The organism is Bradyrhizobium iriomotense (assembly GCF_018130765.1).
GTDB lineage: Bacteria > Pseudomonadota > Alphaproteobacteria > Rhizobiales > Xanthobacteraceae > Bradyrhizobium > Bradyrhizobium iriomotense_A.
In genome coordinates this window covers 1-113848 of sequence record NZ_JAFCJZ010000010.1, presented here as the reverse complement: position 1 = coordinate 113848, position 113848 = coordinate 1, and the positions used below count along the sequence as shown (strand labels likewise).

103 protein-coding genes and 1 tRNA gene (1 of these 104 cut by a window edge) are annotated in these 113848 nt (G+C 65.1%); 40 read left to right on the top strand and 64 right to left on the bottom strand.

Annotated elements, in window-relative coordinates; all coding sequences use genetic code 11:
* The 3 genes from JQ635_RS18690 to JQ635_RS18680 form a co-directional block, all read right to left on the bottom strand.
* Positions 1-479, bottom strand: the beginning of a protein-coding gene (locus JQ635_RS18690) for an MFS transporter (RefSeq protein WP_211411295.1). It extends 793 nt beyond the left edge of the window; the window shows 479 of its 1272 coding nt (coding positions 1-479); its start codon is at positions 477-479; its stop codon lies beyond the left edge, outside the window.
* Between the two features lie 147 nt (positions 480-626).
* Positions 627-926: a type II toxin-antitoxin system RelE/ParE family toxin gene (locus JQ635_RS18685; RefSeq protein WP_211411294.1), complete on the bottom strand. Its 300-nt coding sequence runs from the start codon at positions 924-926 to the stop codon at positions 627-629.
* Positions 927-928: 2 nt separating this feature from the next.
* Entirely contained in the window at positions 929-1192 is a 264-nt protein-coding gene (locus tag JQ635_RS18680) for a type II toxin-antitoxin system ParD family antitoxin (RefSeq protein ID WP_211411293.1), read from the bottom strand.
* Positions 1193-1382: 190 nt separating this feature from the next.
* Between JQ635_RS18680 and JQ635_RS18675 the strand changes: the two genes are divergently transcribed.
* From JQ635_RS18675 to JQ635_RS18635, 9 genes are all read left to right on the top strand, one after another.
* Positions 1383-2705 carry a UbiA family prenyltransferase gene (locus tag JQ635_RS18675; protein WP_211411292.1) on the top strand — a complete coding sequence of 441 codons (1323 nt, stop codon included), beginning with the start codon at positions 1383-1385 and terminating at the stop codon, positions 2703-2705.
* 101 nt (positions 2706-2806) lie between these two features.
* On the top strand, positions 2807-3421 hold the full coding sequence (locus JQ635_RS18670; RefSeq protein WP_100177813.1) for a ribonuclease D: 615 nt from the start codon (positions 2807-2809) through the stop codon (positions 3419-3421).
* A 141-nt stretch (positions 3422-3562) separates the two neighbouring features.
* Positions 3563-4285: an LPS export ABC transporter periplasmic protein LptC gene (lptC, locus tag JQ635_RS18665; RefSeq protein WP_211411291.1), complete on the top strand. Its 723-nt coding sequence runs from the start codon at positions 3563-3565 to the stop codon at positions 4283-4285.
* Positions 4286-4290: 5 nt separating this feature from the next.
* Positions 4291-5040, top strand: a complete 750-nt coding sequence (locus tag JQ635_RS18660; RefSeq protein ID WP_211411290.1) for an LptA/OstA family protein — start codon at positions 4291-4293, stop codon at positions 5038-5040.
* A gap of 210 nt (positions 5041-5250) precedes the next feature.
* Entirely contained in the window at positions 5251-6285 is a 1035-nt protein-coding gene (gene lptB / locus JQ635_RS18655; RefSeq protein ID WP_211411289.1) for an LPS export ABC transporter ATP-binding protein, read from the top strand.
* A gap of 91 nt (positions 6286-6376) precedes the next feature.
* Positions 6377-8002: an RNA polymerase factor sigma-54 gene (gene rpoN, locus JQ635_RS18650; RefSeq protein ID WP_211411288.1), complete on the top strand. Its 1626-nt coding sequence runs from the start codon at positions 6377-6379 to the stop codon at positions 8000-8002.
* 169 nt (positions 8003-8171) lie between these two features.
* The gene (gene hpf / locus JQ635_RS18645) at positions 8172-8783 is read left to right on the top strand and encodes a ribosome hibernation-promoting factor, HPF/YfiA family (RefSeq protein WP_211411287.1); all 612 of its coding nucleotides are present in this window, start codon (positions 8172-8174) and stop codon (positions 8781-8783) included.
* Positions 8784-9005: 222 nt separating this feature from the next.
* Positions 9006-9467, top strand: coding sequence for a PTS IIA-like nitrogen regulatory protein PtsN (gene ptsN, locus JQ635_RS18640; protein ID WP_008141251.1), 462 nt, complete (start codon positions 9006-9008; stop codon positions 9465-9467).
* A 45-nt stretch (positions 9468-9512) separates the two neighbouring features.
* A complete protein-coding gene (locus JQ635_RS18635) occupies positions 9513-10703 on the top strand; it encodes a tetratricopeptide repeat protein (RefSeq protein WP_246583625.1) in 1191 nt (396 codons plus the stop codon).
* Between the two features lie 427 nt (positions 10704-11130).
* Here JQ635_RS18635 and JQ635_RS18630 read toward each other — a convergent pair whose 3' ends face one another.
* From JQ635_RS18630 to JQ635_RS18595, 8 genes are all read right to left on the bottom strand, one after another.
* Positions 11131-11403 (bottom strand): DUF1150 family protein, encoded by a 273-nt coding sequence (locus JQ635_RS18630; RefSeq protein ID WP_035704148.1) that lies wholly within the window; start codon positions 11401-11403, stop codon positions 11131-11133.
* Between the two features lie 50 nt (positions 11404-11453).
* The gene (locus tag JQ635_RS18625; protein WP_011083554.1) at positions 11454-11879 is read right to left on the bottom strand and encodes an Hsp20 family protein; all 426 of its coding nucleotides are present in this window, start codon (positions 11877-11879) and stop codon (positions 11454-11456) included.
* Between the two features lie 297 nt (positions 11880-12176).
* On the bottom strand, positions 12177-13262 hold the full coding sequence (locus JQ635_RS18620; protein WP_211411286.1) for a sn-glycerol-3-phosphate import ATP-binding protein UgpC: 1086 nt from the start codon (positions 13260-13262) through the stop codon (positions 12177-12179).
* Positions 13263-13275: 13 nt separating this feature from the next.
* Entirely contained in the window at positions 13276-14124 is an 849-nt protein-coding gene (gene ugpE, locus JQ635_RS18615) for a sn-glycerol-3-phosphate ABC transporter permease UgpE (protein WP_211411285.1), read from the bottom strand.
* The gene (ugpA, locus tag JQ635_RS18610; protein ID WP_211411284.1) at positions 14124-15005 is read right to left on the bottom strand and encodes a sn-glycerol-3-phosphate ABC transporter permease UgpA; all 882 of its coding nucleotides are present in this window, start codon (positions 15003-15005) and stop codon (positions 14124-14126) included. Before ugpA ends, ugpE begins: the two co-directional genes overlap by 1 nt.
* Before the next feature lie 48 nt (positions 15006-15053).
* The gene (ugpB, locus tag JQ635_RS18605) at positions 15054-16370 is read right to left on the bottom strand and encodes a sn-glycerol-3-phosphate ABC transporter substrate-binding protein UgpB (protein WP_211411283.1); all 1317 of its coding nucleotides are present in this window, start codon (positions 16368-16370) and stop codon (positions 15054-15056) included.
* Positions 16371-16761: 391 nt separating this feature from the next.
* Complete coding sequence (locus JQ635_RS18600; protein ID WP_211411282.1) at positions 16762-17964, bottom strand: CaiB/BaiF CoA transferase family protein; 1203 nt, start codon at positions 17962-17964, stop codon at positions 16762-16764.
* A gap of 179 nt (positions 17965-18143) precedes the next feature.
* On the bottom strand, positions 18144-18569 hold the full coding sequence (locus JQ635_RS18595) for an organic hydroperoxide resistance protein (protein ID WP_211411281.1): 426 nt from the start codon (positions 18567-18569) through the stop codon (positions 18144-18146).
* 155 nt (positions 18570-18724) lie between these two features.
* On the opposite strand from JQ635_RS18595, the gene JQ635_RS18590 reads away from it, so the two are divergent.
* A complete protein-coding gene (locus JQ635_RS18590; RefSeq protein ID WP_211411280.1) occupies positions 18725-19183 on the top strand; it encodes a MarR family winged helix-turn-helix transcriptional regulator in 459 nt (152 codons plus the stop codon).
* 69 nt (positions 19184-19252) lie between these two features.
* Here the strand turns inward: JQ635_RS18590 and JQ635_RS18585 are convergent.
* Both JQ635_RS18585 and JQ635_RS18580 read right to left on the bottom strand, forming a co-directional pair.
* A tRNA-Ala gene (locus tag JQ635_RS18585) sits at positions 19253-19328 on the bottom strand.
* A gap of 98 nt (positions 19329-19426) precedes the next feature.
* On the bottom strand, positions 19427-19834 hold the full coding sequence (locus tag JQ635_RS18580) for a TIGR02300 family protein (protein ID WP_211411279.1): 408 nt from the start codon (positions 19832-19834) through the stop codon (positions 19427-19429).
* 110 nt (positions 19835-19944) lie between these two features.
* Between JQ635_RS18580 and aroA the strand changes: the two genes are divergently transcribed.
* The 13 genes from aroA to JQ635_RS18515 all read left to right on the top strand — a co-directional run bounded on the left by aroA (position 19945) and on the right by JQ635_RS18515 (position 32714).
* Entirely contained in the window at positions 19945-21342 is a 1398-nt protein-coding gene (gene aroA / locus JQ635_RS18575; RefSeq protein ID WP_433996568.1) for a 3-phosphoshikimate 1-carboxyvinyltransferase, read from the top strand.
* On the top strand, positions 21339-21977 hold the full coding sequence (gene cmk, locus JQ635_RS18570; RefSeq protein ID WP_211411277.1) for a (d)CMP kinase: 639 nt from the start codon (positions 21339-21341) through the stop codon (positions 21975-21977). The genes aroA and cmk overlap by 4 nt, the downstream gene beginning before the upstream one ends.
* A 268-nt stretch (positions 21978-22245) precedes the next feature.
* Complete coding sequence (rpsA, locus tag JQ635_RS18565; RefSeq protein ID WP_027576919.1) at positions 22246-23952, top strand: 30S ribosomal protein S1; 1707 nt, start codon at positions 22246-22248, stop codon at positions 23950-23952.
* 381 nt (positions 23953-24333) lie between these two features.
* The gene (sppA, locus tag JQ635_RS18560) at positions 24334-25314 is read left to right on the top strand and encodes a signal peptide peptidase SppA (protein WP_211411276.1); all 981 of its coding nucleotides are present in this window, start codon (positions 24334-24336) and stop codon (positions 25312-25314) included.
* Positions 25315-25485: 171 nt separating this feature from the next.
* Positions 25486-25791 (top strand): integration host factor subunit beta, encoded by a 306-nt coding sequence (locus JQ635_RS18555; RefSeq protein WP_008539997.1) that lies wholly within the window; start codon positions 25486-25488, stop codon positions 25789-25791.
* Positions 25792-25862: 71 nt separating this feature from the next.
* Positions 25863-26255, top strand: coding sequence for a lipopolysaccharide assembly protein LapA domain-containing protein (locus tag JQ635_RS18550; protein ID WP_211411275.1), 393 nt, complete (start codon positions 25863-25865; stop codon positions 26253-26255).
* Positions 26256-26320: 65 nt separating this feature from the next.
* Entirely contained in the window at positions 26321-26992 is a 672-nt protein-coding gene (locus tag JQ635_RS18545; protein ID WP_211411274.1) for a phosphoribosylanthranilate isomerase, read from the top strand.
* Positions 26989-28203 (top strand): tryptophan synthase subunit beta, encoded by a 1215-nt coding sequence (trpB, locus tag JQ635_RS18540; protein WP_211411273.1) that lies wholly within the window; start codon positions 26989-26991, stop codon positions 28201-28203. The genes JQ635_RS18545 and trpB overlap by 4 nt, the downstream gene beginning before the upstream one ends.
* Positions 28200-29036 carry a tryptophan synthase subunit alpha gene (gene trpA, locus JQ635_RS18535; RefSeq protein WP_211411272.1) on the top strand — a complete coding sequence of 279 codons (837 nt, stop codon included), beginning with the start codon at positions 28200-28202 and terminating at the stop codon, positions 29034-29036. The genes trpB and trpA overlap by 4 nt, the downstream gene beginning before the upstream one ends.
* A gap of 110 nt (positions 29037-29146) precedes the next feature.
* Complete coding sequence (gene accD, locus JQ635_RS18530) at positions 29147-30088, top strand: acetyl-CoA carboxylase, carboxyltransferase subunit beta (protein WP_211411271.1); 942 nt, start codon at positions 29147-29149, stop codon at positions 30086-30088.
* Positions 30085-31428 (top strand): bifunctional folylpolyglutamate synthase/dihydrofolate synthase, encoded by a 1344-nt coding sequence (locus JQ635_RS18525; RefSeq protein ID WP_211411270.1) that lies wholly within the window; start codon positions 30085-30087, stop codon positions 31426-31428. The genes accD and JQ635_RS18525 overlap by 4 nt, the downstream gene beginning before the upstream one ends.
* 29 nt (positions 31429-31457) lie before the next feature.
* A complete protein-coding gene (locus JQ635_RS18520; RefSeq protein ID WP_211411269.1) occupies positions 31458-32198 on the top strand; it encodes a metallophosphoesterase family protein in 741 nt (246 codons plus the stop codon).
* An 87-nt stretch (positions 32199-32285) separates the two neighbouring features.
* Complete coding sequence (locus JQ635_RS18515; RefSeq protein WP_211411268.1) at positions 32286-32714, top strand: SRPBCC family protein; 429 nt, start codon at positions 32286-32288, stop codon at positions 32712-32714.
* Between the two features lie 69 nt (positions 32715-32783).
* On the opposite strand, the gene trxA is transcribed toward JQ635_RS18515, so the two are convergent.
* The 11 genes from trxA to ubiE all read right to left on the bottom strand — a co-directional run bounded on the left by trxA (position 32784) and on the right by ubiE (position 49791).
* A complete protein-coding gene (gene trxA, locus JQ635_RS18510; protein ID WP_007598398.1) occupies positions 32784-33104 on the bottom strand; it encodes a thioredoxin in 321 nt (106 codons plus the stop codon).
* 69 nt (positions 33105-33173) lie between these two features.
* Positions 33174-36683, bottom strand: a complete 3510-nt coding sequence (addA, locus tag JQ635_RS18505) for a double-strand break repair helicase AddA (RefSeq protein WP_211411267.1) — start codon at positions 36681-36683, stop codon at positions 33174-33176.
* Positions 36677-39823, bottom strand: a complete 3147-nt coding sequence (gene addB / locus JQ635_RS18500) for a double-strand break repair protein AddB (protein WP_211411266.1) — start codon at positions 39821-39823, stop codon at positions 36677-36679. Before addB ends, addA begins: the two co-directional genes overlap by 7 nt.
* Before the next feature lie 176 nt (positions 39824-39999).
* A complete protein-coding gene (locus tag JQ635_RS18495) occupies positions 40000-40722 on the bottom strand; it encodes a nucleotidyltransferase family protein (RefSeq protein ID WP_211411265.1) in 723 nt (240 codons plus the stop codon).
* A 155-nt stretch (positions 40723-40877) separates the two neighbouring features.
* Positions 40878-41195 (bottom strand): PilZ domain-containing protein, encoded by a 318-nt coding sequence (locus tag JQ635_RS18490; protein ID WP_211411264.1) that lies wholly within the window; start codon positions 41193-41195, stop codon positions 40878-40880.
* An 86-nt stretch (positions 41196-41281) separates the two neighbouring features.
* The gene (tsaE, locus tag JQ635_RS18485; protein ID WP_211411263.1) at positions 41282-42814 is read right to left on the bottom strand and encodes a tRNA (adenosine(37)-N6)-threonylcarbamoyltransferase complex ATPase subunit type 1 TsaE; all 1533 of its coding nucleotides are present in this window, start codon (positions 42812-42814) and stop codon (positions 41282-41284) included.
* Positions 42811-45315: a sensor histidine kinase gene (locus JQ635_RS18480; RefSeq protein WP_211411262.1), complete on the bottom strand. Its 2505-nt coding sequence runs from the start codon at positions 45313-45315 to the stop codon at positions 42811-42813. Before JQ635_RS18480 ends, tsaE begins: the two co-directional genes overlap by 4 nt.
* 191 nt (positions 45316-45506) lie before the next feature.
* A complete protein-coding gene (dut, locus tag JQ635_RS18475) occupies positions 45507-45965 on the bottom strand; it encodes a dUTP diphosphatase (RefSeq protein WP_211411261.1) in 459 nt (152 codons plus the stop codon).
* The gene (coaBC, locus tag JQ635_RS18470; RefSeq protein ID WP_211411260.1) at positions 45962-47401 is read right to left on the bottom strand and encodes a bifunctional phosphopantothenoylcysteine decarboxylase/phosphopantothenate--cysteine ligase CoaBC; all 1440 of its coding nucleotides are present in this window, start codon (positions 47399-47401) and stop codon (positions 45962-45964) included. The genes dut and coaBC overlap by 4 nt, the downstream gene beginning before the upstream one ends.
* Positions 47402-47458: 57 nt before the next feature.
* Complete coding sequence (gene ubiB, locus JQ635_RS18465) at positions 47459-49033, bottom strand: 2-polyprenylphenol 6-hydroxylase (protein WP_211411259.1); 1575 nt, start codon at positions 49031-49033, stop codon at positions 47459-47461.
* Entirely contained in the window at positions 49030-49791 is a 762-nt protein-coding gene (gene ubiE / locus JQ635_RS18460) for a bifunctional demethylmenaquinone methyltransferase/2-methoxy-6-polyprenyl-1,4-benzoquinol methylase UbiE (protein ID WP_211411258.1), read from the bottom strand. Before ubiE ends, ubiB begins: the two co-directional genes overlap by 4 nt.
* A gap of 81 nt (positions 49792-49872) precedes the next feature.
* Here ubiE and mutM point away from each other — a divergent pair, with 81 nt between their 5' ends.
* Positions 49873-50754, top strand: a complete 882-nt coding sequence (gene mutM, locus JQ635_RS18455) for a bifunctional DNA-formamidopyrimidine glycosylase/DNA-(apurinic or apyrimidinic site) lyase (protein ID WP_211411257.1) — start codon at positions 49873-49875, stop codon at positions 50752-50754.
* A gap of 142 nt (positions 50755-50896) precedes the next feature.
* Here the strand turns inward: mutM and JQ635_RS18450 are convergent, their stop codons facing one another.
* Positions 50897-51640 carry a ParA family protein gene (locus JQ635_RS18450; RefSeq protein WP_211411256.1) on the bottom strand — a complete coding sequence of 248 codons (744 nt, stop codon included), beginning with the start codon at positions 51638-51640 and terminating at the stop codon, positions 50897-50899.
* Positions 51641-51881: 241 nt separating this feature from the next.
* On the opposite strand from JQ635_RS18450, the gene ggt reads away from it, so the two are divergent.
* Complete coding sequence (ggt, locus tag JQ635_RS18445; RefSeq protein WP_211411255.1) at positions 51882-53561, top strand: gamma-glutamyltransferase; 1680 nt, start codon at positions 51882-51884, stop codon at positions 53559-53561.
* A gap of 199 nt (positions 53562-53760) precedes the next feature.
* Here the strand turns inward: ggt and JQ635_RS18440 are convergent, their stop codons facing one another.
* The gene (locus JQ635_RS18440; RefSeq protein ID WP_211411254.1) at positions 53761-55122 is read right to left on the bottom strand and encodes a serine protease; all 1362 of its coding nucleotides are present in this window, start codon (positions 55120-55122) and stop codon (positions 53761-53763) included.
* Positions 55123-55213: 91 nt separating this feature from the next.
* Here JQ635_RS18440 and JQ635_RS18435 point away from each other — a divergent pair, with 91 nt between their 5' ends.
* Positions 55214-56017 (top strand): HesA/MoeB/ThiF family protein, encoded by an 804-nt coding sequence (locus JQ635_RS18435; protein ID WP_211411253.1) that lies wholly within the window; start codon positions 55214-55216, stop codon positions 56015-56017.
* 11 nt (positions 56018-56028) lie between these two features.
* On the opposite strand, the gene JQ635_RS18430 is transcribed toward JQ635_RS18435, so the two are convergent.
* Positions 56029-57030 (bottom strand): 2-hydroxyacid dehydrogenase, encoded by a 1002-nt coding sequence (locus JQ635_RS18430; RefSeq protein ID WP_211411252.1) that lies wholly within the window; start codon positions 57028-57030, stop codon positions 56029-56031.
* Between the two features lie 328 nt (positions 57031-57358).
* Between JQ635_RS18430 and JQ635_RS18425 the strand changes: the two genes are divergently transcribed.
* Positions 57359-57889: an SH3 domain-containing protein gene (locus JQ635_RS18425; RefSeq protein WP_211411251.1), complete on the top strand. Its 531-nt coding sequence runs from the start codon at positions 57359-57361 to the stop codon at positions 57887-57889.
* A gap of 176 nt (positions 57890-58065) precedes the next feature.
* On the opposite strand, the gene irrA is transcribed toward JQ635_RS18425, so the two are convergent.
* On the bottom strand, positions 58066-58557 hold the full coding sequence (gene irrA, locus JQ635_RS18420; RefSeq protein WP_027546833.1) for an iron response transcriptional regulator IrrA: 492 nt from the start codon (positions 58555-58557) through the stop codon (positions 58066-58068).
* A gap of 352 nt (positions 58558-58909) precedes the next feature.
* On the opposite strand from irrA, the gene fabA reads away from it, so the two are divergent.
* The 4 genes from fabA to JQ635_RS18400 all read left to right on the top strand — a co-directional run bounded on the left by fabA (position 58910) and on the right by JQ635_RS18400 (position 63832).
* Positions 58910-59431, top strand: a complete 522-nt coding sequence (gene fabA / locus JQ635_RS18415) for a bifunctional 3-hydroxydecanoyl-ACP dehydratase/trans-2-decenoyl-ACP isomerase (protein WP_211411422.1) — start codon at positions 58910-58912, stop codon at positions 59429-59431.
* A gap of 41 nt (positions 59432-59472) precedes the next feature.
* Positions 59473-60696, top strand: a complete 1224-nt coding sequence (fabB, locus tag JQ635_RS18410) for a beta-ketoacyl-ACP synthase I (protein ID WP_211411250.1) — start codon at positions 59473-59475, stop codon at positions 60694-60696.
* A gap of 101 nt (positions 60697-60797) precedes the next feature.
* A complete protein-coding gene (gene fabI, locus JQ635_RS18405) occupies positions 60798-61598 on the top strand; it encodes an enoyl-ACP reductase FabI (RefSeq protein ID WP_211411249.1) in 801 nt (266 codons plus the stop codon).
* A 248-nt stretch (positions 61599-61846) separates the two neighbouring features.
* Positions 61847-63832: an autotransporter outer membrane beta-barrel domain-containing protein gene (locus JQ635_RS18400; RefSeq protein ID WP_349631870.1), complete on the top strand. Its 1986-nt coding sequence runs from the start codon at positions 61847-61849 to the stop codon at positions 63830-63832.
* A gap of 62 nt (positions 63833-63894) precedes the next feature.
* Here JQ635_RS18400 and JQ635_RS18395 read toward each other — a convergent pair whose 3' ends face one another.
* From JQ635_RS18395 to JQ635_RS18380, 4 genes are all read right to left on the bottom strand, one after another.
* A complete protein-coding gene (locus tag JQ635_RS18395) occupies positions 63895-64491 on the bottom strand; it encodes a glutathione S-transferase family protein (RefSeq protein ID WP_211411248.1) in 597 nt (198 codons plus the stop codon).
* Between the two features lie 100 nt (positions 64492-64591).
* A complete protein-coding gene (locus JQ635_RS18390) occupies positions 64592-65299 on the bottom strand; it encodes a hypothetical protein (protein ID WP_349631869.1) in 708 nt (235 codons plus the stop codon).
* A 215-nt stretch (positions 65300-65514) separates the two neighbouring features.
* Positions 65515-65967, bottom strand: coding sequence for a GNAT family N-acetyltransferase (locus JQ635_RS18385; RefSeq protein ID WP_211411246.1), 453 nt, complete (start codon positions 65965-65967; stop codon positions 65515-65517).
* Between the two features lie 6 nt (positions 65968-65973).
* Positions 65974-66900, bottom strand: a complete 927-nt coding sequence (locus tag JQ635_RS18380; protein ID WP_211411245.1) for a hydrogen peroxide-inducible genes activator — start codon at positions 66898-66900, stop codon at positions 65974-65976.
* A gap of 113 nt (positions 66901-67013) precedes the next feature.
* Here JQ635_RS18380 and katG point away from each other — a divergent pair, with 113 nt between their 5' ends.
* A complete protein-coding gene (gene katG, locus JQ635_RS18375; protein WP_211411244.1) occupies positions 67014-69173 on the top strand; it encodes a catalase/peroxidase HPI in 2160 nt (719 codons plus the stop codon).
* A gap of 231 nt (positions 69174-69404) precedes the next feature.
* On the opposite strand, the gene pnp is transcribed toward katG, so the two are convergent.
* The 8 genes from pnp to rimP all read right to left on the bottom strand — a co-directional run bounded on the left by pnp (position 69405) and on the right by rimP (position 79779).
* Positions 69405-71567, bottom strand: coding sequence for a polyribonucleotide nucleotidyltransferase (gene pnp, locus JQ635_RS18370; RefSeq protein ID WP_211411243.1), 2163 nt, complete (start codon positions 71565-71567; stop codon positions 69405-69407).
* Positions 71568-71946: 379 nt separating this feature from the next.
* Complete coding sequence (gene rpsO, locus JQ635_RS18365; RefSeq protein WP_008540131.1) at positions 71947-72216, bottom strand: 30S ribosomal protein S15; 270 nt, start codon at positions 72214-72216, stop codon at positions 71947-71949.
* Positions 72217-72218: 2 nt separating this feature from the next.
* Positions 72219-73337 (bottom strand): tRNA pseudouridine(55) synthase TruB, encoded by a 1119-nt coding sequence (truB, locus tag JQ635_RS18360; protein ID WP_211411242.1) that lies wholly within the window; start codon positions 73335-73337, stop codon positions 72219-72221.
* Complete coding sequence (gene rbfA / locus JQ635_RS18355) at positions 73334-73765, bottom strand: 30S ribosome-binding factor RbfA (RefSeq protein WP_211403429.1); 432 nt, start codon at positions 73763-73765, stop codon at positions 73334-73336. The genes truB and rbfA overlap by 4 nt, the downstream gene beginning before the upstream one ends.
* Positions 73766-73921: 156 nt before the next feature.
* The gene (gene infB / locus JQ635_RS18350; RefSeq protein WP_211411241.1) at positions 73922-76633 is read right to left on the bottom strand and encodes a translation initiation factor IF-2; all 2712 of its coding nucleotides are present in this window, start codon (positions 76631-76633) and stop codon (positions 73922-73924) included.
* Positions 76634-76703: 70 nt separating this feature from the next.
* Entirely contained in the window at positions 76704-77387 is a 684-nt protein-coding gene (locus JQ635_RS18345) for an RNA-binding protein (protein ID WP_211411240.1), read from the bottom strand.
* 23 nt (positions 77388-77410) lie between these two features.
* The gene (nusA, locus tag JQ635_RS18340; protein WP_211411239.1) at positions 77411-79021 is read right to left on the bottom strand and encodes a transcription termination factor NusA; all 1611 of its coding nucleotides are present in this window, start codon (positions 79019-79021) and stop codon (positions 77411-77413) included.
* Between the two features lie 2 nt (positions 79022-79023).
* On the bottom strand, positions 79024-79779 hold the full coding sequence (gene rimP, locus JQ635_RS18335) for a ribosome maturation factor RimP (protein ID WP_211411238.1): 756 nt from the start codon (positions 79777-79779) through the stop codon (positions 79024-79026).
* A gap of 373 nt (positions 79780-80152) precedes the next feature.
* Here rimP and JQ635_RS18330 point away from each other — a divergent pair, with 373 nt between their 5' ends.
* Positions 80153-81235 (top strand): DUF2336 domain-containing protein, encoded by a 1083-nt coding sequence (locus JQ635_RS18330; protein ID WP_211411237.1) that lies wholly within the window; start codon positions 80153-80155, stop codon positions 81233-81235.
* A 116-nt stretch (positions 81236-81351) separates the two neighbouring features.
* On the opposite strand, the gene trmB is transcribed toward JQ635_RS18330, so the two are convergent.
* The 16 genes from trmB to murJ form a co-directional block, all read right to left on the bottom strand.
* Positions 81352-82062, bottom strand: coding sequence for a tRNA (guanosine(46)-N7)-methyltransferase TrmB (gene trmB / locus JQ635_RS18325; protein WP_211411236.1), 711 nt, complete (start codon positions 82060-82062; stop codon positions 81352-81354).
* Positions 82059-83216 carry a M20 family metallopeptidase gene (locus tag JQ635_RS18320; RefSeq protein ID WP_211411235.1) on the bottom strand — a complete coding sequence of 386 codons (1158 nt, stop codon included), beginning with the start codon at positions 83214-83216 and terminating at the stop codon, positions 82059-82061. The genes trmB and JQ635_RS18320 overlap by 4 nt, the downstream gene beginning before the upstream one ends.
* 83 nt (positions 83217-83299) lie before the next feature.
* Positions 83300-83713, bottom strand: coding sequence for a helix-turn-helix domain-containing protein (locus JQ635_RS18315; protein WP_008131807.1), 414 nt, complete (start codon positions 83711-83713; stop codon positions 83300-83302).
* 220 nt (positions 83714-83933) lie between these two features.
* Entirely contained in the window at positions 83934-85547 is a 1614-nt protein-coding gene (gene lnt, locus JQ635_RS18310) for an apolipoprotein N-acyltransferase (protein WP_211411234.1), read from the bottom strand.
* A complete protein-coding gene (locus JQ635_RS18305; protein WP_246583623.1) occupies positions 85544-86662 on the bottom strand; it encodes a hemolysin family protein in 1119 nt (372 codons plus the stop codon). The genes lnt and JQ635_RS18305 overlap by 4 nt, the downstream gene beginning before the upstream one ends.
* Position 86663: 1 nt before the next feature.
* Positions 86664-87152, bottom strand: coding sequence for an rRNA maturation RNase YbeY (ybeY, locus tag JQ635_RS18300; RefSeq protein ID WP_433996567.1), 489 nt, complete (start codon positions 87150-87152; stop codon positions 86664-86666).
* Positions 87153-87233: 81 nt separating this feature from the next.
* Entirely contained in the window at positions 87234-88229 is a 996-nt protein-coding gene (locus JQ635_RS18295; protein ID WP_211411231.1) for a PhoH family protein, read from the bottom strand.
* Between the two features lie 64 nt (positions 88230-88293).
* Positions 88294-89688 carry a tRNA (N6-isopentenyl adenosine(37)-C2)-methylthiotransferase MiaB gene (gene miaB, locus JQ635_RS18290; protein WP_211411230.1) on the bottom strand — a complete coding sequence of 465 codons (1395 nt, stop codon included), beginning with the start codon at positions 89686-89688 and terminating at the stop codon, positions 88294-88296.
* 190 nt (positions 89689-89878) lie between these two features.
* Complete coding sequence (locus JQ635_RS18285; protein ID WP_211411229.1) at positions 89879-90559, bottom strand: HAD family hydrolase; 681 nt, start codon at positions 90557-90559, stop codon at positions 89879-89881.
* A gap of 52 nt (positions 90560-90611) precedes the next feature.
* Positions 90612-91067, bottom strand: a complete 456-nt coding sequence (locus JQ635_RS18280) for a Fur family transcriptional regulator (RefSeq protein WP_011083619.1) — start codon at positions 91065-91067, stop codon at positions 90612-90614.
* A gap of 38 nt (positions 91068-91105) precedes the next feature.
* On the bottom strand, positions 91106-91591 hold the full coding sequence (gene rimI / locus JQ635_RS18275; protein WP_211411228.1) for a ribosomal protein S18-alanine N-acetyltransferase: 486 nt from the start codon (positions 91589-91591) through the stop codon (positions 91106-91108).
* The gene (gene tsaB / locus JQ635_RS18270) at positions 91588-92280 is read right to left on the bottom strand and encodes a tRNA (adenosine(37)-N6)-threonylcarbamoyltransferase complex dimerization subunit type 1 TsaB (RefSeq protein ID WP_211411227.1); all 693 of its coding nucleotides are present in this window, start codon (positions 92278-92280) and stop codon (positions 91588-91590) included. Before tsaB ends, rimI begins: the two co-directional genes overlap by 4 nt.
* Before the next feature lie 190 nt (positions 92281-92470).
* Complete coding sequence (locus JQ635_RS18265) at positions 92471-93040, bottom strand: NifU family protein (RefSeq protein ID WP_211411226.1); 570 nt, start codon at positions 93038-93040, stop codon at positions 92471-92473.
* Between the two features lie 165 nt (positions 93041-93205).
* Positions 93206-93700 (bottom strand): universal stress protein, encoded by a 495-nt coding sequence (locus tag JQ635_RS18260; protein ID WP_211411225.1) that lies wholly within the window; start codon positions 93698-93700, stop codon positions 93206-93208.
* Between the two features lie 105 nt (positions 93701-93805).
* The gene (gene trpS / locus JQ635_RS18255) at positions 93806-94858 is read right to left on the bottom strand and encodes a tryptophan--tRNA ligase (RefSeq protein ID WP_211411224.1); all 1053 of its coding nucleotides are present in this window, start codon (positions 94856-94858) and stop codon (positions 93806-93808) included.
* Positions 94859-94950: 92 nt separating this feature from the next.
* A complete protein-coding gene (murJ, locus tag JQ635_RS18250) occupies positions 94951-96483 on the bottom strand; it encodes a murein biosynthesis integral membrane protein MurJ (protein WP_211411223.1) in 1533 nt (510 codons plus the stop codon).
* Between the two features lie 186 nt (positions 96484-96669).
* On the opposite strand from murJ, the gene JQ635_RS18245 reads away from it, so the two are divergent.
* The gene (locus tag JQ635_RS18245) at positions 96670-97671 is read left to right on the top strand and encodes an adenosine kinase (RefSeq protein WP_211411222.1); all 1002 of its coding nucleotides are present in this window, start codon (positions 96670-96672) and stop codon (positions 97669-97671) included.
* 175 nt (positions 97672-97846) lie between these two features.
* Here the strand turns inward: JQ635_RS18245 and JQ635_RS18240 are convergent, their stop codons facing one another.
* Entirely contained in the window at positions 97847-99040 is a 1194-nt protein-coding gene (locus JQ635_RS18240; protein WP_211411221.1) for a serine hydrolase domain-containing protein, read from the bottom strand.
* 342 nt (positions 99041-99382) lie between these two features.
* Here JQ635_RS18240 and JQ635_RS18235 point away from each other — a divergent pair, with 342 nt between their 5' ends.
* Both JQ635_RS18235 and JQ635_RS18230 read left to right on the top strand, forming a co-directional pair.
* On the top strand, positions 99383-99703 hold the full coding sequence (locus tag JQ635_RS18235) for a hypothetical protein (protein WP_157337101.1): 321 nt from the start codon (positions 99383-99385) through the stop codon (positions 99701-99703).
* 112 nt (positions 99704-99815) lie between these two features.
* A complete protein-coding gene (locus tag JQ635_RS18230; RefSeq protein WP_211411220.1) occupies positions 99816-101309 on the top strand; it encodes an NAD-dependent succinate-semialdehyde dehydrogenase in 1494 nt (497 codons plus the stop codon).
* Between the two features lie 51 nt (positions 101310-101360).
* Here the strand turns inward: JQ635_RS18230 and JQ635_RS18225 are convergent, their stop codons facing one another.
* The 4 genes from JQ635_RS18225 to JQ635_RS18210 form a co-directional block, all read right to left on the bottom strand.
* A complete protein-coding gene (locus tag JQ635_RS18225; protein ID WP_211411219.1) occupies positions 101361-101738 on the bottom strand; it encodes a RebB family R body protein in 378 nt (125 codons plus the stop codon).
* Between the two features lie 102 nt (positions 101739-101840).
* Positions 101841-102053 (bottom strand): RebB family R body protein, encoded by a 213-nt coding sequence (locus JQ635_RS39220; protein ID WP_211411218.1) that lies wholly within the window; start codon positions 102051-102053, stop codon positions 101841-101843.
* Positions 102054-102148: 95 nt separating this feature from the next.
* Complete coding sequence (locus JQ635_RS18215; RefSeq protein ID WP_211411217.1) at positions 102149-102385, bottom strand: RebB family R body protein; 237 nt, start codon at positions 102383-102385, stop codon at positions 102149-102151.
* 466 nt (positions 102386-102851) lie between these two features.
* Complete coding sequence (locus tag JQ635_RS18210) at positions 102852-103769, bottom strand: LysR family transcriptional regulator (protein WP_211411216.1); 918 nt, start codon at positions 103767-103769, stop codon at positions 102852-102854.
* A 141-nt stretch (positions 103770-103910) separates the two neighbouring features.
* Between JQ635_RS18210 and JQ635_RS18205 the strand changes: the two genes are divergently transcribed.
* A complete protein-coding gene (locus tag JQ635_RS18205; protein ID WP_211411420.1) occupies positions 103911-104900 on the top strand; it encodes a zinc-dependent alcohol dehydrogenase family protein in 990 nt (329 codons plus the stop codon).
* Positions 104901-104928: 28 nt separating this feature from the next.
* A complete protein-coding gene (locus JQ635_RS18200) occupies positions 104929-105807 on the top strand; it encodes an MBL fold metallo-hydrolase (RefSeq protein ID WP_211411215.1) in 879 nt (292 codons plus the stop codon).
* Positions 105808-106065: 258 nt separating this feature from the next.
* Here the strand turns inward: JQ635_RS18200 and JQ635_RS18195 are convergent, their stop codons facing one another.
* The 3 genes from JQ635_RS18195 to JQ635_RS18185 all read right to left on the bottom strand — a co-directional run bounded on the left by JQ635_RS18195 (position 106066) and on the right by JQ635_RS18185 (position 110448).
* Complete coding sequence (locus tag JQ635_RS18195; protein ID WP_211411214.1) at positions 106066-108276, bottom strand: SulP family inorganic anion transporter; 2211 nt, start codon at positions 108274-108276, stop codon at positions 106066-106068.
* 261 nt (positions 108277-108537) lie between these two features.
* Complete coding sequence (locus JQ635_RS18190) at positions 108538-109452, bottom strand: phosphoribosylaminoimidazolesuccinocarboxamide synthase (protein ID WP_211411213.1); 915 nt, start codon at positions 109450-109452, stop codon at positions 108538-108540.
* Between the two features lie 78 nt (positions 109453-109530).
* Complete coding sequence (locus tag JQ635_RS18185; RefSeq protein ID WP_211411212.1) at positions 109531-110448, bottom strand: pirin family protein; 918 nt, start codon at positions 110446-110448, stop codon at positions 109531-109533.
* Positions 110449-110779: 331 nt separating this feature from the next.
* On the opposite strand from JQ635_RS18185, the gene JQ635_RS18180 reads away from it, so the two are divergent.
* Together JQ635_RS18180 and JQ635_RS18175 are read left to right on the top strand one after the other, a co-directional pair.
* Positions 110780-111841: an AraC family transcriptional regulator gene (locus tag JQ635_RS18180; protein ID WP_211411211.1), complete on the top strand. Its 1062-nt coding sequence runs from the start codon at positions 110780-110782 to the stop codon at positions 111839-111841.
* Between the two features lie 319 nt (positions 111842-112160).
* Entirely contained in the window at positions 112161-113588 is a 1428-nt protein-coding gene (locus JQ635_RS18175) for a serine hydrolase domain-containing protein (protein WP_211411210.1), read from the top strand.
* Positions 113589-113848: the final 260 nt, after the last annotated feature.

Here is a 113848-nt window from a genome sequence, read left to right as displayed (position 1 = left end):
GCGAACGCGGTCTGCACGAAGCCCATCACGCGGCCGCGTAAGTGCAGCGCGAACAAATCGGTGATGATGGCCAGCACGACCGAGCCGATCACGCCGCCGAACAATCCGGTCACGATCCGGCCGACCAGCAGCACATGGTAGTTCTGCGCCATGGCGCAGAGCAGGGTGCCGAGCGTGAAGCCGACATAGAAGAACAGCAAGAGGCGCTTGCGGTCGAACCGATCGGCAAAGCCGGCGGCGAGGATGCCCGAGGCTCCTGCGCTGAACGCATAGGCCGACACCGCGACGCCGAACTGCCCGGCGGTGATGTTGAGCGCGGGCATCAGGATGGCGCCGAGCGGCGACATGATGATGAAGTCGAGGATGATCGTGAACTGCGTGAATGCCAGCAGCGCGATGAGGAGCGCCTGATAGCGCGAAAAGCCGCGCGGGCGTTCCGATGGATCGTCGATAGGCGCGGCGAGCGTCTGTTCGGTCATGATCACCTGATTCATGGCAAGGGCGGGGAGGCCAGCCACAGATAGGATGGGACTGATCGATTTTCACGGGGACGCTTGCCGCAAGTTCTGCTTGTTTGATCCGGAGTGCCTAAAACAACACACTCAGCAGGCGCGTCTCCGACAAACCTAATCTTCCGGAAAGAGCAGCGGCTCGTAGTCTCGCGCGCCGTGAAGGATGTGGATCACCTCGATCACATCGTGACCGGCCCGATAGAAGATCAAATAGTTTCCGAACGGCCGGCGGCGAATGACGCGGTGCTCATAGCGCGGGACCAGCGGATAGGCGCGCGGCGCATCGGCAAGGTTTTCACACTTTTCACGCAGCCCCCGGAGGAGCGTGAGCGCGCTCCGCGGGGTTTGCGCGGCGACATATGCTGCGATGTTCTCGAGGTCGGTTTCGGCTTCCGCCGTGACGACGACGATCACGTCTAGTCCGTCTTGCGGCCCGTCCTGGCGGCGAGTTTCGCCTCCAGCCGGTCAAAAACCTCCGAGCTTGGATCGGTCCGGCCCGCGTCCGCATCGTCGAGCCCACGCGCGATCGCGGCGTCCAGCGCAGCGAGCCGCGCCTCGCGCTCCTGGATCAGCCTTACGCCCTCCCGCAGCACCTCGCTCTTGGAGTGGTAGCGACCCGACGCGACGAGTTTTGTTACAAAGTTTTCAAGGGCTTCACCGAGATCTGCACTGACCGCCATGTTGCGCTTCCCTGCTGATATCCGCCTTAATAACTATTATTGAACGGCTCTTGCATCAAGCGGCGAACCGGCTGAAGCTCGCCTGATTAAGCCGCCTTTAGCGAATGCTCGCATAGGGTTCCGGCCATCCATTTCCCCTGCTCCCCGGCCTCCCAGCCGGTCATGTCGCGGCAAGTAAGAGCGTTTTCGGATGGAGCAGCCTGCCTGGCATTGCGATCCTGGCGTCCCCGAGCCGTCGGCAAATCCGGCCGCGGCGCGGACGCTTGTGATCGATCTCGAAGGCGCCCTGCTGCGGTCCGAGCTGCTGATGGAGGCGCTGTTCTCCAGCCCCGGCCGCATGCTGGCCCGCTTCGGCGCCGGCGGACGCGCAGGGATGGCGGCGCTCACGGACGTCCTGGCGCGGGCCGAGATCGACTACGCCCATCTGCCCTATGATTCCGACGTGCTGAACCGGGCGCTGGCGGCGCGGGGGCGGGGCGAGAAGATCTATCTCGTCGCGGGACGTTTCGCCGAGCATGCCGCCGGCATCGCTGCGCATCTCGGCTTCGATGGCGTCGTCACGCCGGCAGATCTCGCCGCGGGCAACCCGCCGTTCGATCGTGCCGCGATCGAGCGCATCGGCGCCCGCGACGGCAACCGCGCGAGCCTGAAAACCTGGGCGAAGGCGCTGCGCGTCTACCAATACGCCAAGAACACGCTGGTGTTCGTGCCTGTCATCACCGCGCACCAGATGAATCTTTCGACGCTCGGCTACGCGCTGCTGGCGTTCCTGGCGTTCTCGGCCTGCGCCTCCGGCGCCTATCTGATGAACGATCTGCTCGATCTCGCCGCCGACCGGCAGCATCCGACCAAGCGCCACCGCGCGCTCGCGGCCGGCGATCTCAAGATCTCGTCCGCGCTGTCGGCAATCCCCGCATTGTGGCTGTTTGCGGTCGCAGCTTCCCTCTTCATCTCGCCGCTGTTCCTCGGCGTGCTCGGCACCTATCTCGCCACCACGATCGCCTATTCGCTCGTGCTCAAGCGCAAGATGCTGGTCGACGTCGTCACGCTCGCCGGGCTCTACAGCTTGCGCATCGTCGCCGGCGCCGTCGGTGTCGGCGTGGTGCTGTCGGAATGGCTGCTGATCTTCTCGCTGTTCGTGTTCACCTCGCTCGCCTTGATCAAGCGCTTCAGCGAGCTCAGCATGCGCGAGGGCGCCGGGCTCGCCGATCCCTCCAACCGCGATTACCGGATCACCGATCTGCATGTCATCGCCGCGATGGCGGCGGCGAGCGCCATGAACGCGGTGACCGTGTTCTCGCTCTATGTGTCCTCGTCCGCGGTGACGCCGCTGTACAGCCGCCCCTGGATGCTGTGGCTCATGACCCCGCTGCTGCTGTACTGGTTCGGCCGGGCCCTGATGATGGCGCATCGCCGCGAGATGCCGGATGATCCGATTTTGTACGCCTTCCGCGACGGCCCCAGCCGCACCGCGGTCGCAGCGATGATCTGCATCATGCTGGCCGCGATCTGAACGGGCGCTTGCGCGGCCTGCCCCGAGTGGATACATCGCGGGCAATCCGAAATGCGCCTATTGTGCCGACTGACCGATTTGACCCGAGGTTTTGAAACGCCATGACCGTACGCCTGCACCGCGGCGACCTGCCCGACCTGTCCCGTTACACCGGAGCGGTGGCGATCGACACCGAGACCATGGGGCTCAATCCCCACCGTGACCGGCTCTGCGTGGTGCAGCTCTCGCCCGGCGACGGCAGCGCCGACGTTGTGCAGATCCCCAAGGGCCACACCGACGCGCCGAACCTGAAGGCGCTGCTCGCCAATCCCGCCATCACAAAGATCTTCCACTTCGCGCGGTTCGACGTCGCGGTGCTGTACCAGACCTTTGGCGTCATGACCGGGCCGATCTACTGCACCAAGATCGCCTCCCGCCTGACCCGCACCTACACGGACCGCCACGGCCTCAAGGACCTCGTGCGCGAGGTGCTCAATGTCGACCTCTCCAAGCAGCAGCAATCCAGCGACTGGGGTTCCGACAGCCTGACCGAGCCGCAGCTCGCCTACGCCGCCTCCGACGTGCTGCATCTGCATGCCCTGCGCGAGCGGCTCGACGCCATGCTGGTCCGGGAGGGCCGCACCCAGCTGGCAAAGGCCTGCTTCGACTTCCTGCCGACCCGCGCTCTGCTCGACCTCCAGGGCTGGGAGGAAGAGGACATCTTTGCGCATTCCTGAGGCCTGAGCGGGCTTTAGGGAGGGCCGGCGCCCCGTTTCGGACACTTTCCTGCGGCCTCTCGCGGGCTGCATATTCGGTCGCCGCCGGGTACAATGGCGCGGCCTTCAACCGGACAAGGCGAGCGACCCTCTGGAGCAGCGGTGAATTCGGCCCAGAATCCCACCTACGACGCCGCGCTAGCGGCGAAGTTTGCCAGCGCGGCGCGCCACAGCCGCCTGGTGCGGATTCTGCGCGTCGCGGTGCCGGCGACGGTGGCCGCGTCCATCGCCGCGATCGTCGCCGTCTCGACCTTCCTCAATCCCTTCACGATCCCGATCAAGCTCGACTCCGGAAATCTCGTGGTGACAGGCACCAGGATCACGATGGAATCGCCGCATATGTCCGGCTTCACGCCGGACCGGCGGCCCTACGAGCTCTGGGCCAAGACGGCAACGCAGGACATCACCGACCCCGATCATGTCGATCTCGCCGATCTGCGCGCGAAGGTGCTGATGGAGGATCAGTCGACCCTGTTCCTCGATGCGCGCACCGGCCGCTTCGACAACAAGCAGCAGCAGCTCGACCTGCACAAGGACATCTTCCTGCGCACCTCGACCGGTTATGAGGCGCGGCTGAACTCGGCCTTCGTCGACATGGGCAAGGGCACGGTCTCGTCGGACGAGCGCGTCGACGTCAAGCTGACCAACGGCACGCTGACTGCGGATCGCCTGCGAATCACGGAGGGCGGCGATCTCATCCGCTTCGAAGGCAACGTGGTGATGCATCTGGACAAGCTGGACGACGGTGCTGCCGCTCAGCCTGCGCCGGTCGAGCCCGCGCCGCCGCCGGCCAAGTCAAAGAACAAGTCTGCCAATTCAAAGTGATTTTCATGATCAGGATTTTCCCGCGCAACGACGACAAGCGGTGCGCCATCATCGGTGCGGTCGCGCTTGCCTTTGGCGTCGCGTTGATCGCTGGCGGTGCGGCCGTCGCGCAGAGCACGATGCAGGGCGTGCCGAACGCGATGCAGGGTTTTTCGCAGAACCGCGATCAGCCGATCCAGATCGAGGCCGCCTCGCTCGAGATGCGCGACAAGAAGAAGGAGGCGACCTTCGCCGGCAATGTGAAGGTCGTGCAGGGCGACACCACCATGACCTCGAAGACGCTGGTGGTGTTCTACGAGTCGGGTGGCGACAAGCCCGCCACGCCGCCGCCTGCGGCGAAGGGGGCCAAGAACAGCAGCACCGGCGCGCCGATGCAGTCGGCAACGCCAGGGCCCGGCGGCGCCTCGTCGATCAAGCGGCTGGAAGCCCGCGGCAATGTGGTGGTCACCCAGAAGGATCAGGTGGTGACCGGCGAGACCGCCGTGTTCGACACCAAGACCAATCTCATCACCATGCTCGGCGGCACCGGCGGCCAGGTGGTCCTGACGCAGTGCAAGAACGTGCTGCGCGGCGACCGCCTGATGGTCGACATGACCACGGGCGTCTCGCGCGTGGAGTCCGACAGCGGCAGGGTGCAGGCCCTGCTGCCGCAGGGTGGCGGCAATGATTGCGGTCCGGGTGCCCAAGGCGGGCAAGGGGGCAAGCCTGCCGCGGGGTCGCCCTTGCAACTGCCCGGCGCAAGTAAACCAAAGTAAATTCAACGGCTTGTTCCGGAAGCTCGCGATCCGAGGTTGAAGCTTGCCCGGCGAGACTGTATCTAGCGCGAAGGGCTTTCGAAGCGGGGTCCGCCGCTTACCGGGCGTGTTTCATTGGGCATGAGACATCCCTTCACTCTTGCTGCGTCGGCGAATCGTAACGCCGGGGCGGCAGATCGCGCGAATGCCGCGAAAAGCTAGAAGGCGGGGATGGTCGATCTCTTCAGCATGTTCCGTCGGCGCCCCGCCAAGCGCGGCCGGCCAGGATTTGCACGGCAGGACATCACCGCCCTCGGTGACAGCGTCGGTGGCCTCGTGGCAAGCCCGGTGCGGGAGGCGCCGCCGATTGCCCGTGACCAGCCGATGCGCGCGCCCGACCAGTTCCAAGGAGACTATCAAGCGGACTATCAGGTCGATTACCAGGCTGACTATCAGGCCGAGGTGCCGCGGGCCCAGGCGGTCCACCCGGTCAGGGCGGCCGCAAAGCCGAACGGCGCCGGCGGACCGCAGCTCCTGAAGCGGCCGGGCTTCCTGGCTGTGCATAGCGTGGAAAAAAGCTTCGGCAGCCGCCAGGTGGTGCGCGGCGTCAGCATCTATGTGCGCCGGGGCGAGGCGGTCGGCCTGCTCGGCCCCAACGGTGCCGGCAAGACCACCGTGTTCTACATGATCACCGGCCTCATCAAGGCCGATCGCGGCGCGATCGAGCTCGACGGCCACGACGTCACGAAGCTGCCGATGTATCAGCGCGCGCGGCTCGGCATCGGCTATCTGCCGCAGGAAGCCTCGATCTTCCGCGGCCTCACCGTCGAGCAGAACATCCGCGCCGTGCTCGAAGTGGTCGAGCCCTCGCGCAAGAAGCGCGAGCAACAGCTCGACTCGCTGCTCGACGAATTCAACATCACGCGCCTCAGGAAATCACCGTCGATCGCGCTGTCGGGCGGCGAGCGCCGTCGCGTCGAGATCGCGCGTGCGCTGGCCACGCGGCCGAACTACATGCTGCTCGACGAGCCCTTCGCCGGCATCGATCCGATCGCTGTCGGCGACATCCAGGATCTCGTCCGCCATCTCACCAATCGCGGCATCGGCGTGCTCATCACCGACCACAATGTGCGCGAGACGCTCGGCCTCACCGATCGTGCCTATATCGTCTATGCCGGTGAAATCTTGACCGAGGGCAGCCCGGATGAGATCGTCGCCGATCCGGATGTCCGCCGCCTTTACCTTGGCGAGGAATTCCGCCTCTAGCCCTTTTTTGCGTTACGTCAAGACGTGTACATCGGGCTCGGACTAGGATAAGCAAAAATCGGACCAACTTTTCGGGATCGGTTCTTGCTTCATGGCGCTTACGCAGAGATTAGAGTTCCGGCAATCGCAGTCGCTGGTCATGACGCCGCAGCTGATGCAGGCGATCAAGCTGCTGCAATTGTCCAATCTCGATCTCACGACGTTCGTGGAAGAGGAACTCGAGCGGAACCCGCTGCTGGAACGGGCCAGTGACGAGGGCCCTGTCGGCGAAGCCCCGACTGAAGCCGCCAATTACGGCGATTCCGACGGCAGCCAGGGTGAAGGACAAGGCGAGGACGGCTTCAGCGGCAGCGCCGACGCCTTCGAGCCCGGCCAGGAAGAATGGATGAGCAAGGATCTCGGCACCCGCGCCGAGATCGAGCAGACCCTGGATACGGGCCTGGACAACGTCTTCTCCGAGGAGCCGGCCGAGACCGCCGCGCGCAACGCCCAGGACGCGGCGCCGACCACCTACACCGAATGGGGCGGCGGCGCCTCGGGTGACGAAGACTACAATCTCGAAGCCTTTGTCGCGGCCGAGACAACGCTGTCGGATCATCTCGCCGAGCAGCTGTCGGTTGCCTTCACCGCACCCGCGCAGCGCATGATCGGCCAGTACCTGATCGACCTCGTCGACGAGGCCGGCTATTTGCCGCCCGATCTCGGCCAGGCCGCCGAACGTCTTGGCGCGTCGCAGCAGGAAGTTGAGGACGTCCTTGCCGTGCTGCAGAAATTCGACCCGCCCGGCGTCTGCGCGCGCTCCTTAAGCGAATGCCTGGCGATCCAGCTCCGCGAGCTCGACCGCTACGATCCGGCGATGCAGGCCCTCGTCGAGCATCTCGACCTGCTCGCCAAGCGCGACATCGCATCCTTACGCAAGCTCTGCGGCGTCGACGACGAGGACATCGCCGACATGATCGGCGAGATCCGCCGGCTCAATCCCAAGCCCGGCATGAAGTTCGGCACGGCCCGGCTCCAGACCATGGTGCCCGACGTCTATGTCCGCCCGGGTCCGGACGGCGGCTGGCATGTCGAGCTCAACAGCGACACCTTGCCGCGCGTGCTGGTCAACCAGACCTACTATTCCGAGCTGTCGAAGAAGATCGGCAAGGACGGCGACAAGTCCTACTTCACCGATGCGCTGCAGAACGCCACCTGGCTCGTGCGCGCGCTCGACCAGCGCGCCCGCACCATCCTGAAAGTTGCAACCGAGATCGTGCGCCAGCAGGACGGCTTCTTCACCCACGGCGTCGCGCATTTGCGCCCCCTGAACCTGAAGGCCGTCGCCGACGCCATCCAGATGCATGAATCCACGGTGTCGCGCGTCACCGCCAACAAGTACATGGCGACAAATCGCGGCACATTCGAGTTGAAATATTTCTTCACGGCCTCGATCGCCTCGGCCGACGGCGGCGAGGCGCATTCGGCCGAAGCCGTGCGCCACCACATCAAGCAGCTGATCGATGCGGAGGAGCCCTCCGCGATCCTGTCGGACGACACCATCGTGGAACGGTTGCGCGCTTCGGGCATTGATATTGCCCGCCGCACGGTCGCGAAGTACCGCGAAGCCATGCGCATTCCCTCCTCGGTGCAACGCCGCCGTGACAAGCAGAGCGCTCTTGGTAACGTCCTCTCCACCGCACTGTCCGATCGCTCCCGCAACACCGAGCCGGCCTGATTGCGCTCGCGCCAAATCGCGCTACTCTCAATCCCCCATCGAGACCGGTCCAAGCATGCGCATGATCCGGAAAAGTGCACCGCGGGTTTCCGAGCGGACCATGCGCAGGGAACAACCCCAGCTGCGATGACGCGTCATCGCAGCTCGGCGTAACCAAGCGAGGCATCACATGACCCTTCGAATTTCGGGAAAGAGTGTCAGCGTCGGCGAGGCCCTGCGCGGCCGCGTTTCCGACCGGACCGAAGAGGTCCTGCGCAAATATTTCGACGGCAATTATTCCGGCCACATCACGCTCTCGAAGGACGGCTTCGGCTTCCGCACCGACTGCGCGCTGCATCTGGATTCGGGCATCACGCTGGAAGCCGATTCGAACGCGGCCGACGCCTATGCCAGCGCCGACCAGGCGCTCCTGATGATCGAGAAGCGCCTCAAGCGCTACAAGAGCCGGCTCAAGGACCGCTCGGCCCGCAAGACCCATGTCGCCAATGCGGCGATGGCCGCGCTCGATGCCACGGCTTACGTGCTGGAGGCCCCGGGCGAAGGGGAGGATGAGGCCGAGATCATCGGCTACAGCCCCGTGATCATCGCCGAGGCAACCACCTCGCTGAAGCAGCTCTCGGTCAGCGAAGCCGTCATGGAACTGGACCTCAGCGGGGCACCCTGCCTGGTATTCCAGCATGGCTCCAGCGGCCGGGTGAACATCATTTACCGCCGTGCCGACGGCAATGTGGGCTGGATCGACCCGCCCGGAGCCAAAGCCGACGGCAAGGCGGGCGGTTAGGGCCGAAAATTGGGCCCCGTATCAACCACAGGCCTTAACAATGACCGGGGCAAAGCCGCACGCAGGAGTTGGCACCGGGATTGCGTTGGAGTAGAAGCGCCCCACATCAGGATCGGGGCTAAGTCCCCCTCCTGCTTCACCTTCTTGACGCCGGCCCGGCGTGGTTCTTTCCAAGCTGGCCAATTCGGAACCTGACGGTTTAATTCACCTCGGAAACCTTCCATGCCGATTACCGATCTGGTCGCACCCGAGGCGATTCTCCCGGCATTGAAGGTCAACAGCAAGAAGCAGGCCCTGCAGGAGCTCGCGGCCAAGGCGGCCGAGCTGACCGGGCAGAACGAGCGCTCGGTGTTCGAGGTGCTGCTGCAGCGTGAGAAGCTCGGCACCACTGCGGTCGGCTACGGCGTCGCCATTCCCCACGGCAAGCTGCCCAAGCTGGAAAAGATTTTCGGCCTGTTCGCGCGGCTCGATCGCCCGATCGATTTCGAGGCGATGGACGGCCAGCCGGTCGATCTCGTCTTCCTGCTGCTCGCCCCCGAAGGCGCCGGCGCCGACCACCTCAAGGCGCTCGCCCGCATCGCCCGCCTCTTGCGCGACCAGGACATCGCCAAGAAGCTCCGCGCCTCGCGCGATGCCCAGGCGATCTATTCGGTGCTGGCCCTGCCGCCGGCGACCGCGGCTTAGTCCCTCCAGCCCGTTCGAACCCGCGCCGCGCCGTCTGCGACATATTTGCAGCCGGGGCGCTGGCGTATTTCGCCATCATATCCACCTGCGACCGGCCCGATTTCTGTACGGGGATATTGCCACATGATTTGCGGTTCGATTGGCCGGGCCTTTGGTCTGCTCTGCTCTGTCACCATTGCTACCACGGTCGCGGCCCACGCTGACGACGCGTCGAACGATCGTGTCATCGCCGAGAAGACCGAGATTATTGCGGCTGACCCGACCAATGCCGCGGCTTACGAGTTGCGTGGCGAAGCGTATTACATGAGGCGCGACAAGGATCGCGCCTTCGAGGATTGCAGCGCCGCAATCCGGATCGATCCGAATTTCGGCCGCGCCTATCATTGCCGCGGCCGCGCTTATTCCGCGAAAGGCGATCGGGATCATGCGCTGGCTGACTACAACGAAGCCATTCGCCTGGATCCCGGCTACGGACCGTCCTACACCTCGCGCGCCGAGGAATATTTCAACAAGCGTAATTTCGACCTCGCGATCGCGGGCTTCACCGAGGCCATCGAGCGCAGCCCCAAGCAGGCTTACCGTGCGCTCGTCATGCGAGGACAGGTGTATGCGGCGAAGGGCGATACCGATCGCGCCGTTGCCGATTACACCGAGGCGATGCAGCGGAATCCGGCGGCCGCGTGGCCCTACGAGCTGCGCAGCACCATCCATCTCAGCAAGGACGAGATCGATGCAGCTCTCGCTGACTGCGACAGCGCCGTCCGTCTGGAGCCCGCAAGTGCCGGTGGCCATTATTGCCGGGCCATGGTGTTCCTGAAAAAGGACGATGCCGACGGCACCATCCGGGAGCTGGATGACGTTACCAGGATCATGCCGTCTTTCGAGAAAGCCTATCTCGTTCGAGGCGTCGTCCTACACGGGAAGGGCGACGACAAACGCGCCCTTGCCGATCTCGACGAAGCGATTCGATTACAGCCGGGGAATTTGGACGCCTACAAAGATCGCGCCGGTGTGTTTCGGGACATGGGACAGCACGACCGCGCGCTCGCCGACTACAACGAGGCGCTTCGACTCGATCCCAAAAACCAGGATACGTTGGTCAATCGCGGCCTGCTCTACATGATGATGTCCGACGCCAAACATGCGCGCGCGGATTTCAACAGCGTGCTCGCGCTGCCGCCGAACGACAAATGGGCCGTCGACACCGCGCGCGAAGGGCTTGGTTTTGTGAAGTGATGGCGGCTTTCTGAAGTGACGGCTCTCGAAGAGCGTGTATCTCCGCTCTCGTGCCCCGGACGCAGCGCAGCGTTTCTTCAACGGTGCGCTGCAGAGCCGGGGCCCATGTTCACCGCGCTTCCCGCTGTTGTCCTGGGTCCCGGCTCTGCGTCGCACCGCTTCGCGCTGCGCCGCGTCCGGGACACGAGAGTTGAGCGCGCGGGAGCCTCATACTCCGTCATTGCGAGGAGCGAAGCGACGAAGCAATCCAGAATCGCTCCGCGGAAAGATTCTGGATTGCTTCGCGGAGCCTGTCATCGGGCCGCGCTTTGCGCGGACCCGTTGGCTCGCAATGACGACGCGGAAACATCATCGCACAAAATAAAAACGGGCACGCCCTCGCGTGAAGGCATGCCCGCTTGAAATCCTAATCGCGCGACGCGCGCGCTCAGTGCACGCTGACGGCTTGCAGCTCGTTGCTCCAGGCGTTGGCGATCGCGGCTTCGCGGCTGTCGGTCAGCATGATCGGCGTGCCGTCGGCGGCGTGGAGCGCGAAGAGCTTGAGGCCCGGCGCGATCTTGGGCGCTTCGGGGAACAGGTCCGGCACGTCCTCGGAACGGATCTGCTTCACATAGGCGATATGGCCTTCGCCGAGGGTTGCCAGCGTCTCCGGAGAGACGTTCTTGGCTTCGTATTCGAACGCAACGTGACCTTCACTCATGGTCTCGACTCCTCTGGAACACTAAGCGGTCGAGTCCGCTACTCGTTCCATTATTCGTGCTCATTGATAGCGATTGTCTTAACGATCCTCTCCGGTTCAGGCCGGGCCAGGTCGATCGACAACAACCCGTTCTTCAGATCCGCACCCAGCACCAGCATCCCCTCCGCCAGCACGAAGGTGCGCTGGAAGTGGCGCGCGGCGATGCCGCGATGGATGTATTGCCGGGTCTTGTCGTCCTGCTGCCGCCCGCGGATCACGAGCTGGTTTTCCTCAATGGTTACATCGAGTTGGTCGCGCGTGAATCCGGCGACCGCCAGCGTGATACGCAGCCGCTCGGGCTGGCCATCCGACCGGTCACACCTCTCGATATTGTAGGGAGGGTAGCCGTCGGCGCCTTTGACGACGCGGTCGAGCACGCGCTCGATCTCGTCGAAGCCCAGAAGGAACGGACTGGATAACGTGGGAACACGAGACATAGTTTACAAAGTCCTCTCGAAGCGACTTTGGTGTTTCGGGGCCCGATCAAGGCACCCCTTGGTCAGCAATATGGGCATATCCGCTTGTGGGTTCAAGGACGTAGCGGGGGCTGTGGATGGCCCGCTTGGCCGCCCACCCGCTCTGCCATCGCACAAAATGCTTACAATTCGTCATGGCCCCGAGACGGGCAGGCATGATGAATTTGCGGGGCGATTTATCCCAATGAAAACAGACCCCCTTCTACTGTGCATGGGGTTGTTTTCGCGCTTTTTTGATAGGGCAGGCGCGGGAAGCCGTCAGGCCTCGATCCGCGTCCGCCCATCGGCGCTGAACAAATGCAGCTTTGGGCGCACCGCTGCGACCCGGATCTTCTGGCCGATGGCGGGAGCGTCGGTTCCGGGGATGCGGACGATGATCTCGCCGGGCGGCAGCTCGCCCGGGGTGGCGGCGACGCGCTGGTCTTCCTGCTCGCGGGAGCCGTAGACGAAGGTTTCAGCACCGACGCGCTCGATGGCTTCGACCGTGAGCGGCAGGGCCACGCCGCCGGCCGGGGCCTGGTCGGTGATGACGAAGTCCTCGGGCCGGATGCCGACGATGTCGGCTTCAGTCGCGCTGCCACCGAGCTGCGATTTGATCTCGTCGGGGCGCGTCGACATCAAATTCATCGGCGGTGCGCCGATGAAGGAGGCGACGAAGGTCGTCGCCGGCTTCTCGTAGATCGCAAGGGGATTGCCGACCTGCTCGACCTGGCCGCCATTCATCACCACCAGGACGTCGGCGAGCGTCATCGCCTCGAGCTGGTCATGGGTGACGTAGATCGACGTCGTGTTGAGCCGGCGCTGCAATTTGCGGATCTCGACGCGCATCGCGATGCGCAGCTTGGCGTCGAGGTTCGACAGCGGCTCGTCGAACAAAAACACCTTCGGCTGGCGCACGATGGCGCGGCCCATGGCGACGCGCTGGCGCTGGCCGCCGGAGAGCTGGCGCGGCTTGCGCTCCAGCATCGCGGAGAGCTCGAGCACGCGCGCGGCTTCCGCGACGCGGGTCTTGATCTCGGCCTCCGCCATGCCGCGGTTGCGCAGGCCGTAGGCCATGTTGTTGTAGACGCTCATATGCGGATAGAGCGCGTAGTTCTGGAACACCATCGCGATGTCGCGATCGGCGGGCTCGATCTGGTTGACGACGCGGCCGCCGATGTCGATCTCGCCGCCGGTGACGGTCTCGAGCCCGGCGACCATGCGCAGCAGCGTGGACTTGCCGCAGCCGGAAGGGCCGACCAGCACGCAGAACTGCCCGTCCGCGACATCGACGTTGACGCCTTTGATGGCCTCGAAGCCGCCGGTGTAGGTCTTGCGGACGTTGCGCAGGGTGACGTTAGCCATGAAAACTCACTTCTTACTTTTCCGTCTCGACCAGGCCGCGCACGAACAATTTCTGCATGACGACGACGACGAACACCGGCGGCAGCATGGCCAGCACGGCGGTCGCCATCACGATCGGCCATTCAGTCAGCGCGTCGGTGGTGGTGATCATCTTGCGGATGCCGACCTGGATGGTCTGCATGTCGTCGCGGGTGGTGATGAGCAGCGGCCAGAGATATTGATTCCAGCCGAGGATGAACAGGATCACGAACAGCGCCGCCATGTTGGTGCGCGACAGCGGCAGCAGCGTGTCCCAGAAGAAGCGCAAGGGGCCGGCGCCGTCGATGCGCGAGGCCTCCAATAGCTCGTCCGGCACGGTCATGAAGAATTGTCGGAACAGCAGCGTCGCCGTGGCCGATGCGATCAGCGGCAGCGAAAGGCCTGCATAGCTGTCGAGCATGTGCAGGTCGGCGACGATCTTGTAGGTCGGATAGATGCGGACCTCGACCGGCAGCATCAGGGTGATGAAGATGATCCAGAAGATCGACATCCGGAACGGAAAGCGGAAATACACGATCGCGTAGGCCGAGATGATCGAGATCGCGATCTTGCCGATCGCGATCGCCAGCGCCATCACCAGCGAATTGAGCATCATGTTGCCGACGGGCTCGCGGGTCGAGCCGCTCGTGCCGACGAAGATGGTCTGGTAGTAGACCTCGAAGAAATGGCCGCCCGGCAGCAGCGACATCTGCCCGTTCGCGATCAGCGCGTTGTCCTGGGTCGAGGCGATGATCGCGATGTAGACCGGGAATGCGACGATCGCGATTCCGATCCAGAGGATGAAATGGGCGACGTAGCGCCTGATGCCCTCGTCCTCGACCATCAGTACGTCACCTTGCGTTCGACGAAGCGGAACTGGATGCCCGTGAGCACGATGACCATGATCATCAGGACCACCGACTGCGCCGCCGAGCTGCCGAGATTGCCGCCGAGCAGGCCGTCCGAATAGACCTTGTAGACCAGCGTCACCGTCGACGTTCCGGGACCACCGCGGGTCATGGTGTCGATGATGCCGAAGGTGTCGAAGAAGGCGTAGACGATGTTGATGACCAGCAGGAAGAAGATGGTCGGCGACAGCAGCGGGAAGGTCACGGTCCAGAACCTGCGCATCGGCCGCGCGCCGTCGATCGCGGCGGCCTCGAACACGCTTTTCGGGATCGCCTGCAGGCCGGCGAGGAAGAACAGGAAATTGTAGGAGATCTGCTTCCAGGCGGCGGAGAGGATGATCAGGCCCGCGGCCTGGTTGCCGTCGAGCAGCGGATTCCAGTCGACGCCGGCCGCGCGCAAGTAGCGCGAGATCACGCCGAGCGAGGGATGCAGCATGAAGATCCAGAGCACGCCGACCACGGGCGGCGCGACCGCATAGGGCCAGATCAGCAGCGTGCGGTAGAGCATCGAGCCGCGCAGCGGCTTGTCGGCCATCACGGCGAGCAGCAGCGCAAACGACAGTGACGAGATCGCGATCGCGAACGAGAAGAAGAAGGTGCGGACGACCGCTTCGAAATAGGCGGGCTCCCTGAACAGCTCGATGTAATTTTCGAACCAGACGAAGCTGGTCGAGAGGCCAAAGGCATCCTGGAGCAGGAAGGACTGGATCACCGCCTGCAGGGCCGGCCAATAGAAGAAAATCAGGACGATCGCGAGCTGCGGCGCAACCAGCGCGTAGGGCAACAGCTTCGATTGGAAAATGGCTTGCTTTTGCATGATGCCCCGGAAGCGGCAGGCCGGGTGACCGGCCTGCCGCCAGTCGCCTTACTTCACGGCGGTCTTTTCGAACTGCCGCAGCATGGTGTTGCCGCGTTCGACGGCGGCGTCGAGTGCCTGCTTGGCGGTCTTCTTGCCGGCCAGCGCCTGCTCGATCTCTTCCGACCAGACGTCACGCAGCTGAACCATGTTGCCGAGGCGCAAGCCGCGCGAATTGTCGGTCGGCTCCTTGTTGGTCAGCTCGATCAGCGGCGTCTCGAGATAGGGCTGGTCCTTGTAGAAGCCCTCTTCCTTCGCCTTGGCGTAGGCCGCCTTGGTGATCGGCAGATAGCCCGAGGCCTTGTGGATGTAGACCTGACGATCGGTGTCGGAGAGGAAGGTCAGGAATTTCGCGACGCCCTTGTAATCGTCGGCCGGCTTGCCGCCCATCACCCAGAGCGAAGCGCCGCCGATGATCGAGTTCTGCGGCGCGCCCTTCACGTCTGGATAATACGGCATCGGCACCGCGGTGAAGTTGAACTTGGCCTGTGCCTTGACGTTGCCGAAGAACGCCGACGAGGTCAGGTAGATCGGGCATTCGCCCGAGGTGAAGCGGCCTTCGCCGGTGTTGGTGCGGCCGGCATAGTCGTAGACCTTGGTCTTCTGCAGCTCGACCAGGTTTTCGAGATGCTTGACCTGGAGCGGGCCGTTGAACTCCAGCACGGTGTCGAAGCCGTCGAGGCCGTTGGCCTTGCTGGAGAGCGGCGTGTTGTGCCAGGCCGAGAGCTGCTCGAGATTGACCCAGGTCACCCAGGAGCCGGAGAAGCCGCAGGTGTCGTGACCGGCCGCCTTCAGCTTCTTGCCGGCCTCGAACACTTCAGGCCAGGTCTTGGGGATCTCGACATTGGCCTTCTTCAGCTCGTCGAGATTGATCCACATGACCGTGGACGACGAGTTGAAGGGGAACGACAGCATCTCGCCCTTCGAGGTCGAGTAGTAGCCGGTGATCGCGGGCAGGTAGTTCTTCGGATCGAACTTCTCGCCGGTCTCGGCCATCAGCTTGTAGACCGGCTTCACGGCGCCGGTCGCGGCCATCATGGTCGCGGTGCCGACTTCGAACACCTGCATGATGTGCGGAGCGTTGCCGGCGCGGAACGCGGCGATGCCCGCGTTCATCGTGTCGGGGTAGTTGCCCTTGTAGGTCGGGATCACCTTGTAGTCGGTCTGCGACGCGTTGAAGTCGTTGGCCAGCTTGACGATGACGTCGTTGTTGGCGCCCGTCATCGCATGCCACCACTGGATTTCGGTCACGGCCAGGGCCGGCGAGGCGCCGAGACCAACCGTGAGTGCAACAGCTGCAGCCGCGCCAAAATGTCGAAGAGCCATCAAGAAAACCTCCCTTGCCCGTCACTAAAGAAGCGCTTGCGCTAGCAGCGCCATATGACGTTCACATGACTGTGTAAGCGGCCGAAACGAAAGCGGCAAGCGCTGGAAAAGGGAAGCCGTCAAATAGGCGAATGCGGCGCGGACGACCGCAGCCGTTCGCGCTGCACTATCGTGCCCGCGCCGCAGTGCGGCATTGGATGATGTGAGGACGATCGGGCCGCGGGCTCGAAAACCTCTCCCGCTTGCGGGAGAGGTCGGATCGCAAAGCGATCCGGGTGAGGGCTTCCTCCTCTGGGGGATTGCCTCGTTGTGGAGACACCCTCTCCCCAACCCTCCCCCGCAAGCGGGGGAGGGAGCGCACCTGCGTTGCCGCTCGATTTGTTCTGATCGACTAGCGCTTGCGCTCGGGGCCGCAGACCGTGCCCTTTTCGACCATCGCGTCGATCTCGGCTTTGGAGTATCCGAATTCGCCCAGCACCTCCGCTGCGTGCTGGCTGAATTTCGGCGGCAGGCGGCGCAGGCTCGGCTTGCTGCGATCGAGCCGGATCGGCGAGGCCACGCCCTTGTACCAGTCCTTCTCGATAATATCGCCGCGGTAGATCGTGTGCGGGTTCGTCAACGCCTGATCGATCTTCTGCACGGGACCTGCGGGCAGGCCGGCCGCGAGCAGGCGATTGCACAGCGGCTCGGCCTCATGCTGGCTGAACACCGCGGCCAGCTCGGCGCGCAGCGCCTCGCGATTGGCGATGCGATCCTTGTTGCGGGCAAAGCGCGGATCGGTGCCGAGCTCGGGCTTGCCGATCTCCTTGGCGAGCTTGCGGAAGGTGCCGTCATTGCCGACGCCGATGAAGATGTTGTCGGTCTTGGTCGGGAAGATCGCATAAGGCACGAGGTTGGGATGCTCGTTGCCGGTGAGGCCGGGCGGCTTGCCATGCATGAAATAATTCGCGGTGTGCGGATGCATGATTGCAAGGCCGGTCTCGTACAGCGTCGTCTCCAGGAACTGGCCCTTGCCCGAACGCTGCCGCTCCGACAGCGCCATCAGGATGCCGATCGCCGCATAGAGGCCGGTGGTGATGTCGACCAGCGGCACGCCGATCCGCATCGGCCCGCTCTCGGGCGAGCCGGTCGCCGCGATCATGCCGGTCATGGCCTGGATGATGGCGTCATAGCCGGGATTGCCGCCGCGCGGGCCGTCGGCGCCGAAACCGCAGATCCGGCAATGCACGAGGCGCGGGAATTTCTCGCGCAACACGTCATTGCCGATGCCCCATTTCTCCAGCGTGCCCGGCTTGAAATTCTCGATCAGGACGTCGGCGGTCTCCAGCATCTTCAGCAGCACGACGCGGCCGCCCTCGGAGGCGAGGTCGAGGCCGATCGAACGCTTGTTGCGATTGATGCCGACGAAATAGGCCGCATCCTCCTCGTGGAAGGGAGGCCCCCATTCGCGCACCTCGTCGCCCGCGGGCGGCTCGACCTTGATGACGTCGGCGCCATGGTCGGCAAGGATCTGGGTGCAGTAGGGACCGCCGAGCACGCGCGTGAGATCGATGACGCGCAGTCCGCTCATTGCGCCCAAAACGGCTTCAGTCATGCCTTCGCTTCCCCTGTGTCGATCGTTGGATCACAGGCCTAGCGAGGTTTTTTTGCGCCAGCAATGGCGCGCGGGCGTGGAGCCGTATGCGCCGCCGCGCGGCCATCCCGCGAGGTGGCAAATCAAGCGGAAGCGGCCGGCCCGAGGGGGATCCCGGGCCAGCCAATCCGCCGTTCCGATCAGACGACCGTCAGGCGAACGTCGACATTGCCGCGCGTGGCATTGGAGTACGGGCACACCTGGTGCGCCTTCGCGACCAGCGCCTCGGCCTCCGCGCGGGCAAGGCCCGGCAGCGAGACGGCGAGATCGATGTCGAGACCGAAGCCGCCCTCGGAGCGCGGGCCGATGCCGACGGTCGAGGTGACGGAGGCATCAGTCGGAACCTTCGGGCCGCCCTGCGAGGACACGAACTTCATTGCGCCGATGAAGCAGGCGGCATAGCCGGCCGCGAACAGCTGCTCGGGATTGTTGCCGGCGCCGCCGCCACCGCCGAGCTCCTTCGGCGTGGTGAGCTTGACGTCGAGCGCGCCGTCGAGGGTCGCAGCATGGCCGTCGCGGCCGCCGGTGGCCTTTGCGCTGGTCTTGTAGAGGACGTTCACGGACATTTTCGTCTCCTCGGGTCTTTCCGGGTTGGGGTGTGATCCTTATTGCAGACAATTAGATTGTGCGCAATCTAATTCGAGATGCCTCACATTTAATTGTTCGCAATTGAATGTGCCGCCGGCCGGCCCCAGAATGGGTGAAACGCGTGAGATTCTTTATGGCCCGGAAATCATCGGCGGTGGACCCGCTTCGCCTCGACAACCAGATCTGCTTCGCGGTCTATTCGGCCGCGCACGCCTTCAACCGCGTCTACAAGCCGCTGCTCGATCGGCTCGGCCTGACCTATCCGCAATATCTGGTGATGCTGGTGCTGTGGGAGCACGACGACGTGCCGGTCAAGGAGATCGGCGAGAAGCTGTTCCTGGATTCGGGCACGCTGACGCCGCTGCTCAAGCGGCTCGAAGCCGCCCATCTGGTCAAGCGCACCCGCTCGCGCGAGGACGAGCGTCAGGTCTTGATCGCGCTGACGGCGCAGGGCCATGCACTGAAGGAGAAAGCGCGCAGCGTGCCGCAGTCGATCCTGGCGGCGTCGGACTGTTCGGTATCGGAGCTGGTGACGATGAAGGACGAGATCGTCGCGCTGCGCGACCGGCTGAACGCGGTGATTGGGGAGTAGGCGGGATTTAATTCAAAACCCGCCTTCGCCCTGCGGGCTTCGGCGAGGCAGCCTTCGCTTCGCGAAGGCTGGTGGAGCCAGGCGGGATCGAACCGCCGACCTCTTGCATGCCATGCAAGCGCTCTCCCAGCTGAGCTATGGCCCCTTAAGTCTTCCAGTTGGGAGGATCCTGGGGGATCCATCCCGGCCGGCGAGCCTAAGCGACTCGCGCGGTGCACCCTTTTTCACAGATCAGGACTGATCTCAAGTCTCTTCATCACCTCCGACATCACCAATGATGTCGGTCACGTCCTCATCGCCCTCTTCCTCGTCGGCGATGAAGGTCGAATCGTCGTCATCGTCGTCATCGAGGGTCTCGTCGACCTCGATATCGTCCTCCGATTCGGGCACGGCGGCCTTGACCTTGCCGGTGTTCTCCTCGGCGTCGGCCTCCTCGAGCGAGACCTCCTCGACCTCTGCCGGCTCCGGCGTGGCATCCGCTGTCGCCGCGTGCCGGGCTTCGGCGCCGCGGGGTACGCGGGCGGGCGCAACTGGGGCGATCGGCACCACTTCGCCGGTATAGGGCGAGATCACCGGATTCTTGTTGAGATCGTAGAACTTCTTGCCCGTGGTCGGGCAAATACGTTTGGTTCCGAGTTCGGACTTGGCCACGGCAGGAATCCTGGGAATGTCTGAAAAGCGGTGCTTCACTTGGCTAGTTGGCGGCCCGCTGTCAATAGCGCATTACGGGAGAAAGACATGCCCGTGACGGGGCGCAGACCATGTGGTACCTGCGCGCCAGCCCCAAGGATGCATCCAAGGGCCTATCCAAGGACACAATCTTGACCCATTCCGACCAACCGAGACCGCTCCAGTCTCGCGCCAGCGGTCCCCTGACCGGGAAAGTACGGGTGCCCGGGGACAAGTCGATCTCCCATCGCGCCCTCATCCTGGGCGCGCTTGCGGTCGGCGAGACCAGGATTTCCGGCCTGCTGGAGGGTGAGGACGTCCTCAATACCGCCAAGTCGATGCAGGCGCTGGGCGCCAGGGTCGAGCGCACCGGTGAGTTCGCCTGGAAGGTGAACGGAGTGGGTGTCGGCGGCTTCGCCCAGCCCAAGGCGGCGCTGGATTTCGGCAATTCCGGCACCGGCTGCCGGCTGGTCATGGGCGCCGTTGCCGGCTGCCCGATCTCGGCGGTGTTCGACGGCGACGCCTCGCTGCGCAGCCGCCCCATGCGCCGGATCCTCGATCCGCTCGAAAAGATGGGTGCGAAGGTCGTCTCCGGCGGCGAGGGCGGGCGTCTGCCGCTGACCCTCCAGGGAGCGCGCGATCCGCTGCCGATCACCTACAAGACCCCAGTCGCCTCGGCCCAGATCAAATCGGCCGTGCTGCTCGCGGGCCTCGCCGCGCCGGGCACGACCACCGTGATCGAGACCGAGGCCAGCCGCGACCACACCGAGCTGATGCTGAAGCATTTTGGCGCGGACATCACCTCGGTGCAGGAAGGTCAGCACGGCCGCCGCATCACGCTGGTCGGCCAGCCAGAGCTGCATGGCGCCAATGTCGTGGTGCCCGCCGATCCCTCATCGGCTGCGTTCCCGATCGTTGCGGCGCTGATCGTCGAGGGCTCCGACGTTATGCTGTCCGACGTCATGACCAATCCGCTGCGCACCGGCCTGTTCACCACGCTGCGTGAAATGGGCGCCTTCATCGAGGAGAGCGAAGTGCGGGGCGATGCCGGCGAGCCGATGGCGCAATTGCGCGTGCGTGCGTCAAAGCTGCGCGGCGTCGAAGTGCCGCCCGAGCGCGCGCCCTCGATGATCGACGAATATCTGGTGCTGGCGGTGGCGGCGTCTTTCGCCGAAGGCACCACCATCATGCGCGGCCTGCAGGAGCTGCGCGTCAAGGAATCCGATCGCCTGGAGGCCACCGCCGCCATGCTGCGCGTCAACGGCGTCAAGGTCGAGGTCTCCGGCGACGATCTGATCGTCGAGGGCCGCGGCCATGTTCCCGGTGGCGGCACCGTCGCCACCCACATGGACCATCGCATCGCGATGTCGGCGCTGGTGATGGGCTGCGCCTCCGACCAGCCCGTGACCGTCGACGACACCGCCTTCATCGCCACCAGTTTCCCGGACTTCATTCCGATGATGCGTTCGCTAGGGGCCGAGTTTTCATGATTATCGCCATCGACGGGCCCGCGGCCTCGGGCAAGGGGACGCTCGGCAAGCGTCTCGCCCACCATTACGGTTATCGTCATCTCGATACCGGCGTGATCTACCGCGCGGTGGCCTATGCCCTGATGCAGTCCGGTCTTGATCTCCGGGACGAGGCGGCCGCGGTGCAGGCCGCCTTGGAGCTCGATCCCGAAAAGTTCGGCAATCCCGCCCTGAAGACCCAGGAGGCCGGCGAGGGCGCCTCGATCGTCTCGGCGATCCCCAGGGTTCGTGAGGTCCTGGTCAATTTTCAGCGGCAATTCGCCGCCGATCCGCCCGGCGCCGTGCTTGACGGCCGGGATATTGGAACCGTGATCTGTCCCCATGCCGACGTGAAGATCTTCGTTGTCGCCGACCCCAAGGTTCGCGCGCGCCGCCGCACCATGGAGGCCAAGGCCAGGGGCGAGGAGGCCGATGAGGCCGCCGTGCTCGCCGACATCATCCGGCGCGACGAACGCGACAAGAACCGGCCGATTGCGCCCTTAAAACCGGCCCCGGATGCTTACTTGCTAGATAACTCCCAACTGGATATAGAAGGCGGCGTCCGGGCCGCCATCGACATTATCGAGGCCGTCCGAGCGGGCCGGTCGCGGGGTTAAGCCGCTGCCGTCACTGGAGGAAGCGCCCGCTCCCGCTCTTTGAGGTCGATACTCTCGGTCCCTGTTTTGGGACCGGCGCGATCCAGGCACCGGACATAAGATTTTCACGTATCGAACGCGCGGGCCTCAGCCGGCCCGCTTCCGCTGTTCCGCCTTTTAGGCCGGAGCAGCGAGCGGTCGCTCGAAGGTTTTGCGGACCTTCCGACACTGCGTGTGCGATGCGCCCATGAACCCAACGGCCGGCAAGACTTCCGCAACTGGAGAACAAATGGCTTCGACTTCTGCTGATACCTATAGCCCGTCGCGTGACGATTTCGCCGCGATGCTCGACGAGTCCTTCGCAGGTGGCAACCTGCAGGAAAGCTCCGTCGTCAAGGGCAAGGTGGTTGCAATTGAAAAGGACATGGCCGTCATCGACGTCGGCCTGAAGACCGAGGGCCGCGTTGCCCTTCGCGAATTTTCCGGCCCCGGCCGTGACAGCGACCTCAAGGTCGGCGACGAGGTGGAAGTGTTCCTCGATCGCATCGAGAACGCCCTCGGCGAAGCCGTGCTGTCGCGCGACAAGGCGCGCCGCGAAGAGAGCTGGGGCAAGCTCGAGAAGGCCTTCCAGAACAACGAGAAGGTCAACGGCGTCATCTTCAACCAGGTCAAGGGCGGCTTCACCGTCGACCTCGACGGTGCCGTGGCCTTCCTGCCGCGCTCGCAGGTCGACATCCGTCCGATCCGCGACGTTGCGCCGCTGATGAACAACTCGCAGCCGTTCCAGATCCTCAAGATGGACCGCCGCCGCGGCAACATCGTCGTCTCCCGCCGCACGGTTCTCGAAGAGACCCGCGCCGAGCAGCGTCAGGAGCTGGTGCAGAACCTCGAAGAGGGTCAGGTCATCGACGGCGTGGTCAAGAACATCACCGACTACGGTGCGTTCGTTGACCTCGGTGGCATCGACGGCCTGCTGCACGTCACCGACATCGCGTGGCGCCGCGTCAACCACCCGACCGAGGTGCTCTCGATCGGCCAGACCGTGAAGGTCAAGATCATCAAGATCAACCACGAGACGCACCGCATCTCGCTGGGCATGAAGCAGCTGCTGGACGATCCGTGGCAGGGCATCGAAGCCAAGTACCCGCTGGGTGCCCGCTTCACCGGCCGCGTCACCAACATCACCGACTACGGTGCGTTCGTCGAGCTCGAGCCGGGCATCGAAGGCCTGATCCACGTCTCCGAGATGTCGTGGACCAAGAAGAACATGCACCCCGGCAAGATCGTGTCGACCTCGCAGGAAGTCGACGTGCAGGTGCTGGAAGTCGATTCCGTCAAGCGCCGCATCTCGCTCGGCCTCAAGCAGACCATGCGCAACCCCTGGGAGGTCTTCGTCGAAGGTCACCCGACCGGTTCGGTGGTCGAGGGCGAGGTCAAGAACAAGACCGAGTTCGGTCTGTTCCTGGGTCTCGAGGGCGACGTCGACGGCATGGTCCACCTCTCCGACCTCGACTGGAAGCTTCCGGGCGAGCAGGTGATCGACAACTACAAGAAGGGCGACATGGTGAAGGCCGTGGTGCTCGATGTGGACGTCGAGAAGGAGCGTATCTCGCTCGGCATCAAGCAGCTCGAAGGCGACCCCTTCGCCGAGCCGGGCGATGTCAAGAAGGGCGCGGTCGTGACCTGCGAAGTGCTCGAAGTGAAGGAGAGCGGTATCGAGGTGAAGATCGCCGGTACCGACTTCACCACCTTCATCAAGCGCTCGGAGCTCGCCCGTGACCGCAACGACCAGCGCGCCGAACGCTTCGCCGTCGGCGAGAAGGTCGATGCCCGCGTGATCCAGTTCGACAAGAAGGCCCGCAAGGTCCAGGTGTCGATCAAGGCGCTCGAAGTCGCCGAAGAGAAGGAAGCCATCGCGCAGTACGGCTCCTCGGATTCGGGTGCGACGCTCGGCGACATCCTCGGCACCGCGCTCAAGAACCGCGACAACAAGTAAGCGAAACGTTCGTTTTGCTGCATCGAAGCCCCGGCGCGAGCCGGGGCTTTTTTGTTGCGGCCTCCACGAACTCCGCTGTCGTCCCGGACAAGCGCGCTCTAAGCGCGCGTAGATCCGGGACCCATAACCACAGGGAGCGGTTTGGGCGCGGGCTGGTAACTCCAAGTCTTCGCCAAACTCAATCCTGTGGGTATGGATCCCGGATCAGCGCTCCGCTTCGCTGCGCTTGTCCGGGATGACGAGGAGCGTGTGACAGGGGCTCGGCCTCCACCTGCCAAGCCTTCATTTCTTCAAATTGCACCGCAATTGATGTATCCAGACAAGCCAATGCTTAACTTGTGACGGCACAACGCCTCTGGCCTTTCATTTGGAGATATTCCGATGTCGCTCGATTCGGACATCATCGTCGATCGCCGCAGGATCCGCCGCAAGCTGACGTTCTGGCGCGTCATGGCCGCGCTGATCGCGATCGCGGCGATTGCGAGCTTTGCGCTGATCGCGACACCCGGTGCGCGCGGCACGTTCGCGGCCGCCGGCTCGATCGCGCGGGTCCAGATCGAGGGACTGATCCGCAGCGATTCCGATCGCACGCAGGCGCTGGAGCGGCTGGAGAATTCGCAGGCCGCCGCCGTCATCGTTCACATCAACTCGCCGGGCGGCACCACCGCCGGCTCCGAGCAGCTCTATGACTCGCTCGTGCGGCTGAAGGCGAAGAAGCCTCTCGTCGTCGTGGTCGAAGGCCTGGCTGCCTCGGGCGGCTACATCACGGCGATCGCGAGCGACCACATCGTCGCCCAGCAGAGCTCGCTGGTCGGCTCGATCGGCGTTCTATTCCAGTATCCCAACGTCACCGAGCTCTTGAAGACCATCGGCGTCAAGGTCGAGGAGGTGAAGTCCTCGCCGCTGAAGGCGGCGCCCAACGGATTCGAGCCGACAAGTCCCGAAGCGCGCGCGGCGCTCGATGCGCTCGTGAAAGACTCCTACGCCTGGTTCAAGGGACTGGTGAAGGAACGGCGTGGCATGGATGACGCACAGCTCGAGAAAGTAGCTGACGGCCGCGTCTTCACCGGACGCCAGGCAATCGATCTCAAGCTGATCGATCAGATCGGCGACGAGAAGACGGCGGTGACTTGGCTGGTCGAGCAGAAGGGTGTCAAGAAGGGGCTTTCGGTTCGCGATTACAAGCTCCAGCCGCGCTTTGGCGACCTGCCGTTCCTCAAGACCGCGGCCGTCGTGACGCTGGAAGCGCTTGGTTTTGGCTCGATCGCGCATCAAATCGGACAAACCGGGGTCGCGCAGGCGGTCGACCGCCTCGGAATGGATGGAATGCTGGCGTTGTGGCAGCCGGCCACATCAAACTGACTGGGGCGAGCGAGTTCCCGAAGTTTTTCTCGCACTGCGAGTGTCGGGACAGCCCGCTTTTTCGGCATTTGTCACGCACTTTCACGACGCTCAACCTTGATTTAGCGTCTTGACAGATCACGGTATTTTCACGGAAATGGTCATCCGCACGCTCCCGGGTCCTATCTCTCGATGATCAAATCCGAACTTGTTCAGCGTATCGCCGAGCACAACCCGCATCTGTACCAGCGGGATGTCGAGAACATTGTGAATGCGATTCTCGAAGAGATCGTAGCGGCCCTCGCACGCGGTGACCGCGTCGAGCTGCGCGGCTTCGGTGCCTTCTCGGTCAAGCATCGTCCGGCGCGCGCCGGGCGCAATCCACGCACCGGCGCCCATGTGCCCGTCGATCAGAAGAGCGTTCCGTTCTTCAAGACCGGCAAGGAAATGCGCGAGCGGTTGAACCGCGACCATCCGGATCCCGGCGCGGCGGACTGAGGCCGGCGCCAGGGTTTTTCGCGGTCGCTCAGGATGCGGCCGGAAGCTTGATTCAAGGCGAGCGAAGCGAGATGCGAAAGTTCCTGACCGCGCTGATCGTGATTCCGCTGGGCCTGATTCTGGCGACCTTTGCGGTGGCCAACCGGCATTTCGTCACGGTCTCCTTCGATCCCTTCATGGCGAACGATCCGGCCCTGTCGCTCACAATGCCGCTGTTCCTGCTCCTGATCCTGGTGGCCGCCTTGGGCGTCGTGGCGGGCGGCTGTGCGGTCTGGTTCGGGCAGCGGCGCTGGCGGCGGGCGGCGCGCCGGCACGAGGCCGATGCCCGGGCTGCGAGGGGCGAACTGGCCGATCTGCGGGCCCAGGTGACCGCGGCAAGGCCCGATCAGCAGCGCCTCCCCGTTCCCGCCGGGGTCGGCCTTTACGGGCCCATCGGGCGAGACAAGCAGCGCGCGACGTTGTAGAAGCGGCCCCGACCGAAAACCCCGTTTTCCGGCCGCACGTTGCGGCCGCTACCCGCTTTGAGACCATGTCCCTGCTCGTCAAAATCTGCGGCCTGTCCACGCGCGAGACGCTCGAAACGGCGCTCGATACGGGCGCCGACATGGTGGGGTTCGTGTTCTTTCCGCCGTCGCCCCGCCATCTCTCTCTGGAGCTTGGCCGGGACCTCGGCCGCCAGGTGAAGCAGCGCGCGCTTAAAGTGGCGCTGACGGTCGATGCCGACGACGCCACGCTCGACAACATCATGGACGCGCTGTCGCCGGACATTTTCCAGCTCCACGGCAAGGAGAGCGTTGCCCGGCTGCGCGACATCAAGCAGAGGTTTAGCCGCCCGGTGATGAAGGCCGTGCCGGTCGCAACAAAGGCCGATCTTGCCGTGCTGCCCGGCTATGCCGCGGTCGCCGACCGCATCCTGTTCGACGCGCGCGCGCCGAAGGATGCGACGCGGCCCGGCGGCCTGGGTGCACCGTTCGATTGGCACCTGCTCGAAAACCTCGATCTGAAACTGCCCTACATGGTCTCGGGCGGGCTGGACGCCGGTAACGTTGCGGAAGCCCTCCGCGTCACCGGCGCCGGCGGCGTCGACGTCTCCTCGGGTGTCGAGAGCGCCCCCGGCGTCAAGGACCCCGAGATGATCAAGGCCTTCATTCGCGCCGCGCGCGCCACCCAAGATGCAAGTCAAGAGTTGAGCGTTCGATGAACATCGCCAAACCCAATTCCTATCGCAGCGGCCCCGACGAGCGCGGCCATTTCGGCATCTTCGGCGGCCGCTTCGTCGCCGAAACCTTGATGCCGCTGATCCTCGATCTGGAGAAGGCTTACACCGCGGCCAAGGCCGATCCGGCCTTCCAGGCCGAGATGAACGGCTATCTCAAGAACTATGTCGGCCGGCCCTCGCCGCTCTATTTCGCCGAACGCCTGACCGAGCATCTCGGCGGCGCAAAAATCTACCTCAAGCGCGAAGAGCTCAACCACACCGGCTCGCACAAGGTGAACAACGTGCTCGGCCAGATCATGCTGGCGCGGCGCATGGGCAAGAAGCGCATCATCGCCGAGACCGGCGCGGGCCAGCATGGCGTTGCCACCGCGACGTTGTGCGCGCGCTTTGGCCTCGAATGCGTGGTCTATATGGGCGCCGTCGACGTCGAGCGGCAGCAGCCCAACGTGATCCGCATGGAGATGCTGGGCGCAACGGTGGTCCCGGTGCAGTCGGGCACGCGCACGCTGAAGGACGCCATGAACGAGGCGCTGCGCGACTGGGTCACCAACGTGCACAACACGTTCTATTGCATCGGCACGGTCGCGGGCCCGCATCCCTATCCGACGCTGGTGCGTGACTTCCAGTCGATCATCGGCAACGAGACCAAGGCGCAGATGCAGGAGATCGAGGGACGCCTGCCGGATTCGCTGGTCGCCTGCATCGGCGGCGGCTCGAACGCGATGGGCCTGTTCCATCCGTTCCTCGATGATCCCTCCGTCGAAATCTTCGGCGTCGAAGCCGCCGGCCATGGCCTCACGCAGCTGCATGCGGCCTCGATCGCAGGCGGCCGTCCCGGCGTGCTGCATGGCAACCGCACCTATCTCTTGATGGACGCCGACGGCCAGATCCAGGACGCGCATTCGATCTCGGCCGGCCTCGACTATCCCGGCATCGGCCCCGAGCATTCCTGGCTGCATGAGGTCGGCCGCGTCAATTATCTCTCCGCGACCGACGACGAGGCGCTCGCCGCGTTCCAGCTGCTGTCGAAGCTCGAAGGCATCATCCCCGCGCTCGAGCCCGCGCATGCCATCGCCAAGGTGATGGAGCTCGCACCGAAGCGGCCAAAAGACCACCTGATGGTCGTCAATCTCTCCGGCCGCGGTGACAAGGATGTCCCGCAGGTCGGCGACATCCTGAGGGGCAAGAAGTGACCACGCGTATCGACACCCGTTTTGCCGAGCTGAAGAAGCAAGGCCGCTCGGCCTTCGTCACCTATGTGATGGCCGGCGATCCCGATCTCACGACGTCGCTCAATATCGTCAAGGCGCTGCCCAAGGCAGGCGCCGACGTCATCGAACTCGGCATTCCCTTCACCGATCCGATGGCGGATGGTCCCTCGATTCAGGCCGCAGGTCTGCGCGCGCTTAAGGCCGGCATGACCTTGAAGAAGACGCTGGAACTGGTGCGCGACTTCCGCAAGGACGACAACGTCACGCCGCTGGTGCTGATGGGCTATTACAATCCGATCTACATTTACGGCGTCGACAAGTTTCTGGCTGATGCGAAGACGGCCGGCGTTGACGGCCTGATCATCGTCGATTTGCCGCCGGAGGAAGACGACGAGCTCTGCATTCCCGCGCTGAAGGCGGGCCTGAACTTCATTCGCCTCGCGACCCCGACCACCGACGACAAGCGCCTGCCCGCGGTGCTCGCGAACACATCAGGCTTTGTCTATTACGTCTCCATCGCCGGCATCACTGGTGCAGCGGCGGCGGACGCCAATGCCGTTGGCGAAGCTGTCGCGCGTATCAAGCGGCATACCAAGCTGCCGATCTGCGTCGGTTTTGGCATCCGCACGCCGGAGGCGGCGCGCGCCATTGCCGAGAAGGCCGATGGTTCGGTGGTCGGTACCGCGCTGGTCGACGCGCTCAAGAACAGCCTCGATGCGGAAGGGCGGGCAACCGCCAAAACCGTTAACGCCGTCGCGGAGCTGACGGCGGCCCTGGCCCAGGGCGTCAAGGGCGCGAAACAAGCGGCCGAATAGGCCAAAATTCCGCTTCTGGGGCGGACGACACGGCGGCTTGCCGGGCAGGGGCCCGGCCGCCATATATTCCTTCAGGTGATCCCCAGCGGGATCGCACATCGGAGCAAACCATGAACTGGCTTACCAATGTGGTCCGGCCGAAGATCCGCAACATGCTGCGGCGGGAGACGCCGGAGAATCTGTGGATCAAGTGCCCGGATTCCGGACAGCTCGTGTTCTACAAGGACGTCGAGGCCAACCAGTTCGTCATCCCCGGCTCGAATTACCACATGCGCATGGGCGCGGTGGCGCGTCTGAAGTCGATCTTCGACAACGAGACCTGGTTCGATGTCGCGCTGCCCGACGTGACGGCGGACCCGCTCAAGTTCCGCGACGAGAAGAAATATGTCGACCGCATCAAGGATGCCCGGGCGCGCACCAATCTGAACGACGCGATCAAGGTCGGCTACGGCAAGCTCGAAGGCGCCGCCGCCGTCGTCGCCGTGCAGGATTTCGATTTCATGGGCGGCTCGCTCGGCATGGCCGCGGGCGAAGCCATCGTGCGCGGGTTGGAGCTCGCAGTCGAGAAGAAGTCGCCCTTCATCGTGTTCGCCGCTAGCGGCGGTGCGCGCATGCAGGAAGGCATTTTGTCGCTGATGCAGATGCCGCGCACCACCGTGGCGGTGCAGATGCTGCGTGAGGCAAAGCTGCCCTACATCGTCGTCCTGACCAACCCGACCACCGGCGGCGTCACCGCGTCCTACGCGATGCTGGGCGACGTGCAGATCGCCGAGCCCGGCGCGCTGATCGGCTTTGCCGGCGCGCGCGTGATCGAGCAGACCATCCGCGAGAAGCTGCCCGAGGGCTTCCAGCGCGCCGAATATCTCAAGGAGCACGGCATGGTCGACATGGTCGTGCATCGCCACGATCTGCGCCCGACCCTGGCGCGACTCTGCCGCCTGCTGACCAAGGCGCCGGCGCAGGAAGGCGCATCGAAGCCGGCGCAGCCGGTGACGAGCCCGGCGCAGATCGTATCGGCCGCCGAGACGGCGCCGGCCGCGCCGCACGCGTGAACGCCTCCTCTGACAGTGCAAAGACGCCGCTCGGTGAATTGATCGGGCGGTTGTCGGCCCTGCATCAGAAGCGCATTGATCTCGGGCTCGAGCGGATGCACCGCCTGCTCGAGCGGCTCGGCCACCCCGAACGCAAGCTGCCGCCGGTGATCCACATTGCCGGCACCAACGGCAAGGGCTCGACGGTCGCCTATCTGCGCGCGACGCTGGAGGCGGCAGGCCTGCGCGTGCACACCTACACCTCGCCCTATCTGGTCCGCATCAACGAATGTTTTAGGCTCGGCCGCGTCGGCGGCGGCGTGCTGGTCGGCGACGATGAATTGCGCGCCGCGCTGGAGGAGGTCGAGCGCGTCAATGCCGGCGAAGCCGCGACCGTGTTCGAGTTGAAGACCGCTGCGGCGTTTCATCTGTTCGCGCAGAATCCGGCCGACGCCGTGCTGCTCGAAGTCGGCCTCGGCGGCCGGCTCGATTCGACCAATGTGATCGACACGCCTGCGGCCTGCGTGATCACGCCGGTCAGCATGGACCACATGGATTTCCTTGGGCCCACCCTGGCCTCGATCGCCGGCGAGAAGGCTGCGATCATCAAGCGCGGCGTGCCCGCGATTTGCGCCGAGCAGTTGCCGGAGGCGATGGCCGTGATCGAGGCGCAGGCCAAGCGCATGCGCGCGCCGCTGTTTGCCGCCAACGAGAGCTGGCACGTCAATGTCGAGCACGGGCGGCTGGTTTACTCCGACGACCGCGGCCTGATGGATCTCGCCGCGCCGCGCCTGTTCGGCCGCCACCAGTTCGACAATGCCGGCCTTGCGATTGCGACGCTGCGGGCGATTCCGACCTTCAAGGTCAACCACGCAGCCTTCGAGGCCGGCATCGTCGGCGCCGAATGGCCGGCGCGGATGCAGCGCATCACCGCGGGCAAGCTGCTCTCGTGGGGACCGCAGGGCTCGGAGATCTGGCTCGATGGCGGCCACAATGCCGAAGGCGGGCGAGTCGCGGCGGCCGCGCTCGGCGATCTCGAGGAGCGGGTGTCGCGGCCGCTGGTGGTGATCGCGGGCATGATGGCCAACAAGGATGCGCAAGCGTTCCTCGCCAATTTCGCCGGTCTTACCCGCCACATCATCGCGGTGCCGATCCCCGACACCGAGAACGCGATGCCAGCCGACCGCCTTGCGGATGCCGCGCGCAGCCTCGGCATGCGCATCGAGATCGCGCCCGGCATCGAGGCCGCGCTGCGAACGCTGTCGAAGCTGGCTTACGAGGTGCCGCCGCGCATCCTGATAACCGGCTCGCTTTATCTTGCAGGTCACGTGCTGGGCCTCAACGGCACGCCTCCTGCATAGAGGTTGCGTAGCCCCGACAGGAAATGCCAATGCGTTTTGCCGCGATCGCCGACGTCCATGGAAACTACCTTGCGCTGGAGGCAGTGCTCGCCGATATCCGCGCACAGGGCATCACCGACATCGTCAATCTCGGCGACATGCTGAGCGGCCCGCTTGATGCGCGCCGCACCGTCGAAATCCTGATGCGGCTCGATGCCGTGCATGTGCTCGGCAATCACGACCGCTATCTGCTCGACCGGCCCCCGGAGAAGATGGGTTCGTGGGACCGTCCCGCGCATGCGCAGCTCAATGCCGCGCAGCTCGACTGGCTGCGCACCCAGCCGATGACGCGCGTGTTCCGCGAGCAGGTTTTCCTCTGCCATGCAACGCCTGGGAATGACGAGATCTATTGGCTCGATACCGTGCACCCCGACGGTACCGTCGCGCTATCGCCGCTCGACCGCATCGAGCAGTTCGCGCAAGGCATCACCCAATCGCTGATTCTCTGCGCCCACACCCATCTCGCCCGCGCGGTGCGGCTTCGCGACGGAAGGCTGATCGTTAATCCCGGCAGCGTCGGCAGCCCCGGCTATCGCGACAAGCATCCGTTCCCGCACGTCGTCGAAGCCGGCACGCCAGATGCGCGCTATGCGATTCTTGAGCCAACAGTTGGCGGGTGGCAGGTGACGTTTCGTCACGTAGCCTATGATCACGAGGCGATGGCCGCGCTGGCACGGCGCAACAACCAGCCGGAGCTGGCGAACGCGCTGGCGTCAGGCTGGATCAAGTAGCGCCGCTTTGCTCCGTCGAGGCTTGCGGGTTTGACTTCGTGATAAATGCGCTTGTTATGAGCGTGAGTATCGAAGAGGGAGCGCGCAATGGACGACGGACAGGTCTGGCGAAGCGAATATGCGATCGAGACGTCTGCAACCGCAGAGACGATCTGGAGTATCTTTCGCGATGTGCCCGGTTGGAAAAACTGGAACGCAGGTATCGAGCAGATCGACATCGACGGGCCATTTGCGGCCGGCACCTGGTTCACGATGAAGCCTCCCGGCGAGGAGACGCTGCGCTCGCAACTGATCGAGGTCGGCGAGAACGTGTGCTTCGTCGACGAGACGCGGGTCGGCGATCTCGTCATCAAGGTCGCCCATCGCATCGAGCCGCTCGGACCGGCGCTCACGCGCATCGTCTATGCCGTCGACGCCAAAGGCCCGCAAGCGGCCGAAATCGGTCCGGCCGTCGCGTCGGACTTTCCCGATGTTCTGGCCAGTCTCGTCAAACTCGCCGAAGCGAGATCGGCATGATCGCCGCCGGCAAAAAGCAAAACGGCCGGCATGACGCCGGCCGTTTGGAAAAAATCGTCGCGTCGCGGATCAGACCGCCGACGTGATCCACTGCTGAAGCTTCGCCTTCGGCGCCGCGCCGACCTGGCGGGAGGCCATCTCGCCGCCCTTGAAGATCATCAGGGTCGGGATCGACATCACGCCATACTTCGACGCGGTCTTCGGGCTCTCGTCGACGTTGAGCTTCACGATCTTGACCTTGTCGCCCATCGCGCCGGCGATCTCGTCGAGAGCGGGGGCGATCATGCGGCATGGGCCGCACCACTCGGCCCAGAAATCGACGACGACAGGGCCGTTCGCCTTGAGCACTTCGGCTTCGAAATCGGTGTCAGAAACCTTGCCAACGGCCATGGGAGTACCTCACTCGGTTGAAAGAGAATCGGCGCGACGTGGAATCGCGCCCGGGATCATGGGGTGAACCTATGAACGGCTCCTTGCCGGGTCAAGGACGCTCACACCGAGATGAAGGGATGCCAGCGCCGCGTCCAGCGCGGGGGCCGAAATCTCCATATATTCAAGGGCCTCGGTCCAGAGCAGCACGGCCCGGATGGGCTTTTGGGGATAAAGCTGCGCCAGCACCGCCCGGTACAGCGCAAGCTGCCGAACATAGGCGGCGGGCGCATCAGTGGCGCTCTTCGGCGTGGCCTGATTGGTCTTGAAATCGACGATCAGGACCTCATCCGGACGCACGACCAGCCGGTCGATCTGCCCCGACACCAGCGCCGGCGACCGCCCCGGCCGGTCGAACTTACCTACAATGGCGACCTCCGCCCGGCTGCCGGCGGCAAAGACCGGGGCAAAACGCGGCTCCGTGGTCAGGGCGAGCACCTTGTCGGCCAGCGCAATGCGGTCGGCCTCCGGCCAGTCCGAGGCGTTGCGCGCCATGAAGCCGAGCGCGGCCTCGCGCCGGCGCTCGGCGGCGATGTCGGGCAGGGATTGCAGGAGGCGGTGCACCAGCGTGCCGCGCTGCAGCGCCAGCGCACGCGACTGCACTGATTCGCCCGACCGCACGCTGCGGCCCTCCTCGGCCGGCTGGCCGGACGGGCGCACGGCATCGTCGTCGACGGTCTCGCGCGGCGCCGGTGTCCGTAGCCAGTCCGGCAGCGCGATGGTCTGGTCCACGGATGTCGCCGGCGTGCCCAACGCCGCGACATCGTCGGGACGGGCGAATCGGGTGACCTTGCCGAGCGGCGTCTCGATCGTCTGCTTGTCGAGGCCGGAGCCGGCGAGACCGGTGTCGATGAGATCGTACCAGCTCAGCTTGCGCACCGTCCTCATGTTCCCGGGCATGCAGCCGCCGACGATCAGCCGGTCGGCCGCGCGCGTCATCGCGACATAGAGCAGGCGGCGGTATTCGTCCTCGGTCTCCTCGATCATCGCCTTGCGCGCATCAGCGACGGGTTTGGGATCGTCGGCCTTGCGCCCGGCCCAGACCACGACCTCGCCGCCATTGCCGCGCGGCACCTGGATCAACCGCAGCCGCTGCGAGTCCGCCGGCGACGACGTGGTGTCGACCATGAACACGACGGACGCTTCCAGACCCTTGGCGCCGTGCACGGTCATCACCCGCACCTCGTCGCGCGAGATCTCCATGTCGCGCTTCACCTCGGTGTCGGCCGAGCGCAGCCAGGCCATAAAACCCTGCAGCGAGGCCGGCGCCTTGCGCTCGTAGTTCAGCGCAAGCTCGAGGAATTCGTCGAGCGCGTCGTTGGCCTCATGGCCGAGTCGGCGCAGGATGCGCGCACGGCCGCCGTCGCCGCCAAGCAGCCAGGCGTAGAAGGCGAACGGCGTCTCCTCGCGGGCGCGGATCTCGCAGGCTTCCAGGCGCCGCAACGCCGTGGCGAATTTGGCGCTTGTCGATGCATGCTCGCCAAGCGCGCGGCGCAGCGAGCCCTTGCGATCCCAGGCGAGCTGGAACAAATCGTCGTCATCGAGTCCGAACAGCGGGCTCTTCAGCGCGACCGCGAGCGCGAGGTCGTCCTGCGGCAGCAGCAGCGCGTCGGCAAGGTTCATCAGGTCGATGATGCCGATGTGCTCAGTGAGCTTGAGCCGGTCGGCGCCGGCGACGGGGATGCCGGCGTGCTTCAGCGCCTGGATCACCGCGTCGAACGCGTTGCCGCGCCGGCGCACCAGGATCAGCATGTCGCCATAGCGTAGCGGACGGCGCTCGCCCTCGTGCCCCGTCAGCGCCCCGCTCTCGACCAGCCGCTTGATCTCGGCCTGGATGCGGCGCGCGAGCTTGACCTCGGGGCTGGTGACCGCGACGCCGTCGAACGGCGCGCGCCAGCCCTCGATGTCCTGCCTGTCGTCGGCTTCAGCCAGGTCCCACAGCTCGATCACGCTGGGGCCGGCATCGGCGAGCGCGTTGTGCAGGGGATGGCCGATATCGATCGAATGGATGCTCTTGTAGATCTGGGGTTCGCGGAAGACGTGGTCGACCGAATGAAGGATCGCGGCACCCGAACGGAACGAATAAGTGAAGGCAACCGGATCGAACTTCAGGCCGGCAGATTTGAACTTGCGGTCAAGCTCCCGCTTGCGCTTGTCGAATTCGTGTGGGTCAGCGCCCTGGAACGAGAAGATCGATTGCTTCTCGTCGCCGACCGCGAACACCGTGCGGTTGAGCCCTTCGCGCGCGCCTTCGCCTGCAGTGAACTCGGAGATGATGTGCGCGACGATGTCCCATTGCCGGGGGCTGGTGTCCTGGGCCTCGTCGATCAGCACGTGGTCAACGCCGCGGTCGAGCTTGTAATGCACCCAGCCCGAGGAGACGCGGTTCAGCATCGCCAGCGTCTTGTCGATGAGATCGTCGTAGTCGAGTAGCCCGCGCTCCTGCTTCTCGCGCCGGTAGTTCGCTGCAGCCGCGGTCGCGATGTGCAAGAGAGCGGCCGTGCGGTCGCGCATGACCACTGCGCGGCGCTTCTCGATCAATCCGGCGAGGCGCTGCACCTCGGCTTCGAACAGGCGGGATACGGATGGGTTGTGCTCGCCGAACTTTTTGGTCAGCACCGCCTTGCGCGGCAGCTTGTCGTCGGTGAGGAAGACGCAGAGATAGGCATCGACCTGCGCGCTGCCGGAAAACATCTTGGCTTCGCGGAGCCGGCCCGCCTGGTCGTTGTCCGACTTGCTGCCGTCCTCCAGTGCAAAGGCGATATCGTCCCAGCGCGAGCGTGGCAGAAACGGACCGTCGAGGATCTCGGTCTCGACGTCCTCGATGCGGTCGTTCCCATCAACGCCCAGCACCGCGGCCATCTGCGCCGCGGCCGCTTCCGCGTTGCCGGCCTCGTCGGTCCAGGCCATGAAATGATCGCGGCTGAGGCAGGCTTCGCGCACGACCTCCTTGAAGGTGACGTCGGCGGCACTCGCCATCGCCGTCAGCAGCGCACGGCCGGTGACACTGTCAGGATCGCGCGCGGCCTCCAGCAGCACCTTCAGATTGGCACGCTCCATCATGTCGGTCTGGTCGCGCTCGTCGATGACCGAGAAGCGCGCGGGCACGTTGGCCTCGAACGGGAATTGCTGGAGCAGGCGCGTGCACAGCGCGTGGATGGTCTGCACCTTCAAGCCGCCCGGCGTCTCCAGCGCGCAGGCGAACAGCTTTCGCGCGTCGCGGCGCAGTTTTCGATCCGGATGCGGGATGCCGACGGCGCGGATCGCCGCATCGAGCCCGGCATCATCCAGCGTCACCCAGTGACCGAGCGTCGTGAACACGCGCTCGGCCATGTTGGCGGCGGCCGCCTTGGTGAAGGTGATGCAGAGGATCTTTTCCGGCGGCACGCCCGACAGCAACAGGCGGATCACGCGTTGCACCAGCACATGCGTCTTGCCCGAGCCGGCATTGGCCGACACGAAGGCCGACGCGGTCGGATCGGACGCACGCGCCTGCCGCGCGCGCACCTCGTCGGGGATGGGACGCGGCAGCTTCACCATTCCTCGATCCCCAAGCCGCCGGCCGCCGACCATTCCTTGATGCGGGCGAGGTCGTCATAGGTGCCGTAGCGGTTCGTCCACATTGGCAGGTTCAGCGAAGTGTAGGGCTGATTCTCGTCCTCGAAGGCCCGGATCAGCGCCTCCAGCTTGGCCCGCGCCTCCGCGGCGGCCGTATCCGGCGGCTGCGGCTCGTCGCCCTGCTTGTACTTGAGCTCGAGGATGCGCTCCTCGCCCGGCGGATTGTTGCCGCTGAGGCGGACATAGACGAGCTGGCTCACGGATGCGCCGGCATCGATGTCAGGGAAACCGCCCTCGCGCAGGATCGCCGCTTCCAGCGTCAGTTGCGGCGACAGGCCCATGCGGACCTGTTTGCCAGTCGGGGGCTGGCCGGTCTTGTAGTCGAGGATGGCGTAGCCGCCGCCCTGGCGCCGCTCGATGCGGTCGGCGCGGGCGGAGAGGCGGAAGCTGCGCGCGGGATCGAGCTGGATCGAAATCTCTCCGCGCGTCTCCGCATTGATCGCCTCGATCGCCTCGCGCCGCACGGTTTCCCATTCGCCGAACCATCGTGCGATGCGCTGGAAGCGCGGCCACCACAGCGCGCGCGCCTCGGGGCGTTCCATCAGCGGCGCAAAATGCTTCTCGCCGATCGCGCGCAGCACGCGCGCGGGATCGGCGGGCAACCGCGTGGCATAGATTTCCGTGAATTCGCCGATAGCTTCGTGAATCGCCGAGCCGCGGTCGGCGGCCGACAACGGCATGTCGACGGGATCGAGCGCATCCAGCCGCAGGATGTATTTTGCGTAGATCGTGTAGGGATCGCGCAGCCAGTCCTCGATCGCGGTCACGGACATTTTCAGCGGCCGCGTCGCGCGCGGCGGCCGCGGCTCCGGCTGCTGGATCGGCCTGACCTCGTCGGGCTGGTCCAGCGCGCCTGCGAACTGCACGTATTTTTCGCCGGCACGAATGGCCGCCTTCCAGAGCTCGTCGCCCGCCACCGCTTCCAGCCGATGCAGGAAGCGTGATGCCACCGCCGGCGCGCCGCCAGCCTTGGCCGAGTGGGTGAGGATCACCTCGTCGCCGCCGAGCAGCTGCGCAAAGTCGTGCGCGGAGAGGCCGATACGCCGCTCCGGCAGATCGAGCCCGAGCTCGTGCCGCATCGGCCGGCTGAGCCAGGGATCGATGCGCGGCGCCGGCGGCCAGACGCCCTCGATCAGGCCGCCGACGATGACGCGATCGGCCTGCATCAGGCGCGATTCCAGTGGACCGTAGATTTGCAGCCGCGCGCCCGGCCTGTCGCGACGCCGCACGGCGCGGTCGCCGAAGGCGGTCTGGAAAACGTCCGCGTAGTCGGGCAGCTGCACCATCAATCCGCTGGTCGTGCCGCCGCGCAGGAGATCGTCGAAGGCGCCGGCAAGCGCGAGGCCTTCGCGGTCCTCGAAAGCGAGCGGAATGCCCAGCTCGTCGCGCGACAGCTCGATCATGATCTCGCGGTGCCGGTGCGCGAGCTCGGCGAAGTCATAGGGCTTCGGCGGCGGCAGGCTCTCGATCGGCGCCAGCGCCTTCTGCAAGGCATCGATCAGCGCCTGGATGCGATCGAGATCCTCGGCGTTCAGACGCGCGCGGGTTTCTGCCCTATGAAGCGCAGAGACTTCGCCGCGCCACAGCTTTGCAAGCTCGTCGCGAAAACGGTTGAATTCGCGCAACAGGCCGGCCGTGCCCGCCGGCGGACGTGTGCCGCGCAGGACCGCGAGTTCGAGGTCTTCGATCGCCGCCTTCCATGCGCCGGGCGTGCGACCGAGCGGGCACAGCGGATGCTTCAGCATCGCCAACAGCGTCGGCGGCTCCAGGCCCTTGGTCGCCGCTTCCGCCACAAGCCGCGCAAAGACGCCGGCGGAGGTTTCCATCAGGACGTCGCCGCCGGAATCGTCGAAATCGAGATCCCAGCGCGTCAACGCGGCCATCACCCGCCGTGCCAGGGCGCGGTCAGGCGTCACCAGCGCCGCCGTTTTGTCGAGATGACGCGCCTCGCGCATTACGATGGCGATCGCGAGCGCTTCCATCTCGGGATTGGGAGCCTCGACGACCGCGAGATTCTTCATGCCACCGGTGATCTTCGCGGCGACATCCGGCTGCTTCAGCCGGTCGTGCCAGACTTCCGTCTTGGCAGAGGGCCGCATCGATTCGGAGGCGAGCAGATCGCGACCGTCTTCTGCCGGCGGCTGCAAAATCTCGACGTCGCTGCGCTTGATGCCGAAGCGATCGAGCAGCGCGTGCATGGCATATTGCGGATGGTTCGAGGCCGGGTGCTCTGCGAACTTGCCGAGCGAGTCGCGAACGCCGCCGATGGTTCGCCAGGCGTCGTCGTCGAGATCGGTGTCGAGGCCCGGCAGCACGACGGCACCATGCGGCAGTGAAGCGACCGCGCGCAGGAATTTTGCGGTCGCCGGCATCGAGCCGGTCGAGCCGGCCGCGATCACGGGGCCATGCTGATGCGCGGTCAGGCGTTTGGCTTCCGCTTCGATCAGTTGGTCGCGTCGCGCCGCAGGCTCGATGCGCTTGATCTCGGCGAGATGAGCGGGCCAGGCGATGCGCGCGATGCGCAGGAATTCGAGCGAGTGCTGCCAGTAGCGGTCGAGGTTGTCAGGCACGAGGCCGTCGAGCGCGCTCCAGTCGACGCCACGCGTGACCATGTCGTCGATCAGGCGCGCGAGGTCGCCGGCGAGAGCCAGCGTTGAGGCAGGGCCACCGACCACCAGCGGCGCCAGCACCGGGCCCTTGGCCCAGGCCGCGACGAGCTGCGCCAGCGTCAGCCGCCGCTCGAGCTCGCCGAGCCGCGGCGGAATGTCCAGCGGCGTCGCGCTGGAAAACTGCTCGCCCTCGTCGGCAAAAGCGAGCTCGTCCTCGTCGATGTCGCCGAGCGCGACGATGCGCGGCAGCACCACCGCGTCCGCTTTCATTTCGTCGAGGAAGATCTCGCGGACGACGCGCATCGCGCGCCTTGTCGGCAAATACAGCGTGGCGTCGGCCAGCCGCGCCGGTTCCTTGCGGGCCTCGAATCCCTCGACCAGCCGGCCGTCGAGCAGGGCCGTGACGACCGTGCGCAGGAACGGAACTGAGATGGGAACGCTGAAAACACGCATGGGCTGCCTGATTCGGGGATCAGGGCAATATAGGCAGGCGGGCTCGAATGGTCATGGGTGGAGGGGAGGTCTTTCCCCGCTCTCCCACTGTCATTCCGGGGTGATGCGAAGCATCGAACCCGGAATCTCGAGATTCCGGGTTCGCGCTTGCGCGCGCCCCGGAATGACGGGGAGGCTTACGCCACGCTCTCCAAAAACGCCTCTTCCGCGGCGTGCACGGCATCGGGCGTGCCGACATGCATCCAGACGCCGTCGAGGCGGAGGCCGAACAGCCGCTCCTGCTCGTTGGCGCGGTCGAACATCTTTGTCAGCGAGAACTCGCCCTGCGGCGCACCGGCGAAGATCGACGGCGACAGGATCGCAGCGCCGGCATAGACGAACGGGACGACCTCTTTCTCCTTGCGCTTGCGCAAGGCGCCGTCGGGCAGCATGCCGTAATCGCCGCGGCCGCTATAGCCGATGCTGGTCGCGGTCGGCGCCATCAGCAGCAGGATGTCCATGCGCTCAGGATCGAAGTTTTCGGCAAGGCGCGTCAGATTGGAGCGCACGCCGTCGATCCACAGCGTGTCGGAATTGACGTGGAAGAACGGCGCATCGCCGAGCAGCGGCAGCGCCTTGACCACGCCACCACCGGTGCCGAGCACCTGGTCGCGCTCGTCCGAGATGGTCACGTGCGGAAGCTGACGCGATGCGACGTGGTCGATGATCTGGTCCGGTAGGTAATGCACATTGACGACCGCCTCGGTCACGCCGGCATGGCCGAGCTTGTCGAGCACGTGGTCGAGCAGCGGCTGCCCGGCCACCGGCACCATCGGCTTCGGCATCTTATCCGTCAACGGACGCATGCGCAGGCCGAACCCTGCGGCGAGCACCATGGCTTTGGTCGGCTTGACGGACATCCTTTGCCTTCTCAGAACTCTTCTGTCTCGGATCTTATGTCTCGGACCCACTGGTTTCGCGTTTGCAGCAAATTCTAGCACGGGACTTCATCAGCCGCACCGCGTCTCAACCGCCTTAACCACCCGCCGTGACGGTTGTACGACGGGTGTTGCCGTTACGCCCCAACGGCGGTGGAACGCGCCTTTTTCTTCTTGTCGCCGACCTTCAGGAAATTGACGCCGATCTGGTCGCCATTGACCCAGGCCAGTTCGCAGCGCCGGTACGCAAGTCCCGTGGACGACAGCAGCAGGAAGAATTCCTTCAGATGCAGGCCCTCGACCGAACCGTCGATGGTCAGCTTGGCGCCACTTTCCGAGACGTCCTCCATGGTGCAGTCGCGCCGCCAGGTACCGTCGATTCCCATCATCTGGGCCGGTATCCCGCGTTCGAAAACAACCCGGCTGTTGCCGCGCTGATCCGTCTTTACCGCCATCTGCCCCGCTCCAGCCCGTATTTATCCGGCTGCCTCGCCGCCAGAATAGCGACGTCTTGGCTAACAGCCGGTAAATCGGGCCCGAATCAGGCTTGTGGCGGGCTTTGAGGTGGCGGCACGTTGGCGAGATACCAGTCGCGCAAATGGCTGAGCGCGGGATGCGCCAGCGAGCGCTGGAGATAGGTCCAGATCCGCGGCTGGTGGCGCAGATAATGCGGCTTGCCGTCGCGGCGGTTGAGCCGCGCGAAGGTGCCGAGCAGCCGCGTGTTCCGCTGCGCCGACATGATCGCATAGAGCTCGGCGAAGCCGGCCGCGTCGAAGCTCGCATCATCAGCGCGCCGCGCCTTGATGTAGCGCGACAGCAGCGTCAGCTCGATGTTTTCAGGGACGTCGATGCGGGCGTCCTGGAGCAGCGACACCACGTCGTAGGATTGCGGCCCGAGCACGGTGTCCTGGAAGTCGATAACGCCGACGCGCTCGATGCCGCTGCGCTCCCCGAGCCAGATCAGATTGGGCGAGTGATAGTCGCGGATGATCCAGGTCCTCGGCGTGGCCAGCGGCTTCTTCAGCAGCTCGCGCCACATCGCAAAAAATTCCGCGCGCTTTTCATCGCTCAGCGGCGCGTTGCGATCGGGCAGATACCATTCCGGCATCAATCCGATCTCGATCAGCATCGCTTCGACGTCGAAGACGGGGATGTCGTAGGTCTGCCCATCCAGCGGCAGCGTCTCCGGCAGCGACTTGCCATGCAGCATCGCCAGCACGTCGGTCGCGGCCTCGTAGCGCTCGGCAATCGGGCGCGGCGGATCGCCTTCGATCACGCCCTCGCTGCCGAAGTCTTCCGAGATCAGGAAGCCGTGGTCGAGATCGAAATGATGGATCGCAGGCGCGGAGATTCCTTGCGCGCGCAGACCCTCGTCGATCGCGACGAACGGCCTCACGTTCTCGGCGAGATGCACAGCGGCGCTATAGGACCTCCCATTGTAGAGGGCGGCGCCATCGGGCCGCTGCGGGAAGTTCATGAGGATGACGATCTCGTCGCCGCGCAGCAGCCGCGCATAAGAGCGGGTCGAGGCATCGCCGTTCATGCGCCGTCGCGTTGCATCCATATAGCCGGACGCATCGAGGAATTCCCGTAGCGCCTGCAGCCGCGCGACCTGCGCCGCGCCCTTGCCATAACCGGTGATCTCGACGGCGCGTGCGTTCGAGCCCAGCGCCGGCCGATGCGTCAGTGCGATGTCGATGCGATCCGCCGGCATGGCCGATGGCGCTCGCTCCGGCCATTCGATCAGCACCAGTGTGGCATCCGGCAGCGGCGACAGCCCGATCTCCTCGAGCTCGCTCTCGTCCTCGACGCGGTAGAGGTCGGCATGCATCACCGCGAAGGGCGGCAGCTCGTAGCCCTGCACCAGCGTGAAGGTCGGGCTCGGCACCTCCAGCTCTTCGTCGCCGGCGAGGTAGCGGATCAGCGCGCGCGCGGCCGCGGTCTTGCCGGCGCCGAGATCGCCGGTGAGGGTGATGACATCGCCGGGGCCGACCAGCAGGGCAAGATCGGCCATCAGTTGCGTGGTGGCCGTCTCGTTGTGAAGCGGGACGGAGAGTTTGGTGGGCTCTGTCATTCGGCGGCGTCGCGATGCGCCGCCTGGTCGGTCGGGAAGTCGCAGATCACGACCGTGCCCCGGCCGACGATCGAATCCACCCGCACCTTGCCGCCATGCAGCTCGACGAAGGAGCGCACCAGCGACAGGCCGAGCCCGGCGCCGCGGTGACGCGAGCCCTGCGAGCGGCTTTCGAACCAGTTGAACACCTTGTCCTTCATGTCGGCAGGTATTCCAGGCCCGGAATCTGTCACAGTGAAGACCACACTGCGTTCGGTGCGCCGCGCGCTGATGCCGACGGTGGAATCCTGTGGAGAAAACCCGACGGCGTTGGCGAGGAGGTTATAGAGCACCTGCACCACGCGCTTCTCGTCGCCGACGAAGCTGCCGACATCGGGCGCGATCTCGACCTTGAGGCGGATGCGGTCGGTGGCGAGGCGGTCCTGGATGCCCTCGGCGGCGAGCTCGATGGTCTTGCTGACGTCGACGGGCCCGAGTTCCAGCTTCATCGCGCCGGCATCGATGGTGGCGAGATCGAGGATGTTGTTGGTCAGCGCCAGCAGGGCGTTGGTCGATTTGGTGACGTAGTCGAGATATTCGGCCTGCTTCGGCGTCAGCGGCCCGGTCGAGGGATCGCTGAGGAAATGCGCGAAGCCGATGATGGTGGTGAGCGGCGAGCGCAGCTCGTAGGAGACGTGGTGGACGAAATCCACCTTCATCTGGTCGGCGGCTTCCAGCGCCTCGTTGCGCTCGCGCAGCGCGCGCTCGACATTCTCGGTGTCGGTGATGTCCTGGAACGTCAGCATGGTCGCGCCGTCGGGCAGCGGCCGGATCATGCCGTCCAGCACGCTGCCGTCCTTGCGCTCCAGCTTCAGCGGCACGTCGGCGCGGTTCTCGATCGAGGTGATGGCCTCGCGGATCTGCCGCCAGACCTGCGGCTCGTCGAACAATTGATGACACCAGCCCTCGACGGTCTGGATGTGCGGCTCGTCGCGCATGGCGTCGCTCGACAGCTTCCACATCCGCACGAAGGCCGGGTTGAACAGCTGCGCCTTGCCGTTGCTGCCGAACACCGCGACGCCCTCGGCGAGACTGTCCAGCGTCTCGCGCTGGACGCGGATCATGCCGTCGAAGCGGCGGGCCAGCTCGAGGCTCTCGGTGACGTCGTCGAACAGATAGGTGACGCCGCCTTCCGGGTTCGGCGTGGTGACGACGGAGAGCGCGCGGCCGTCGGGCAGATACCAGGTGTCCTTGGCGGTCTCGACCGCGCGATAGGCCTCGTGCAGCTTGGCCTTCCAGGCGCGGAAATCCGGCTGCTCCGGCAGCTTGCGCGCGGCGCGGAGCTGGTCGAGCACGCTGGAATCATCGGGATTGGCGTCGAGGAAGGTGCGGTCGAGGTCCCACAGCCGGCGGTAGGAATCGTTGTAGAAGGCAAGGCGCCGATGGCCGTCGAACACGGCGACGCCGGAGGAGAGCTGGTCGAGCGTGCGGCGATGCGCCTCCGCCATCCGCACCAAGGCCGAGCTGAGCGCATCCGCCTCGCTGGCATCGATGGCGACGCCGACGCTGCCGCTGCCGACATTGACGGCGCGGACGTCGTACATGCGCCGCTCACCACTGACGACGATCGGCAGCCGCGAGGTGAAGCTGGCGGCATCCTTCAGCCCCCGCTCCATCGCGGTGCGGTCGGCGCTGTCGAGCAGCTCGAGCTTGCGCTCATGGGCGTCGGCGATGCTGGCAGCCTCGGTGGCGCGGACATAGGCCGGATTGGCATAGGTGAGCGCGCCGTTTTCGCCCTTGGCCCAGATCGGCCACGGCGCGGCGGCGGCGAAGCCGCGCAGCATCTCGGTCTCGTCGGAGAGCGCCTTGTAGCGCAGATGGGTCTCGGCGAGATCACGCCGCAGGCCGGAGAGCTCGCGAATCCGGACAATGGCCTGACCGCCGATGGCGCGGCCGATGGCTTCCAGCGTGTGGCCATGCGCGGTGGTCAGCGTCAGCTGGAACCCGTCGCCACGGTCGCGCAGCGCATCGACCGCATGATCCATCTGCAGCGCGGGTTCCGGCGGGAGCCAGGTTCCAAATGCCAGCACGCGCTGCGGCGAGGAATCGCGCGGCAGCACCATCGAGATGTCGCCGGAGATCTGCGCGCGGTTGTCGCCGGCCGGCCAGGAGATCAGGATCTGCGGCTCGGCGAACAGCAGCGCGCCGAAGCGGTCGGCCTGCAGCTGCAGCTCGCCGATCCGCGCGCGCAGCCGCGCCTCGGTCTTCGCCCTGCCCACGCGCGTGCGCATCAGCAGGATCGCGGCCACGACCGAAAAACCGAGCAAGGCCAGCGCGGTGGCGAGCACCGCGAGTTCCTGCCGGTTGAAGTCCAGCAATATGGAGAGGGTGTCGACGAGGTCGGCGGCCTCGGCCGGCGCAGCCGGCAGCAGCGCCGCGAAAGCGCCTCCCAACAAGCTGTTGCGCGCCAACGATGTGCACGACAGCAGCGTCCGACGCATCGACACGATCACGCCTGACATAGTTGCCCCAAGACCGCACGGATTTACGCGCGGCGACCCCCGCCGCACGCGAATCAAAAGACAATACCCCCACCGCGACTCCACCGGTAAGAGTCCAGATCGTGAACGCAAACGCGGCCCGAAAAAAATGCCGGCAGCGCGGTTCCGGATGCACGTAGTTCTTCGGGTGATTCGGCTGGAATTGCCGTGTGTTAGCGGCCGGTGGAGCCGAAGCCGCCGGCACCGCGATCGGTCGCGGACAAGGTCTCCACCGGAACCAGCGCGGCCTGCACCACGGGCGCGATCACCATCTGCGCGATGCGTTCGCCGCGCTTGATCACGAACGGCACTGCGCCGTGGTTGATCAGGATCACCTTAATCTCGCCGCGGTAGTCGGCGTCGATGGTTCCGGGCGAGTTCAGCACCGTGACGCCGTGCTTGGCGGCAAGCCCCGAGCGCGGCCGCACCTGTGCCTCGTGCGCGGGTGGCAGGGCGATCGCAAGGCCGGTCGGCACCAGCGCATATTGGCCGGGCGCGAGCGTCATCGGCTCGGCATCCGGCACCGCGGCCATCAGGTCGAGGCCGGCGGCTTCCGCGGTCTGATAGGACGGCAGCGGCAGGCCCTCGGCATGGGCGAGGCGCTGCAGTTCGACGGTGACCTTCGTGCTCAAGATGCCGGCTCCCGGGATTTGTCGGTCACGCTTCTGGCGATGTGTGCGACCAGTTCGATGGCGACCTGTTCCTTGGTCATCACGGGCCAGGAATCAACTGCAATCTCTCCGCCCTTGCGGCTTAAGAGGTGGACAGTGTTGCGGTCGCCGCCCATCACGCCGGTCGCAGGCGAGACGTCGTTGGCGACGATCCAGTCGCAGCCCTTGCGGGCGAGCTTGGTCTTGGCGTTGTCGATGAGATGCTCGGTCTCCGCGGCAAAGCCGATCACCAGCGGCGGGCGCTTGTCGGTGAGCTTCGAGATCGTGGCGAGGATGTCGGGGTTCTCGACCAGCTGAAGCGGCGGCATGCCGGCTGACGTCTTCTTCAGCTTCTGCTCGCCCTCATTGGCGACGCGCCAGTCGGCGACGGCGGCGGCAAAGATCGCGATGTCGGCGGGCAGTGCCGCCTGGACCTGCTCAAGCATCTGCCGCGCCGACTCCACGTGCTTCACCGTGACGCCAGCGGGATCGTCGAGATCGACCGGGCCGCTCACCAGAATCACCTCGGCGCCCGCGGCCTGCGCCGCGGCGGCGATGGCAAAGCCCTGCTTGCCGGAGGAGCGGTTGGCGATGTAGCGCACCGGATCGATCGGCTCGTGGGTCGGACCTGCGGTGATCAGCACGCGCTTGCCGGCGAGCGGTTTCGGCACCGGCGGCCGCAGCAACCGCTCGGCGGCATTGGCGATCTCGATCGCTTCCGACATGCGGCCGACACCGGCCTCGCCCGCCTCCGCCATCTCGCCGGAATTTGGCCCGACCAGCACCACGCCGTCGCGCTGAAGCTGTGCAAGGTTGCGCCGAGTCGCGGCGTTGTTCCACATCAGCGGGTTCATCGCCGGTGCCAGCAGGATCTTTCTGTTGGTGGCGAGCAGGATGGCGCTGGCGAGATCGTCGGCATGGCCGTTCGCCATCTTCGCCATCAGATCGGCGGTCGCCGGTGCCACCACGATCAAGTCGCAGCCGCGGGCGAGACGGATATGGCCGGCGTCGAACTCGCTCTGGGGGTCGAACAGGTCGGTGTAGACGCGCTCATGCGAGAGTGCGCTCACCGCCAGCGGCGTGACGAACTGCTGCGCGGCCTTGGTCAGCACGCAGCGGACCTCGACACGGCGCTCCTTCAGCCTTCGGATCAGGTCGAGCGACTTATAGGCCGCAATCCCGCCGCCGATGATCAGGGTGACGCTGGCCTCGGGAGCAGCGCCCGTGCGCTGGGGCGTCGGGGCGGTGGACTGTGCCGGGGGCGCCGAAAACGGCGTCAGCGGCTCCTCGCGGCCCTCGATCAGTTCCCGCAGGATGACCCGGACCTCTTCCTCGACCGACCTGCGGTTCTTGGCCGAGCGCAGCCGCAAATAGGTTTTGACGGCATCGTCGAGCTTGCGGATGGTCAGGCTTGCCATGACGCCCCTCCAGCACGGAATGATAGCGATGCTATCACTCGTATGATTGCAGTGCAATCATAGATTCCGGACGGCGATCAGGATCCCGATGAAGGTCGCGGCGATGATCCAGAGCGCCACGGTGCGCCAGCGGTTCTTGCGGCCCTCGCTGCGGCCCATGGCCGCAATGCTCTCCGGCGACAGCCGCAGGCCCTCCCGCGTCATGGTCTCGAGCTGCTCGAGCACCACGACGGAGCGCTGCGCGATGTCGGGCAGGCGCATCAGCACGCGCGCGAGCTCGCCGGTGCCGGACAGCGCGCCCTGCACCCGGCCGATCGGGCCGAGATTGCGTTCGATCCATTCGCGCACCACGGGGTCGGCGACCTTCCAGATGTCGAGCTTGGGATTGAAGCCGCGCGCCACGCCTTCGACGACGACCATGGTCTTCTGCAGCAGGATCAGCTCGGGCCGCGTCGTCATGTCGAACAGCCCGGTGACCTCGAGCAGCAGCGTCAGCAGCCGCGCCATCGAGATCTCCTCGGCGGTGCGGTTGTGAATGGGCTCGCCGATGGCGCGGATGGCTTGCGCGAAATTCTCGACCGAATGGTGCGCGGGCACATAGCCCGCCTCGAAATGCACTTCCGCCACGCGGCGATAGTCGCGGGTGATGAAGCCAAGCAGGATCTCGGCGAGGAAGCGCCGCTCCTTCATCCCCAGCCGGCCCATGATGCCGAAATCGACCGCAACGAGGCGGCCAGCGTCATCGAGGAACAAATTGCCCGGATGCATGTCGGCGTGGAAGAAGCCGTCGCGCAATGCGTGGCGCAGAAAGCTCTGGATCACCTTGCGGCCGAGATCGGGCAGGTCGACCTGCGCCTCTTGCAGGCGCTTGTGATCGTTCAGCGCGATGCCGTCGATCCATTCCATCGTCAGCACGTTGTGCGTGGTGCGGTCCCAGTCGACGGTCGGCACGCGAAAATCAGGATCGTCGCCTGTGTTCTCCGCCATCTCCGACATTGCAGCCGCTTCCAGCCGCAGGTCCATCTCCATCGCGACCGAGCGCGACATGGTGTTGATGACCTCGATCAGGCGCAGCCGCCGCGCCTCGGCCGAATAGGTCTCGGCCTTGTGCGCAACGTAGAAGAAATCGGAGAGGTCGCGGCGGAATCGCGCGGCCACGTTGGGCCGCAGCACCTTGACCGCAACAGGCTTGCGAACACCGTCGCGCGACACCTCGCCGCGATGCACCTGTGCGATCGAGGCTGCCGCGACCGGCGGGCCGAGACTCGCGAATACGTCCGTCAGCGGACGCTCCAGCGAGCTCGCGATCACGGCTTCCGCTTCGGCTTGCGAGAACGGCGGCAGCCGATCCTGAAGGCTTTCCAGGTCACGCGCGATGACGACGCCGACGACGTCGGGACGCGTCGCCAGAAACTGCCCGAGCTTGAGATAGGCCGGGCCCATCCGGGTCAGCGCGCGCGTCAGCCGTGGTCCGTGCTTTGGACCGCGCCGTTCGACGAGGCGCGCAAGCTTCAGCGCGAGCTGGCCTGGCGGCGGCACGAGGCTCGGATCGACGGAACCGAACACGCCCTCGCGCGCGAACACGAGCGCGGCGCGGATCAGGCGCGAAATGTGGGTGAAAGCAGAGATCACAAACGCCAGCCCGAATGCAGTGCGACGATGCCGCCGGAGAGTGTCTGCCAGCTCACACGGGAAAAGCCGGCTTCGCGGATCATGTCGGCGAAGGCGGCAGGCTTCGGAAACTTGCGGATCGATTCGACGAGATATTGGTAGGACTCGGCGTCGCCCGTGACCATGCGGCCGAGCGGCGGGATCACCTTGAACGAGAACAGATCATAGAGCTTGTCGAGCCCGGGCATCTCGACGGTGGAGAATTCCAGGCACAGGAAGCGACTGCCGGGCCTCAGCACGCGATAGGCCTCGCGCAGCGCAGGGTTGATCTGCGGCACGTTGCGAATGCCGAAAGCGATCGTATAGGCGTCGAAGCTGCGGTCGGCGAAGGCGAGCGCCTCGGCGTTGCCTTCGACGAAATCGACCTGGGTCTCGAGATGGCGCTTGGCGGCGCGCTCGCGCCCCACCGCGAGCATATCGGAATTGATGTCGCAGACCGTGGCGTGGAAGCCGGGGCCGGCCGCCTTGGCGGCACGGAACGAGATGTCGCCGGTGCCGCCGGCGACGTCGAGCAAGGCGAACGGCCGGTCGCTCCTCGGCGGGTCCAGCGCGTTGATCATGATGTCCTTCCAGACCCGGTGCAGGCCGCCGGACATCAAATCGTTCATCAAGTCATAGCGCGACGCCACGCTGTGAAACACATCGTTCACCAGCGTCTGCTTGTCCCCCAGGGGGACGTCTTTGAAGCCAAAATGCGTGGTTTCGCCCGGCCGATCCATTACTCTACTCCACGAGGCGGACCATAGCGCGGCCGCCGCAATGGCGCTATCACACCGCCCTCATAAGGTGAATGCCTGACCATGCCTGAATTGCCCGAAGTCGAGACCGTCCGCCGCGGCCTTCAGCCCGTCATGGAGGGTGCGAAGATCGTCGTCGCGGAGGCCCGCCGGCCGGATCTGCGCTTTCCGTTCCAGCCGGACTTCGTGGCCCGGCTCCAGGGGCAGGTCGTCACGGGGCTTGGCCGCCGGGCAAAATATCTCATGGCCGATCTCGCCTCCGGCGACGTGTTGCTGATGCATCTGGGCATGTCGGGCTCGTTCCGCGTCATCAAGCCGGATAACGGCACGGTGCTCGGCGAGTTTCACTATCCGAAGGGCAAGGACTCCGCGCACGACCACGTGCTGTTTCGGATGTCCTCGGGCGCCGACATCGTCTTCAACGATCCGCGCCGCTTCGGTTACATGAAAGTGATCGCGCGCAACGCGCTCGAGGACGAGCCGCTGTTGCGCGGGCTCGGTCCCGAGCCGCTCGGCAACGCGTTCGACGCCGCGATGCTGGCCCGGTCCTGCGAAGGCAAGAAGACGAATCTGAAGGCCGCGCTGCTCGATCAGCGCGTAGTGGCCGGCCTTGGCAACATCTATGTCTGCGAGGCGCTGCACCGCTCGCATCTGTCGCCGCGTCGGATCGCGGCAACGCTGTCGACCAGGAAGGGCGAGCCGACCGATCATGCAAAGCGACTGGTTGGTGCGATCCACACCGTGCTGAACGATGCGATCAAGGCCGGCGGCTCCAGCCTGCGCGATCACCGCCAGACCTCGGGTGAGCTCGGCTATTTCCAGCATTCGTTCAAGGTCTATGACCGCGAAGGCGAGAAATGCACGACGCCGCGCTGCGGCGGCACGATCAAGCGCTTTACCCAGAACGGCCGGTCGACCTTCTGGTGCGCGAAATGTCAGAAGTGAGTGTGAAGGTCGAAGCCTGAAAGCGCGAACTCGTAGCCCGGATGGAGCGAAGCAATCCGGCCGGGCTGGGGGCCGGATTGCTTCGTCGCTGGGGCCTTTCCGGATGGAGAAGGGCCGGCTGCCGTCTGAGCGATCGCCCTGCTCAGGTCGCCAGGGTCGTGGTCTCGTCTGCCGCAAGCTCGGCGGCGACGTGCAGCATGCCGTCCGCAACCGAGATGTCCTGGTCGATCAGGACATTGGTCGTGGCTTCGAGCTCGAGCCGGGTCTCGATCCAGCGCCAGAGGCCGCGGATCTCGTCTGCCGATTTGCCGTTCGGCGCGAATTCGCTCACCGCGAGGCCGCTGGCGAGCGAGTCCTGGTGGTCGTTGCGCATCACGATCAGCGGGCGCGCGAGCACATCAGTGAGATCGAGCGCCGCTTCCTCGGCGAGGCTGTTCGCGGCGTTGTCGATGCGCTGGCCGCGGATCGGCGTCTGGTTCAGCACGAAGCTGTAGGGACGCTTCCAGGCGCGCGCGACGCTCAGCGTCGAGATGGTCGCCTCGATGTCGGCGACGCTCGGGCGGGCCGGGATCAGGCAGAGGTCGGAATGGCGGATCGCGGCGGTGGTGGCGGCGGAAAGGCCGGCCGCGGTGTCGACGATCGCGAGCTGGAGGCCGCTGTCGGCCAGCATCTTCAGGCGCGGCGCGATATCGGCGGCGTGATAGATCGGCTCGACCACAAGATCGTCGGTGGTGCGGCGGCGCTGCCAGTTGGAGAGGGTGCCCTGCGGGTCGGTCTCGATCAGTCGGACGGTGAAGCCGGCCTGCTTGGCTGCCAGCGCGAGGCCGATGGCAAGCGTGCTCTTGCCACTGCCGCCCTTTTGGGTGGCCAGTACGATCGTGTGCATTTGAAGTTCAATCCTTTGGAGTGCTGGGTCAGGGATACGCCACGCGAACGTGCATCGCTTCTGGATGCTGAGCTCTTCTCGCTCAGGACGTGCCGGCCCGATCCAAAGGGAGGATCGCGGAGGTCCGAATCAACGGTAACGATGATGGCGGAATCGGGAATGCCAGCTAACCCGTACCAATACTGGACCCGTAGTGGTACGTATGATGTGCTCGCCACCGTAAATAGAAAGGGCAGGCGAGATGAGCGGCAACTGGCGCGACCGGACGGCAACCACCTTTGACTGCCAGAAGATGCCGGTGGTCTCGAGTCGCGGCATGGTGGTCAGCAACCATCCGCTTGCCTCCAGTGCCGGTGCGGAGATGCTGGCCGCCGGCGGCAACGCCATCGATGCCGCGATCGCAACCCTGTTCACGCTGACCGTGGTCGAGCCGATGATGGTCGGCATCATCGGCGGCGGCATGGCGCATATCCGGCTCGCTGACGGCAGCCATCGCTTCATCGATGGCCAGAGCACGGTGCCATCGGCCGTTCACGACACCACGTACACCTCGAAGCCAGGTTCGGCGCATGACGTGTTCGACACTGTCGGCAACGAGAATCTCAACGGCCCGAAAGCGGTTGCCACGCCGGGCTCGCTGAAGGCCTGGTGCGAGACGCTGCAAAGGTTCGGCACCATGAGCCTTGCCGACGTCATGCAGCCCGCCATCAAGTATGCCGCGCGCGGCTATGCGGCGACGCCGTACCTGCACGAATGCATCAGCGAGTGCGCGGCCGAGATGCGCAAGGACAAGCCGATCGCGGCGGTCTTTCTGCCTGATGGCGAGCCGCTGAAGGTCGGCGAGCGCGTGGTGCAATCGGAATATGCCGAGACGCTGCGCACTATCGCCGATCACGGCGGGACAGCGCTCTACGAGGGGCCGCTCGGCGACATCCTCGTCGACTACATGGAGAAGGCCGGCGGCTTCATCCGCCGCAACGATCTCACCGGTTACAAGACCGTCGAGCGGCAGCCGATCCGCGCCGACTATCGCGGCTGGACCATTTTGGGCCCGCCGCCGCCCGCGGCGTCTGGCGTGCATATCGCGCAGATGCTGAACATCCTGGAAGGCTACGACATCGAAGGCCTCGGCTTCGGCACGCCGGAGACGATCCACTATCTTGCCGAGGTCCTGAAGATCGCCTTCGCCGATCGCGCTGCCGCCAGCGGCGATCCTGACTATGTCGGCGTGCCCGTGGAGAGGCTGACCTCGAAAGCCTATGCCGAGGAGCGCCGCCGTGCGATCGATCCGGCACGGGCGCAGGCCTGGAGCGCCGGCGTGTCCCAGCTCGAAGGCGCGCACACCACGCACATGACGGCGGCAGATAGCTTCGGCAACGTGGTTGCGACCACGCAGACCATCAACAATCTGTTCGGCGCCAAGATCATGATCCCGGGCCTTGGGGCCGTCGCCAACAATTACATGAACCTGTTCGATCCGCGGCCGGGCCATGCGCTGTCGCTGGCGCCGGGCAAGCGCGTCACCACCTCGATGTCGCCAATGATGGCGCTGAATGGTGGCAAGCTGCGCTTTGCGTTGGGGCTGCCCGGAGGAAAGCGCATCTTCCCGAGCGCGATGCAGGCGCTGGTCAATCTGATCGACCACGGCATGAGCCTGCAGGAGGCGGTCGAGGCGCCCCGGGTCTGGACCGAGGGCAACGCGCTCGAGGTCGAGCTGAAGGTGCCGGAGAGCGTTCGCGTCAAACTCGCGGCGCTCGGCCACAAGGTGCAGCCCGTGGCGACCGTCGCCGGCGGCATGAATGCAATCGCGTTCGACGACGACGGCACCATGACCGGCGCCGCCTGCTGGCGCGCGGATGGCACGCCGGTCGGGATTTCGGGTGGGCTTGCGAAGGCCGGGGTCAGGTTCAGGCTGAGCTAGCTCTCGTGCCCCGGACGCGGCGCAGCACCATAAGCGCGTTCACGCGCGTCTTCGACGCGCTATGGTGATGCGCTGCAGAGCCGGGGCCCAGAGAGCTACTTGCACCGAATTTGCGGATGCATGGGTCCCGGCTCGGCGGAGCGGCATTTCATGCCGCTCCGCGTCCGGGACACGAGAGAAGCGCTATCCTCGCTGATCGCTACTTCCGCACGCAGATCACGCGCACGACGGCGGCTTTCGCGTCCGCCGATGTGCCGTTCGCGATCACGCCATTCGCTTTCAGGAAATCGCGCGCCGTCTCCGCGGAGACCATCACCGCCTGTGACGCCGGCACCGACGTCGCGGGCCCCGCGACCATCGCCGGCTTCAGCAGCGCGACGCCGGCGAACTTGCCGTCGCCGTCGATCGCGGGACCACCGGAGAAGCCGACCGCCGGTGGCGGCGACAGCGCGGAATCGCTTGATGTGACCGGCGCCAGCGCGCCCTTGACGCTCGACACGCCGGCCGCGCCGCCCTGGCTCTGCGGATCGGCGATGCCGATGACATCGACGCTCGTCTTCGCTGCGCCACTGGTGAGGCCGAGCGGCTTCAGGCCCCGCGCGCCATAGATGTGCAGCAGCGCGAGATCGTGCTCCTTGTCCTCGGCGAGGCGGTCGGCGCTGCCGAAGCCCGCGATGGTGATCGCCAGGCAGCTGTCGGTGACGAGGCGGTCGGCCAGAATCGCGCCGTCATCGCTGACGACGATGCCGGTGCCGTATTCGACATTCTTGCGCGGCGGCGGTCCGGCCATCGGGGTGGATGGAAACGCATTGAACGCGCTCGACATCGCGATCACGACCGGCTCGACCGTATTCTCCATCGCCTGGTCGTAGAGGATCGTCATGATGCGGACCTCGTCGCCTTTGAAGGTGCCGCGCACGTAGAACTTCTTCAGGCCCTGCAAGCCCGACAGCACGAAGAAGTCGGGCTTCACCACGGTGTAGTCGACCTTGCGGCCGGCGGGTTCCTTCTTCTCGGCCTCCGCGAGCTTTGCGGTGGTCGGGTTCGCCTCCTTGCGGCGGCTCAGCAGCACCTGCACGGTTCCGGTCGGCGAGATCCATTTCGAGCCGTTGGCGTCGGTCGCCTGCTGCGGCACCAGCTTTGAGGGAATGCCGAGCCGCGCGCCGCTGGTCATCTCGGTCACGATCTTCCAGCCGACGCCGTCCTGCTTCCGCCGCGCCGTCTCGGCGAGCGCGGCGCGTTCCTGCGGGTTGAGCACGCCGGTCGGCTTGCCGCCCTTTTTCTTCTGGTACTCCTTGATGGCGTTGACCATGCGCTCGCTGACATCGCCGGTGATGGCGCCGTTATATTCCCCGACCCAGGCGAGGTCGGACTGCAGCGACAGGCGCTCGGCCTGCGCCATGGCATCGGCGGTTTCCGACGCCGTTTGCAGTGCGGGCGGCTTGATCGGAACGGTCTGGACCGGCTTCGGCTTGGTGCCGGGGACCTGCGGCGCCGTCATCTGGGCGTTCGCGCCTGTGGCGGCCGCCAACATCATTGTTGCCGCAAGCATCGATCTCATGACAAATCCAGCCAGCCCATTGAACGCAATGCCATTCAAGCACATCTCGTTGGTCGCGAACAATGTTGCGGTGGTTCAGGAGTAAGAGAAGGTGCTGAGCCCGGACGAACTCGAACGCTATGCCCGCCATATCGTGCTGCGCGATGTCGGTGGTCCCGGTCAGGCCGCGCTGAAAAGGGCCTCCGTGCTGGTGGTTGGCGCCGGCGGGCTCGGCGCGCCCGCCCTGATGTATCTGGCCGCCGCCGGCGTCGGCACGCTCGGCGTGGTCGACGACGACGTGGTGTCGCTGTCCAACCTGCAGCGCCAGGTCATCCACACGACGCCCGACATCGGCCGGCACAAGGTCGAGAGCGCCGCCGAGCGCATCGCGGCGCTGAATCCGCATGTCCGTTTCGTCGGCCACGCCACCTGGCTCAACGCCGACAACGCGCTCTGCCTGATCGGCGATTACGACCTCGTGCTCGACGGCTCCGACAATTTCTCGACGCGTTATCTCGTCTCCGATGCCTGCTTCTTCGCCAAGCGCCCGCTGATCACGGCGGCGCTCGGCACTTTCGACGGCTCGCTCACCACCATCCGCGCGCACGAGACGAATGAGCAGGGCGAGTTCAATCCGACCTATCGCTGCCTGTTCCCGGAGGCGCCGCCGCCCGGCACCGTGCCGGCCTGCGCCGAGGCCGGCGTCATGGGCGCGCTGGCCGGCGTGCTCGGCTCGATGATGGCACTGGAGGCGATCCGCGAGATCGTCGGCTTCGGCGACGGCCTGGTCGGCCGCCTCCTGATGATCGATGCACGCGCGATGCGCTTCGAGACGCTGCGCTATGCGCGCGATCCAGCCAATCCGCTCAATGGCGACGGGCCTGTGTTCGATGATCTAAGCATCCATCGCGAGTAGCGTGCGGCACCCTACAGCATGCTCGGCAGCACGCGATCCGGCGGCTTGTGGGCGTCGAGGAAGGTGCGGATGTTGATGATCACCTTCTCGCCCATCTCGACGCGGCCTTCGATCGTGGCCGAGCCCATATGCGGCATCAGTATCACCTTGCCGGCTTTCGCAAGCCGCACCAGCTTCGGATTGACCGCGGGCTCGTGCTCATAGACGTCGAGGGCGGCGCCGCCGATCTCGCCCCCTTCGATCAGCTTGATCAGCGTGTCCTCGTCGGTCACCTCGCCGCGCGCGGTGTTGACGATATAGGCGTCCTTGCGGATTAGCTTCAGCCGCCGCGCCGAGAGCAGGTGATAGGTCGCCGGCGTGTGCGGACAGTTCACCGAGATGATGTCCATCCGCGCCAGCATCTGGTCGAGGCTTTCCCAATAGGTCGCGCCCAGCTCCTCGGCGATCTTCGGCGCCACGGGACGGCGGTTGTGATAGTGGATTTGCAGGCCGAAGGCGCGGGCGCGGCGCGCTACCGCCTGGCCGATGCGGCCCATGCCGACGATGCCGAGACGTTTTCCCCCAATGCGGTGGCCGAGCATCCAGGTCGGCGACCAGCCGGGCCACGGTTTTCCTTCGGTCAGGATCGAGGCGCCTTCGATCATCCGACGCGGCACGGCCAGGATCAGCGCCATGGTCATGTCGGCGGTGTCTTCGGTCAGAACTTTTGGCGTGTTGGTGACGGTGATGCCGCGGGCATGCGCGGCCTCGACGTCGATATTGTCGACGCCGTTGCCGAAATTGGCGATCAGGCGCAGCTTGCAGTCGGGCTGGTTGACGACGTCGGCGGTGATGTGGTCGGTCACGGTCGGAACCAGCACGTCGGCGGTGCGCGCGGCTTCCGCGATCTGCTCAGGCGACATCGGCGTGTCGTCGAGATTGATCCGCGCGTCGAACAGCTCGCGCATCCGCGTCTCGATCGAATCCGGCAGCTTGCGCGTCACCACGACGAGGGGCTTTTTCTTCACCGACATGTCCTGCTCTCATGAGGCGCCGCACGCCGCCTCTGTCGCCAAAGGCCGGTCGTTCAGGCCTCATTAACCCGGTTGTTCGACACTGCCCTTGCCGTGTCGTCCCCGGCGTTTCCTTCAAGCTCTCCCGACATTTCCAGGCTGGAAAATCGGGACAAACTGGTTGTTCAAGCGTCCGTCCTCTCTAGCAGAAGGCCGGGCCAAGACAAGAACCACGGGTTAAGGCTTGGCGGAACACCCGCGTGGGGCGGGTCAGGAACTGACGCGGCAGGGTTTTTGCGGTTTGGGGTGAGGGGTCGGCGTGGCCGGGTCCTCGACAGGAGGCGGGTTGATGGCGTTGGGGCGTTTTTGTTCGGTGATGGCGCTCGTTTGTACCTGGTTGAGCGCCTCGGTCGGCCCCTCGCATTCGGCGAAGGACAATACCCCGCAGACCGCCAGCGGCTTGCCCGTGCCGCGCTATGTCAGCCTCAAGTCCGATCACGTCAACGTCCGCGGCGGCCCGACCAAGGACAATGACGTGGCCTGGGTCTATACCCGCGCCGGCCTGCCAGTCGAAATTACCGCCGAGTTCGAGAACTGGCGCCGGGTGCGCGATTCCGAGGGCGCCGAGGGCTGGGTCTATCACTCGCTACTGTCGGGCCGCCGCACTGCGGTCGTCACCATGAAGCACAAGGACGACCTCGCGCCGATCTATGACCGGGCCGATCCCGACAGCGCGGTCGCGGCCAGGCTCCAGGCCGGTGTCGTCACCCAGGTGAAGAAGTGCACTGCAAACTGGTGCCGTGTCACCGGCAACGGTTTTGACGGCTGGATCCAGCAGGAGCGCCTCTGGGGCGTATATTCGGACGAGCAGGTGAATTGACCCGAAGGGTCATCCCGGGATGGCGCGAAGCGCCAGACCCGGGATCTCGAGATTCCACGATGCGCAATTGCGCATCTGAGGTCTGGTCCTTCGGACCATCCCGGAATGACAGTGCAAATAGCAATGGCCGGGACAAGCCCGGCCATGACGACGAATTCAGCAGATTTGGATCGATCTCAGCGCTTCTTGCGCAGGCGCACGACCATATCGATGCGCGAGATCTCGTAACCCTCGGGCACCTCCGGCATCTTGGACAGCGCCAGATGCGGATCCTCGATGTCGACCAGCTCATGGCTGTTCTCGAGGTAGTAATGGTGGTGGGTGGTGACGTTGGTATCGAAATAGGTCTTGGTGCCGTCGACACTGACCTGGCGGAGCAGGCCGGCGTCGGTGAGCTGGTTCAGCGTGTTGTAGACGGTTGCCAGCGACACCGGGACCTTGGCGAGCGTCGCTTCCTCGTACAGCATTTCAGCCGTGAGGTGGCGCGCACCCTTGCCGAACAGGAGCCAGCCGAGCGCCATCCGCTGGCGCGTCGGACGCAGCCCGGCAGACTGGAGCATTTCGTTGACATCGTGCCAGGGGCAGCCGGTCAGGGCCGGCTGGCGGCCGGACAGGAGGGCCGCGGCATGGACGTCGTCGTCGTGATGGGGCGCGGTATTCTCGCTCATTTCCAGATTTCGGGCACGCGTGAACAATATCTCCCTGCAATATAAGAACAGAAAGATGCAGATGCAAGTTTCTCGCAACTAGAGAGGTTCTAATCAGCTCTGGAACCGGGCGAGGACCCCGTCATTTTACCTTCATGAGAGCGCTTTGCCACCGAAATAGCCTGTGTTAGAGAGCCCGCGGTTCCGCTTAGCCGATTTTGGCGCAACCGGGCATGGAAGCTCGGTCCGCCGTCCATCCGGGGCTTGCGGGGGCTGCGCCTGACGACGGCCATTGGCGTTGCTCTCCGACCGAGACGGGGCCCATTTTCGCCAAAGAACGCCGCTCAACCGGAATTTGAACAGAGGCTCGTGCATGCTGAACAGGCGCAACGGTTACGAATATGAAGACTTGCTGGCGTGTGCCCGCGGCGAGATGTTCGGCCCGGGCAACGCCCAGCTGCCGCTGCCGCCGATGCTGATGTTCGACCGCATCACGGAAATCAACGACAATGGCGGCGAGTTCGGCAAGGGGGTGGTGCGCGCCGAGCTCGACGTGAAGCCGGACCTCTGGTTCTTCGGCTGCCATTTCAAGAACGACCCGGTGATGCCGGGCTGCCTCGGCCTCGATGCGCTGTGGCAAATGGTCGGCTTCTATCTGGGCTGGATCGGCGGCGAAGGTCGTGGTCGCGCGCTCGGCCTGAACGAATTAAAGTTCAGTGGCCAGGTGCTGCCCGAGGCCCGCAAGGTTGTGTACAACGTCGACATGAAGCGCGTGATGCGCTCAAAGCTGGTGCTCGGTATCGCCGACGGGTGGCTTTCGGTCGATGACCAGATTATCTATCGCGCCAAGGATCTGAAGGTCGGCCTGTTCAAGCAGGGCACGAGCCTGGGCTGAGGCGCATCACCAAGAAAGACAACGATTTAGGCGAGGCTGTCATGAGGCGGGTTGTGGTCACCGGAATGGGCATCGTTTCGTCCATCGGAAACAACACCCAGGAAGTGCTTGCGAGCCTTCACGAGGCGAAGTCGGGCATTTCGCGGGCTGAGAAATATGCCGAGCTCGGCTTCCGTTCGCAGGTGCAAGGTGAGCCGACGCTCGATCCTTCGACGGTGGTCGATCGCCGCGCCATGCGGTTCCTCGGTCAGGGCGCGGCGTGGAATCACATCGCGATGGAGCAGGCGATCCAGGATTCCGGTCTGTCGCCTGACGAAGTCTCCAACATCCGCACCGGCATCATCATGGGTTCGGGCGGTCCGTCCGCGCGTACCATCGTCGAAGCCGCCGACATCACCCGCACCAAGGGGCCGAAGCGCGTCGGACCGTTTGCGGTGCCGAAGGCGATGTCGTCGACGGCCTCCGCGACGCTCGCGACCTGGTTCAAGATCAAGGGCGTGAACTATTCGATCTCCTCGGCCTGCGCGACGTCGAACCACTGCGTCGGCAATGCCTATGAGACGATCCAGATCGGCAAGCAGGACGTCATCTTCGCCGGCGGCTGCGAGGAGCTGGACTGGTCGCTGTCGGTGCTGTTCGACGCCATGGGCGCGATGTCCTCGAAATACAACGACACGCCCGCCACCGCGTCGCGTCCCTACGACGTCAATCGCGACGGCTTCGTCATCGCCGGCGGCGCCGGCGTGCTGGTGCTGGAAGAGCTCGAGCATGCCAAGGCGCGCGGCGCGCGCATCTATGGCGAGATCGTCGGCTATGGCGCGACGTCGGACGGCCACGACATGGTCGCACCGTCGGGCGAAGGCGCCGAGCGCTGCATGCGCATGGCGATGTCGACGGTGAAGACCAAGGTCGACTACATCAATCCGCATGCGACCTCGACGCCGGCCGGCGATCCGCCGGAGATCGAGGCGATCCGAAGAGTGTTCGGCGTCGGCGAGAAGTGTCCGCCGATCTCCGCCACCAAGGCTCTGACCGGCCATTCGCTGGGCGCCACCGGCGTGCAGGAGGCGATCTACTCGCTGCTGATGATGAACAACGGCTTCATCTGCGAGAGCGCGCACATCCAGGAACTCGACCCTGTCTTTGCCGACATGCCGATCGTGCGCAAGCGCATCGACAACGTGAAGGTTGGCACCGTGCTGTCGAACTCCTTCGGCTTCGGCGGCACCAACGCCACGCTGGTGTTCAGCCGGCTGGATGTGTGAGCCCCACACCGCGGCTTCTCGGCCTGTAATTGCTGTCTCTGGAATACTGGATCGCCCGCATGCGCGGGCGATGACGTGGGAATGATAGGAGCCGCGAGGCAATGGAAGGTTTGATGAAAGGCAAGCGCGGTCTGATCATGGGCATCGCCAATGATCATTCGATCGCCTGGGGCATGGCGAAGACGCTGCATGCCCACGGCGCCGAGCTTGCCTTCACCTTCCAGGGCGAAGCCCTGGGCAAGCGCGTCAAGCCGCTGGCGGAATCGCTCGGCGTCGATCTCGTGCTGCCCTGCGACGTCGAGGACATCGCCAGCGTCGATGCCACCTTCGCCGTGCTGCGCGAAAAGTGGGGCAAGCTCGATTTCGTCATCCACGCCATCGGCTTCGCTGACAAGAACGAGCTGAAGGGCCGCTACGCCGACACCAGCCGCGAGAACTTTTCGCGCACCATGGTGATCTCCTGCTTCTCGTTCACGGAAGTGGCAAAGCGCGCCGCCGAGCTGATGACGGAGGGCGGCAGCATGATCACGCTGACCTTCGGCGCCTCCGAGCGCGCGATGCCGAACTACAATGTGATGGGCGTTGCCAAGGCCGCGCTGGAAGCCTCGGTGCGCTACCTCGCCTCCGATTTCGGACCGCGCGGCATCCGCGTCAATGCGATCTCCGCGGGGCCCATCCGCACGCTCGCGGGCTCCGGCATCGGCGAGGCGCGGGCGATGTTCGCGTACATGCAGAAACATGCGCCGCTCCGCCGCGGCGTCACGCTCGACGAGCTCGGCGGCTCGGCGCTGTATCTGCTGTCGGATCTCTCAGGTGGTGTGACCGGCGAGATCCACTATGTCGACAGTGGCTACAACATCGTCCTGATGCCGAGGCCGGATGATTTGAAGGCTCCGGACTAGACGAGGATGCCGCAGGGTGGGCAAAGGAGCGTAAGCGACGTGCCCACCATTTTTCAGTAGCGACACAGGTCGTGGGCACGCTCCGCTTTGCCCACCCTACGAGATCTCGATCCTGAGGCGCCCGCGGCCGCGCCCTTCCCAGGCACCCCACGATCATGGGGCTGACTCTGCACTAGAAGCATGTTTGCTCCCCCCGGTGGCGCCGCAGGATCGTATCCCGCGGTTCGGGAGGAACGATCTTGTCGAGAGTGCATGCGATGTGTCGCGCGGCTGCGCTGGCGTCCGCCATGGGCGCCGTGCTGCTTTGCGGCGGCTCGCATGCCCTGGCCCAGTCGGCGATCTGGGATACGACCCTCTCCAACACGAACTGGTACGTGCCGACGGCGCAGCTGCTGGCCTACGCCGCGCCGAAGACCGGCTTCTCCAATCCGATCCCGATCGGCGACCAGACGCTGTGGTCGCTCGCAACCGCGACCAACGGCTCGTTCACGGGAACGAGCGTTGCCCAACTCAAGCTGGGATCGGCGCTGCTGACGGATAGCTCGACCATCCAGGGCTTCGTCACGACCGCGGGCCAGATCACGATGCTGTTCACGCCGACATCGGGCGGCGCGGTGACCGTCGGCCTCGGCCACATGCGAACCATCAACGGCGTGACCGCGATGGAAATGCAGATGATCACGGGCGACACTCTGCTCGTGACGCACTGGGCCTACATGCTGCCCTATGACCCCGCGACGTTCACGCCGCCGGCCTCGCAGGCCGTCCCCGCCAACTCCGTCCCGCAATGGGCGTGGACATCGGGTACGCCGTGGCGGATCGTCAGCTCCACGCTGTTCGGCACCTCCGCGCCCGGCCGCTTCGTCATCACCAATTACCAGAACGGCTATTTCTGGGGCGCCGGCATCGCGCCCGCGGGAAGCGGTGCCGCGAACTTCACGCTGCTGGGCTCGGTGACGCCTGAAGGCAACGTGCTCTTCAACACGCTCTCGAAGGGTACTCTCAGCAGTCTCTATGGCGCAGCCAGCGGCGATGCGTCGGGCGCGCAGATGCTGGTCAGTACCTACGATCTCTCGGGCAACCCGACCGGCGGCGTCGCCTACCTCTCTTTGGTGCGCCCCTACGCTGAGACGCTGCAAGCGCAGAACAGCCGCGCCGGCCTGGGCGCGGCCAGCATGCTCTATCGCTTGTCTGCGACATCGCTCGGCTGGAGCGGCAGCATGGCGACCGGCTTCACCGTACTCGACAATCTCAGCGGCTCCGGTCTCGTCAACGCCGTCAACCAGACCTTGCCTGTCCTCACCGGCGCGGCATCGCAGGCGACCTATTCCACCCAGCGCGTGTTCCAGCAGGCGATGACGGGCCGGCTGGACGACGTGCTCGGGCTGAACGCCGGCGTCACGGCCGAGCGGAATGTCTGGATGAAGCCGCTCGGCGGCAGTGTCCGGCAGGGCAGTGTGGACGGCGTGCCCGGCTATAACGCCACCGGCGGCGGCATTGCCGTCGGTGCGGACGCGACGATCTCCCCGCGCGCGATGCTTGGCGGCGTGTTCGCCTATTCGCATCAAGCCATCACCGGCAGCGATGACGCTGTCCCGAGCCGGCTCGCCATCGATTCCTATCAGGCGGGACTCTACGGCGCCTATGTGCTCGGCCATGGCGTCCAGGTCGACGGCCAGATCGATGGCGCGCTCAATGACAATGGCGAAAGCCGTTCGCTGACCTTCATCAACAGCACGGCCGGCGCCGGCTATCGCTCCTACAGCGGCCATGCGGGCGCCGGCATCCGCAAGCTGATCCCGATCGAGCCGGGGCTTGCGATCGCGCCGTCGCTGCGGCTGGACTATGGCCAGGTTCGTTCGCCCGCCTATCAGGAAGGCGGTGCAGGCGGCTTCAGCCTCAACGTGGATTCGCAAACCTATCGCGAACTGGCGCTGACGGCAGGACTGAAGGGCGCCTACAGGATCGCGAATGAGGTCTATCTCACCGGCGAGGTCGGTGTCGGCTACAACGCGCTGAACCAGGGCCTTCAGATCAAGTCCGCGTTTGCCGGCGGCGGCGATACATTCGTCACCAACGGTCTTGCGCTGTCGCCATGGATCTACTCGACCGCGCTCGGCCTCGTCGCGGCCGACAACAATCGCTTCGATTTCGGCCTTCGCTATGGCCTCTCGGCGACGTCCTCCGGACTGATGCAGCAGTCCGGGTTCGCCGTCCTCAAGATCAGGCTGTAGGCGGGATTCTTGTTTGACGCGTTTTCTTGACGCGAACCGATGCCCGCTTCGCTTGAAACGCTTTAGCCAGCCGCGATCTTCTCCGCGCGCTGGAACGCCGGGCGTGCCATGCAGCGCGCGAGATAGGCATCGAAGGCCGGCCGCGACGGCACCATCTTGAACAGGCGCACCGCAAAGTTCAGGCCCGAGCCGACCGTGACGTCGGCGGCGGAAAACTCCTCGCCGAGTATCCACGGCCCCTTGGCGAGCGCAGCCTCCAGCACGTCGAACACCTGCGTCGCGCTGCCCCAGGCCGCGGTCGAGGTCGGGATCTCGATCTTGGTGAAGATCTGGATGATGGCGGGCTCGATGCAGCTGGGCGAGAAGAACAGCCATTGCAGATAGCGCGCGCGACGCGGGTCGGTCACGGAGGGCGCGAGCTTCGTCTCGGGATAGCGGTCGGCGATGTAGGCGCAGATGGCCGCGGCTTCGCCGAGCGCGGCATCGCCGTCGCTGAGCGCCGGCACCTTGCCCATCGGGTTGATCTTGAGATAGTCCGGCGCCTTCTGCGCGCCGGTCGAGATGTCGGTCAGCACGCGCTCATAGGGCAGGCCGCTCTCTTCCATCAGCCAGAGCGTCGTGAACGAGCGCGAGCGGGGCGACCAATAGAGCTTGATCATGGCGTTGACCTTTCATCGGCTCGAAGTGAGCCAGGGCGGATTCATGACGCCTCTGCAGTGAATCGCAATGCGCGACGATACAGATAGTTCTGACTTCGGCTCAGTCCTCTTTGAGATAGCCAGGCAAGCCCCGGTCGAGCCTGTCTGCGACGAGTGCCCGCGTCCTCTCGCGCAGCGCCGTGCTGGCTGAAGCTGCCGCGGGTGGCTCAGGGAACAGCGAGTTGTCGAGCTTGGTGAGCGGGTCTTCGGTCAGTCGCATACTCGCAGCGAAGTTCGCGCCGAAATTCACAAAGGGGCGCTTGATCTCCTCATAGGTTCGGCCGTCGATCAGCGTGATCGCAACATTGGCGAAAAGATGAGAATGCCGGAGGAGACCGCCGAGGCCCTGATTGTAGGTTCCGATTCCGTTCAGCGTCATGTGCGTATTCGGCAACTCGGCCTTGAAAGTCGTCGCGACAAGATAGCGCTCGCAACTGGCATTCGCGGTAAAGCTCCGCACGATCACCGGCAGACGCTCTCCGGGATCTCGGATGAGGATCGTTTTCGGATTATAGAAGGGGTCGAAGACGCCCTTGGGATAGGTGATCCTGCGCACCGCGGGATCGTTGTTTGTTGCCGCGCGCACGCGCGCAAAGACGAGATCATCGAGTCCCCAGTCGATCGGGACCTCGTTCACCTCATTCTCGAAAATCGTGAGGCCAAATTTCTGCACGGCGTAGCGGTCTCCGATCACAGAGATCACGCCAAGCCGACACGGGCCGCTCTCCACCGCGACCGGCTGCTTTGCAACCGGTTTGGCCTTCGGCACCGCTTTCTTGGAAACCGGTTTCGCCGGTGTCGCGGTTGAGGCCGGAGGCGTGGCGGTTGCGGGAGGGGTTTGGGCGGCAGCCGAAGTCAAAAGGGACAACAGCGCGATCAGCGAGACAGTAGTTCGAACCATGGATTCCGGGAGATCAGAGACAGGAGGTCATCGGTCACGCCACACTAGGTTGGGATCGTGACAACCGCAAGCTGCGCCGGCGCCTACGGCCTCTTCCACCGATAGCATTTCATCATGAAGCCCGTCGCCGTCGCGATCTCTTCCTTCTCGAACACAAAGCCTTCGCGCTCGTACCAGCGCCAGGCCTTTTCGTTCTCGCGTACGCAGCGCAGGTAGATCTCATCAGGCATTTGCGTGCGCGCGAAGGCGAGCAATTGCCGGCCGAGCGAGCGGCCCTGATGGGCGGGCGCGACAAAGAGCTGGTCGAGATAGAATTCTGGCAGATGCAGCGCCAGCATCGCGGCGATGGTGCCGTTGTCGTCGGCGACGTACAGGCTCCAGCCGTCCTCGATCTCGCGCCGGACGCGCGCCCTGAGGTTCGCGAGCAGGAAGTTGCTGGCCTCGGCAAGCCCGGTTGAAACCCAGCTCTCCATCCAGACGCGGCCGATCTCGTCATATTCCTCAGTGCGGGCGGGGCGGATGATGGGTTGCGGCATAAGAGCTCAAGCCCGCTGGCTGCGCACGGGCTGCCGTGCGCGCACTTTGCCGGCCGACAGGCACACCACCTCGGAAATCTGCAGCAGCTGCCGCGCCAGCGGGCTGGTCTTGCGCCAGACCATGCCGATGGTGCGCGAGGGCTGCGGGTCGCGGAATCGCGTCAGCGAGACCGAGGCCGATCGCGTCTCCACCGGCACCGCCATCTCCGGAATCAACGTCACGCCGATGCCGGCGCTGACCATCTGCACCAGCGTGGACAGTGAGTTCGCGTCAAGCATCTCGCGCGGCGGCGCCGATTGCATGTTGCAGAACGACAGCGCCTGGTCGCGGAAGCAGTGTCCCTCCTCGAGCAGCAGCAGCCGCATCTCCCGCATCATCTCGCGCGAGGGTGCCGGCGTTCCCTCGTCCGCGCCGGGGCGCACCAGCAGGAATTTTTCCTCGAACAGCGCAACCTCAGTCAGCGAGGGCTCCGACACCGGCAGCGCGACGATGGCGGTGTCGAGCCGTCCCTCCACCAGTTCCTGGATCAGCCGGGGCGTCATCGTCTCGCGCACGCGGATGTCGAGTTCCGGGTGCATGCGCGTGAGGTTCTTGGTGATCTTGGGCAGCAGGTACGGCGCGATGGTCGGGATCATGCCGATGCGCAGGCGGCCGGCGAAGCGATCCTGCGAAGCGCGCGCGAAATCGCCGAGTTCGTCGACCGAGCGCAGGATGTCGCGGACGCGCTGGGCGAGTTCCTCGCCGAATCGGGTCAGCGCGACCTGCCGTGCGCTGCGCTCCAGCAGCAGGCCGCCGAGCGTCTCCTCCAGTTCCTTGATCTGCATCGACAGGGCTGGCTGCGAGATCGAGCAGGATTCGGCCGCACGGCCGAAATGGCCGTGGCGCGCCAGCGCGTCGAAATACCGGAGCTGGCGCAGCGTCAGATTTATCATAAGAAAATCCTATCGCGGCGATCATTAAAGTCAACTTCCCCTGATAGGAGGCGCCGCTTAGAGTAGTTCTACCTGGTCAAAGGCGCCGTCGGACGCCACCAGAGGAGGTAATCATGAACGACACTTCGAAGTGCCCGTTTTCGGGCGGAAAACCCACGCGCGTGAACCGCGACTGGTGGCCAACCCAGCTCAGCATCGAGATGCTGCACAAGAATTCCGACCTGTCTGACCCGATGGGCAAGGAGTTCGATTACGCCAAGGAATTCAAGTCGCTCGACCTGAACGGGGTCATCAAGGACCTGACCGCCCTGATGACGGATTCGCAGGAGTGGTGGCCGGCCGACTTCGGTCACTATGGCGGCCTGATGATCCGCATGGCCTGGCACAGCGCGGGCACCTACCGCATCACCGACGGCCGCGGCGGCGCCGGTGCCGGTCAGCAGCGCTTCGCGCCGCTGAACAGCTGGCCCGACAACGCCAACCTCGACAAGGCGCGCCGTCTGCTCTGGCCGATCAAGCAGAAGTATGGCCGCAAGATTTCCTGGGCCGATTTGATGGTGCTCGCCGGCAACGTCGCGCTGGAATCGATGGGCTTCAAGACCTTCGGTTTCGCCGGCGGCCGCGCCGACGTCTGGGAGCCGGAAGAGCTCTATTGGGGTCCGGAAGGCACCTGGCTCGGCGATGAGCGCTACAGCGGCGAACGCCAGCTCGCCGAGCCGCTCGGCGCCGTGCAGATGGGTCTCATCTACGTCAACCCGGAAGGCCCGAACGGCAAGCCGGATCCCGTCGCCGCGGCCAAGGACATCCGCGAGACGTTCGCCCGCATGGCGATGAACGACGAAGAGACCGTCGCGCTGATCGCCGGCGGCCACACCTTCGGCAAGACCCACGGCGCGGGTGATCCGTCGCTGGTCGGTGCGGAGCCGGAAGCAGGCGCGCTGGAAGAGCAGGGCCTCGGCTGGAAGAGCAAGCACGCTTCGGGTCTCGCGGGCGATGCCATCACCAGCGGTCTCGAGGTGACGTGGACGACGACGCCGACGAAGTGGAGCAACAACTTCTTCGAGAACCTGTTCAAGTACGAATGGGAGCTGACGAAGAGCCCGGGCGGCGCGAACCAGTGGACGGCCAAGGGTGCCGACGCGATCATTCCCGATGCGTTCGACAAGTCGAAGAAGCACCGGCCGACCATGCTGACGACCGACCTGTCGCTGCGCATGGATCCGGCCTACGAGAAGATCTCGCGCCGCTTCCTGGAGAACCCGGCCCAGTTCGCGGACGCCTTCGCCCGCGCCTGGTTCAAGCTGACCCACCGCGACATGGGTCCGATCCAGCGTTATCTCGGCCCGCTGGTGCCGAAGGAAGCGCTGATCTGGCAGGATCGGATCCCGGCCGTGAACCACGAGCTGGTCAGCGATCAGGACATCGCGGCGCTGAAGAGCAAGATCCTGGCTTCGGGCCTCTCGGTGTCCGAGCTGGTCTCGACCGCCTGGGCGTCGGCCTCGACGTTCCGCGGTTCGGACAAGCGCGGCGGTGCCAACGGCGCGCGCATCCGCCTTGCTCCGCAGAAGGACTGGGAGGTGAACCAGCCGGCCCAGCTCTCCAAGGTGCTCGGCAAGCTCGAAGCGATCCAGAAGGAGTTCAGCACCGGTGCGAAGAAGGTCTCGCTCGCGGACCTGATCGTGCTCGGCGGCACCGCCGCGGTCGAGAAGGCCGCCAAGGATGCCGGCGTCGACGTCAAGGTCGGCTTCACGCCGGGCCGCATGGACGCCTCGCAGGAGCAGACCGACGCGGAGTCCTTCGCGCCGCTCGAGCCGCGGGCCGATGGCTTCCGCAACTATGTCGGCAAGCGGCAGCAGTTCCTGCAGCAGGAAGAAGCCCTGGTCGATCGCGCGCAGCTGCTCAAGCTCACCGGGCCTGAATTGACCGCGCTGGTCGGCGGCCTGCGTGTGCTCGGTGCCAATGCGAACGGTTCGAAGCACGGCGTGCTCACCGCGAAGGTGGGAACGCTGAGCAACGACTTCTTCGTCAACCTGCTCGACATGAGCGCGCAGTGGACGCCGGTTGCCGACGGCAGCTACGAGGCACGCGACCGCAAGACCAACGCGGTGAAGTGGACCGGCACCCGCGCCGATCTCATCTTCGGCGCGCACTCGCAGCTCCGCGCCTTCGCCGAGGTCTATGCGACCTCGGACGCCAAGGAGAAGTTCGTCAAGGACTTCGCCAAGGCCTGGACCAAGGTGATGAACCTCGACCGCTACGACATCGCGGCGTGATCTAGCTGATCTCGCCTCGGGCTCGGTACAACCTCTCCCGCTTGCGGGGGAGGTCGCGCCGAAGGCGCGGGTGGGGGCTCTCTCCTCGTCGGGAGTCTCTCCGCGGAAACACCCTCTCCCCGACCCTCTCCCGCAAGCGGGAGAGGGAGCGCAGCACTCCCCGGAGCGAGCACAAAACAAAAAGGGCGGCCTTTCGGCCGCCCTTTCGTGTTTCTGGCAGTGTAGCGAGACTTACTCGCCGGCCGCTTCGCGCGGAGCCTTCTCGCCCTCGGCGGCCTTGTCCTTGGCCTCGAGGTCTTCGCCGGTGGTCTGGTCGACCACCTTCATCGACAGGCGAGTCTTGCCGCGGTCGTCGAAGCCGAGCAGCTTGACCTTGACCTTGTCGCCTTCCTTGACGACGTCGGAGGTCTTCTGCACGCGGCTCGCCGCGAGCTGGCTGATGTGGACGAGGCCGTCCTTGGAGCCGAAGAAGTTCACGAAGGCGCCGAACTCCATCACCTTGACGACGGTGCCGTCATAGATCTGGCCGACTTCCGGCTCGGACGCGATCGACTTGATCCACTTGATCGCGGCCTTCATCGCCTCGCCGTCGGAGGAGGCGACCTTCACGGTGCCGTCGTCCTCGATGTTGACCTTGGCGCCGGTCTTCTCGACGATCTCGCGGATCACCTTGCCGCCGGTGCCGATCACTTCGCGGATCTTGTCGGTCGGGATCTTGAAGGTCTCGATGCGCGGCGCGTATTCGCCGAGCTCTGCGCGTGCGTTGGTGAGCGCCTTGGCCATCTCGCCGAGGATGTGGATGCGGCCTTCCTTGGCCTGGCCGAGGGCGACCTTCATGATCTCCTCGGTGATGCCCTCAATCTTGATGTCCATCTGGAGCGAGGTGATGCCCTGCTCGGTGCCCGCGACCTTGAAGTCCATGTCGCCGAGATGATCCTCGTCACCGAGGATGTCCGAGAGCACCGCGTAGCGCTTGTCTTCGAGGATCAGGCCCATCGCGATGCCCGCGGTCGGCCGCTTCATCGGCACGCCGGCGTCCATCAGCGCGAGCGAGGCGCCGCAGACCGAAGCCATCGACGAGGAGCCGTTGGATTCGGTGATCTCCGAGACCACGCGCACCGTGTAGGGGAACTCGTGATGCGGCGGCAGCACCGGGTGGATCGCGCGCCAGGCCAGCTTGCCGTGGCCGATCTCGCGGCGCTTGGTGCCGCCGAGGCGGCCGGTCTCACCGACCGAGTAGGGAGGGAAGTTGTAGTGCAGCAGGAACGTTTCCTTGTACGTCCCCGACAGCGCGTCGATGTACTGCTCGTCCTCGCCGGTGCCGAGCGTGGTCACGACCATCGCCTGGGTCTCGCCGCGGGTGAACAGCGCCGAGCCGTGGGCGCGGGGCAGCACGCCGACTTCGGCGACGATGTTGCGGACGGTCTTGACGTCGCGGCCGTCGATGCGCTTGCCGGTGTCCAGGATGTTCCAGCGAACGATCTTGGCTTCCAGCTCCTTGAACACGGCGGCGACGCGGAGCTTGTCGTATTTCGGCTCCTGCCCTTCGGGGAAATAGTGAGCGATCACCTTTTCCTTGACCTTGCCGACCGCGGCATAGCGATCCTGCTTGACCGGAATGGCGTAGGCGGCGCGCAGCTCCTGCTCGACGAGGCCGAGCATCTCCTTCTCGAGCGCGGCGTTGTCGATCACGGTGACTTCGCGCGGCTCCTTGGCGGCCTTCTCGGCGAGCTCGATGATCGCGTTGATCACCGGCTGGAAGTGGCGGTGACCGAACATCACGGCGCCGAGCATGATGTCTTCGTTCAGCTCCTTGGCTTCCGATTCCACCATCAGCACGGCGTCGGCGGTACCGGCGACGACCAGGTCGAGCTGGGTGTCGACCATCTCGTCGAGCGTCGGGTTGAGGATGAACTCGTCATTGGCGAAGCCGACGCGCGCAGCGCCGATCGGGCCCTTGAACGGTGCGCCGGAGAGCGTCAGCGCAGCCGACGATGCCACCAGCGCGACGATGTCAGGATCGTTCTCCATGTCGTGCGACAGCACGGTGGCGATCACCTGGGTCTCGTTGCGCCAGCCGTCGACGAACAGCGGACGGATCGGACGGTCGATCAGGCGGGAGACCAGCGTCTCCTTCTCGGTCGGACGGCCCTCGCGCTTGAAATAGCCGCCGGGAATGCGGCCTGCGGCGTAGGTCTTCTCCTGGTAGTCGACGGTCAGCGGCAGGAAGTCGACGCCTTCGCGCGGCGCCTTCGCGGCGACGACGGTGGCGAGCACCACGGTCTCGCCATAGGTGGCGATGACGGCGCCGTCGGCCTGACGGGCGATCTTGCCGGTTTCGAGCTTGAGAGGGCGTCCGCCCCAGTCGATCTCGACTGAATGCTTAGTGAACATAGAGGTCTTCTTTCATGGGTTCTCGAAAGAAGGGACGCTTCGAAAAACAAAAACCATGCGCAAGATTGCGGGACGCTGATCGGAGCGGATGATCAGCGTCCTGCGATCCTGCCATGGTTTTTGGATGTCGGATGGCGTCCATCCTTTCGGGTCATACGGGCGCCTTGCCCGTTGTGCCCAGCCGCCGGATTGCTGCTGGGCTGTCAGTCGGCACGAACGCGAACACCGAACCGCGGTCTTCGCTGGTCATGCCCCCGGATGCGAAGCATCATCGGCCCGCACCGGACGTACGCGTGAGCCTCGATCAAAAACCTTAAAATAAGCGCTTTCGCTCGAAACCACGCGCAAAAACGCGCGCCACTGGCGCGCGCAAGAACTGTTAGCGACGAATGTTGTGCTTCTCGAGCAGCGCCTTGTAGCGCGCCTCGTCCTTCTTCTTCAGGTAGTCGAGGAGCGAGCGGCGGGTCGAGACCAGCTTCAAGAGGCCGCGACGCGAATGGTTGTCCTTCACGTGGGTCTTGAAATGGTTGGTGAGGTTGTTGATGCGTTCCGACAGGATCGCGACCTGAACCTCGGGCGAGCCGGTGTCGCCGGCCTTGGTGGCATTCGTCTTGATGACTTCCGCTTTGCGTTCTGCGGCAATCGACATCGTCAATTTCTCTCGTTGCGACCGGGGCTGGCAGTCAGGCCGGTCAGGTTGAACACACGCTTGGGGATGATTTCGCCATTGCCAACTTCGGCAAGCGCCAAAAGACGGCCTGCCACCGTGACATAGACTGTGCCGCTACAAGTGGGCGCATCCCGTCCGCGCAACAAAACGGCTTGGCCCCTATGGAGCCTTGCCGCATCAGCCCGAGTGACGGCCAGTGCCGGGATGTCGTCCAGCGCGGTCTCAACGGGCAAAAGCGCGTCGGCGAGGCTGCCCTCGCCGGACGCGGCTCTATCGCACAAAGCCTCCAACTGATCCAGCGGAATCATGTCGTTTTCGCCAAATGGGCCGACCAGGGTCCGCCGGAGCGCGCAGATATGGCCATAAGTGCCGAGAATCCGGCCCATATCGCGGGCGAGCGCGCGGACATAGGTGCCCTTGCCGCACTCGGCCTCGAACACGGCCCGGTTATTATCTGGTTGATCTATAAGGGTTAAATGGTGAATCTCGACCGGGCGGGGGGCCAGCTCCACGACCTCGCCATCGCGGGCGAGGTCATAGGCGCGCTCGCCCTGGACCTTGATGGCGGAATAGCGCGGCGGGATCTGCTCGATCACCCCGGTGAAGCGGGGCAGCAGGGCCAGGATGGCCTCCCGGGTCGGGCGCTGGTCGGAGGTCGCGGTCACCCGGCCCTCGATATCGTCGGTGTCGCGCTCCTCGCCCCAGCACACGGTGAACTGGTAGCGCTTGCGGCCGTCCATCACAAAGGGAACCGTCTTGGTGGCCTCCCCGAGCGCGATCGGCAGGCCGCCGGAGGCGAGCGGGTCGAGCGTGCCGGCGTGTCCCGCGCGCTTGGCGTTGAACAGGCGCTTGAGCACGGCAACGGCCTGCGTCGAGGTCATGCCGATCGGCTTGTCGAGCACGACCCAGCCATGGACGTCGCGGCGGTCGCGGCGAGGCTGGTTGCCCTTCTGCTGCTTGGCGCGCGGATCGTTGTTGACGCGGCGGGGCTCCTGATGCGGCTGGGAATTGCCGTCCATCTCCGCAAAATTATTTTTCTGCACATCGCGCTGAGCGGCGTCGTTGCCGTCGATCGTGCCGTGAGCCGGGTCCATCGTCATTGCTCTTCTTCCCGATCCGAATCCGGATCCTGTTCCAAATCCTTTTGCACCGCAGGTGTTCGCAAAAGCTTCTCGATCCGTTCCGCTTCGTCGAATCGTTCGTCGACGCGGAAGCGAATGTCAGGTGCAAATTTCAGGTTAACGCGCCGCGCGACTTCGCCGCGCAGGAATTTCTTGTTGCGCTCGAGCGCAGCGATAACGATCTCGGTGTCGCGGCCACCGAGCGGCATCACGTAGATTGTTGCGAGCTTCAGGTCGGGCGACATCCGTACCTCCGGCACGGTGATGATGTGGCCTTCGAGATCCGCATCGTGCACGTTCCCTTGCGCCAGAATCTCGGCCATCGCATGGCGAACCTGCTCGCCGACGCGCAACTGACGCTGCGAGCCGCCGGGCGCGGAACTTTTCTTCTGGTGGTGGCGGGGCATAGTTCGAATATCACCTCGTCGTGCCCGCGTTTGGGACACGAGCATTGTCATTTGTCCTGTTGAAACGAATGAGGCGTGGATGGCCGGAAAAATCCGGCCATCGCACTCCCGCAATTTCAGCTCAAAAAGATCCGAACGCTTCGGTAAGATTTGGACTTACAGGGAGCGCTGGATCGTCTCCACGCGATAACACTCGATCACGTCACCCGCACGCATGTCGTGATAGTTCTCGAAGGCCATGCCGCATTCCTGACCGGACTGGACTTCCTTCACCTCGTCCTTGAAGCGCTTCAGCGTCGACAGCTTGCCTTCGTGCACGACGACGTTGTCGCGGATCAGGCGCACATTGGCGCCGCGTTCCACGGTGCCGTCGGTGACGCGGCAGCCGGCGACCTTGCCGACCTTGGAGATGTTGAAGATCTCCAGGATCTCGGCATTGCCCAGCATGGTTTCGCGCAAGGTCGGCGCGAGCAGGCCGCTCATCGCCTTCTTCACGTCGTCCACGAGGTCGTAGATGATGTTGTAGTAGCGGATCTCGATGCCGTTGCGCTTGGCGGCCGCAGCGGCTTCCTTGTTGGCTCGAACCGAGAAGCCGATGATCGCGGCGTTGAAACCTTCCGCGAGCGTCACGTCGGATTCCGAGATGCCGCCGACGCCGGCATGCAGGATGCGGGCGGCGACTTCGTCGGTGCCGAGCTTCTCCAGCGAGCCGAGGATGGCTTCCAGCGAGCCCTGCACGTCGGCTTTGACGATCAGCGGGAATTCCTTGCGGCCCGCCGTCTTCAACTGCGACATCATCTGCTCGAGCGAGCCGCGCATGCCGGAGATCGAGGCCGCCGCGTTCTCGCGCTTCTGGTGCGCGCGATAGCTGGTGACCTGGCGGGCGCGGGCTTCGTTCTCGACGACCGCGAGACGATCGCCGGCTTCCGGCGGGCCGTTGAAGCCGAGCACTTCGACCGGCACCGAGGGACCGGCCTCCTGCACCGTCTCACCCTGATCCGAGATCAGCGCGCGGACACGGCCCATCTCGGCGCCGGCGACGATGATGTCGCCGACACGGAGCGTGCCGCGCTGGACCAGCACGGTGGCGACCGGACCACGGCCGCGATCGAGCTTGGCTTCGATCACGGTGCCTTCGGCCGGACGCTCCGAATTGGTCTTCAGGTCGAGGATTTCGGCCTGCAGCGCGATCATTTCGAGCAGCTTGTCGAGATTGGTCTTGTTCTTGGCGGACACTTCGACGTCGACGACTTCGCCGCCGAAGGATTCCACCTGCACCTCGTGCTGGAGCAGCTCGGTGCGCACGCGCTCGGGCTTGGCATCGGGCTTGTCGATCTTGTTGATGGCAACAATGATCGGCACGCCTGCCGCCTTGGCGTGATTGATGGCTTCGACCGTCTGCGGCATCACGCCGTCATCGGCCGCGACCACCAGCACGACGATGTCGGTGACCTTGGCGCCGCGGGCGCGCATCGCGGTGAACGCTGCGTGGCCGGGCGTGTCGATGAAGGTGATCTTCTTGCCGGTTTCGGGCGAGGTCACCTGATAGGCGCCGATGTGCTGGGTGATGCCGCCGGCTTCGCCGGACACCACGTTGGCGTGACGAAGCGCGTCGAGCAGCGAGGTCTTGCCGTGGTCGACGTGGCCCATCACGGTCACGACGGGCGAACGGGTCTCGGTGTCGCTGGAATCGTCGACCTGGTCGAACAGGCCTTCCTCAACGTCGGAGGCGGCAACGCGCTTGACGGTGTGGCCGAGCTCTTCGGCGATCAGCTGTGCGGTGTCGGCGTCGATCACGTCGGTGATCTTGTGCATCGCGCCCTGCTTCATCAGCATGCGGATGACGTCGACCGCGCGCTCGGCCATGCGGTTGGCGAGCTCCTGGATGGTGATCGCTTCCGGAATGACCACTTCGCGAATGAGCTTTTCCTTCGGCTCGTTCGAGGCGTGGCCCTTCAGGCGCTGGGTGCGGCGGCGGAACGAGGCGATCGAGCGCTCGCGCACTTCGTCGGCGTTCAGCGCCGTGACGACGGTCAGGCGGCCGCGCTCTTTCTGCGGGCCGGGCTTGTGGGTGGTCTTGGGGGCTGCCGCAGGGCGTGCGGCGCCGCCGGGACCGCGACGGATCTGGCGCGGACCATCGTCCTCGTCCGGTCCGGCTGCGACTGCCGGAGTACGGCCCAGCGGGCCACCGCCGGCCGGCCGTTGCGTGGTCGTTCCGGGGCGCGCGGTCGTTGTTCCCGGACGTGCCGTCGCGGGGGCGCCGGGACGCGCTGCGGGCGCGCTGGGACGCGGCGCGGGAGCGGCCGGGGCCGCTGCGGCGGGACGCGGAGCGGATTGCGGCTGCTCGCCTTCGCCGAAACGCTTCTTGGCCTCGGTCTCGGCCTTCCGCTTGGCTTCGTCCTCGTGACGATGACGCTCTTCCTCGGCCTTGCGGCGGGATTCGGCGGCTTCGCGCTCGGCGCGCTCGGCGGCCTCGCGAACAGCGCGGCGCTGGGCCTCTTCCTCGGCCTGGCGGCGCTCTTCGACTTCGCGCACCTTGGCGTCGGCCAGCGCACTGGCGCGGGCGGAACGTTCGTCCTCGGTCAGCGTACGCAGCACCACGCCGGAACCGGCATTGCGCGGCGGGGGCGGCGGAGCCGGGCGCGACGGTACGGGCGCAGCCGGCGCCGGCTTTGCAGCAACCTCGGGGGCGTGCGGTTCGGGGCCGTCACCAATGCGGCGCTTGCCGCGCTTCTCGACCACGACCTGCTTACTGCGGCCATGGCTGAAGCTCTGGCGCACGGTGCCCGTTTCGACGCGCGGCTTGAGCGATAGCGTCTTGCTCGGAACGCTCAGCTTCTTGTCGCCAGGGGTCTTGGTATCAACCATTCAGCAGTCCTAATCCTGATTTATCAGTGTTGTGCGTTGCCGCACCGTCAGATCGGTTCGTCGGTGTCTCTCAGAAATCCTGGCCGTGCTTTTCGGCAGTCTTGTCATCGTCCGCCATCCGGTATCGGACCAGCATCTGGCTACGTGACAGGAATGACCTGCTCGCCGGGCCCGCGAGCAGCGCAGCATGTATCACATTTGACCGGGTCAGTGCCAAATCCAATTCTAACGATTTCAGAGCGGTGACGACGGGAATCGGCGGCTTTGCGCCGCGATTTCCGGCATTTTGACGTGCCAGCATGTCCAATTTGCGGATTCCGTCCGCAGCCCCGTCGCTGGCGTGGATCAGGACCTCGGCCGTGCCTTCCCGCAGGGCGCTCTCGACCTTGCCGAAGCCGGCCACGACCTGGCCCGCCTTGGCGGCGATCCCAAGGGCTTCCGTCACGCTCCTGACGAGGAGCGCCTCGATATCGGCGGGAAGCGTCTGGGGAACGCGCAGCTCGCGCTTGAAGGCCTTGCTAAATTGGTGACGCCGCACGGCTTCCGCAACCACCTCGCGCGAGGCGGTGACCCACATGCCGCGTCCGGGCAGCTTGCGCTTGAGATCGGGAACTATGTCGCCTTGCGGCGAGACGACGAAGCGGATCAGCTCGTCGATCGGCCGGACCTGCCGGCTGACCGCGCACATCCGCATGGTCGCGGACCTTTCGGTCCGCGGCCCATGGTCGAGTTCGCTGTCAGTGCTGGCGAGCATCCGGGCGACATCCTCCGTCGCCCTTAAGCCGGCTGATCTTCGGTCGCTTCAGCCTCTTCAGCAGGCTTGGCGAGATCAGCCTCGGTGATCCAGCCGGCCTTGACGCGGGCCTGCATGATCATCGCCTCGGCATCGTCACGGGAGATGTCGATACCGTCGAGCGCACCGGGATATTTGGTCTGCTCGCCGCCGTCCTTGCGCTCGGTCCAGCCGACCAGATCGTCGGTGGCGCAGCCGGCGAGGTCGTCGACGGTCTTGATGTCATTCTCGCCGAACTTCACCAGCATCTTGGAGGTGACGCCGGGCACGTCCTTGAGGGCATCCTCGACGCCGAGTTCCTTGCGCCTGGCCTCAAGCTCGGCTTCCAGCTGCTCGAGATATTCGCGGGCGCGGTTCTGGAGCTCCTGGGCGGTCTCCTCGTCGAAGCCCTCGATGCCGGCGAGCTCCTTGACGTCCACCATCGCGAGTTCCTCGACCGAGGTGAAGCCTTCGGACGCCAGCAGCTGGCCGACCACCTCGTCGACGTTGAGCGATTCCATGAAGACGCGGGTGGAGTTCTCGAAGTCGGCCTGGCGGCGCTCCGATTCCTCCTGCTCGGTCAGGATGTCGATGTCCCAGCCGGTGAGCTGCGAGGCCAGACGCACGTTCTGGCCGCGGCGGCCGATCGCCAGCGAGAGCTGGTTGTTGGTGTCGGGGACGACGACCTCGATGCGCTCGCGGTCTTCGTCGATGACGACCTTGGAGACTTCCGCCGGCGCCAGCGCGTTGACCACGAAGGTCGCGATGTCGGGTGACCACGGGATGATGTCGATCTTCTCGCCCTGCAGCTCGTTCACCACGGCCTGCACGCGCGAGCCGCGCATACCGACGCAGGCGCCGACCGGATCCACCGAGGAATCCCGGGAAATCACGCCGATTTTCGCGCGCGAGCCGGGATCGCGGGCCACCGCCTTGATCTCGACGATGCCGTCATAGATCTCAGGCACTTCCTGCGCGAACAGTTTTGCCATGAACTGCGGATGGGTGCGGGAGAGGAAGATCTGCGGGCCGCGGGTCTCGCGGCGGACGTCGAAGATATAGGCGCGGACGCGGTCGCCGTTGCGGAACACTTCGCGCGGCAGCATCTCGTCGCGGCGGATGATGGCTTCACCGCGGCCGAGATCGACGATCACGCTGCCATATTCGACGCGCTTGACGACGCCGTTGACGATGTCGCCGATGCGGTCCTTGAATTCCTGATACTGCCGGTCGCGCTCGGCCTCGCGCACCTTCTGCACGATCACCTGCTTGGCAGACTGTGCGGCGATGCGGCCATATTCCAGCGGTGGCAGGGTGTCGGCGATGGTGTCGCCGACCTGGGCGCCGGGATTGGCGCGCTGCGCGTCCACCAGCGAGATCTGGTTGGAGTGATTCTCGACCTTGTCGACCACCAGCATGTGGCGCGACAGCCGCAGCTCGCCCTTCTTCGGGTCGATCTCGGCGTGAACGTCAGTCTCGCTGCCGTAACGGGCCCGCGCGGCCTTGGCGATGGCGTCCTCCATCGCCGCGATGACGATGCCGCGGTCGATCGATTTCTCGCGGGCAACGGCATCGGCGATCTGAAGCAATTCAAGTCGATTGGCGCTGACTGCCATGGCTAGTCTCCTTGGTCAGGCTCGATCTCGCCGCGCCGCGCGCGTTCGGCGGCAAGGCGATGTTTCTTCGTATTGGTCGGGGCCGGCTTCTTTTTCGGCTTGGTGTTCTTGGTGGTTTTTTCGCTGATTTTCGCGTGCGGCGCCTGCGGCGGCGCGAGGCCGAGATCCCTGCGCATCTGGCGCTCTTCGGCCTTGCCGCGGCGCATGGATTCGGCGATCAGCTCGTCGGTCAGCACCAGGCGGGCCTCGCCGATATCCTCCATGGTGAGGAGAACGTCGGCATCGTCGCCCGCCTTGACGTCGTCGCGATGCAGATGGACGCGGTCGCCTTCGACGGCGCCGAGCGTGCCGCGGAACCGCTTCCGTCCCTCGTGGGCGACCGCCATCTCGACCTTCACCAGATGGCCGGAATAGCGCTCGAAGTCGGAGCGTCGCACCAGCGGCCGGTCGATACCAGGCGAGGAAATTTCGAGGCGATAGGCGCGGTCGATGGGGTCGGCAACATCGAGCACGGGCGACAGCGCCCGCGAGATCGCCTCGCAATCCTCGAGCTGCATCGAACCGTCCGGCCGTTCGGCCATGATCTGCACGGTGCAGCCGGCCTCACCGGAGATGCGGATCCGCACCAGGCGGTAGCCCATGCCCTCGAGCACTGGAGCCGCGACCGCAGACACCCGTGCCGCCACGCCCGGCTCGACCACGAGCCTCGGCTCGGCCAGCAACTCGGCATCGGTGGAACCAGTGTTCGGTCCGGTCATATCAGGGGTCAAGGCGCTCGTTGGTTAAGGCTTGGGTTAAGGCTTGGTTAAGACTTCAAAGCCCGCTTCGGAACTCTCCCGACAGCGCGTCGGGCCGCATCTTCCGCCAAGCCGCGTTCAGGTAATAAAAAAGAGCGGGTCCTTTCGGGCCCACTCTCACTACGCGGATCGTATGAGAAGATGAATTGGCGCTCATATAGCCCTTTCCGCTCTCCCGGACAAGGCCCATCGCGGGCGAGGCGAGGCTTTTTGCGCCCGGTTTGCGGCTCCCCGCGCAACGCTTCCTTCATTTCCGAGGCCTAAATTCCCTGATTGTGGGGCGGCTTGGACCAAGGGCGCACCCGCGGCGTGCCCTGTACGAGTTTGCGTTTTCATGACCGTTGCCACGTCGCTCATTCCAGGACTGGACGATATCGTCAAACGCGGCGACCCCCGCCGTCGCGGCGAGATCGCGCGGGCTATCGCCGACCTCTACTTCCAGGATCCAGCCAGGCTCCGTCCCGAGCTCATCGATCTCTTTGACAATCTCCTGATCGATCTCGTCCCGCATGCCGAGCTCGCCTCGCGCGTCGATCTCGCCGAGCGCTTCTCGCGCTTGAACAATGCGCCGCCGCATCTGGTGAATCAGCTCGCGCGCGAAAACGAGATCATGGTCGCAGGTCCCGTGCTGCGCCGCTCGCCAGTGCTCGACGCCGCCGCGCTGGTCGAGATCGCGCGGCTGAAGGGCCAGGGCCATCTGCTGGCGATGACGGAACGCCCCGTCTTGCCGGCCGTCGTCACCGACGTGCTGGTCGAGCGCGGCGATCGCGATGTGGTGAGACGCGCTGCGGGCAATGCCGGTGCGGTGTTCTCGCCCGGCAGCTATGCCGAGCTGATCAAGCGCGCGTCGCAGGACGGTGTGCTGACGCTCAAGATCGGCCAGCGCACCGATCTCTCCGGCGAGCACCTGAAACAGCTTCTCGACGGCACGCTCGATGTGATCCGCCGCCGTCTCTCCACCGTGGTCAATCCCGTGCGCCAGGTCGAGATCAAGCGTGCAATGGCGGCGATCGAGGAGGCTTCGCTGCCGCCGGGACCGCGACGCGATTTCTCCGCGGCCCAGCGCACGGTGCTCACCTTGCATCGCGAAGGCCATCTCGGCGAGAGCGCGCTGCTTGGCTTCGCCAAGGCGCACAAATACGAGGAATCGATCGCCTCGCTCTCGGCGATGGCCGGCATCCGCATCTCGATTCTCGACCGCCTGATCGCGGGCGATCGTTACGATCCGATCCTGATCCTCGGCCGCGTGCTCAATCTCGGCTGGCCCACGGTGCGCGCGCTGATCCTGCTCTGGTACGGCCCCAATCGCACACCTGCCGATGCCGACATCGAAGTCGCCCGCATGAACTTCACGCGCCTGATGCCGACGACGGCCGAGCGCGTCGTGAATTTCTGGCGCAACCGGCAGACGATTTGAAATCCTCTCGTCTGTCATTCCCGGGGCGCGCGAAAGCGCGAACTATGGTGCGCAATTGCGCACGTGAGAACCTCGAGGTTCCGGGTTCGATGCTGCGCATCGCCCCGGAACGACAATCAGTTTCTTCTGAACCGCAAATAAGCCGCCTTGCGGCCTTCGCGTGCCGCCTTCCGGCCGTAGCGCGTCATGGTGTAGCCGGCCCATGGTTGCCGGAAATCGTCGGCGCGCTCCGCGAGCCATTTGAAATCCGGCGAGCGCGCAAGATGCGACAGCGTCCAGGCGCAGTAATCGTCGATGTCGCAGACGAAGCGGAATTCGCCGTTCGGCTTGAGCACGCGCGCCATAGCGGCGATCGTCCTGTCCTGGACGAAGCGCCGCTTCCAGTGCCGCCGCTTCGGCCAGGGATCCGGATGGATCAGGTCGATCCGCGACAGCGAGGCCTTCGGCAGCCAGGCCAGCAGCTCGGCGGCATCGCCGGCGAACAGGCGGATGTTGGCGATGTTCGCGGCCTCGATCTGCGCGAGAATCTTCGCCATGCCGTTGACGTAGGGTTCGCAGCCGATGAAGCCGGTCGTGGCGAAATTCTGCGCCTCGGCTGCGAGATGTTCGCCGCCGCCGAAGCCGATCTCGAGCCGCACGTCATCGGCCGCGGGATCGAAGATCTCGCGCGCATCCGCCGGCGCCTCGCGATCGATGTCGAGCGCAAGATGCGGCAGCAGATGGTCGATCAGCTCGGCCTGGTGCTGCCTGAGCTTGTGGCCCTTGCGGCGCCCGAAGAAGGCGCGCTCGCTGTCGTCGCGATCGGGGTCTGACTTGCGCTCGCTCATCGCAGCGTCTGATACAGGCGATAGAGCAGCCGCGCGCGCGGTTCGAGCGACGAGATGTAGAGCTGCTCATAATGGGTGTGCGCGCCCTTGCCGTCGACGCCGAGCCCGTCAAGCGTGCCGGTATGTGCCGCCGTGAAATTGCCGTCCGAGCCGCCGCCGGTGTGGGTGTCGATCAGCTCGAAGCCGATCTCCGAGGCGAGCGCCTTGGCGTGCTCGTAGAGCGAGGCGCCCGCATTGCCCTTCTCGTAAGGAGGACGATTGAGCTCGCCCGTGACCGTGACGGTGACACCGTCCGTCTTCGATGTCAGCCCGAGGATCTTGCCGACGAATTCGTCCGCGTCGGTGAAGCTCGGAACGCGCAGGTCGATTTCGGCATAGGCCTCTTCCGGCGTCACGTTGGGGCGCGTGCCGCCGCGCACCACGCCGACATTGACGGTGACGCCGCGCTTCAGGTCGTTCATTCCCTCCAGCGCGTGGATGATGTTGGCGAGCTCGCGGATGGCGCTGCGGCCGTCTTCGGGCCGCGAGCCGGCATGCGCCGGCACGCCCTTGATGAACACCTCGAAGCGTCCGACACCCTTGCGTCCGGTGACGATCTTGCCGCCGTCGCGCGCCGGCTCCGTCACCAGCACGTATTTGGCCTTGCGTCCTTCCTGCTCGATCAGCGCGCGCGAGGTGGGGCTGCCGATCTCCTCGTCGGAAGTGAACATGTGGGTGATGCCGAGCGGCGAACGCGTGCCGTCGGCGCAGAGCGCGGCAAAGGCGTGATGGGCGATGTAGGCGCCACCCTTCATGTCGTAGATGCCGGGACCGAACGCGCTGTCGCCCTCGACCTTGAACGGCAGGCGCTCGATGAAGCCGAGGGGGTGCACGGTGTCGAGGTGACTCAGCACTAGGATGCCCGGCTGCTCCTGCCCCCAGGTCGAGCGGGCCAGAAGATGATCGCCGCAGCCGTCAACGCCGGCGACCCGCTCGAGCGTGACGGGCAGATCGCGGTGTTGATCCGCGACCAGCGACACGAGTTTGTTGACCTGCTCAGGCGCCTCCGTCGGCGTCTCGATCTCCACCCAGCGCCGGATGCCATCGAGAATAGTTTGGGTATCGAACCAGTTGGAGTTCGTCATGGGCGCATCTATGCCTTTGAATCGCATCATTCGGGAGGAAGCGCGTCAACGCGCGGCCGCAAATGACGACATAGGCCAGATTTGGCGCAGCCTCAAATCGGATTGCGCTGGCGTCAGCGCTTGTCGGGGCCTTCGCGGGCCGCGATCTGCTCGACGAGATCGACGATCGAGCGGCGCATCTTCGAATCGGTGATTCGGGTGAACGCCTTGGTCAGAGCGAGACCTTCGGAGGTCGCGAGGAAGTCCGAAACATAGGAGGGCGAAGCGCCTTCAGCAAAGCCGTCCGGGCCGGCCACGCCGCTCGGACCACCCTCGAACAGGAACGACACCGGCACCTGGAGAATCTCGGCAATTTGCTGGATGCGGCTCGCGCCGACCCTGTTGGTGCCCTTCTCGTATTTCTGGATCTGCTGGAACGTCAGGCCCAAAGCTTCACCGAGCTTTTCCTGGCTCATGCCCAACATGATGCGGCGCATACGCACGCGGCTGCCGACATATTTGTCAACAGGGTTGGGCGCTTTCGACATTTCCTCAGCCTCCAAACACCACCTTCAGCGCAATCGACCGGAATGCCTCAGGTGCCAGCAACGAAAAATCAGACCCTGTTATTGGGAAACATTGCGGAGAAATTTAGCAACGCCCACTGTCTTTCGCAGCGGGTGCAGAATGAGGAACCCGCCTGCAATCTGTCAACCGTGGGACTACGGTTGTCAAAGGATTCCGGCCGCCTCGCTGGCTGCGGCGCGATCAGGGGTGCCGTTTGGCAACACGTCGGCGGACCGCGAGGATCACGCCGAGCGCGACGAGCATGGCTGCGGGCACATCGCCCAGCTGCGCGTAGACGGTCGGCGGCAGTGCGGCGGGCAGGTTTGCATCCAAAATGCCTTCGATGCCGAGACCGAGGCTGGCGACGGTGCGTCCGACCGGATCGATCACCGCCGAGATGCCGGTATTGGCGGAGCGCACCAGCGGCAATCCGAGCTCGATCGCGCGCATGCGTGCCTGCTCCAGATGCTGATAGGGACCGGTCGAGATGCCGAACCAGCCGTCATTGGTGAGGTTCACGATCCAGCCCGGACGTTCGTTGCGTCCTGCCACCTCACCGGGAAAGATGGCCTCATAGCAGATCAGAGGCAGCGCAGGCGGCGCGCCGGCGATCGGCAGCGCATGCCGCACGCTGCCGGCGATGAAGCCGCCGCGCACACGCGTCAGCTGCTCGAAACCGAGCTTCTCCATCAGCTCCTGATAGGGAAGAAACTCGCCGAACGGCACGAGGTGCAGCTTGTCGTAGACCGAAAGCACGCTGCCGTCGTGATCGATCACGTAGATCGAATTGTAGGCGCGCGTGATCGGCGTTCCCCGCGGCAGGTCGGGTGCGCGTACCGAACCCGTGATCAGCACCGTGCCCTTCGGCAACAGATCGGCGATTTGCGCCATCGCGTCGGCTTCGCGAGTCAGGAAGAACGGGAAGGCGGATTCCGGCCAGATCAGGATGGTGGCATCGCGCACGCCGGTCGATTGCGGCCCGGAGGCACGGTCCGACAGCGCGAGGTATTTCTTCATCACCTCCGCCTTGGCGGCGTAGTTGAACTTCGCGTCCTGCTGCAGGTTCGGTTGCATCAGGCGCAGCTTGGCGCCAGCGACCATCGTGGTCGGATGCAGCGACAGGCGGATCGCGCCGAAGATGCTCATGACAATCAGAAGCGCGATTGCCGCGGCCGTTGCGCGCCACGCTATGCTGCGATCGGGCGTGCGGTCGATCAGCGCCGCGGGGCTCGCAAAGATCGCAACCGTGAGGAACGTCATGCCCCACAGGCCGATCAGCGAGGCGGTCTGCGCCAGCGGCAGCGGCTCGGACAGCGCATAGCCGAATGCGTTCCAGGGAAAGCCGGTCAGCGCATGACCGCGCAGCCATTCGGCGATGGTGAGGCTTGCCGCGAGCGCAAGCACGCGCGTGGCGTTCTTGGTCCAGAGCAGGCGCGCCAGCGCAAAGCCGATTGCCGTGAAGATGGCAAGATAGGCCGGCAGGCCCAGCACGGCGAACGGCGTCAGCCAGGCGAAGATGTCGGCCTCGACGAAGAAGGCGTAGCCGATCCAGTAGAGGCCGGGGACGAAATAGCCGAGCCCGAACCAGTAGCCGGTCAGCGCCGCGGCGGGGACGCCGCCATATCGCCCGGCGCCGGTGCCGTCGATCAGCCAGACCAGCACTGGAAAGGTGATGAACAGCACTGGAAAGAAATTGAATGGCGCCAGCGCCAGCACCGACAGCGCGCCGGCTGCCATGGCGATGACGGCGCGCTTCCATCCCCAGGCGAGGATGACGGCAAGCGCGATCTGACGAAGTCGCTGCAATGCGCTCACTGCGGGCCGGTCCCGTCGCTCGGCGGCGGGGGCGGCGTGTCACTGGCCGGCGGCGGGCTGCTGTCCGGTGCGGCCTCGCGGCGCCGGCTCTCGCGCTGGGTGCGCGGGGCGGGGCGTTCCTTCCGCGCCGAGATGCGCAGCCGCTTGACGCGGCGCGGATCGGCATCGAGCACCTCGACCTCGTAATTGCCGGGACCCGAAATCACCTCGCCGCGCACCGGCAGGCGTCCGACGAAGCTGACGAGATAGCCGCCGAGCGTCTCGACCTCCTCACCGGCCTCGCCAGTGACGAAGTCCGCGCCGATCACGGTGCGGACGTCGTCGAGGCTGGCGCGGGCATCGGCGACGAAGGCGTTGTCCGGCAGTCGCACGATCGAGGGCGGCTCGTCGCTGTCGTGCTCGTCGTCGATTTCGCCAACGATCTGCTCGACGATGTCCTCGATCGAGACCAGTCCGTCGCTGCCGCCATATTCGTCGACGACCAGCGCGAGGTGGATGCGCGTCGCCTGCATCTGCGCGAGCAGGTCGATCGCCCGCATCGACGGCGGCACGTAGAGCAGCTTGCGAATGATGCGCGCGTCCTCGAGTGGCATTGCGAGATCGACCGCGCGCAGATCGAGGCCGGCCGGCAGCGGTTTCTTGCGCTTGGTCTTGGTAGCCTCCGACACGCGCGCCCGCGCGGTCATGAAGGCGAGCAGGTCGCGGATGTGAACGATGCCGACGGGATCGTCGAGCGTCTCGTTGTAAACGACGAGGCGGGAATGGCCGGCGCTCTCGAAGCGGTCCATCAATTCGCCGAGCGGTATGTCGCGCTTCACCGCGATGATGTCGGCGCGATGCACCATGACGTCGGCGATGCGGCGCTCGTGCAGGCCGAGGATGTTGCGCAGCATGGTGCGCTCGACGGCGGAGAAGCCGGTGTCGTCGGGCGTCGTGGCGTCGAGCACGACCTGGAGATCGTCGCGCACCGATCCCGCCTTCCAGCCGAACAGCGTGCGGATGGCGCGCAGCAACCAGCTTTCCGCGGTCGGGCGCAGCACCTCGCCTGATGTCACCACGGCCGGCAGGTTGGGCGTGTTGCGGGGATTGTCGTGGGTAGGCTCGGAGTCGGGCATCTCAGTGCGTCCCCGGGCGGTCGGCATAGGGATCGGGGATGCCGAGATGGGCGAGGATCTCAGTTTCCAGCGCTTCCATCTCCTCGGCGTCGTCGTCGTTCTCGTGATCGTAGCCGATCAGGTGCAGGAAGCCGTGCACGGCGAGATGGCTCAAATGATGGTCGAACGGCTTGTGTTCCTCGTCCGCCTCGCGCCGCATCGTCTCGTAGGCGATCGCGATGTCGCCGAGCATGCGCGGCGCATCGCCTTCCTTCCGTTCGCCTTCCGGCTGGAGCGCCGGAAACGACAGCACGTTGGTCGGCTTGTCGATGCCGCGCCAGTTGCTGTTGAGGGTGCGGATGCCGGCATCATCGGTCAGCATCACCGCCACTTCCGCGTCGGCAACATCTTCGTCGACGCTCTCGGCGGCGGCGGCGACCGCGCGCTGGATCACGGCTTCGGAATCGGGCTCGCGCTGCCAGCAATCGGCAACGACGAGGACCTCGGTCATGGGAAGGTTCGGATGTGACATTGTCTTTGTTCGGAACGAAGAGCGCTGCGTCCGCGCCCGTCTGGTCCGGCTGTTGTCCCGTCAGGATTTATCGGCGGCCGGCCGCTGCGGCGAACCTTCATAGGCGGCGACGATCCGCGCCACGAGCTCGTGGCGGATCACGTCCTCGGCTTTGAAATGAACTTGGGCAATGCCTTCGACGCCGCTCAACAGGCGCGTTGCCTCGGCAAGACCCGAGGTCTGGCCGTTCGGCAAGTCGATCTGCGAGGGGTCGCCCGTCACGATCATGCGGCTGTTCTCGCCGAGACGGGTCAGGAACATCTTCATCTGCATCGACGTGGTGTTCTGCGCCTCGTCCAGGATGATGGCGGCATTGGTGAGGGTGCGGCCGCGCATGAAGGCGAGCGGCGCGATCTCGATCTCGCCGGTCTGCAGCGCGCGCTCGACGATGCGCGCGTCCATGAGGTCGTAGAGCGCGTCGTAGATCGGGCGGAGATAAGGATCGACCTTCTCGCGGAGATCGCCGGGCAGGAAGCCGAGGCGCTCGCCGGCTTCCACGGCCGGACGCGACAGGATGATCTTGTCGACCTCCTTGCGCTCGAACAGCTGCGCGGCATGCGCAACCGCGAGCCAGGTCTTGCCGGTGCCGGCGGGGCCGATGCCGAACACCAGCTCGTGGCGCTTCAGCGCGCGGATGTAGGAGTCCTGCGCGGCGGTGCGCGCGCGCACCGGCCGCTTGCGCAGGTTGATGCTGTCGAAGGTCGACTTGGCCGACTTGGCATCGAACTCGAACAGCGAGCCCTGCGCGATCACGGCGCGGATCGCGCCCTCGACTTCGCCCTGGTCGAGATCCTGTCCCTTCACGGCTTGCGCGTAGAGCGCTTCCAGCACGCGGCGCGCGGCATCGCAGCCGTCGCGCGTGCCGCCGATGGTGATGTGATTGCCCTTGGAATCGACGATGACGCCGAGCCGCCGCTCGATCTGCGCCAGATTCTGGCCGTAAGGGCCGACCAGGGCGGAAGCGGCGCGGTTGTCGTCGAAATCGATGACGACCTGGGTCTCGGGCGGAACTTGCATGTCGCGGTCAAATTTGCGGCTGGGAGCGATAGAAGACGAATCCGATGCGCTTTTTGGCAAGGGTTCAGGCTCCAGTGGCTTGCGATAAAGCGGGCTCGCGCGCGGTGCGCGGTGTCACGAGCTCGCCGAGAAAGCTGTAGCGCTCGAGGCTATCGATCCTGACAGGCAGGATCTGTCCGATGATGTCGGGCGAGGCCATCACATGAGCAGGCTGGAGGAAGGCGGTGCGGCCGACGATCTGGCCGTCCTTGCGCGCCGGACGCTCGAACAGCACGTCGACCGTTGAGCCAATCGCAGCCTTGTTGAAGGCCGATTGCTGGCTGTCGATCAGTTCCTGGAGCCGCTCCAATCGCTGGTCCATCTCGGCGGGGGACACCGTCTCCTGCATATCCGCGGCCGGCGTTCCCGGCCGGGCGGAGTATTTGAACGAATATGCTGTAGCGTAGCCGATTTGCGTGACAAGCGCGAGAGTGGCGAGAAAATCTTGCTCGCTTTCGCCGGGGAAGCCGACGATAAAATCTGATGAAAAAGCAATATCTTGGCGCGCGGTACGGAAACGGTCGATGACATCGAGATAATCATCGGCGGTATGTTTCCGGTTCATGGCGGCGAGAATCCGGTCCGAGCCCGACTGCACCGGCAGGTGCACGAACGGCATCAGGGCATCGAGATCGCGATGGGCCGCAATCAGGCTGTCATCGACGTCGCGGGGGTGGCTGGTCGAATAGCGCAGCCGTGCGATCCCCGGAATCGCCGCCAGATGCTCGAGCAGCCGGCCGAGCGGCCAGGTTTTTCCGTCCGGTCCCTCGCCGTGATAGGCGTTGACGTTCTGCCCGATCAAGGTGAGCTCGCGCACGCCGTTGTCGGCAAGCCGCTTTACGTCGTCGACGATCTTCGCCACGGGGCGCGAGACTTCCGAGCCCCGCGTATAGGGCACGACGCAGAAGGTGCAGAACTTGTCGCAGCCCTCCTGCACCGTGACGAAAGCGGAAATGCCGCGCGCGCGGATCGCTGCGGGCTTGGGCTGGGCCAGGAAGCCGAACTTGTCTTCGGCGGGGAATTCGGTCTCGATCGCGCGGCCTTCATTGCCGGCGCGCTTCAAGAGCTCCGGCAGATGATGATAGCTCTGCGGTCCCACCACGACGTCGACGACCGGCGCCCGGCGCACGATCTCCTCGCCCTCGGCCTGCGCCACGCAGCCCGCGACCGCGATCTGCATCGCGCGGCCCCCGCGCGCGGCCTCGTCCTTGGCGACGCGCAGCCGCCCGAGCTCGGAATAGACCTTTTCGGAGGCCTTCTCGCGGATATGGCAGGTGTTGAGGATGACGAGATCGGCGTCCTCGGCGCTCGCCGTCTCCACGAATCCTTCCGGAGCCAGCGTGTCCACCATGCGCTGGGCATCGTAGACGTTCATCTGGCAGCCATATGATTTGATGTGCAGCTTGCGCGGCGGCGTCATGGAACCCGGAATTGAGGTGGAGGACGGCCCTCAGATATAGGCTGGAGGGGCGAAAATCCAGCGAATGGGGGCATTTTCGGCCGTCATTACGGGGCGCGCGCCAGCGCGAACCCGGAATCCAGAGGTTTTGGACGGGATTCCGGGTTCACGCGCGCTGCGCGTGCCCCGGAATGACTGCGAGGGGATGGAATCAGCCCGCCAGCGCGTCCGCCCCTACCCGCCGGATTAGCTCCGGGAGCTGATGCATGTCGGCAAAAGTCAGATTGGCGCCGGCCTGCCGCAGGGTCTCGGCATGGCCGGCCCCGCAATGGCTGCCGCCGCAGAAGCCGAACACGGTCATGCCGGCCGCCCGGGCGCCGGCGATGCCGGCCAGGCTGTCCTCGATCACGACGCAACGTTCGGGCGGAACGCCCATTTCGCTCGCAGCGAACAGGAACAAGTCCGGCGCCGGCTTGCCATTCTTCACCTGCGAGGACGAGAAGATGTTCGGCGCGAGGCGTTCATAGAGCCCCGTGCTTCCGAGACTCACCCGCATACGCGGATGCGAACCGCTCGAAGCAACGCAGACGCGTTGCGTCACGACGTCGAGCACGTCGTGGATGCCGCGGATCGCTTCGAGGTCGGCTTCGAAGGCGCGAAACAGCTCGTCCTGCAGCTCGCCGTGATAGGCCTCGGGCAGCTTGCGGCCGAGTTCGGTTTCGATCTCGAGGTTGGCCTGTTTTGTCGAGCGGCCAAGGAAGCGCTCGGACACCTGCTCCGACGTGATCGGATAGCCGTGCCGCGTCAGCACATCCGCATGTGCGCGACAGGAGATCACCTCGCTGTCCACGAGCACGCCGTCGCAATCGAAGATGATGAGATCGATGGGCACTAAGGCATGATCCGGAAAAGTGTGGAGCGGTTTTCCGACAAGATCATGCCACTTAAGAAGTCGGCTTGTCGTCGTCGAGCGGGACGCAATAGAGCTCGAGCCGATGGTCGACCAGCTTGTAGCCGAGCTTGCGGGCGATCTCCGCCTGCAGCTTCTCGATCTCTTCGGAGGTGAATTCGATCACCTTGCCGTCGCGCAGATTGATGAGGTGGTCGTGATGGCTGTCGCGCATCGTCTCATAGCGCGCGCGGCCCTCGCGAAAATCATGGCGTTCGATGATACCGGCATCCTCGAACAGCTTGACGGTGCGATACACGGTCGAGATCGAGATCTTGTCGTCGACGGCGACGCAGCGCCGGTACAATTCCTCGACATCGGGATGATCGACCGCCTCCGCCAGCACGCGGGCGATGACGCGGCGCTGCTCGGTCATGCGCATGCCGGTGGCGGCACAGCGCGCCTCGATGCCGGACGCCTTGGATGCGGAAGAGGGTTTCAGTGCGGTCATGATTTGTCTGCCTGACGGGGCGCTTTCTGCCATCGATGTTACGACAAGTCACGTCGCATCAGAAGGGCGTTCAATTGTTCCCCATTCGGCTGCTTATAGTAGCGTTCGCGGCGTCCGACCACCATGAATCCGGCCCGGTCGTACAGTCGCCGCGCCGGCTGGTTATTTTCCTCAACTTCGAGAAATATCGTGCGTACGCCGCGCCCCGCGAGATGGCCGAGATGGGTCATCAGCAGCGTGCGGGACAGGCCGCGGCCGCGATGGGCCTGGTCGACCGCGACCGAGAGGATCTCCGCCTCGTCCGCGCCGATCCGCGAGACGGCAAAGCCGATGATCTTGCGGCCGAGGCGCAGCCGATGCACGAGCGTGTTGCGCTCGCTGATCATGCTCTCGAACTCGCTTTCGCCCCAGCCATGCGCGAAGGAAGCGCCGTGAAGCTGCGCCAGCCGTGCGGCGTCGCGCAAGGAAACCGGCTCGACGGCGGCCGTGCCGCCGCGCCACCATTCCGACAGCCATTTCATCATGAGCTTGCGGCTTGTGCGAGCGGCGGAGTTGCGGCCGGCTTTGCGTCGGGTGCCTTCAGATAGAACGGCCGCGCCGGATTCGTCTCGGGATCGGCCGCAGCCCCAAGCCACGCGACCCAACCGATGTCGGGCGCGGGCTGCGCGTCGACCGCGACAGGCTGCGGCGCGTCCTTCGGCCAGCGATCGGCGAGGATGTTCGCGGCATTGCCGACCAGATGCGGCGCGCCGAATTGCGAGGCTGCGATCGCCTCGTCGATGGGCGCGATGCCCGGCCGCACCAATTGGCTGCCATCGCCTGCGACGATCTGGAAATAGACGTGATCGTGCCGCGCATCGATTGCAGAGATCACGGGCGCCGATTTGCTCTGGCCGACGATTGTGGCAGCATAAGCCGATAGCGTCGTCAGCCCGACCGCCGGCCGTTTCGCCGCAAGCGCAAGGCCGCGCGCCGCCGAGATGCCGACGCGAAGGCCGGTGAAGCTGCCTGGGCCGACGGTGACGGCGATGCGGTCGAGCGAGGTGAAGGCGAGATTGGCCGATTGCATCACGCGCGCGATCATCGGCATCAGCGCCTCGGCGTGACCGCGCTTCATGAGAAGCTGCTCCTGCGCAAGGAGCTCGCCGGCGTCGGTGTCGAGCACGGCCGCCGCGCACGCCTCAAGCGCAGTATCGATGGCAAGGATCAGCATGGAATAGCGGATGGCGAGTGGCGAATGGAGAGCAGTCTAGCGAACCGAGCGCCTATCCGCCATTCATCACGCACGATTTGCAGGCCCCCAAATGCCTTACTTCGTAGGGTGGGCAAAGCGAAGCGTGCCCACCACAACCGTTTCGTGGGCACGGCGCAAGCGCGCCTTTGCCCACCCTACGACAGCTCGCTCACATCGGCCGGACTTCGACCACGTCGGGCACGAAATGCTTGAGCAGGTTCTGGATACCGTGCTGGAGCGTTGCGGTCGATGACGGGCAGCCGGAGCAGGCGCCCTTCATGTTGAGATAGACGATGCCGTCCTTGAAGCCGCGGAAGGTGATGTCGCCGCCGTCATTGGCGACGGCCGGCCGCACGCGGGTCTCGATCAGGTCCTTGATCATGTCGACCGTCTCGGCATCGGCCTCGTCGAAGAACTCGTCCTCATCGTCGAGATCGACATCGCCCTGCGCTTCGCCGCCGGCGAGCAGCGGCGCGCCGGACATGTAGTGCTCCATGATGGCGCCGAGAATCGCGGGCTTGAGCTGCTGCCATTCACCGCTCGCCTTGGTCACGGTGATGAAGTCCGATCCGTAGAACACACCGGTGATGCCGGGCACGTCGAACAGCTTTTCGGCCAGCGGCGACCGCGCGGCCGATTCGCGGCTCGAGAATTCCATCGGGCTGCCGTCGACCACGACGCGGCCGGGAATGAATTTCAGCGTGGCGGGATTGGGGGTGGCTTCGGTTTGAATGAACATGGTTTTCTCCAGACGTCGCCGGTTCAAGGCCGGCGCGTGCTCTATCCCCTAGCAGATGGCGACGGGGAACGCACGATCAAGGGGGGCGGGATATTAGTCCATAAAAATCAGAGGGTTGGGCTCGGCTCACCTTCCCCCTCCAGGGGAGGGTAAGAGGCATCGGCGCTACGACAGCGAATCCACGCTTTGGTCGCTCAGGGCGCCCGAGATGATCGTCACCGGCACCGGGAACGTGCCCAGCGCATGCGCGAGCAGCGAGACCAGCGGTCCCGGACCCTCCGCGCCGGGACTGGCGGCGAGCACCAGCATGGCGATGTCAGGGTCCTCGTCGATAACAGCGAGCAGCTGTTCCATCGCGGCGCCTTCGCGGATCACCCGTTCCGGCGTGATCGCGGCGATGCCGTTGGCTCTCCCGGCGGCGCGGTCGAGCGCGGCCTCCGCCGCCTCCTGCGCCTCGGCGCGCATGATGTCCGCGACGCCCAGCCATTCCTGCGTCTGCTCCTCGGGCTCGATGATGCGCAGCATCACGACGCCGCCGCCGGCACGGATCGCCCAGCGGCTGGCGTAATAGACCGCGCGATCCCATTCGGCGCTCTCGTCGACGACGACGAGGCATTTGGGCTTGTGACCCGGCTCGAAGCAAAGTCGCTTGCTGGTCATGCATGTCCCGGCGTGTGCACGGGTGGCATGCTGCCACACTCCCGCAATGTTTGGGAGAGGCGAAGCGGCCGGCGCCGTGGCGCCAGCCGGTCTCGCAGTCGCGCCTTAGCGCCGGCGGATGAAGCCGACGATGTCCTTCGAGAGCTTCATGGTCTCGTCGGCGATGGCGCGGGCCCGGTCGGAACCGTCGTTCAGGATGGTGTCGATATGGCCGGGGTCGGCGACGAGGCGCTTCATCTCGCCGGCGATCGGCGCGAGTTTTGTCACGCACAGCTCCGCCAGCGCATTCTTGAAGCTGGAGAACTGGCCGCCGCCGAAATCGCGCAGCACATCGGCCTTGGGGCGGCCGGAGAGTGCGGCGAAGATGCCGACGAGATTGTCGGCCTCGGGACGGGCTTCCAGGCCCTTCTCCTCGGTCGGCAGCGGCTCCGGATCGGTCTTCGCCTTGCGGATCTTCTGCGCGATGGTGTCGGCGTCGTCGGTCAGGTTGATGCGCGAATTGTCTGACGCATCCGACTTCGACATCTTCTTGGTGCCGTCGCGCAGGCTCATCACGCGCGTCGCCGGACCCGTGATCAACGGTTCCGGCAGCGGGAAGAACAGGCCGTCATTAGTGCCTTGCGCGCGGATCGAGTCGCCAAAATCGTTGTTGAACTTCTGCGCGATGTCGCGCGACAGCTCGAGATGCTGCTTCTGGTCCTCGCCGACCGGAACATGGGTGGCGCGATAGAGCAGGATGTCGGCCGCCATCAGCACGGGATAGTCGAACAGGCCCACCGACGCGTTCTCGCGGTCCTTGCCGGCCTTCTCCTTGAACTGGGTCATGCGGCCGAGCCAGCCCATGCGCGCGACGCAGTTGAAGATCCAGGCGAGCTCGGCATGGCCCGAGACCTGGCTCTGGTTGAACACGATGTGCTTCTTCGGATCGATGCCGGCCGCGATGAACGCCGCCGTCACCTCGCGGGTGTTGCGCGCGAGCTCGACCGGTCCGCCCCAGACGTCGACGCCCTGCGTGATCGCGTGCATGTCGACGACGCAATAGATGCAGTTGTGGGTTTCCTGCATCTTCACGAAGTTGACGATCGCGCCGAGATAATTGCCGAGGTGCAGATTGCCCGTCGGCTGGACGCCCGAAAAGACCCGTTCAACGAATGGCATGGTCAGCCTTCCCAAAGGTATTTGGCCGTCGTTTCCAACAGCGGCGCTGCTCCGTCAAGGGTAATTCGATGGCGTCGCGGGCCCGGGACAGGCTAGGCGGGCCGTCTCAAGGCGTTAACCGCCTCGCGCAGGGAGGCGGCGCCGAGGGTTTGCAGCAACAGGCCATACACGGCGATCCCGGCCGCGATCTGCACGCCCAGCACGATGAAGCGGATTAGGCCATGCGCCTCGGCCGGCATTAGATCCGCGGACAGCCAGAGCAGGGCGCCCATGGCAATCGCGGCGAGCACGATCCGCGGCAGCCGTTTTCGCGCGGCGGCGTCGACCGAGAAGCCGAACTCGCTCGTGCCCTTCCGGAGCAGCGAGATCGCGCTGCTCCAGGCGCCGGCCGCGATGCTGGCCGCGATCCCGCTGGCGCCGAAGAAATGACCAAGAAGCACGGCGAGCGCGACCGCAACCACAAGACCTTTGGCGGTGGCCATGAGCGGCGTCATCGTGTCGCTGCGGGCATAGAACGCCGGTGATAGCGCCTTGATCAGCACATGGGCCGGCAGGCCCAGCGCCAACCACATCAATGCATGCGCGGTTGCCGTGCTGTCGTCCGCGCCGAAGGCGCCGTGCTCGAACAGCAGCCGCACGATCGGCTCGGCCAGCACGATCAGGCCGAGCGTCGCCGGCAGCGCCAGCCCGGTCGCAAGCTCCAGCGCGCGCGATTCCGCATGCGCCACCGCCTCGCGGTCGCCGCTGGTGACGGCCCGCGTCAGCTCCGGCACCAGCACCGTGCCCATGGCGACGCCGACGATGCCGAGCGGCAGCTCGATCAGGCGGTTGGCGAAATAGAGCCATGACACCGCGGACGGCGTGGCGGACGCGATGATCGCGCCCGCGACCATCAGCCATTGCGGCCCCGAGCTTGCGATCATGCCGGGAACGGCCTTGGCGAAGAAGCCGCGCATCTCCTTGTCGAAGCTGACGCGGAGCGGTGTCGCAAGATTCGCACTCCGCTGTGACAGCAGCATCAGCAGTTGCAGCAGGCCGGCGATGCCGACGGTTGCCGCCAGCATCCATGCCGCGAAGGTCGCGTCGGCATGCCCGACGAGCAGCGCGGCGATCGCGGCGATCAGCGCGATATTGAACAGCAGCGGCGAGAATGCCGTGAGTGCAAAGCGTCCCTGCGCGTTGAGCAGTCCCATCAGCACGGTGACCGGGCCGGCAAAGGCGAGATAGGGCAGCATCAGCCGCGCGTTTGCGACGGCAAGATCGAGCGTTGCGCTGCCGAGAAAGCCCGGCGCGATGATCGTGATGATCAGTGGCATCACGAGCGCAATGACGGCCGAGATCGCGATCAGGGCCGCACTGACCGTGCCGAGCACGCGTCCCGCGAAGGCGGAAGCAGCCGCTTCGCCGTCGCGGTCACGGACGCGCAGCCAGGCCGGGATCAGCGCCGCATTGAGTGCCCCTTCGCTGAGCAGCCGCCGAACCACGTTGACGAGCTGGAACGCCGCCAGAAACGCATCCGCCACCGCGCCGGTGCCCAACAGAGCGGCAATCATGGAATCGCGCGCAAAGCCGAGGAGGCGCGAGGCCAGTGTTCCCGTCGAGACTGTCAGGAAGGAGCGGATCATCGGGTCGACATACCATAGCGTTTTCGAGCGAAGTGGTCCCCGGTTCGCGTAAAGAAAACGCGTCAGAAGACAACGCTCGTTGCTTGCCCGGGCAGGGCCGGTCGTGATAGGCCGCGAGCCAGATTTCAGACCGACAGGAAGCGGATTTCCGCAGGGATCGCAATCCGCCAAACAGGATCAAGGTGAATGGCTGACGTGAAATATGACGTTCTCGGGATCGGCAACGCGCTGTTCGACGTGCTGGTCAGGACCGACGAAGCCTTTTTGGCCAAGCACGGCATGACCAAGGGCAGCATGTCCCTGATCGACGAGGCGCGCGCCGCCGCCATTTACAGCGACATGGGCCCGGCGACCGAAGTCTCGGGGGGATCTGCCGCCAACACCATCGTCGGCATCGGCAGCCTGGGAGCGCGCGCCGCCTATGTCGGCAAGGTCAAGGACGACCAGATCGGCAAGCTCTACGTCCACGACATCCGCGCCGCCGGCGTTGCCTTCAACACGCCCGCCGCCAAGGACGGCCCCGCCACCGGCTGCTCCTACATCCTCGTCACCGATGACGGCGAGCGCACCATGAACACTTATCTCGGCGCGGCGCAGGACCTGTCGCCCGCCGATATCGACCCGGCCGAGATCGCGTCCGCCGGCATCGTCTATCTCGAAGGCTATCTCTGGGACCCCAAGAACGCCAAGGATGCCTTCGTCAAGGCGGCCAAGATCGCGCATGACGCCAAGCGCAAGGTGGCGCTGACGCTGTCGGATTCCTTCTGCGTCGATCGCTATCGCGACGAGTTTCTCTCGTTGATGCGTAACGGCACCGTCGACATCGTCTTCGCCAACGAGTCCGAGCTGCACTCGCTCTACACGACCTCGGATTTCGACACCGCGCTGAAGCAGCTGCGCAACGACGTCAATCTCGGCGTCGTCACCCGCAGCGAGAAGGGCTGCATGGTGGTGTCGTCGGAAGACGCCGTCGCAGCGCCGGCCTTCCCGGTCGACAAGGTCGTCGACACCACCGGCGCCGGCGACCTGTTCGCCGCCGGCTTCCTCTACGGCCTCGCGCGCAATCTTGCGTACAAGCAGTGCGGCGAGCTCGGCGCGCTCGCGGCCGCCGAAGTGATCCAGCACATCGGTGCGCGTCCGCTGGTGTCGCTGAAGGAACTCGCCGGCCAGCGCGGGCTGACGGTTTAAGGCCAGCTCGCGCCTCATTCTCCGGTGTCGTCGCCCGGCTTGACCGGGCGACCCAGTACGCCGAGACGTCTGTGGTTCATCGAGAAGCCGCGGCGTACTGGATTCCCCGCTCCAGTGCGCAATTGCGCACAAGGCGGGGAATGACAGTATTCGTATGGCGAGAGCCCTCAGCCCCTCACGCCGCCTTCTGCCCGCTCCCCGCATCGAGGCCGGCATAGACCCCGCGCTCGAATCCGGCGAACGCCTCCAGGCACTTTCCGTCCGCGAACGGCAGCAGCTGCATCAGGATCACGCCGGTGACGTCGCGCGAGGGATCGATCCAGTAATAGGTGTTGGCGAGGCCCGCCCAGGCGAGACTGTTCGCGCTGCGGCCCTCGGGCGTCTTGGCGGTGTTGATGAGGAAGCTGAGGCCCCACTTCTTCACCTGGTCCGGATAGAGGTCGACATCGTTGGTGTACATCGGCGCCACCGAGGTCATCTTGGTGACGTTGAGATCGCCGATGTGGTTCTGTCCCATCGTTGCGACGGTGTCGGCCTTCAGCACCTGATTGCCGTTGCCGCGGCCCTTGTTGAGGATCATCTGCGTGAACTTGATGTAGTCGCCCGCGGTCGAATAGAGGCCGCCGCCGCCCATGCAGAATTCCGGGTTCTGCTCGAGCTCGAACGGCATCGCGGAAAGCTGGCCGTCCCCGCCGCGCGCATGCATGCCGACCAGCCGCTTGCGCATGTCGTCGGTGATCTTGAAGCCGGTGTCAGACATTCCGAGTGGAGCAAAGAGATTGTCGCGCAAATAAGCATCGAGCCGCTTGCCGCTGACGGCTTCCACCGCCTTGCCGACGAAATCGATATTGGTGCCGTATTCCCAGCGCGTGCCGGGGTCGGACGCGATCGGCGTCTTCAACGCGGCGTTCTGGCAGGTGATGATCCCGGGCGTTCCGGTCTTCTCGAGATAGGTGCCGATGTTGCCGTTCCACATGTCGTAGCAGAAGCCGGCGGTGTGGGTCATGAGCTGGCGCAGCGTGATCGGCCCCTTCGCCGGCCGCAGCTTCGGCTCGCCCTTGGCATCAAAACCTTCGAGCACCTGCGGCTTGGCGAGATCGGGCAGCACCTCGCCGATCGGCGCATCCAGCGACAGCTTGCCCTGTTCGACCAGCTGCATCGCGCCTGCCGATGTCACCGCCTTCGTCATCGAGGCGATCCAGAACACGCTGTCCAGCGTCATCGCATCGGGCTTGGAGAGGTCGCGCTTGCCGAACGCGCCCTGATACAGCACGTCGTTACCGCTCGCAGCGATCGCGACGACGCCGGGAATCTCCTTGGCATCGCTGGTCTTGCGCAGAATCTCGTCGATCTGGGCCTGGCTTTGCATGCGCGTTTCCTCCGGTTTGATTATTGTTGGAAGTGATTGATTGTCCTCCCAGAGGTCGCGCGCGGCAAGCGCCTCAACCCACGCGGTCGCGATGTCGTGACTTGACGACATGCGCCGCGCGCAGGACGACAAGACGGCTGAACTGCAACACTCCGTCACAATCCGCGGTGGATGACCGCAACGAGCCGTGACCAAGGATGGGGCCTGGCGATATGTTTCGTGTGTTTGGAAGCACTTGAAGCATTTTGTGCGTTGCGACGTTCAGCACCCGGCCCGATCGACGGCCGACGTTAAGACTTGATGCAAATTTGGTGGCCGGCACCCGGCCGCGGGGGACCTCAAATGATTTCGACCTGGAGCGAATGGAAGCGCTATCCCCGTCCCGGACGGGGCGACAACCTCGAGGCGCCGATCTCGCCCGGCATTTATGAAGTCCGTGTTGCCGGCACCGGCGCACTCTATTCCTTCGGCGCAGTCGACAATCTGGCGCAGGCGCTGGCGCTGCTTCCGGTCGGCTCGAAGAGCTGGTTCGGCCGCCGCGACACCTCTGATGTCCCCGATCTCGAATACCGGACCTGCGCGACGTCCTCCAAGGCCGACGCCAAGGCAGCCGCCGAGCGCATGATCGGGCGGCGTGAAACCTATATGAGCGGCGCGGCGTAAGGACGCGCTGCTCCCAGCCTAGCTCCCATCAGATGTGCGTTGCGGGGCGGTGCATTGCGCGCCGCTTGTCCCTATATTCCGGGCCAATCCGATCGCCCTGAGGGAGAACGCCATGACCCCGACCGCCGCCGCCCGCGCCACGCAAGCCACCGCCTCCCTGCGCGACCGATTGAAGGATCCTTCGCTGCTGAAGGAGGCCTGCTATATCGATGGCGCCTGGGTCGGCACGCCGGTCTTTGCAGTGAACAATCCCGCGACCGGCGTCGAGCTCGCAAAGGTCCCGCAGCTTGGCGCGGCCGAGACCACCAAAGCGGTTGAAGCCGCCGAGCGCGCCTTCCCGGCCTGGGCCAAGCACACCGCCAAGCAGCGCTCCAACGTTCTGCGCAAATGGTTCGAGCTGATCACCGCCAACCGCGAGGACCTCGCGCTGATCCTCACCTCCGAGCAGGGCAAGCCGCTCTCCGAGGCGCTCGGCGAGGTCGATATTGGCGCCGCCTATATCGAGTTTTTCGCGGAAGAGGCTAGGCGCGTCTATGGCGAGACCATTCCGAGCCAGCGGCCCGATGCGCGCCTGCTCGCGATCAAGCAGCCGATCGGCGTCTGCGGCGCGATCACGCCGTGGAATTTCCCGAACTCGATGATCACGCGAAAAGTCTCGCCGGCGCTGGCAGCCGGCTGCACCGTGGTGCTGAAGCCCGCCAACGAGACGCCGCTGTCGGCGCTGGCGCTCGCCGTGCTCGCCGAGAAGGCCGGCATCCCCAAGGGCGTGCTCAACATCATCACCGGCGACGCGCCGCCGATCGGCAAGGTGCTGTGCGAGCATCCGGCGGTGCGCTTCGTCGGCTTCACCGGCTCGACCGCCGTGGGCAAGATCCTCTACCAGCAGGCCTCCGTCGGCGTGAAGCGGCTCGGCCTCGAGCTCGGCGGCAACGCGCCCTTCATTGTGTTCGACGACGCCGACATCGATGCCGCGGTCGAAGGCGCCATCGTCTCGAAATATCGCAACATGGGCCAGACCTGCGTCTGTGCCAACCGCCTCTACGCCCAGGACAAGATCTACGACGAGTTCGTGCAAAAACTCTCGAAGAAGGTCGCGGCGATGAAGATCGGCGACGGCACCGAAAGCGGCGTCACGCAGGGGCCGCTGATCAACATGAAGGCGGTCGACAAGGTCGAGCGCCATATCGCCGATGCGGTGAAGCGCGGCGCCAAGGTCGTGACCGGCGGCAAGCGCAGCGAGCTCGGCCGCTCCTTCTTCGAGCCGACCGTGCTCGCCGACGTCAAACCGGACTCGCTGGTGTCGCAGGAGGAAACCTTCGGCCCGCTCGCGCCTGTCATCCGCTTCAAGGACGAGGCCGACGTCATCGCGATGTGCAACGCCTCGCCCTTCGGTCTTGCCTCCTATTTCTACTCCCGCGATCTCGGCCGCGTCTGGCGGGTCGCCGAAGCGCTGGAGTCGGGCATGGTCGGCGTTAACACCGGCCTGATCACCACCGAAGTCGCGCCCTTCGGCGGCGTCAAGGAAAGCGGCCTTGGCCGCGAGGGCTCGCGTCACGGCATGGAAGAATATGTCGAGATCAAATACGTGATGATGGCGGGGGTGTAGGGCCGCCTCATCCCGTCGTCCGGATCTGCCGGGCGACGGGACATCAAGACGTCAATGCGTCTTGAATTGCTCGCCGATGCTTTTCAGGACCTCGCCGACCTTCGCTATCTCCTCGCTGAGGTTCAGCCGGCCTCCGAGCTTCTCGTCGGCCAGTTTCAGCACGGCTTCCGCTTCGTCGCGGCGTCCTTCGAGGAGTGATACCGCGGCGGCTGTTGTCAGCGAACTACGCAGCATGTGGTCGTGCTGCTGCTGAAGAACCGTGTTCTGCAGCGCAAGCGCCACGGCATGCGCCATCGCCTGAAAGGCAATGGCTTCCGGGACATTGGGAGCCATGCCTTTAAGCGACGCATTCAGCTGCTCGACGGCATCTCTGATTTGATCGTTCAATTCGCCGTGCGGTGCGTCGGAGGCTACAGCAGTATCGGTCATCTCAGAGGGTCCTTCGAAAATTCGGGGCGTTCGGCTGTGATCCGCTCCGTCGAGCGGCGACGGTCGTCCTGGAGCACGAACCCGCGGCGAAGCCGAAGCCGTCTACAATTTCGCAGGCGCGGCGGCGCCCAGGAGAACCTGGACGCAGCGCGTGGTCACGGCCTGGGCAAGCGCAAAGTTCTGTTGCTGCGCATTCGTGGCGTTCTGAGCCGCGCTGGCGAGCGCCAGCGCGATGGCCTGGTAGACACTTCCCATAGCCATTGCGGGCGCGTCGCCGAGAACCTGGACGTCCGCCTGGGTGACGGAATCAGTCACTTGATCGTTTACGGATGTTGGAAACGCCATAACATACCTTCCTGTAGCGGATCGTGGATCTTCGCGGCCTTGTTTGGAAGCTGTGACGAATCCAACTATGCCGTCGTGGTTGAGCCCAGCAGCGCTTGCAGGCACTTCGCCGTCACTGCTTCGGCCAGCGCGAAGTTCTGTTGCTGCGCATTGGTGGCGTTGTGGGCCGAATTCGCCAAGGCCTGGGCGACGGCCATATAGACATTCCCCATCGCGGTCGCGGGTGCGTCGGCGAGGACCTGAACGTTGGTTTGCGTGACGGAATCCGTGATCTCTGAATTGACTGCTGTCGGAAATGCCATAACGACTACCTCTGCTTTTGATCGTCGGTTGCGGATGGATCGCGGGAGTCCGCCATGCCCTGCACGGCGTCGGAAACGGCCTGTTCAGCCAATTGCATTGCGCTTAGGACTGCCGTCCAGGACGCGTTGCTCTCTGCAGTTGCGGCCGCCGGCGTGGAAGCTGTCTCTTCCGGATTCGAAATAGGTTGAACGTTCGGCGGAGCGGTTCCGTCATGTGCGGGGTCGACGGGCTCAGCCATAGGGGCTCCGTAAGCCGGAACGAGAGAAGGCCGATCAAGTATCGCGGCCCCACTCGCCTGAGTCAAGCAATCTCCCGTATAGGTTGAATTTGTATCTTGATTGAACTGCCGCTGAGGAGCGTCCGCTCGGGCGCGGTCACGGGATTGTGCGGTATATGCGAAGATGCGCGCCACACTGGTCTCTCAGGAGCAAACTTTCACCCTGCTCGCGCCGGTGATCCGCATCGTCAGGGTGGGCTGATCCACGGACTGTCCACACCGACGACGATGCTCTTCGCCCAATCGATGAAGACCCGCACTTGCGGAGCCAAATGCTCGCGGGCCGGAAACATGATCGATAGCGGGCGGTGGACGGGCCGCAACTTCGGCAGGACCCGCACCAGCGCTCCGCTGTTCAAATGGTCTTTGACGACGCAACCGGGCACCTGGATAAGCCCCATGCCGGCGAGAGCGCACGCAATGAAGGCTTCCGTGTCGTTCACGAGGATTCCGGTTTCAAGGCGCAGTTCGCGCTCGTCAGATCCCCGCGGCAGACGCCAGGGGATGGCGATGTGGCCCCTGCCTGAAAAATAGTTGACCGCAAGATGATCGCTGAGGTCCTCGACACTTTCCGGAGTGCCGTGCCTGTCGAGGTAGGCCGGTGATGCGCAGATCAACATGGCCATCTTGGCGAGCACGCGCCCGACGAGACTGCTGACCGGCAGGTCGCCTATCCTTAAGACACAATCGACACCCTCCGCGATCAGATCGACCGGCTGATCGCTGACGCCGAGAATGAGATCGATGTCCGGGTATTTCGCCTGGAAGTCCGGAAGATTGGGAATGATCAGCGGTTTCGCGATCGCGACCGGGATGTCGACCCGCAGGCGTCCTTTCGGAGCATCGCCCACGCCGCCAAACAGGTTCCGCGCTTGCCCGACCTCGTTCAATATTGCGACCGCGCGATCATAGAACAATCGCCCCTCACTCGTCAGCGAGGTCTGGCGCGTCGTCCGATGCAGCAGCCTTGCGCCGATCGACGCTTCCAATTCGTTCACGGCGTTCGTGACCGTTGGACGGGTCGCGCGCAGGGCCTCGGCCGCCCGCGTGAAACTCCTGTTCTCCGCCACGCTCACGAAGACTCTCAACTGCTGCAGAAAATCCACGCGTCGTCTCCGTCCGGGTCAATCGGGCCCCCCCTTGACTGTTATCATATTGCATAACAATCAAGTTCAAATTTCGTCGCTTCAGACGAACAAAGGATGAGGCTATTTCCAGCTCCTCCGAATGATCCGGAAGGGCAGCAGATGGCTCGAATTGTTCGCTTTCACGACTATGGTGATCCCGACGTTCTCAAGATCGAGGACGTCGATGTCGCGGCTCCCGATGCCGATGAAGTCCAGATCGACGTGCGCGCCATCGGGCTCAATCGCGCCGAGATCATGTTTCGCCGCAACGCCTATGTCCGGCAGGCACAATTGCCCAGCCGATTGGGCTACGAAGCTGCCGGTGTCGTCAAAGCGGTCGGCTCGTCGGTGAGCGATTTCCGTCTGGGCCAATCGGTGAGTGTCATTCCGACGGAAGACATGGGGCGATGGGGCACCTATGGCGAAGTCATCAATATTCCGGCCCGCCATCTGGTGGTGCATCCCGAAAACCTCACCTTCGAGCAAGCCGCTGCGTCGTGGATGAAATATGTCACCGCGTGGGGCGCGCTGATCGAGCAAGCGAATTTAACGGCGGGCGACTATTTGGTCGTCACGGCGGCATCCAGCAGCGTCGGGACTGCGGCATTTCAGATCGCGCGTGCGGTGGGAGCGACGGTCATCGCGACGACGCGGACTTCCGCGAAGAGCAAAGCGTTGTTGGATGCCGGTGCCCATCACGTCGTCGCAACCGCTGAGGAGGATCTCGTCTCGCGGGTGATGGAGATCACGAGCGGCAAGGGAGCGCGCGTCATCTTCGATCCGATCGGCGGCCCCGCCATCGAGCAGTTGGCGAACGCGATGTCTCATAGGGGAATTCTGCTCGAATACGGTGCCTTGAGCCCGGACATTGGCGCGTTCCCCCAATTCGCCGTGCTTGGGAAGAGCCTGACGATCAAGGGATATTTGTACAACGAAGTCGTGGCTGACGACGACGCGTTGGCGCGGGCGAAGCAGTTCATCTCGGAAGGCCTTTCTTCCGGGAAGCTGACGCCGGTGATCTCCCGAAGTTTCAAGTTCGAGCAGATCCAGGAGGCGACGCGCTTCCTGGAGTCGAACGAGCAGATCGGAAAAATCGTCGTCACTGTTTGAGACACACAACGCAGTTAAGGGTGATGGAATGACGAACGCGAATGGCTGGCAGGCCCCCGGCCTGAACCGGCGGAAGATCGGCGACTATGTCGTCACCGTTATCGTCGACGGCATCGTCGGTGTGCCGTTCGACCTCCTGTCCGGAATAGGGCCCGATGAAGCGATGAGCATGACGGTGGCGGCGGGACGTCCTTCGTCATCTGCGATGACCGTCAGCGCCTATCTGGTCGAGGGAAAGGGCCGGACCATACTGGTGGATGGCGGTGGCGGCGGCATCAACGGTTGGGGCGGACGACTGCACGCGTCACTTGCCGCGGCCAACGTGAATCCGCTCGCAATCGACCAGATCCTTCTGACCCACGCCCATCCGGATCACATCGGAGGCCTCGTCGGAGCGTTGCCGTCGGCGCCCCAGTTTCCGAACGCCGAGATCGTGATGCACGACGCCGAATTCGCCTTCTGGACGGATGATGCGAACCTCAATCAGGCCCCGGATCCGGTCAAGCCGTTCTTTCACGCCGCGCGTACCGCATTCGCGGCATATGGCGCCCGGCGCCGGACGGTCAGCGCAGGACAAGTTGCGCCCGGCATCATGATCGAACCTCTGCCCGGCCATACCCCGGGGCACAGCGGCTATCGGATCGATGGCGGCGATGCGTCCCTGCTCATCTGGGGTGACATCGTTCATTATCCTGACATCCAGGTGCAAAGACCCGAGGTGACGATTGCGTTCGACGCGGATCCGCAGGCGGCGGCGGAGACCCGAAAGAAAATGCTGGAAAGAGTCTCCGCGACCGGCGAGCTCGTCGCCGGAATGCACCTGAATTTCCCCGGGTTCGCGCGGCTGTCGAAGAAGGGACAGTCGTTCGAGATCCGCCATGAGCCCTGGTCCGCGGAGCTGATTTGACGCGCTCTCCTTCGTCGTCCTGGCGAAAGCCAGGACCCATTACCCCAGGGAGAAGTTTGGCGAAGATTGGTGGTCCGGTACTCGCACCGCTCGCAATCGATAGATTCCGCGGTATGGGTCCTGGCTTTCGCCAGGACGACACCGAGGTTGTGGCGCGCTAACGGCTTTACCGCCTTAGCTTCGTAGCCCGGATGAGCGTAGCAACATCCGGGACCACTGCTCCCGCATATCGCTGCGCTCATGCGGGCTTCGCGTCCGTTACCGCCGCAGCACCGCGATCATTCGGTTCGCAAATGTCAGCCGCTCCGCCATGACCGACACGAAATAGGTCAGCAGCTTGTTGCTGAGCGCGGGGGCCTCGGTCTTGATCGCGTCGAACTGGTGCGCGTTGAGCACGTAGAGCACGCTGTCGACCTCGGCCTGGATCGTCGCGCTCCGCGGCGCGCGAGACACCAGGCCCATCTCGCCGATCGTGGTGTAGCGGCCGAGGCTGCGCACGCGCGTGGTGCGGCCGTCGTCGGCCGGGACCATGATGCCGACGCGGCCGTCGAGGATGAAGTGCATGGAATCGGCGGGGTCTCCGGCGTTCACGATGACCTCGCCGGCCCCGACCTCGATGCGCTGGCAGCGGCGGATCAGCTCGTCGGCATCGTCCTCGCTGCCGAGGATGCGCGCGAACCAGTCGCGCAGGCTGGCTTCTTCCCGCGCCAGGTCCTGATGCTGCGAGATGATCTCGTTCTCGCACCATTCCAGTGCGTGATCGAGCTCGGGGATGATGGTGACGCCCTCGCCGATGAAGTCGCTGGCGCGCAGCACCTTCTCGGCCGAGGCCGACAGATGCACCAGGATCAGCTCGACGCCGAGATCGGCCGCGCTGCGCTTGATCTGGGCAAAGCTGTAGGCGGCCGATGAATCCACCCCGGTGACGAGCTTGAAGTCGAACAGCAGGTAGCGGCACTCGGGGCGCTCCTGCAGCAACTGCTTGACGTGCTGGTAGAGCCGGTTGGCGGAGCCGAAGAACAGATAGCTCTGCAGGTTCAGGCCCTGGATCTTGCCGCCATGGGCCAGCAGCACATCCTGGTCGTCGCGCGAACGGTCGAGCGAGGAACGGTATTCCGAGCCGTTGAAACTGTACTTGATCGATTCGACCCGTGCGGCGCTGAACGCAAACGTGGCGCAGCCGATGATCACGCCGATCAGGATGCCCGGCACGAAACCCCAGGTCACGATGATCGCGATGATGGCGACCAGCGAGAGATATTCGAGCTTCGAAAGCCGCCGGCGCGATTCGATGATCCATTTGTGCAGCTGGTCGGCGCCGAGATAGAGCAGCAGGCCGCCGAGCACGAATTTCGGGATGAAGCCGAGCAGCTGCGGCGCGATCGCAAGCATCAGCAGCGACAGCGCCGCGACGGTGAGGCCGGACAGACGGCCGCGGCCGCCGCTGCTGAAATTGAGGACGGAGCGGCTGATCGAGACGCAGCCGGCATAGCCGCCGAGCGCGCCTGTCAGCATGTTGGCGGCGCCGGTGACGTTCAGCTCGCGCTCCAGATTGGCCTCGCGATGCACGGCGACTTCGATCCCGGTGGTGTTGAACAGCGTGCTCGACGCGGTGACGAAAATCACGGCGACGAAATTGGCGAGCAGGTCGGGCACGGCGAACCAGGGATAGTGGACGAGGCCTTCGGCGTGCCAGGGCATCATGAAGGCCGCCTGCGGCGGCGGCTGGAACGTCCAGCCCAGAGCGTGGGCCTCGCCAAGCGAGATGCCCGTGACCCAGAATGCCAGATGCCCCGCGAGTACGCCGCCGATCAGGATGATCGGCAGTCCGAACGGGCTACGCGAGCGATGCCAGGTCAGATACAGCACCAGCGCCATGACGCAGGCGGCACCCAGTTCCAGCAATGTCGTGCCGTTGGCGAAGCGCAGCAGCGTGGCGACAGGATGATCGGTGATGACCCGGATCGCACCCATGACGATCAGGAGTCCCGTGGCACCGAGGAAGCCGCCGACCACCGGGTACGGCACGTAGCGGATGGCGCGCCCCATCCGCGTCAGGCCCAGTCCGCACAGCACCACGCCGGTCAGCACCGTCGACAGGCCGATCGTGATCAGGATCGGCGACAACGGCGGAGTCGACGGGTTGGCCGCCTCGATCCGTTCGAGCACCGAGGCCGCCAGAATTCCCGTCACGGCGGCGGTCGAGCTGTCAGGAGCGGCCACCGCGAAGGGCAGGGAGCTGCCGAGCGCGACGACGGCGGCAAGCACCGCGGAGCTGATGAAGGTCGCCGCGATGCCGTAGGACAGGTAGGGCGACAGCGGGCCCGCAAAGATCAGCAATGCGTAGGAGAGCCCGAAGGTGACGGTCAGGACGCTGGCGGCGCTGCCACCCAGAATGTCGTTCAGCGCACGCTTGAGGGCGGGCTTGAACCGCGAGTGCGGACTGAGAGTCATCGCTGGGTCGGTCACGTCCTGGCGCTCGCCCCTGAAAAAATTCTGTTTGAGATGACGACAGGCTTAGCGCAATAGGCTTCTTGTCGCTATGAAATATCCGGCGGTTTTTGCTGCGGTGACGGTGCAGCCTCACGCTCAACCGTCGTCCCGGCGAAGGCCGGGACCCATAACCACAGGGAGGTGTTTGGCGAAGATCAGGAGTTCGGTACTCCTGCCATCCGCACTCGATAGATCTCGCGGTATGGGTCCCGGCCTTCGCCGGGACGACGGATAGGCTTAAACCTTCAACTCCGTCCCCGTCACGCGCCGATACGCTTCCAGATACCGCTTGCTGGTCGCGTCCACCACGCTCGCCGGCAGCGGCGGTGGTGGGGCGTCGCCGTTCCAGCGGCCGGCGCGGCGCTCGATATCGAGATAGTCGCGCAGCGGCTGCTTGTCGAAGCTCGCCTGCGGCTGGCCGGGCTTGTAGGCATCGACCGCCCAGAAGCGCGAACTGTCCGGCGTCATCACCTCGTCGATCAGGATGATGCGGCCGTCCTTGTCGCGGCCGAACTCGAACTTGGTGTCGGCGATGATGATGCCCTGCTCGCGCGCCAGCTCCTCGCCGAGGGTGTAGATCGCGCGCGTCATGCTCTCCAGCGTGTAGGCGACCTCGTCGCCGACCACTTCCCGCATCTTCGCGATCGTGATGTTCTCGTCGTGCCCGCTCTCGGCCTTGGTCGCGGGGCTGAAGATCGCCGGCTCCAGCTTCTCGCTTTCGACGAGGCCCGCTTTCAGCTTTTCGCCCGCGAGCGTGCCTGAGGCCGCATATTCCTTCCAGGCCGAGCCCGAAAGATAGCCGCGGATCACGCATTCGATCGGAAATACGGTGGTGCGCTTGCACAGCATGGCGCGGCCGAGGATCTCGGCGCGGTGCGGCTTCAAGGCCGGCACGGCCGCGATGATCTCGTCGGTATCGGCGCTGATCATGTGATGCGGCACCACGCCTTCGAGCTTGCCAAACCAGAACGCGCTGATTTGCGTCAGCACCGCGCCCTTCATCGGAATGGTCTCGCCCATCACGACGTCGAAGGCGCTGATGCGGTCGGTGGTGAGCAGCAGCAGGCGGTCATCGTCGACGGCGTAGATATCGCGCACCTTGCCGCGCCCGATCTTGGTCAGGGGCAGGTCGCTGGAGAGCATGGCGGTCATCGGCAGATCTTTCGCAAGCAAGGCGTTCGGGCAGGGCGTCCGGCCGCGCCAGATGGCGCGGCCGGAGACCGGATTAGCCTATTCCGGCAGCGGAATGAACTCATGTTCCTGCGGAACCGCGGCGAAGCGGCCGGTTTTCCAGTCCTGCTTGGCCTGCTCGATCCGCTCCTTGCTGGAGGAGACGAAATTCCACCAGATGTGGCGCGGGCCTTCCAATGCATCGCCGCCGAGAAACATCATCCGCGTCGCCTTGAGCGCCTTCACCGTGATGCGGTCGCCGGGCCGGAAGATCAGCAGCCGCGGCCCCTCATAGCGTTCGTTCGCAATCTCGACCTCGCCGTCGACGAGGTAGATCGCGCGCTCCTCATGATCGGGGTCGAGCGGCACGCTCGCGCCTTCGGCGGCCGTGACCTCGGTGTAGAACCAGGGCGACACCATCGACACCGGAGAGGTGATGCCGAAGGTGGAGCCCGCGATCACCCGCGCGGTGAAATCGCGCTCGGAGATCATCGGCAGATCGCCTGCGGCATAATGCTGGAACGAGGGCGCGATTTCCTCGGATCCGGCCGGCAGCGCGATCCAGCTTTGCAGTCCCAGCATCTTCTGGCCCGAGGCGCGCTGCGCATCCGGCGTGCGCTCGGAATGCGCGATGCCGCGCCCGGCCGTCATCAGGTTCATCGCGCCGGGCGCGATCTCCTGGACATTGCCCTCGCTGTCGCGATGCATAATCGCGCCGTCGAACAGATAGGTGACGGTGGCGAGCCCGATATGCGGATGCGGCCGCACGTCCATGCCCTTGCCGGAGACGAACTGCACCGGCCCGAAATGGTCGAAGAAGATGAAAGGTCCGACCATCTGCCGTTTGCCATGCGGCAGCGCGCGCCGCACCGCAAAGCCGTCGCCGAGGTCGCGCGTGCGCGGCACGATGACGAGATCGAGCGCGTCGCAGGATTTGGGATCGCCGAGCACGGGATCGTTGTCGGGCATCCAGCTCATGGGTGGGCTCCTTTTTGGCTTTCTTGGCCGCGATGGTAGCAGGAATTGGCGTCGCCGTCGCGGCAAAGCCGGGACCCGACGTCACAGGTGCGATAGCGCTGTATTCCGCGGTCGTGCTCCACGACGAGCGGCCGTAGGGTGGGCAAAGGCGCATTAGCGCCGTGCCCACCATCTTTCTCCGATCGAGAAGAAGCCGTGGGCACGCTCCGCTTTGCCCACCCTACGGTCCGTGAAACCGGGCGATGACAGTTGGCGTGAGGATGGACCTTGAAAAAATGAGTCCCACAAACGATGTTCGGCTGATTTCAACCGCGACCAATCGCATCGCCCGATGACACTTGCTGCAACCGAGCTTGCCTTTCGCGCCGCGTCCGTGGCGCTGCTGCTCGTGCTGGCGGCATCATTGCTTTCCGATTTCCGCAACGTGCTCACAGCTCGTCTCGGCGCGGCCTTTGCCATCGGTTCGGCCGCGCATGCGGCGAGCTATTCGCTGGATGTCACGTCAGCGATCCCGCTCCTGCATGCACCGCTGATCGCGTTGTCGACCGGCGACACCGTTGTGTTCTGGCTGTTCACACGCTCCCTGTTCGACGACGAGTTTCGCCTCCGCTGGTGGCACGGATGCGTCTGGGCGCTGGTGACGGCTTTCAGCTTCGCGGGCTGCGTCTGGATTGCACCCAGCGGCCATGTGCGGTTCTCGGTGACGGTGGTCAATCTGATCGTGCTCGGTTTCATCGCGCTTGCGGTCGGGCAGATGATCGCCTCCTGGCCGGTCGACCTGGTCGAGCGTCGCCGCCGCGTTCGCGTCTTCATCGTCTGCGCAACCGCGCTCTATGGCGGGCTGAACGCGGTGCTCCAGATCGCCGTCGCCGGCCGCCACGTCGGCGATGTCGCCGAAACCATCAATGCCGGCGTGCTCGCCTGCATCGTCGCGGCGATCGTCTATGCCATGATGCGCGTTGATGGGGCGGATCTGTTTCCGGCCGCGGCGGAACCCGCACCGCCTGTTATTTTCAGTCAGCCTGTAGCCGAGGACGCCGCCGACCAAAAACTCATCGACGCCCTGATGCGCCTGATGGCGGACGAGCGGATCTATCGTCAGGAGAACATCACCATCGGTGTCCTCGCGGGCCGGCTGAAGATTCCCGAATACCGGTTGCGCCGGCTCATCAACCAGCGGCTCGGCTACCGCAACTTCAATGTGTTCCTGAACAACCACCGGATCGAGGAGGCCAAGGCCGCGCTCGCCGATCCCGCCCAGGCCGAGGTCCCCGTCATCACCATCGCCATGGACGCCGGCTTCCAGTCGCTCGGCCCGTTCAACCGGGCGTTCAAGGCGGTCACAGGCGTGACGCCGACGGAATACCGGCGGCTGAAGGTGAACGCGGCGTGACCTTTCTTCACCTCTCCCCGCTTGCGGGGAGAGGTCGGATTGCATCGAAGATGCAATCCGGGTGAGGGGGTACAGGTCTCACTGTGACCTCATCCGGGGAGAGAGGCCCCTCACCCCAACCCTCTCCCCGTAAGAACGGGGCGAGGGGCGCACCACCGCTGCGGCGGCACGATACCTCTAAGAAGCTGGAATGGCTTCATAATTCCAAAATCGACTAGCCCACGCCCAATTCCAGCCAGCCCATTTTCCAAATCCGGCGAGCGCTCCTCCGCCCGCTCCCGCTTCCTCCCGGCGCACGTCCCCAAGCCGGAGAAAGCCCGTGACCCGCCGCCGCAAGATCATCCTCCTCACTACAAGCATCGCCGCCGCCGGCCTCGCGCTCGGCGCCGCCCGGGCCCGCGACGTCCCGAAGATCGCGACCGGCTTCGTCGCCGATATCCTGTGCTCCGAGACGTTCGTCTCCGGCCTCGATCCCAGGCGCAACTTCACCGAGACCACCGACGCCATGCCCGGCACTGGCCTGATCACCTGGGCGATGGACTATCAGGTCGATCGCGTGCGCAAGGACGTCACGGTGACGCTGTTCGGCATTGGCCGCAGCTACGCGGTCTATCGCGAGGGCCTCGGCTGCACGCTCGCGCACGGCGCCGGCGTTGCCGCCGTCGAGCCGCCGGCAGACGACAGGCAGCAGGCGCTGTTGCCCGAGATCGCAGGCCCCTCGATCGTGCCGCCGCAGAGCCCCGAGCTGGTCGCTGCGCTCGACCGTGCCTTCACCGAGCCCGCGCAGCCACCCTATCGCCGCACCCGCGCGGTCGTCGTGATGAAAGCCGGCCGCGTTATCGCCGAGCGCTACGCCGATGGCATCGGACCTGAGACGCCGCTGCTCGGCTTCTCCATGACGAAATCGGTGGTCTCCACCCTGATCGGCGTGCTGGTGCGCCAGGGCAAGCTAAAGCTCGACGGCCCCGCGCCGGTCGCGGCCTGGAAAGATCCCGATGATCCGCGCCATGCCATCACCGTCGATCAGTTGCTGCGCCACACCGCCGGCCTTGCGCTCGGCAGCTCCTTGCAGGCTTCGCTCGGCTCCGCCTTCGAGCCGGTCAACCGGATGAAGTTCATGGAGGCCGACATGGCCGCCTATGCCGAAAGTATTCCGATCGAGACCGCCCCCGGCACGGCGTGGAATTACCACGACGGCAATAGCCTCATTCTGTCGCATCTGATCCGCGTTGCTGCCGGCAGCACTCCCGAAGCCGCGCTGCACTTCGCGCGCCGCGAATTGTTCGCCCCGCTCGGCATGCGCCATGTGGTGCTTCAGCTCGATGGCTCGGGTACGATCGAAGGGTCGAGCGAGATGCTCGCATCCGCGCGCGACTGGGCGCGCTTCGGCCAGCTCTATCTCAATGACGGCGTCGCCGGCGGCAGGCGCATCCTCCCCGAGGGCTGGGTGAACTACACGGCCACGCCGACGCCGAACGCGTGGGTCGGCATCGGCGCCGGCTTCTGGACCAACCAGGGCGATAGCTTTGGCGCAAAATTTCGCATCGAGCACGGCTGGCCGCGCGATGCCTTCTTCGCCAAGGGCACGATCGGGCAGTACACCATCGTGATCCCGTCGGAGAAGCTGGTGATCGTGCGGCTGGGACGCTCGCCGAACGCGCCGCCGCAAGCCGACGGCGTGTTCGATCTCGTGCGCGACGTGGTGGCGGCGACGCGCGAGAGGGGAAAGCTGGCGGGGGCGGATTGAGAGGGCGCAGCGTAGCGCTTTCTTCCTTCTCCCCTTGTGGGAGAAGGTGGCGCGAAGCGCCGGATGAGGGGTATCTATCCACACGACGGCTGAGAGAGGTCCTCGCGGAGAGAGACCCCTCACCCGTCTCGCCGCTACGCGGCGTTCCACCCTCTCCCACAAGGGGCCTGTTGCGTAATCCGTCAGTTGTGATTCCCTAGGGCAGAGCCTTGGAGGGTAGCGATGGCGGTTAAGCGGACAGGACAGCCGAGCTTTGTGGA

Excerpts from the sequence above, each read along its gene's own strand:
- rbfA (WP_211403429.1), bottom strand. The coding sequence starts at position 73,765 with ATGCCCCGCCACCACCAGAAGAAAAGTTCCGCGCCCGGCGGCTCGCAG.
- JQ635_RS18660 (WP_211411290.1), top strand. The coding sequence starts at position 4,291 with ATGATCAGGATTTTCCCGCGCAACGACGACAAGCGGTGCGCCATCATC.
- JQ635_RS18260 (WP_211411225.1), bottom strand. The coding sequence starts at position 93,700 with ATGACCAGCAAGCGACTTTGCTTCGAGCCGGGTCACAAGCCCAAATGC.
- murJ (WP_211411223.1), bottom strand. The coding sequence starts at position 96,483 with ATGATCCGCTCCTTCCTGACAGTCTCGACGGGAACACTGGCCTCGCGC.
- JQ635_RS18230 (WP_211411220.1), top strand. The coding sequence starts at position 99,816 with ATGACCCCGACCGCCGCCGCCCGCGCCACGCAAGCCACCGCCTCCCTG.
- JQ635_RS18630 (WP_035704148.1), bottom strand. The coding sequence starts at position 11,403 with ATGAGTGAAGGTCACGTTGCGTTCGAATACGAAGCCAAGAACGTCTCT.
- JQ635_RS18245 (WP_211411222.1), top strand. The coding sequence starts at position 96,670 with ATGGCTGACGTGAAATATGACGTTCTCGGGATCGGCAACGCGCTGTTC.
- JQ635_RS18590 (WP_211411280.1), top strand. The coding sequence starts at position 18,725 with ATGGCCCGGAAATCATCGGCGGTGGACCCGCTTCGCCTCGACAACCAG.
- fabA (WP_211411422.1), top strand. The coding sequence starts at position 58,910 with ATGCTGAACAGGCGCAACGGTTACGAATATGAAGACTTGCTGGCGTGT.
- JQ635_RS18395 (WP_211411248.1), bottom strand. The coding sequence starts at position 64,491 with ATGATCAAGCTCTATTGGTCGCCCCGCTCGCGCTCGTTCACGACGCTC.
- JQ635_RS18680 (WP_211411293.1), bottom strand. The coding sequence starts at position 1,192 with ATGGCGGTCAGTGCAGATCTCGGTGAAGCCCTTGAAAACTTTGTAACA.
- JQ635_RS18595 (WP_211411281.1), bottom strand. The coding sequence starts at position 18,569 with ATGTCCGTGAACGTCCTCTACAAGACCAGCGCAAAGGCCACCGGCGGC.
- JQ635_RS18430 (WP_211411252.1), bottom strand. The coding sequence starts at position 57,030 with ATGTCGGTGAAGAAAAAGCCCCTCGTCGTGGTGACGCGCAAGCTGCCG.
- JQ635_RS18385 (WP_211411246.1), bottom strand. The coding sequence starts at position 65,967 with ATGCCGCAACCCATCATCCGCCCCGCCCGCACTGAGGAATATGACGAG.
- irrA (WP_027546833.1), bottom strand. The coding sequence starts at position 58,557 with ATGAGCGAGAATACCGCGCCCCATCACGACGACGACGTCCATGCCGCG.
- JQ635_RS18625 (WP_011083554.1), bottom strand. The coding sequence starts at position 11,879 with ATGTCTCGTGTTCCCACGTTATCCAGTCCGTTCCTTCTGGGCTTCGAC.
- JQ635_RS18555 (WP_008539997.1), top strand. The coding sequence starts at position 25,486 with ATGATCAAATCCGAACTTGTTCAGCGTATCGCCGAGCACAACCCGCAT.
- JQ635_RS18180 (WP_211411211.1), top strand. The coding sequence starts at position 110,780 with ATGACACTTGCTGCAACCGAGCTTGCCTTTCGCGCCGCGTCCGTGGCG.
- JQ635_RS18305 (WP_246583623.1), bottom strand. The coding sequence starts at position 86,662 with ATGCCCGACTCCGAGCCTACCCACGACAATCCCCGCAACACGCCCAAC.
- JQ635_RS18670 (WP_100177813.1), top strand. The coding sequence starts at position 2,807 with ATGACCGTACGCCTGCACCGCGGCGACCTGCCCGACCTGTCCCGTTAC.
- rpsO (WP_008540131.1), bottom strand. The coding sequence starts at position 72,216 with ATGTCGATTGCCGCAGAACGCAAAGCGGAAGTCATCAAGACGAATGCC.
- JQ635_RS18515 (WP_211411268.1), top strand. The coding sequence starts at position 32,286 with ATGGACGACGGACAGGTCTGGCGAAGCGAATATGCGATCGAGACGTCT.
- rpoN (WP_211411288.1), top strand. The coding sequence starts at position 6,377 with ATGGCGCTTACGCAGAGATTAGAGTTCCGGCAATCGCAGTCGCTGGTC.
- JQ635_RS18215 (WP_211411217.1), bottom strand. The coding sequence starts at position 102,385 with ATGGCATTTCCGACAGCAGTCAATTCAGAGATCACGGATTCCGTCACG.
- fabI (WP_211411249.1), top strand. The coding sequence starts at position 60,798 with ATGGAAGGTTTGATGAAAGGCAAGCGCGGTCTGATCATGGGCATCGCC.
- JQ635_RS18620 (WP_211411286.1), bottom strand. The coding sequence starts at position 13,262 with ATGGCTAACGTCACCCTGCGCAACGTCCGCAAGACCTACACCGGCGGC.
- trxA (WP_007598398.1), bottom strand. The coding sequence starts at position 33,104 with ATGGCCGTTGGCAAGGTTTCTGACACCGATTTCGAAGCCGAAGTGCTC.
- sppA (WP_211411276.1), top strand. The coding sequence starts at position 24,334 with ATGTCGCTCGATTCGGACATCATCGTCGATCGCCGCAGGATCCGCCGC.
- rimP (WP_211411238.1), bottom strand. The coding sequence starts at position 79,779 with ATGACCGGACCGAACACTGGTTCCACCGATGCCGAGTTGCTGGCCGAG.
- hpf (WP_211411287.1), top strand. The coding sequence starts at position 8,172 with ATGACCCTTCGAATTTCGGGAAAGAGTGTCAGCGTCGGCGAGGCCCTG.
- JQ635_RS18450 (WP_211411256.1), bottom strand. The coding sequence starts at position 51,640 with ATGCACACGATCGTACTGGCCACCCAAAAGGGCGGCAGTGGCAAGAGC.
- JQ635_RS18315 (WP_008131807.1), bottom strand. The coding sequence starts at position 83,713 with ATGTCGAAAGCGCCCAACCCTGTTGACAAATATGTCGGCAGCCGCGTG.
- JQ635_RS18440 (WP_211411254.1), bottom strand. The coding sequence starts at position 55,122 with ATGAGATCGATGCTTGCGGCAACAATGATGTTGGCGGCCGCCACAGGC.
- katG (WP_211411244.1), top strand. The coding sequence starts at position 67,014 with ATGAACGACACTTCGAAGTGCCCGTTTTCGGGCGGAAAACCCACGCGC.
- ptsN (WP_008141251.1), top strand. The coding sequence starts at position 9,006 with ATGCCGATTACCGATCTGGTCGCACCCGAGGCGATTCTCCCGGCATTG.
- JQ635_RS18200 (WP_211411215.1), top strand. The coding sequence starts at position 104,929 with ATGACGAACGCGAATGGCTGGCAGGCCCCCGGCCTGAACCGGCGGAAG.
- JQ635_RS18225 (WP_211411219.1), bottom strand. The coding sequence starts at position 101,738 with ATGACCGATACTGCTGTAGCCTCCGACGCACCGCACGGCGAATTGAAC.
- JQ635_RS18330 (WP_211411237.1), top strand. The coding sequence starts at position 80,153 with ATGACCGTTGCCACGTCGCTCATTCCAGGACTGGACGATATCGTCAAA.
- JQ635_RS18345 (WP_211411240.1), bottom strand. The coding sequence starts at position 77,387 with ATGCTCGCCAGCACTGACAGCGAACTCGACCATGGGCCGCGGACCGAA.
- JQ635_RS18235 (WP_157337101.1), top strand. The coding sequence starts at position 99,383 with ATGATTTCGACCTGGAGCGAATGGAAGCGCTATCCCCGTCCCGGACGG.
- trpB (WP_211411273.1), top strand. The coding sequence starts at position 26,989 with ATGAACATCGCCAAACCCAATTCCTATCGCAGCGGCCCCGACGAGCGC.
- ggt (WP_211411255.1), top strand. The coding sequence starts at position 51,882 with ATGAGCGGCAACTGGCGCGACCGGACGGCAACCACCTTTGACTGCCAG.
- JQ635_RS18295 (WP_211411231.1), bottom strand. The coding sequence starts at position 88,229 with ATGCAAGTTCCGCCCGAGACCCAGGTCGTCATCGATTTCGACGACAAC.
- JQ635_RS18495 (WP_211411265.1), bottom strand. The coding sequence starts at position 40,722 with ATGTCCGTCAAGCCGACCAAAGCCATGGTGCTCGCCGCAGGGTTCGGC.
- JQ635_RS18280 (WP_011083619.1), bottom strand. The coding sequence starts at position 91,067 with ATGACCGCACTGAAACCCTCTTCCGCATCCAAGGCGTCCGGCATCGAG.
- coaBC (WP_211411260.1), bottom strand. The coding sequence starts at position 47,401 with ATGGCAAGCCTGACCATCCGCAAGCTCGACGATGCCGTCAAAACCTAT.
- JQ635_RS18550 (WP_211411275.1), top strand. The coding sequence starts at position 25,863 with ATGCGAAAGTTCCTGACCGCGCTGATCGTGATTCCGCTGGGCCTGATT.
- accD (WP_211411271.1), top strand. The coding sequence starts at position 29,147 with ATGAACTGGCTTACCAATGTGGTCCGGCCGAAGATCCGCAACATGCTG.
- JQ635_RS18675 (WP_211411292.1), top strand. The coding sequence starts at position 1,383 with ATGGAGCAGCCTGCCTGGCATTGCGATCCTGGCGTCCCCGAGCCGTCG.
- rimI (WP_211411228.1), bottom strand. The coding sequence starts at position 91,591 with ATGATGAAATGGCTGTCGGAATGGTGGCGCGGCGGCACGGCCGCCGTC.
- trmB (WP_211411236.1), bottom strand. The coding sequence starts at position 82,062 with ATGAGCGAGCGCAAGTCAGACCCCGATCGCGACGACAGCGAGCGCGCC.
- truB (WP_211411242.1), bottom strand. The coding sequence starts at position 73,337 with ATGACGATGGACCCGGCTCACGGCACGATCGACGGCAACGACGCCGCT.
- ubiE (WP_211411258.1), bottom strand. The coding sequence starts at position 49,791 with ATGGATCGGCCGGGCGAAACCACGCATTTTGGCTTCAAAGACGTCCCC.
- lptB (WP_211411289.1), top strand. The coding sequence starts at position 5,251 with ATGGTCGATCTCTTCAGCATGTTCCGTCGGCGCCCCGCCAAGCGCGGC.
- JQ635_RS18185 (WP_211411212.1), bottom strand. The coding sequence starts at position 110,448 with ATGAGCTGGATGCCCGACAACGATCCCGTGCTCGGCGATCCCAAATCC.
- aroA (WP_433996568.1), top strand. The coding sequence starts at position 19,945 with ATGTGGTACCTGCGCGCCAGCCCCAAGGATGCATCCAAGGGCCTATCC.
- pnp (WP_211411243.1), bottom strand. The coding sequence starts at position 71,567 with ATGTTCACTAAGCATTCAGTCGAGATCGACTGGGGCGGACGCCCTCTC.
- mutM (WP_211411257.1), top strand. The coding sequence starts at position 49,873 with ATGCCTGAATTGCCCGAAGTCGAGACCGTCCGCCGCGGCCTTCAGCCC.
- JQ635_RS18480 (WP_211411262.1), bottom strand. The coding sequence starts at position 45,315 with ATGTCAGGCGTGATCGTGTCGATGCGTCGGACGCTGCTGTCGTGCACA.
- JQ635_RS18600 (WP_211411282.1), bottom strand. The coding sequence starts at position 17,964 with ATGACTGAAGCCGTTTTGGGCGCAATGAGCGGACTGCGCGTCATCGAT.
- addB (WP_211411266.1), bottom strand. The coding sequence starts at position 39,823 with ATGCGTGTTTTCAGCGTTCCCATCTCAGTTCCGTTCCTGCGCACGGTC.
- miaB (WP_211411230.1), bottom strand. The coding sequence starts at position 89,688 with ATGACGCCGCCGCGCAAGCTGCACATCAAATCATATGGCTGCCAGATG.
- ugpB (WP_211411283.1), bottom strand. The coding sequence starts at position 16,370 with ATGGCTCTTCGACATTTTGGCGCGGCTGCAGCTGTTGCACTCACGGTT.
- rpsA (WP_027576919.1), top strand. The coding sequence starts at position 22,246 with ATGGCTTCGACTTCTGCTGATACCTATAGCCCGTCGCGTGACGATTTC.
- JQ635_RS18240 (WP_211411221.1), bottom strand. The coding sequence starts at position 99,040 with ATGCAAAGCCAGGCCCAGATCGACGAGATTCTGCGCAAGACCAGCGAT.
- JQ635_RS18265 (WP_211411226.1), bottom strand. The coding sequence starts at position 93,040 with ATGTTCATTCAAACCGAAGCCACCCCCAATCCCGCCACGCTGAAATTC.
- JQ635_RS18320 (WP_211411235.1), bottom strand. The coding sequence starts at position 83,216 with ATGATGCGATTCAAAGGCATAGATGCGCCCATGACGAACTCCAACTGG.
- tsaB (WP_211411227.1), bottom strand. The coding sequence starts at position 92,280 with ATGCTGATCCTTGCCATCGATACTGCGCTTGAGGCGTGCGCGGCGGCC.
- ugpA (WP_211411284.1), bottom strand. The coding sequence starts at position 15,005 with ATGCAAAAGCAAGCCATTTTCCAATCGAAGCTGTTGCCCTACGCGCTG.
- ybeY (WP_433996567.1), bottom strand. The coding sequence starts at position 87,152 with ATGACCGAGGTCCTCGTCGTTGCCGATTGCTGGCAGCGCGAGCCCGAT.
- JQ635_RS18545 (WP_211411274.1), top strand. The coding sequence starts at position 26,321 with ATGTCCCTGCTCGTCAAAATCTGCGGCCTGTCCACGCGCGAGACGCTC.
- addA (WP_211411267.1), bottom strand. The coding sequence starts at position 36,683 with ATGGTGAAGCTGCCGCGTCCCATCCCCGACGAGGTGCGCGCGCGGCAG.
- fabB (WP_211411250.1), top strand. The coding sequence starts at position 59,473 with ATGAGGCGGGTTGTGGTCACCGGAATGGGCATCGTTTCGTCCATCGGA.
- JQ635_RS18190 (WP_211411213.1), bottom strand. The coding sequence starts at position 109,452 with ATGACCGCCATGCTCTCCAGCGACCTGCCCCTGACCAAGATCGGGCGC.
- JQ635_RS18380 (WP_211411245.1), bottom strand. The coding sequence starts at position 66,900 with ATGATAAATCTGACGCTGCGCCAGCTCCGGTATTTCGACGCGCTGGCG.
- JQ635_RS18520 (WP_211411269.1), top strand. The coding sequence starts at position 31,458 with ATGCGTTTTGCCGCGATCGCCGACGTCCATGGAAACTACCTTGCGCTG.
- ugpE (WP_211411285.1), bottom strand. The coding sequence starts at position 14,124 with ATGGTCGAGGACGAGGGCATCAGGCGCTACGTCGCCCATTTCATCCTC.
- JQ635_RS18425 (WP_211411251.1), top strand. The coding sequence starts at position 57,359 with ATGGCGTTGGGGCGTTTTTGTTCGGTGATGGCGCTCGTTTGTACCTGG.
- tsaE (WP_211411263.1), bottom strand. The coding sequence starts at position 42,814 with ATGACAGAGCCCACCAAACTCTCCGTCCCGCTTCACAACGAGACGGCC.
- nusA (WP_211411239.1), bottom strand. The coding sequence starts at position 79,021 with ATGGCAGTCAGCGCCAATCGACTTGAATTGCTTCAGATCGCCGATGCC.
- JQ635_RS18490 (WP_211411264.1), bottom strand. The coding sequence starts at position 41,195 with ATGGCGGTAAAGACGGATCAGCGCGGCAACAGCCGGGTTGTTTTCGAA.
- infB (WP_211411241.1), bottom strand. The coding sequence starts at position 76,633 with ATGGTTGATACCAAGACCCCTGGCGACAAGAAGCTGAGCGTTCCGAGC.
- trpS (WP_211411224.1), bottom strand. The coding sequence starts at position 94,858 with ATGCCATTCGTTGAACGGGTCTTTTCGGGCGTCCAGCCGACGGGCAAT.
- cmk (WP_211411277.1), top strand. The coding sequence starts at position 21,339 with ATGATTATCGCCATCGACGGGCCCGCGGCCTCGGGCAAGGGGACGCTC.
- JQ635_RS18205 (WP_211411420.1), top strand. The coding sequence starts at position 103,911 with ATGGCTCGAATTGTTCGCTTTCACGACTATGGTGATCCCGACGTTCTC.